Here is a 114,130-nt window from a genome sequence, read left to right on the forward strand (position 1 = left end):
CCCATTCAACAGCGATAACCGCCTGCTCCAGCAACGCTATCGTGCCCGAATGGTTCCGAAAGCGGCCGGGGCCGGCTGCTTTCGTCTTTTTAAAGAAATCGATCTGAACCGGGCATTAACCGCGATGAACCGCGCTCAATGCCTATCTTCCGACGTGTGCTTAGGCCACGGCGGAGATTTTCGCCTGATCACCCTGCAGGCGGTTGACCATAAAGTTCGAATACCATTCGAGGAACTGCATGACGCCGCCCTCGTGCAGGGAAGAATAAGGGCCGGGTTCATAGGCCGGCGAGTGGATGCCGAAGGCATTCTCCTCGACGATGCGGCGATCCTGGTCGTTGGTCTCGGTCCAGACGTGGGTCAGTTCCTCGAGATTGTAATCCACGCCTTCGACGGCGTCCTTGTGGACGAGCCACTTGGTCGTCACGGCCGTCTCGTTGGCGCTGAGCGGCAGCACGCGGAAGGAGATGGCATGGTCACCGAGCAGGTGGTTCCAGGTCGTCGGGTAGTGGAAGAGCAGCATGGTGCCGATATGGCTGATCGAGATATCGTCGGCTAGCGGACGCGTGACAGCGCGCTTGCCCGACATAGTGTAGCTCTCGGCATCTTCGATCAGCGGCATGCGGGCGGTGCGGAACTGTCCGTCCGGCGAAATCTGGAACTTGCTCGGCAGGCCGGCGGCCTCGCAGCGCGCCCAATGGCCGGCGATCTCCGGATCGTCAGCGCCGCCATCCGTGCCGGTGACACTCGGGGCTTCGGGATAGGTGCGGCAGAGTTCAGGGTGATTGGCGGCGCAGTGGTAGCACTCGCGGTTGTTTTCCCAGACGAGCTTCCAGTTGCCCTTCTCGATGATCGTGCTCTGGAAGGCGACTTTGCTCTCGCTGATCCGGTGCGGGGCGACATAGGGCTCGATCTTGTCGCGCACTGGCTGGAAATTGGGAGCGGTGTCGGCAAGGCAGATGAAGACATAACCTGCGACGACTTCGCAATGGACAGGCTTCAGGTTGAAGCCGGTCTTGTCGAAATCATCCCCCATGTGGCGGGCGAAGGCGAGCTTGCCTTCAAGATCATAAGTCCACTGGTGATAGGGGCAGACGAGGCGCACGGAGGAGCCGTGCTCCTTGGTGCAGACGCGCGAGCCGCGATGACGACAGCTGTTGTGGAAGGCGCGGATGACATTGTCTTTGCCGCGGACGACGACGACGGGATAGCTGCCGATCTGGACGGTAAAATAGGCGCCCGCCTTCGGCAGTTCGCAATCATGGCCGATGAACAGCCAGTCGCGATAATAGATCATCTCCATGTCGAGCTGGAAATAATCCTCGTCGATATAGAACGGCCGCTCGAGGCTGAAGCCCTCCCGGCGGTTCTTGAGCTGACGCAAAACGTTGCTGCGAATATCCATCTTCATGTCCTCGTGCACCCGGTTGCCGCCCTTACCCCGAAGGCCGGCGGAAGCGCGCCTGCTTCCTTCTCCTTCAGGAGAATTGTTCATGGCGGCCATTTAATCACCTGAGCCCATTTAATCATCTGGGTAGGCTGTCGTTCGGTTGTAATGCGACATCGGCTTCGAAATTGACGACAGGATGCGCCCGGCCCGTCCGGAGCGATCCCATCACTCGACTGTGCAGGTCATTATCGTCAATTGCGACATGGCGTAAAGACCCGATCCGCAGAGAGTGATGCGGCCCGATAGCCCCGATCGTCGCATTTGCGACATCGCCCGATATCGGCCCTCCACTGAGGCGGCAACCCGCGCCATTTTAACACCGCCTTAAGCATACGGTCCTATCGTGCTGAGCATCCGAGACCGACGAAGCACGCGAATCATGGCCAAACTCCGGTATTTCGACGCGAAAGAAACGAGCAGATCGCAGGAGCCGCAGCTCGTTGCCGCGCATTCCGAATTCCTGCGCACCGGCCGCATCCCCCGCGAGCGGCGGCACTGGCTGGCCGAGGAAAAGCGCTATTTCACCCATGACGAGGTCGCCGCCAAAACCGGCCGCAAGCTGCAGGTGGCCGGCGAGAAGACGCATCAGCACATCAACGGCTTTCACCATTCGATCCAGTTTCCGAAGATGATCTTCCACCGGACGCTAGAGGACAGCCCGCATCTCGGCTATTGCCACGTCACCGCCGCGCGGACGAAGTTCGCCCATTATGACGAGGTGAGCTGGGCCTTCTACATCGCCAATTTCTATTCCGACATCGGCGAGAACGACAATTTCTTCGAACGGATCGATGTCGGCTATTCCCGCATGTATTTCGCCGTCGCCATCAAACCGGGCGAAGACTCTCAGGAAAAGATGGCCATCGACCGGTCGGTGCGCGGCAATGGCCTGCTCTTCCGCACCCATGATCCGCAGGCGGCGATCCGCAACATCCTGCTGCTCGGCGCCCGCAACGAACAGCTGCGCGAAATCATCCGCCAGCTATAAACGCGATTGATCGCGGGCGGTGGAAAGCCTAATGACTGCCGGAAGGAAAAACCAGGCAGCACATGGCACGCATCATCGACATAGAGGCAGACAGGCAGGCAGCGCTTGAGGCCGCCTGTGCCGCGCTCGCCGGCGGCTTTGCCATCGCCATTCCGACCGAGACCGTCTACGGCCTTGCCGCCGACGCCACCAATCCGGCGGCGATCACCCGCATCTACGAGACCAAGGGCCGGCCGCGTTTCAACCCGCTGATTTGCCACATGGCCGATCTTGCGATGGCCGAGGAGCATGCCGAATTCGACCCCGTGTCGCGGGCGCTCGCTGCTGCCTTCTGGCCCGGCCCGCTGACGCTGGTGCTGCCGCTGAAACCGCAAAGCCCGATTCATTCGCTGGCGACCGCCGGGCTCGACAGCGTCGGCGTGCGCGTGCCGAAAGGTTTTGCGGGCGCGCTGATCGGCGCCTTCGGGCGGCCGCTCGCCGCCCCCAGCGCCAACACGTCAGGCGCGATCAGCGCAACGAGTGCGACCCATGTCGATGCCGATCTCGGCGCGAAGGTCCCGTTGATCCTCGATGCAGGCCCAAGCACCGTCGGCGTCGAATCGACGATCGTCAAGGTGGAGGGCGACCGGGTAAGGCTGCTGCGGCCCGGCGGCCTGGCAGCGCGCGAGATCGAGCGTGTCGCCGGCCGGCCGTTGCTCCGGGCGAAGACGGCATCGGCGGCGATCGAAGCACCCGGCATGCTCGCCTCGCACTACGCGCCGGGTGCCGCCGTGCGCCTCAATGCGACGACCGTCGAACCTGGCGAAGCGCTGATCGCCTTTGGCAGTGCAGTGGTCTCCGGCAAAAACGGGGCCCGGATCGTTCTCGATCTCAGCCCAGGCGGCGACTTGGCCGAGGCGGCGGCCAATCTCTTCGACTATATGAAACGGGCTGATGCCAGCGGGGCTTCGAGCATCGCCTTTTCGGCCATTCCCGAGGAGGGGCTCGGCGAAGCGATCAATGACCGCCTGCAGCGGGCAGCGGCTCCGCGCGACTGACAGACCTGACCTAATCGACCGAGGACCGACCGATGAGCACCGGCATTTCCACCGATCTTCTCGACCGCTTCGCCGCCATCGTTGGCGACAAGTATGCGCTTAGCAGCGAGGCCGATCTTGCGCCGCACCTGATCGAAAACCGCGGGCTCTATCACGGCTCCTCCCCTCTCCTTTTGAAACCCAGCTCGGTCGAGGAAGTCTCCGCTATTATGAAGCTTGCGACGGAGACCGGAACGGCGATCGTGCCGCAGACCGGCAATACCGGCCTCGTCGGCGGCCAGACGCCGCGTGCCGGCAGGTCGGATATCATCCTGTCGCTCGAGCGCATGAACAAGATCCGCGATGTCGATCCAGTGGCCAACGTGCTGGTGGCTGATGGCGGCGCCATTCTCGCCGACGTGCAGAAGGCGGCCGAAGCGCATGGGCGGCTGTTTCCGCTATCGCTGGGCTCCGAGGGCTCCTGCCGCATCGGCGGCAATCTCTCCACCAATGCCGGCGGCACGGCGGTGCTGGCCTACGGCAATATGCGCCAGCTCTGCCTCGGCCTCGAAGTGGTGCTGCCGACCGGCGAGATCTGGGACGGGTTGCGCCGCCTGAAGAAGGACAATACCGGCTACGACCTGCGCGACTTGTTTATCGGCGCCGAAGGCACGCTCGGCATCATCACCGGCGCGGTGCTGAAGCTGTTTCCGCAGCCCCTCGGCCATCAGGTGGCGTTCGCCGGCCTGAATTCGGTGGCGGATGCGCTTGGGCTCTTCAATCTTGCCTCCAGCCTCTGCGGCGCTTCACTCACCGGTTTCGAGCTGATGCCGCGTTTCGGCGTCGAGATCACCACCCGCCACATCGACGGCGTTCGCGATCCGCTGGAAGCGGCCTATCCCTGGTACGTGCTGATCGACATTTCAACGTCGGATTCGGCCGAGACGGCCGAGCGGATGATGAACGGCGTGCTCGAACAGGGTTTTGAGGCCGGGCTGGTGCTGGATGCTGCGATCGCCTCGTCGGTGGCGCAGCAGAAGGCGATCTGGCACATGCGTGAGAGCATGTCAGATGCCCAGAAGCCCGAAGGCGGGTCGATCAAGCACGATGTTTCCGTGCCGGTGTCGAGGATCCCGCATTTCATGGCCGAGGCCGAAGAAGCTGTCATGGCGGCAATGCCGGGCGCCCGCATCTGCGCCTTCGGCCATATGGGCGACGGCAATATCCATTACAATATTTCCCAGCCGGTCGGTGCCGACAAGGCCGCCTTCATCGGCCGCTGGCGCGAAATGAACCACATCGTCCATGGCTTGGTGCTGGCGCATGGCGGCTCGATTTCCGCCGAACACGGCATCGGCCAGCTGAAGCGCGACGAACTGGCGGCGATCCGCCCGCCGATCGAAATCGAACTGATGCGCCGCATCAAGCGCGCCTTCGATCCGGCTGATATCATGAACCCGGGAAAGGTCGTCAGCCTCGAGGTATGAGGGCAGCCGTCGGCGCCAGCCGCCGCGCTCCTGCCGGACCTTATGACTACCGCGGGCCGCCGCCGGTGAGGATCTGCAGCGCCGGCGATTGCTGGGCGCTGTTCTGGACGTCGTACATGGCGGTGAAGCGGCGCAGCAGCTTGTCGACCTTTTTCGGGTCCTGGAGATCCTCGAGCTTGACGAAGCGGTTGATCAGATCGGCCTGCTTGGCGACGTCCATGCCGGAAATCTGCGAAGGCAGGCTGTAGGCTGTGGTGATGACCTGATAGAGCGCCTTGTCGCCGAGGATCGAATAGATCGAGGTGATGCTCGGGGCCTTGCGGCTGAAATAAAGCGCCAGGCGCACACCGTCGTTGCTTTCGCCCTGCTGGGCTTCCAACGTCTGCTGGACATAAAGCTCCTGGGTGTTCTCCTCGGCGGCCTTGTTCTGGATGGCGCCCATCTTGGCGCGGGTCAGATTGCCGTCCTTGTCGAAGTTGAAGGCGGCGACGATATCCTTGAAACGGGCATCGGCCTTGGCGTTCAGATAGCTCTTCTTATCGTCGGGATCGGAGGTGAAGATTTTCTTCAGCGTCGCCTTGTCGTAATCCTTCGGGTCGAGATTGTTGGCTTTCAGCACCAGATCTGTCAGGCGGCTGTCGTCGAGGAAATCATCGAGCGACTTTACCTTGGCCATGCCCTTGGCGAAGTAATCCACTTCGGCCGTTGCATCCTTGGATGCCTTGTCCTTTACCGGGCCGGCCTTCAGCAGCATGGTCATATGCGCCTTGTAGTCGGTGGCATATTTGGCCATGGTCGCGTCGGGCAGCGCCTGGAAGGGTGATGCCGCCTTGCCGTCGGGGCCGAAATTGAAGGCGCGGGCGAGATTGGTGATGCGCTCGTCCTTTAGCGAGGCGATATAGCCATTCGGATCATAGGCATCGCTCGTCAGGATCTTGCGCATCATCGAGCGCGGCACGTCCTGGTCGGTCAGGCCGAAGGCCTGCAGCGCCACATGAAAGGGATCCGGCAGATTGTCGTTGCTCTTCCGGAAATCGGCCGAAGCATTGTTGCGCAGGAAATCGTTGACCGATTTGATCTCGGCAGTATCGAGCAGGCTGTTGCTGTCGGCCATCATGCTCGAGTAGTTGGAGGCGACCTCATCGATCGCCTCCTCGCGCTCGTCGTCATAGCGCGCCATATAGTTGTCATTGGTGGTCTGCGCCTGATCGGCCGTCTGGACCGAACTGACGACCGGCAGCGATCCATCGGCGGCGAAGTTGAAATCGGCGTTAAGATCGGCATGACCGGCAGCTGAGGCGGCCGTCGCATCGGTCAGGAAGCTCTTCAGGTCGGCGTCCGAGATATTCAGCGGCAGATTGTAGGTGCTCTTCAGGAAATTGGTGATGGCGGGATCCGCGATGAGATCGTCGACATTGGCGATCGTCGCCATCCGGGCGGAATAATCGTCGGTGCGCGCTCCGGCGGCAAATTTCGTGTTGCGGATCTGGGTGTCCGTCTGCGCCGACAGGCCGTCCTTGAGAGAGCCATCCGCCTTGAAGTTGAAGGCGGCGGCAACGTCGGCATAGGTGCCGGTGCCGCTCTGATCGGTGAGAATGCTGCGAAGAGCGACGTCGGTGACGGTAGACGGGATGCCGAAGGCGTTGCGCACGAAATTGTTCAGCTTCTGGTCCGCCAGCAACTGATCGACGTTCGAGATTCCCGCGATGGTCGACTGATAATAGACGGCCGCACTATCGGCCTTGCTGGCAGTGCTCGCGCTTTGCGAAGCAGTCTGCGAGGCGTAAAGGGTGGCGACCGAACCGTCCGTCTTGAAATTGAAGAGATCGTGGACGTCGCTATAGCCCTGAGCGCTGGCGGCCGCGGGATCGACGAGGAAAGTCCTCAGCGTCGCATCGGAGACGCTGTCGGCGATCTGCATGCTGGTCCTGAGATAGCTCACAGCAACCGGATCGGACATGATACCGTCGACATTGGTGACACCGCCGATCATGGTATTGAAATGCGCCGCGTTCGCTGCCGACTTGTCGGTGGTCGATTTGCGCTGCGTGTCCGTCTGGATCACCGCACCGTTGATCGAGCCATCAGACTGGAAGTTGAAATCGGCATTGAGATCGGCGTGGCCCTGCGCGGCGGCATAGGCGGAGTCGGTCAGGATGTTCTTCAGATTGGCATTGCTGAAACCGGTGCCGAGACCATAGGCATCCTTGATGTAGCGCGCCATGTTTCCGTCGGCGAGCAAGTCGTCGACATTCGTGATGCCGCTCGATTGCGAGGTCACCTTATAGTAGTTGGCGGTGAGCGACGCCGCCGACGACAGCTTGTTCGCCTGGTCTAGCGTCTGGACGCGCACCGTGTTCGAAGTCGAACCGTCGGCTTTGAAGTTGAAGGCGTTGTAGACATTGGTAAAGCCCATCAGCTGGGCATAACCGGGATCGGTCAGGACCGTGCGCAGCGCCGCCGCGGTGAAATCGGCGCCCATGCTGTAAGCCGTCTTGATATAGGAGGTCAGACGTTTATCGGCGACCAGATCGTCGACATTGGTGATCGTGCCGATCTTGGCTGTATAATAGGCCTTGTTGTAGTCGGCCGCCGTTTTGTTGACGTAGACAACGTCGGAACCAACCGAATTGTCGATGATGACGGACTGGGAATTCAGCGTGTAGGTCTCGATGACAGAAGCCTTCTGCGCCGCGGTCTGGGCCGTGCCGGTGACCGTGCCGTCGGCGTTGAAGCCGAACTGGGCGGCCAGCGCCTTATACTTGTCGCCGCCCTGCGTATTGACGACGCTCGTGGGGTCGCTGAGATCGCTGGTCAGCACCTGGCGCAGAAAGTCCTTCGACGCATAGGTGGGATCGATATTGAAGGTCTTTAGCACATAGGTGCGAAGCCTGGTGTTGTTGACCAGATCGTCGACGGTCTTCACGCTGTCGATATTGTTGCTGTAATAAGTGCTCTCGGCGGTCGCTGCCTTGTCGGCGTCGACGAAGGACTGCTTGTAGAGGCCGATCAGATCATCCTCCTGCGCATCCGTCTGCACGTCCTTCTCGGGCGCATTGAAATTGAAGGCGGCGGCGAATTCGCGGTAGCGCGTATCGGAGAGCTTGTTGGCGTAGCTGTTGGGGTCGGTGAGATCGCTTTCCAGCACCTTCTTCATGAAGGCCTTGGCATAGGTCATGTCTTCAAGACCATAGGCTTTCATCGCATAGCTGTAGAGCTTGTAATCGCCGAGGAAGTCGTCGACGTCTTTGACCTTATTGATATGGTCGGCGTAGTACTGGGCATCCTTCTTGACCGTCGCCTGCGACGCGACCTTGTTCAGGCTCGACGTCATATCCTTCGACAGGATCGTGTAAGCGAGGGAAGCCGTAATCATCAAATGCGCCCTTTTCGGCAAAATCTCTAAAAGAACGAACTGCTGGTAAGCATATTTTGCCACGAAAAGCTTACCTGAGACTTACCTCAGGATGCATCATTTCAGCACAGCGTCCTGTTCACCTTCCGGAAACCCTGCCGGATTCGGTTTTGATAACCATCAGAGGAGGCAAAGTTTTCTTAACCGCAATTTTTAAGCTGTACGGAAGGGCAGGCCCCTATTGTCGGCCATAGAGGACGAAAAGTCCCAAGGAGAAGACCGGAAATCGGCTCTCAGGTAAGACAAGGGTAGAATGACATGAACAATCCCGTAAAGAAGCCGGCCTGGGCTGGCACGACGTTACGCCTCGATCCGTCCCGCTTTCCCCAGCAGGTCAGCTACGCCATCCATGATTGTTCGGATGACGTCAATATTACCATCGACGAACGCGGCGCGGTCCTGCGCAAGGTCCTGCCTTCCAGCGGTCTCCCGCTGTCGATTGCGCTGCCGAAGAGAGTCTTCTTGGGTGTCGCCGCCCGCGCCATCGACCATGGCGACGGCGAGGTCACCGTCACGCTCGAGCTTCACCACGCCGATCCGGAGCTCTGCATTCCGCTGCTCGTCGCCCATGATCTCAGCGATATCGCCGCCGACTGGCGCAGCTGGTCGGAAGCCTTCCGCATTCCGATGCTGATGGTCGAGGCCGACGGCGTCGCCCGTCCGCTCGAAGATCATATCGGCGGCTTGCGCACCAGCGATCTCAAGCCGCGCCGCCGTCATTCCTATTTCGCCAATCGCCGCCCGCGCTTCCTCGTGCGCCGCACCACCGGCCAACTCGGCGTCGCCATGAAGATCGAAGGCAAGGAAATCATCGCCCGCAACTGAGCGATATCGCGACACTTCGTTTTCGCATCGTTTTGAAACCCGGCGCCCGCGCCGGGTTTGTCGTTTCATTCATCGTTTCATTCAGGGAATGGCAAACAGCAGCGAAACGAAAAGGCCGAAGAAGATGATCAGGCCGACGCGATTATTCGATTTGAACAGCGCCAGGCATTGAGCGGCATCGTCGATATCGAGTCGGACGATCTGCCAGGCGAACATGCCGGCGGCGCCGAGCAAGGCCAGGAATGCGATGAGATTGGCGCCGGCGAGAGCAAAGGCCATAAACATCAGTACCAGTGTCAGCCCATATAGGCCGATCAGCCATTGCCGAGTCCTGTCGCCGAACAGGCGCGCGGTCGAGCGGACGCCGATCAGCTCGTCATCCTCCTTGTCCTGATGCGCGTAGATCGTATCGTAACCGATCGTCCATGCGACGGAGGCGGCGTAAAGCAGGATGGAGGCGAGGGAAATTTCGCCCAAGATGCCGGCCCAGCCCATCAGCGCACCCCAGGAAAAGGCAAGCCCGAGATAGAATTGCGGCCAGTCGGTAAAGCGTTTGGCATAGGGATAAAGCGCGACGATGCCGAGCGAGAGCACGCCGAGGAAAACGGTGAACCAGTTGAACTGCAAGAGCACGAACAGCCCGACCAGCGCCTGCAGGCCGATGAAGATTTTCGCCCGGGCGCGCGTGACGCGGCCTGAGGGGAGCGGACGCGACCGCGTGCGCGCCACTTCCATGTCGATCTCATGGTCGACGAGATCATTATAGGTGCAGCCGGCGCCGCGCATGGCGACGGCGCCGACGAAATAAAGGAACAGGTGCGACACCAGCAGGCTGCCGGAATAAAGCCCCTCGCCGATCGCCGCATTGGCAGCAAGGGTTGCCGACCAGAAGCACGGCCACATCAGCAACTGCCAGCCGATCGGCCGATCCCAGCGCGCCAGCTGCGCGTAGGGCCAGAGCCATGGCGGCAGGATCCGGTAGACCCAGTTGTCGGAAGGTGCGTCGGAAACGCGATCGTTGAAGTCGCCGGTATCTTGCATGCCGCCATCTAGCGACCGGCCGGCGATCCGGTCAAGAAGCGATCTCTTTGTCTTATGCATGTCGTTATCCGGAACCGCTGCACACGTCCGGGCGACATGCATTGGATCACTGCAGGGAGAAATTGAACTTGTAGGTCGCCGAGACTCCGATCACGACCTGGTTCTTCGAGCCGCGGTCGCGCACCAGGCTGCTGTCGGCCGCGGGACCGGCCAGCCGCTTATATTCGAGGAAAGAGCTTGCCGAGAGGTTTTCCGTCGCCTTCCAGGTGATGGCCGTTCCGGCGCCATAAGACTGGATGCCCGACGACGGCTTGTAAGGATCAAGGCCGCTTGCCGCGGCGTGTTTGGCGCTGACGCCGTAATAGGCGTCGTAGTAGCCAGCGGTGGCAAATGTCGCGCGCGGGCCGCCTGACAGCTGCAGGTTGGGCGCGATATCGGTAAAGGCATCGACGGCCAGATCGGCGACGACGCCGTCGTGGGAACGGATGCCCTGGCGGACTTCGGCGCGGGCGCGCAAGAAGTCGGTTGGGTAGACCTCGACAAAGCCGCCGGCCTCCGCCCCCCATTTGACCTTTCTCAAGCCCTTCAGGTCGCTGTCGTCGCCCGCATCGCGCGACGGGACGAATTTGCCGACGATGCCGGCGCGGAAGGCGCCCTTGTCGATGAGGGCGAAGGACGGATTGTCGTTGCGCGAGGAAAAGCGCGGGCCTGCACCTTGGCGGCCCACCGAAATCAGCGGGCTGAACTTGAATTCATTATGCGACGAGCCCTCGAATTTCGGGGCGGAGAAGCCGGCGACGCCGACGCTCAAATACCAGTCGCCGGACCAGAAGGGCTGGCCGCTTTCTTGCGCGAGCGCCAAAGCTGGGGATGAAAGGGCAATAGCCAAAGAGATCGATACGACTGATCGATGAGACACGTCCGCACTCCAGAAAACGCAAAAACAAAGCCGCGGAGAGCGGCGGTGGCTAGACTTATCGTGATGTCGTTACCGCGATGTTAACCACGGAGAAACAAAGGGCGCGAATGAAAGGCGTGCCGTGTAGCCCCCTCATCCGACCTACGGGCCACACGGCTGATGCCAGCTATCGAATTCCGCTATCTCTGATTCCACCCACGGATAACCGGTTCGCTCAGGTCGTGCTCGTAGCCGAGCATGCTGATACTGGTCGTATCGAGCGAGAAACACACACCGCCTTCCGGTGGCAGGCCGAGCCAGCGGGCGGCGAGCACGCGCAGGAAATGCGAGCTGGAGAAGATCAGGACGGTGCCGGCCGTTTGGCGAAGCGCGTGGATGACGGCATCGGCGCGGGCGCCGACATCGGCGGCGAATTCTCCATTCGGGCAGCCGTCGCGAAAGAGCTGCCAGCCTGGGCGCACGGCCAGGATTTCCTTGGTGGTGATGCCTTCATAGGCGCCGTAATCCCATTCGGCGAGATCGTCCCTGATGATCGCCTCTGATCCGAAGCCGGCCAGCGCGCAGGTTTTGCGGGCCCGTGCCGACGGGCTCGACCAGACGGCGGAGAAAATGAGGCCCGAAAGCCGATCAGTGAGCTTGCCGGCGGCGGCCTCACCGTTTGCCGTCAGCGGGATATCGGTTCGTCCGGTATGGCGCCCGGAACGGCTCCATTCGGTTTCGCCGTGGCGGACGAGATAGATCTCGGGAAACGCGCTGCTCATCGGCATGCCCTTTCATTATGGCCGGCGCAAAGGCTGCCGCTCAGAAGGTCACCTTTTCCAGCGGCGGGCGCCTCGCCTCGAATTCCTTCAGCTTGGCTTCATTCTCAGCAATGTAAGTGCGATTGTCGGGAACCGTAAACTGGTTCTTGGCGATCTGGATCTGCAGGATGAAGAGCTCGTCCCAGCGAAAGCCCATTTCCGAGCCGGCCAGATAGAATTCCCACATGCGGAAGAACTGCTCGTCGTAAAGCGCCACCGCTTCGGCCTTGCGCGCCACGAAACGCTCGCGCCAGTGGCGCAGCGTATAGGCGTAATGCAACGGCAGGATTTCGACATCCCTGACCAGCAGCCCGGCCTTTTCGAGCGGCGGCAAGACTTCGCCGACGGAAGGAATATAACCGCCGGGGAAAATATACTTTTCGATGAAGGCATTGGTGCCAAAGCTCGGCTTCGGGCGGCCGATCGAATGCAGCACCATGACGCCGTTATCGTCGAGCAGATCGGCGACCTTGCGGAAGAAATTGGGGTAATTGCCGATCCCGACATGTTCGAACATGCCGACCGAGACGATGCGGTCGAACTTCATGCCGGTCATGCTGCGATAATCCTGCAGCTCGAAACGCACGCGCTCGGCCAGACCGCGCTTTTCGGCGCGGGTGCGGGAAACCTTCAGCTGCTCTTCGCTGAGCGTAATGCCGGTGAAATCGGCCCCCTCGGTCGCCTCCGTCAGATACATGCCCATGCCGCCCCAGCCGGAGCCGATTTCCAGGATGCGCTGGTTGGGCTGAAGCAGCAGCTTGGCGGCGATATGGCGTTTCTTGGCGAGTTGCGCCTCGTCGAGACCGATGCCCGGCGGTTCGAAATAGCCGCAGGAATATTGCCAGTCCTCGTCGAGGAAAAGATCGAAGAGCTTGGCCGACAGGTCGTAATGATGGGCGACATTGTGCTTGTTGCGATTGACCGGCACGCGGCTCTTCAACTGCTGCCAGGCAATGCGGCCGACGAGCAGCGCCGCCATCTTGAAATCGAAGATCTCATTGGTGGTGTTCTGTTTCACCAGCGACAGAAAATCGTAGATATTGCCCTGTTCGAGAATGAACCGGCCTTGCATGTACATTTCGCCGAGCTTCATCGTCGGGTCGCGGCGGATGGCGTCCTCGGCCTCCTGATCGGCCAGGCGGGCGGCAACGGTTTCACCGGTGCCGTCGCCGATCATGTAGGTATCGCCATTGGCGAGGGTAAGTTCCAACGAACCCTTGCGGATGATTTGCTGGACGATCGAAAGGAAAGCCGACGCCATGGACGCCTCGCAAATGTGACAGGATGGTCACATCAACTTAGGCGATCTCTTTCGCCTTACAAGCGCCCGTTTTAGCACTCCTGAAATAACGTTGCCAAACTGTGGCATTTCTGCCGATAAACCGCCTAAACCCTTATTTTCGCTTCATGGCTTCAGCGAGCGCGGCACCAAAAGCACCCTGGCTCTCCGGTTTGGGAGCCGCAGGCCGGCGCTCGGTCTGCGGCCGGGAACCCTGGTTGCCGCGAGAATCACCACGCGGCGCGGCTGCAGAAGAACCGTCATCGCGTTTCATCGACAGAGCAATGCGCTTACGCTTGGCATCGACCTCGACGACCCGAACCTTGACGACGTCGCCCGCCTTGACGACCTCATGCGGATCCTTGACGAAACGATCGGCAAGCTGCGACACATGCACCAGGCCATCCTGGTGCACGCCGATATCGACGAAGGCGCCGAAGGCGGCGACATTGGTCACCGTGCCTTCCAGCACCATGCCGGGCGTCAGGTCGGAAATCTCGTTGACGCCCTCGGCGAAGGTCGCGGTCTTGAAGCTCGGACGCGGGTCGCGGCCGGGCTTTTCCAGCTCGGCGAGGATGTCGCGAACCGTGGGCAGGCCGAATTTCTCGTCGATGAACTGGCGCGGATCGACCGATTTCAAGACGGCGCTGTCGCCCATCAATGCGCGCAGATCGCGGCCGCAGGCGGCGACGATCTTCTTGGCGACGCCATAAGCCTCCGGATGCACCGAGGAAGCATCGAGCGGCTCCTTGCCGTTGGGGATGCGCAGGAAGCCGGCGCATTGCTCGAAGGTGCGGCCGCCCAGTCTCGCGACCTTCAACAGATCGCGCCGGGTCTCGAAACGGCCCTCGCTGTCGCGATGGCGGACGATAGCGTCGGCGATCGATGGGCCGAGGCCGGAGACACGGGATAGCAGCGGCGCCGACGCGGTATTGAGATCGACGCCGACGGCGTTCACCGCATCTTCGACGACAGCATCGAGCGAACGCGACAGCTTCTGCTGGTCGACATCGTGCTGATACTGGCCGACGCCGATCGACTTCGGCTCGATCTTGACGAGTTCGGCGAGCGGATCCTGCAGGCGCCGCGCGATGGAGACGGCGCCGCGCAGCGAGACGTCGAGATCGGGAAACTCGGCCGCTGCGGTCGCCGAGGCGGAATAGACCGAGGCGCCGGCCTCCGAGACGATGACCTTGGTCGGCTTCGGCGCCGGCAAGTCGGCGAGCATATCGGCGACCAGCTTTTCGGTCTCGCGGCTGCCGGTGCCGTTGCCGATCGAGATCAGCTCGACATTGTGCTTGCGGACCAGCGAGGCGAGCTCGATCTGGGCGCCGCGCACGTCGTTGCGCGGCTGGAAGGGATAGACGGTCGAGGTCGCAATCACCTTGCCGGTGCCGTCGACGACGGCGACCTTGACGCCGGTGCGGATGCCGGGGTCGAGGCCCATGGTCGCGCGCGAGCCGGCCGGGGCGGCCAAGAGCAAATCCTTGAGGTTACGGGCAAAGACATGGATCGCTTCCTCTTCGGCCCTTTCGCGCAGTTCCCGCATCAGGTCGAGCGACAGCGACATGGACAGCTTGACCCGCCAGGTCCAGCTTGCCACCTCCATCAGCCAGCGGTCGGCGGGGCGGCTCGCGCCGATCTCGTAAGCCGCAGCGATCATGCGCTCGACCGGCTTGTTCGGCGAGGCGGTCTCGATGTCGGCCTCGATCGTCAGCGTCAGCACCTCCTCGTTCCAGCCGCGCAGCATGGCGAGCGCGCGGTGGCCCGGCGCAGTCGCCCAGCGTTCGGAATGGTCGAAATAATCGGAAAATTTTTCGCCCGCCGCCTGCTTGCCGTCGACGACCCTCGCCTTCAGCAGCGATGCCTGGCGCATATGGGCGCGCAGTCTGCCGAGCAGGTCGGCATTTTCGGCAATGCCTTCGGCGATGATGTCGCGCGCACCTTCAAGCGCCGTCTTCACATCGGGCACGTCTGCGGTGACGAAGCCTTCGGCGAGCGCCGCCGGTTCCCGGCCGCGGTCGGCGAGGATCACCTCGGCGAGCGGGCCGAGGCCGCGCTCGCGGGCGATTTCGGCGCGGGTACGGCGCTTCGGCTTGTAAGGCAGATAGAGATCCTCGAGCTCGGCCTTGGTTTCGGCCGCTGCGACCTTCCCCATCAGCTCGTCGGTCATCTTGCCCTGGCCGGTGATCGATTCGACGATCGCGTCGCGCCGGGCTTCGAGTTCGCGCAGATAAACCAGCCGCTCGGCAAGATTGCGCAGCTGCGTATCGTCAAGCCCACCCGTCACTTCCTTGCGGTAGCGGGCAATGAAGGGCACGGTGGCGCCCTCGTCGAGCAGCTCGATGGCGGCCTTGGCCTGTTCGGGCCGGGCGTTGATTTCGGCCGAGATACGGGCTGCGAGAAAACGGAGGTCAGCGGCCATGGGATTTCCTGTTCCGACGAAAGTTGCGGGACCATAGCGGCGAAAAGCGGCAAGGCAATGCCCGACTGTGGTTTCCACAGCGGAAGTTAAGGGATTGGGGGTCATCCGTGTGTCGCCCCACCCCATCGCTCTCCGCCGTTTTTGCGGTTGTGCAGATGCGGCATTCTTTGATAGCAGAAGCAACGTTTTTGGATCGCCCTGCCCGCGGGCGCAAGGAAAAGAGTGACATGCCAAACCTTCTTCTCGAACTCCGCTCCGAAGAGATTCCGGCCCGCATGCAGCGCAAGGCCGCCGGCGACCTGAAGAAGCTCGTCACCGATGCGCTTGTCGAAGCGGGTCTGTCCTATGAGGGCGCGCGCGAATATTGGACGCCGCGCCGGCTGGCGCTCGACATTCACGGCCTGACGGCGCGCTCCGCCGATGTGCGCGAGGAACGCAAGGGGCCGCGCACCGACGCCAACGAAAAGGCGATCGAAGGCTTCCTGCGCGGCGCCGGCCTTGCCTCGGTCTCCGAGGCGCAGGTGGTGAGCGATCCGAAGAAGGGCGATTTCTACGTCGCGGTCATTTCCAAGCCCGGCCGCGCGGCAGAAGAGATCGTCACTGAAGTGATGCCCGGCATCATCCGCGATTTTCCCTGGCCCAAATCGATGCGCTGGGGCAAGGCATCGTCCAAACCCGGCGCACTGCGTTGGGTGCGGCCGCTGCAGTCGATCGTCTGCACCTTCGGCCCGGAGCATGAGGAAACCACCGTCATCCCCTTCGAGATCGACGGCATCACCGCTTCCAACATCACCTACGGCCATCGTTTCCACGCGCCCGAGGCGATCACGGTGCGGCGCTTCGACGATTATACGGCGAACCTGGAAAAGGCCAAGGTCATCCTCGACGCCGAGCGGCGCAAGGACATCATCCTCCACGACGCCCGCGACACCGCTTTTGCCAACGGGCTGGAGTTGGTGGACGACGAAGGCCTGCTGGAAGAAGTCTCCGGCCTCGTCGAATGGCCGCAAGTGCTGATGGGCAGCTTCGAGGAGGATTATCTTTCGATTCCCTCCGAGATCATCCGCCTGACGATCAAGACCAACCAGAAGTGCTTCGTGACCCGCAAACAGGGTGAAGAGACGCTTTCGAACAAGTTCATCCTGATTTCCAATATCCAGGCGCACGACGGCGGCAAGGAAATCGTCCACGGCAACGGCAAGGTAGTGCGGGCCCGGCTTTCGGATGCACTGCATTTCTGGAAGCGCGACCAAGGCGACCTGCCGGATCTGGAGACGCTGACGGCTTCGGCAGCAAAGTTCGGCCTCGACCTGAAGCAGCCGCTGGACCAGCGCATGGCCAAGCTCGATGCGCTTGACGTCACCTTCCATGCCAAGCTCGGCACACAGGGCGCGCGCGTCGCCCGCATCCGGGCGCTGGCGGAGGAATTGGCCAGGGTCACCGGCGCCGATGCGGCTCTCACCGATCGTGCCGCCGTGCTGGCAAAGGCCGATCTGCGCACCGAAGCGGTCGGCGAATTTCCGGAACTGCAGGGCTTGATGGGCCGCAAATATGCGGTGCTGCAGGGCGAGAATGCTTCGGTTGCCGCAGCGATCGAGGACCACTACAAGCCGCAGGGCCCGTCGGACCGCGTTCCCGCCGACAAGGTCGCGATCACCGTCGCGCTCGCCGACAAACTGGACACGCTGATCGGCTTCTGGGCGATCGGCGAAAAGCCGACGGGTTCGAAGGATCCCTTCGCGCTGCGGCGGGCCGCACTCGGCGTCGTCAGGATCCTGCTGGAGCGCAATGTCAGGCTGCCGCTGCTGAAGATCATGAGCCAGACGGCGCTGCTCGCCAAGACGGGCGATGCGGTATTTGCATTCGCAGGCGACCCGGCCGAGACTTTCTTCGACCTGCTCGCCTTCTTCCACGACCGCCTCAAGGTCTATCTGCGCGACCAGGGCGCTCGCCACGATCTCATCGACGCGGTGCTGACGGCCGATGCCGACGATCTGTTGATGGTGGCGCGCCGCGTCGAGGCACTGACGGCCTTCATTACCTCCGAGGACGGCAAGAACCTGCTTGCCGGCACCAAGCGCGCGACGCAGTTGCTCGCCGCCGAGGAAAAGAAGGGCACCGTCATCGCCGACGCCGTTTCGCCCGCCCTTCTGAAGCTCGATGCCGAGAAGGAGCTGTTTGCGGCGATTTCAGCTGCATCGAAGGATGCGGCCGATGCCGTCGCCGGAGAAGATTTCCGCTCGGCCATGGCAGCGCTTTCCAAACTCCGAGGCCCGGTCGACCGCTTCTTCGAGGACGTGCTCGTCAACGACGAGGACGCCGCCATCCGCGCCAACCGCCTCGCCTTGCTGCGGCTGATCCGCGAAGCGACGGGAACGGTGGCAGATTTCTCGAAGATTTCGGGGTAACGTTCGGCGTAGGCTGGGTGCTTTAACGCCAACGCAGCGCTTGCGGCCATGGGTCCTCGGGTCAAGCCCGAGGACGACGGAGAGTGGGGAAGCCGGTGCGTTAAATAGCGAAGTCGTGATGGTTTCGTTGGAATTCGTTGTTTGCGTAGTTCCCAGTCGCAACTGCTAGGAATTGCTCCAGACGTCTCGCCTCTTGCCAACCGTATTCCCCACCCTCCGTCATACTCGGGCTTGACCCGAGTATCCATGCCGCAAGCTCTTCGCTTGAATATGTCAGGCATTCGCCGGCTTGTCGGTTCGAACACCAACACAGGACTGGCGTCCAAAGCACTACGGCCGCCGGAGAACCGACGGCCGCTAACTTGGTGATAAAACCCTGATTGTCCTACCGCCATTTAAGCGGCGCGGCGACCCTGATGTATGGCCGGCGCAGCCCCGGCACCGCCGACGCGGAAGCCGCGGATGAGGTCGAGCAGTTCGTCGGTGTCGCTGGCGAGCGTTTCGGCCGATGCCGTCGTCTCCTCGGCCATGGCGGCGTTCTGCTGGGTGGCGGCGTCGAGCTGGTTCATCGATGAGGAGATCGAGCGCAGCGTCGTGTCCTGTTCGGAGGCGCTGTGGGCGATCTTGGCGACGATCTCGTTGGCAGCCTTGATCTGGTCGGAGATGCGCTTCAGCGCCTCGCCTGCCTCGCCGACCAGGCGGACGCCGTGATCGACCTGGCTGGAGGAGCGGGCGATCTGGTCCTTGATCTCCTTGGCTGCTGCGGCGGAGCGCTGGGCGAGCTCGCGCACTTCCTGGGCGACGACGGCAAAACCTTTGCCGGATTCGCCGGCGCGGGCCGCCTCGACGCCGGCATTCAGCGCCAGCAGGTTGGTCTGGAAGGCGATCTCGTCGATGACGCCGATGATCTTCGTGATTTCCGAGGACGACTTCTCGATGCCGCTCATCGCCTCGATCGCCTGAGTGACGATCGCATCGCTGTGGGTGGCCTCGGTGCTGACCGAGTGGACGCGCTGGCTCGCCTCATGGGCGCCATCGGCCGTCTGACGGACGGCGACAGTGAGTTCGTCGAGAGCAGCCGACGTCTCTTCCAGGCTCGCGGCCTGGCGCTCGGTGCGCTGCGACAGTTCGTTTGAGGCGCGGCGGATCTCTTCCTTGCTGGTGCCAATATCGCTGCCCTTGGCGCTGACCTTGGCCATGGCGGCTTCGAGATGCGACAGTGCATCGTTGAAGTTGTCGCGCAGGGCGGCGTATTTCTGGCCAAGATCGGCGCAGCGCACGGTGAGATCGCCGCGGGCGATCATCTCCAGGGCCTGGCCGATCGTCGCCACCACACGGGCCTGGAGGGCCGTCTCGTCCTGCTGCTGGCGCTGATTGTTTTCACGCTCGTTTTCCAGCGCCAATTGCTGGGCCGCTTCGCGATCCGCCATCGCATGGCGTTCCCGGATCTTTTCCTGCAGCGCCTGCGTCGCCTTGGCCATCATGCCGACTTCATTGTTCATCGTCGTGTGCGGGATGGCGATGGAGACATCCTCTTCGGCGACGGCCTTCAGGGCGGCATGGACGCTGTTGAGAGGCCCAGATATGCCGCGGATGACGACGTAGGCGGCCGCCATGGCCAGGAAGAACAGAATGATGCTGCCGGACAGCGCGGTCAGGATCGTGCTGTTTATCTGCGCATCGAGATCGTCCATATAGACGCCGGTGACGACGACGACCTTCCATGGCTCGAAGGCCTGGCCGTAGGCCGTCTTGCGGTAATCGCCGGCCGGCTGTCCCGGTTTGCTGGTGGAATAAAATTCGACGAGACCGCCGCCCTGCTGCCCGAGCTTGACCAGCTCTTCCCGATAGAGCTTGCCCTTGCTGTCGGCCTGACCCTTGAGGTTCTGTCCGACTTTCGCGGCGTCATAGTGGAACATCATCTGGACGTCGTAGCTATAGCCGAAGAAATAGCCGTCCGGATCATATTTCATTCCGTTGACGGTGGCATAGGCCTGCTTCTCGGCATCCTCGAGCGTCATCTCGCCCGCCGTCACCTTGGCCTGGTAAAGCTTGAGCACGGAAACCGCCGACTGAACCTCGGCGCGGAGCATGTCATAACGCTCCTTGTAGATCGCATCGACCGAGGAGCGGATTTGCAGGGACGTGGCGACGGCAAAGGCCACCATCAGGCCAATGACCAGCAAGACGAGTTGCTTCGAAATTTTCAAATTTTTCATGTTGCCTCGCAACGGGAATGAATGGCTGCATTCCGGTGCGGTCTTCTACCGCCTGTGCGAGCGCGCCGGAGAAGAAGGCGACGCGTCTACCGCTGCTAATAACAACATGCTGCGACCGGTTCGTTACAATTGTCGCCAAGCTTATAATAAAACTTTAACTTTATTGGACGCGACGCCGATTTCCCTAAAAATCCAGGGGTAATTTACAAACCATAGCTGCCAGCTTTTCATCGGGCGGTCGAAGATCAGCCGCCTTCGCAGTGCGTCTCGCGCCTCAAAACAGGAATGCACCCTCGCTGCTCATCGAGGGTGCATTCGGTCCACCTGAGGTGGAACCCCAAACGATCGAAACCTTGATCAGGCGGGGCAGGGAACTTTATCCAGCCGTTGCCGGAATTGGCTTAGAAACGCAGCTTGAATTCGGAGGTGTCGAGGCTCGCCGGCCGCTCGGCCATGCCGGCCACAAGAGGTTTGGCATCGCCGCCGATGACGGCTGCGGTCGTCGCATTCATGTCGATGCCATCGGCAGGCGGGGTTGACGGCGCGGCCGCAACCAGGGCTTCCGGGGTCGCCTTGCTGACGAAGACGACGGGCGAACCGCCCATCCAGCCTTCGGTGCGATAGATCTTCTTTTCGCCGCCGACATCGCGGACTTCGCTCGCCTGCAGGACACCGGGCTTCAGCTCCGGCACCGTATAGTCCTTCTTGACGAGTTCGGCCTGGAGCGGCGGGCAAGCGGCGCAGGATTCGGTGACGATGCTGCCTTCAGCGGGCGCCGCGGTCTTGCCGACCACCTCGATCGAGGAGGCCATTGCCGAACCTGCCATCAGCAGGATTGCCGCACCGAGGAAAATCTGACGCATCAACGCACCTCCGTCTTACCGTTAGAGCGGTATAACGCGGCTTTGTTTCCATCCCGTCAGGGGAAAAGGTAAAAATTTAAAGAACGCGTCGGTTTATACTGTGTCCGAGCCGGCCTCGCGCTCGATTGCCCGCCAGCCGATGTCGCGCCGGCAGAAGCCGTTTTCCCACTTCACCCGGTCGAGCAGCGCATAGGCGCGATCCTTGGCCGCGGCGACCGTGCCGCCCGACGCGGTGACGTTCAGCACGCGGCCGCCGGTCGAAACCAGCGCGCCGTCCTTCAGGCCCGTGCCGGCATGAAACACCTTCTCGCCCTCGCCTGCCTCAGGCAGCGAGAGGATCGGCGTGTTCTTCTCATAGGCGCCGGGATAACCCTTTGAGGCCATGACAACGGTCAAGGCCGGATCGTCGCTCCATTCGGCGCTAACCTGATCGAGCGTGCCGTTGGCGGTGGCAAGCAGCAGCGGCAGCAGGTCACTCTTCAACCGCATCATCATCACCTGGCATTCGGGATCGCCGAAGCGGACATTGTATTCGATTAGCTCCGGCCCCTTCTTGGTGATCATCAGCCCGGCGAAAAACACGCCGGAGAAGGGATGACCACTCTCGGCCATGCCGCGCATCGTCGGCTCGATGATCTCCTTCATGGTCCGCTCGACCATGTCGGCGGTCATCACCGGCGCCGGCGAATAGGCGCCCATGCCGCCGGTGTTGACGCCGGTATCGCCCTCGCCCACCCGCTTGTGATCTTGAGCAGTGGCGAGCGGCAGCACATGTTTTCCATCGCAGAGGCAGAAGAAGCTCGCCTCCTCGCCATCGAGATAGGCTTCGACGACGACCTCGGCGCCGGCAGCGCCAAAGGCGCCCTCGAAGCAGTCGTCAACGGCATCAAGCGCTTCATCCAGCGTCATCGCCACCGTCACGCCCTTGCCGGCGGCAAGGCCGTCGGCCTTGACGACGATCGGTGCGCCCTCAGCGCGGATATAGGCCTTGGCCTTCGGCGCATTGTTGAAGCGCTGGTAGGCGCCTGTCGGAATGCCGTAGCGGGCGCAGATATCCTTGGTGAAGCCCTTGGAGCCTTCGAGCTGGGCAGCAGCAGCCGAGGGGCCGAAAACCACAAGGCCATCGGCGCGCAGCCGGTCGGCGAGGCCGGCCACCAGCGGCGCCTCCGGGCCGACGACGACGAAATCGATCGCCTTCTCCCGACAAAAAGCGGCGACCGCTTCATGATCCTCGATATCAACGGGCACAAGGGCGGCGTGTTCGCCAATGCCGGGATTGCCGGGCGCAGCGTAGAATTCGCTCAGCAACGGCGATTGCGCCAGCTTCCAGGCGAGCGCATGCTCGCGTCCGCCCGATCCGATCAACAGAACCTTCATGCGCCACCCTTTCCTTTTGCCTCTGGTGGTTAAGGGCCAAGGGCCGAAAGGTCAAGCGCGAAAGCTTACCAGCCGCCGCCTCCCCCGCCTCCGCCACCGCCACCGGACGAGCCGCCGCCGGAAAAACCGGAGGATGAGCTCGACGGCGGCGGCGCCGGTATGGTCGAGGCGATGGTCGAGGCCATCGATGAGGAAAAGCCGCCGATACGGTCGGAGAAACTGCCGCTGTTGAAATTGCCGGAATACCAGCCGGGCGCATAGGCCGCAGCCGCACCGGCGGCAGCCGCCGCAAGCCAGGTTTCGAAGGTGCGCGACCAGGGTTTTTCAACGCCGAGCGCCACCGCATAGGGCAGAAGCGTCTCGAAGTGCTGCGGCGACATTTGGGGGGCGCCAGCCGTGTTCATGCGGTCTTTCTCGGCCAGCGTCAGATATTGGCGCAAGCCGTCTATGCCGTCCATCATCTTGGCGCCGAGCGGCGTCGGTGCGCCCATGATGAAGACATAGAGGATATTGAGGAGCACGATACCACCGACGGCAAAGAGCATCGGCGTTTCGTGCAGTTCCACCAGCGACGAAGCAAGCGCCAAGACGACGACCGCAAGGATGCTGATGCCGACGAAAACGCCGATAGCCGTCGCGATAATGGCGATGATCTTGCCGAACAGCGAGCTGCCGCGATGCAGCGACCGGACGAAACCGGCGACGAAGACGGCAACAAAGACCGAGATCGCCGTCGGGACCAGCATCAGCGCGATCGTGTCCGGCTGCAGCGAGCCGAAGACGAAAAGCGCCACCAGGGCGGCGGCGCTGAGCGCGATGCCGCCCGCCGTATAACCCAGGTTGGAATTATAGTATTTGCCGCGATGCTCCTTCTCGATCGCCGAGCGGAAGGACTGGCCGACGGTTTTCACCCGCTCGCCATTGGCCTTGTCGATCGTCAGCGTTCTGCCTTCACCGCCGGCAACCTTCAACAGTTCGGACTCGCCGGCCTGGAATTTTTCCTTGCCGAGCGGCTTGCCGGTGCCGCGGATGACAATCGAATTCTTCAGGTCTTCGAGCTTAACGTAGCCGCGGACGGCAAGATTGAGCGCCGTGGCGGAGAGCGCCGTCCAGCCGCCGCCGGAAAAGCCCTTATTGTCGATATAGTTGACCAGCGCCGGCGAGATGCCGTCGGGCGCATCCCACCGCGGCACGACGACGCCGCGGGCGGGATCGCGGCCGACCTTTAGCCATGATCTGAGATAATAGGCAAAAACCAGGATCAAGCCGCCGAAGCCGATAAAATAATTGCGGTTGTCCTTCAGCCACCAAGTGCTCTCCATGTCCGCGCTCGGCGGATCGATCGCCCCCTTCGGCATGCGGATCGCAAAGGTCAGCCCTTCGTTGGCATTAAGCGGCGCGGTGGTGGAAAAGGTGAGGCCGGTGCCGGTCTCGCTGACGCTGGCGTTCTTTCCCGTCGCGCCCTGCGGGCCGGTAAAGAAGACCGTCTCCGTCGCGCTGACACCCGGCGGCAGCGTCACCGTCGCCGTCGCCGAACGGATCGGGAAGATCCAGCCATTGCCGGTGACGTTCCAGTAGAGTTCGTCATGATCGTCGAAATAGCGGATCTGGCGGTTGGTCTTGTAGGTGAAGACGTAGCGATGACGGCCGGGCGCCACCGTCACATCGGCGGAACCGGCATAGATGCGGATGCCGCCCGCAATCGATTCCGTGTGCCAGGGCTCGTCCGCGCCGTCGCGGGTAACCGAGACCATATCGAAATCGACGCTGCGGCGACGGCCTTCGGCATCGGTGAAATAGAGCGGGAAATCACGGAAGATGCCGTGATTGATCCGGTTGCCCTCGGCATTGACGGTGATCGTTTCCGCTACCGACATCGCGCCGCTCTTTTCGAGCGCGATGTCGGAGGCGAAACTGTCGATGACCTCGACGGCAAAGGCGGCCGGCGCGGCGAGCATCAAGAGCAGTGCAAAACAAAACCCGAAAACCCGACGCCCCATCCCAGTCTCCCCGCCGACAGCCTCGGCCGCGTTTCCGTCAATCATTGTCCTGATATGTCACGCCGAGGGCGGCGAGCGTCCGCCAATAGGCGGGGTAGGTTTTGCCGACGCAATCGGGATCGAGAATGGTGATGCCGTCGATCTTCAACCCGGCGAGCGCGAAGCTCATGGCGATGCGATGATCGGCAAAGGTATCGATCTCGGCCGGCAGCGTTTGACCGGCGAGAGCGGGATCGGAATATACGATCAGATCGTCGCCCTCCTCGACAGCCAGACCTTCGCGGATATTGTTGAGCCCCGTGGATAGCGCCCGGATGCGGTCGCATTCCTTGACGCGCAGATTGGCGATCCCGACGAAGCGGACCGGCGTCTCGTTGAAAGCGGCAAGCACGGCGATTGTCGGAACGGCGTCCTGCATCTGCGAGCCATCGATTTCCGCCGGGAGATGCGGGAACTTGGCGATCGTCTCGTAAGCCTTGGCATCCGGCTGAGTGAAGGCATCGTTCGGCACGCCGAGATCGATCTGGCCACCGCTCAGCACTTCGGCCGCCCAGAGATAAGTTGCGGCGGATGCATCCGGCTCGACGACGAAATCAGTTGCGGTGTAGCCGCGCGGCTCGACACGCCAGGTCGCGGCATCGAGCTGCTCCACCTTGGCGCCGAAGGCTTCCATGGCGGCAAGTGTGAGATCGACATAACCGCGCGCGCCGATATCGGTGCCGGTGAGCGCAACCGTGACGGGCGCGTTGGCGCCCTGCTTGGCAAGCGGTGCTGCCATCAGAAGCGCCGAAACATACTGGCTTGACAGCCCGGCATCGATCTCGACGCGGCCCGAAGGGAAATGTCCGGTGCCGCGCACGGTCACCGGTGGGCAGCCGGTCGGCGCCTCGGCATCCAGTCCGAGCGACTTGAGTGCTGCGACCAGCGGACCGATCGGCCGCTTGCGCATATGCTCGTCACCATCGACCACGACCGTGCCTTCGACAGAAGCAACCGCGGCCGTCAGGAAGCGCGTCGCCGTACCGGCATTGCCGAGGAAGAGCGGCGCTTTCGGCGGCAGAAGCTTGCCGCTGCCGGTGACGACGAAGGTGGTGTCGTCGGGCTCGTCGATCGCAACACCCATCGCACGCAGCGCATCGGCCATATAACGCGTATCGTCGCTCTTCAGTGCGCCGGTGAGCCGGCTCGTGCCCTTGGCAAGGCCGGCGAGCAACAGGGCGCGATTGGTGATCGACTTGGAGCCCGGCGGCATGGCGCGGCCCGAAAGTGGCTTGCCCGGCGGGATGATCGTGAGTTTGGGTGTGCGTGTCATGCTGTTTCTTCCGTCCCTAGAGCATGATGCCGAAAAGTGTGCGCGGTTTTCGGACGACATCATGCTCTAACTCTTTAATTTAGAACAGGATTCAGATTTTAGGCCGACCCGGCCTAAAATCATCCTGTTCTGGGGGAGCCTTAACGGCCGCAATCTGCCCTTGCTCTTAACCGCTTTCTCGCAAAGGCAAAATGCCGGATCGTCAGAATTTGACGCTGGGGACGGCGCGGTCGGCCTCGTTGGTGATTTCGAAATATTCCCGCTTGGCAAAACCGAACTGGCCGGCAACGAGATTGGAAGGGAAGCTTTCGACCTTGACGTTCAGGTCGCGGGCCGCACCATTATAATAGCGCCGCGCCATCTGCAGCTCGCCTTCCATGGTTTCCAGCGAGGCCTGCAGTTCGGCAAAGTTCTGGTTGGCCTTGAGATCGGGATAGTCCTCGGCGAGCGCGATGACCCGGCCGAGCGCCTGGCCGAGCAGACCTTCCGCCTGCGCCCTGCCGGCAACATCGCCTGATGGCACGGCCTGCGCCTTGTTGCGTAGCGCAACTACCTCTTCGAGCGTGGTCTTTTCATGGGCGGCATAACCCTTGACCGTCTCGATCAGGTTCGGGATCAGATCGGCGCGACGCTTCAGTTGCACGTCGATGCCCGACCAGGCTTCCTCCGCCATCTGGCGGGAGCGAACCAGGCCGTTGTAAATGAAGACGACGTAGAGTGCGATGACAACGATAATAGCCAGTATCACGTACATGCAGATGAGCTCCCCGATTTGATGATCGCACGTTAGTGATTCGGCATAACAAAGTCATCTTGGCGCGGTCATTCTTCGGCGGATTTCGATGAGACTTTGATACTGCCGCCCAATCTAGGAATTTATCCGCCAATCAGGGGCATAGGCATCCATCTTCTCGCTCTCCTGCCAGAAATTGAAACGTTCGGTCCAGTAGTGCTCGGCATCAAGTGCAACGGCGAAAGGGAGATAGTGCTCGTAACATTCTACCGACATCGCCGGGCCATCGGTCCCGCCGCGGAGATAACGATCCAAACTCAGCACGCTATCGCGGATCTGGCGCTGCTTGGGGGTCGGCACACGCAACATTGCCGCGACGACGAGGATGCCGGCAATATCTAGCAAGATTGCTACCAGATATGGCAGTTGCTCGCTGAGCACCTCTGTGGTGACAATGTAGCAAACCGAAATAATCATCAGGCCGGGAAGACCGAGACACATCCCCAATACTTGTCGGAAGTCCATGGGGCTTGATATTCTCTCCGGCTCCCTCAACACCCCCACAGCAGCCAAAGAAACCAGCAGCAATCCACATATAGCCGCTGAGAAGATCAAGAGGCCCGCAAAATAAGCGACGGCAACGCCGAGAACCAAAATGGACAAAACAGCACGCGAAATCCACCGATCCTTGCCCCTGATCTTCTGATATTCCGCAAGAACTGTCTTGTGCAATTCGCCTTCAACACCATACGAGGCATATAAAATCCTGCGCCGATCAACGACAGGCTGTTCCTTTTCGATCCGCTCAAAGACGAAGCGCGTTGCAGCGGGAAGGCTATACCATCTAGCTCCCGTAATCTTACGCTTCCCCCGCGCTTGTTTGGCAGACAAGTCCGAAGCCTCGGCATCTTCGCCAAGTCCGGAAATGCGAAACTTTCGTTTTACCGCGAGATGGGCGACCGACGCCATAAAGGCTGCCTTTGCCGCGTCCGCCTTCCAGTTTCGGAACAGATAGGCGGCGAGCGCCGGTGATATGCTCCCGAGCATCTCGGTGTCGATAGCTTTCGAAGCTGCAGGCAATCGCCGGCCGGACGCCAATCTCGACACAGCAAACCCACCTGCGATCAGCGGCCCCAAAATGCTTATGAATGCGAGAAAGTGGTCAGAGAGCCACCAACGCACCAGCTTGTCGCTCGTCCCGCCCAGAAAAGTTCCTTCAGGATATTCGATCTCGATGTCCGGCAACACCCGATCCCCTTTTCCAGCCGCAATAGAAACCAGAATCTCGTTTGGTGCGCTCTGCGTGATCTCGTAAGCCGGCGGGTCGCGATGCGAAAGACGCAGCATTCCGCCCGATGGGATCGTAAGGGTTACCGCTTTTTTCGCTCCCTGATCATGAACGTGCCCCATATAGGCCGGTAGGGAAAGGATCTGCCGATCCCCCTCATGACGAACCAGGCGGCCCAATCGGTAGGCGATCTCTACCTTGCCGGGGCCGGCGGGCAGGTCCGCAGGGCAGTTCCTGCAATGCCATTTGCCGATATAGATCGCGTAGCCCGGCACAATGTTTTCTTTGAAATAATGTTCGTCACGCCCGTTCCACCGGGCGGTAATCAAGTCGAAATCGCGCCAGTGAGAACCGGCCACATCCGTGAAACGTTGAGGGATATCAACGTAAACACCGCCATAGTTTTCCCCCTCCTTGACTAAGATATCGAAGCTTTCCGACACCAGGGCGGTGCCGTCGGCGGACACGTCGATCGTGGCTTTTGCCGACTGGACGGTGAACTCCCTGTCAAAGTCGCTGCACGAGGTCAGCATGACAAGGATCGCGCAGGATATCAGCCATGAAAACAGCCGCAGCATGGTGGCTGCGCAATTTTCCAATACGATTTCAAAGTAAAGAATGCCGCTTTTCAAAAGACAGACCGAAGCTATACCTGATCGAAACGCCGATAAGATAGTGTTCGATCGGCTCGCGCAGAAGAAGCATAGTTTCAGAAGCTGAAGAAAATTTTTAAGGCGGCTTTTACGCCGCCTCTTTCGACAGGTTAACGCCGCCGGCGTCGGTCAGCAGGAAGGCTTCGCCGCAGGCCTTGGCGAGGGTGCGCACCCGCAGGATATAGCTCTGGCGCTCGGTGACCGAGATGACGCCGCGGGCGTCGAGCAGGTTGAAGACGTGGCTGGCCTTGATGCACTGGTCATAGGCCGGGAAGACGCATTTATGCAGGCGCTGATTGTCGCTTTGGCCGGGGGCGCCGGCATCGAGCAGCGCCCGGCACTCCTTCTCGGCATCGACGAAATGGCGATGCAGCATCTCGGTATTGGCGAATTCGAAATTGTGCCGCGAATATTCCTGTTCGGCCTGCAGGAAGACGTCGCCATAGCTGATCTTCTCGTCGCCCTCGCGGCCGTTGAAGTTCAGGTCGTAGACATTGTCGACGCCCTGGACATACATGGCGAGGCGCTCGAGGCCATAGGTCAATTCGCCAGCGACCGGCGAGCATTCGATGCCGCAGACCTGCTGAAAATAGGTGAACTGCGAGACCTCCATGCCGTCGCACCAGCATTCCCAGCCGAGACCCCAGGCGCCGAGCGTCGGGCTTTCCCAATCGTCTTCGACGAAACGGATATCGTGCAGCAGCGGATCGAGACCGATCGCCGCCAGCGAGCCGAGATAAAGCTCCTGCAGATTGGGCGGGTTCGGCTTCAGGATGACCTGGTATTGGTAATAATGCTGCAGGCGGTTCGGGTTCTCGCCATAACGGCCATCCGACGGACGGCGGGAGGGCTGGACGTAAGCGGCCTTCCACGGCTTGGGGCCGAGGGCGCGCAGCGTGGTAGCCGGATGGAAGGTGCCGGCGCCGACTTCCATGTCGTAGGGCTGCAGCACCGCGCAACCCTTGTCCGCCCAGTAGCTATGCAGGGTCAGGATCAGCGCCTGGAAGGAGCGCTTCGGGTTCATATGGTCTGGGATGGCTGACATGGGTGGTACCGATTGCGTGGGGACTGTCGGCGCGACAGGTGCCATGGAGGGCGGCAGGGGTCAAGGGTTTTGCGGCGGGGTGTCGAACGTCAATATGGAAGCGGAATTTAGCTGCATCTCACCCAAGCCTTGTGATGGGGTGGACGAGGCACCCCCTACGGAGCAGCAGCTGGATGGGCTGATGCAGCCACCACGCCTCTTATTCCTCATCCTGCTTCAGCCGATATTCCCCCGTCACCGGGTCCTTGACCAGCGTGCCGATCGCGCCGGTCTGGCGCTCCTTTTCGGCGCGGCGCGACTTTTCGGCGAGCTTGCGGGCATCGGAGACAAAGCGGCGGTAGAGCCACCAGGCCGAGAAGACCAGGACCAGGATGGTGATAAGCTGCGCCATTTCCCTCTCTCACTCCCTCAAAGCCCGAAGCGGCTCCACAATGCTCTCTCTTCCGCCGCTTCGACAAGCCCTGTCGCGAGGCCGGATGCGGCACTTTCGAGCGAAACCGGCGACACGCCGGGAACACGGCGGCCGAACAGACCGCGGCCGGCGGTGACGAGCTCCAGTTTGGTTTTCTGGCCGTAGCGCCGCTTCAATTCCTGGCGCATGTCGCCGAGACCGTCGATGAGGCCGAGTTCGAGGCCGCGGGTGCCGCTCCAGAACAGGCCGGAGAAGACCGCCGCATCATCCCTCAGCTTGCCGGCGCGGCGCTCGCGCACCATCGAGATGAAGACCTGGTGGATTTCGAGCTGCAGGCTCTTCAGATATTCGATGTCCTTTTCCTTTTCCGGCTGGAAAGGATCGAGGATCACCTTGTTTTCACCCGCCGTATAGACGCGGCGCTCGACGCCGATCTTCTTCAACAGTTCGGGAAAGCCGAAACCGCCGGAGACGACGCCGATCGAGCCGACGATCGAGGTGGCGTCGGCGATGATTTCGTCGCCGGCGAGCGCAATCATATAGCCGCCGGAAGCGGCGACATCCTCTACGAAAACAAGCACCTTCTTCTGCTTCTCGCGGGCGAGCTCACGAATGCGGGTGAAGATCAGGCGGGACTGGACGGGCGAGCCGCCCGGCGAATTGATTGATATGGCGACCGCCGGCGCGTCCTTCATGGCGAAGGCCTTTTCCAGAACCGGAGCGACATTGGCGAGATTGAGAGCCGGGCGGAACGGGCCGCCGCCGCTGACGATCGCCCCCTGCAATCTGACGACCGGGATGGTGATGCCGTCCTTGCGGAACCGTTTCGGCAGCAGCTTTCTCCAGAATCCGGCCATCTCTCATCCTTCGCTTCGGGTGGCACGATCGCGTCAATGACGATCGGCATCCATGTATGCGCTGGAACGACAAACGCAATGGCCGCGTTCTCGAAAACATCGGGCCTGAAAACAGCGGATTGATTTTCCTGTTGCGAATGACTTGCATTATCATTCTAATTCGTCATAGTGCCCCTTACGAATAATAGGTGGAAATCGCATGGACGCCCTAAATCCGAATGCAAACCGCGGCTGGCGGCACGAACGCGGCGAGGCGTCGCTATCGGATGTCTACCGCACCGTCGGAACCGGGCGTCACAGCTCAAGGTGGCGGCGGGCGGCGGCCTTCGCCGGGCCGGGCTACATGGTCGCCGTCGGCTACATGGATCCCGGCAACTGGGCGACCTCACTCGCCGGGGGCTCGAAATTCGGCTATGCGCTGCTCACCGTCGCGCTGCTTTCCAACCTGATGGCGATCGTGCTGCAATCGCTCTGCGCGCGGCTGGCGATCGCGTCGGGCCGCGATCTGGCGCAGGCCTGCCGTGACGCCTTTCCGAAATGGGTTTCGGTGCCGCTCTGGGCCTTCGCCGAGATCGCCATCATCGCCACCGACATCGCCGAGGTGATCGGCACGGCAATCGGCCTTAACCTCTTGATGGGCATCCCGCTGGAACTCGGCGTACTGATCACCGCGCTCGACGTTTTCGTCATCCTCTTCCTGCAGAAGCTCGGTTTCCGCTGGGTGGAAGCCTTCATCATCGCCCTGCTCGGCGTCATCGCTGTCTGCTTCGGCGTGCAGATCCTGCTTGCCGACCCGCAATGGGGCGCCGTCGTCACCGGTTTCTTCCCGACCACCGAGATCGTCACCAATCCGGAGATGCTCTATCTGGCGCTCGGCATTCTCGGCGCGACCGTCATGCCCCACAATCTCTACCTTCATTCCGGCATCGTCCAGACGCGGGCTTATGGCCACACGATTCCCGAGAAGAAGGAGGCGCTGACCTTTGCGACGATCGACTCGACGGTGGCGCTGTGTTTCGCGCTGCTGATCAACGCCTCGATCCTGATCCTGGCGGCTGCCGCCTTCAATGCGCACGGCAAGACCGACGTCGTCGAACTCGGCGATGCCTATTCGCTGCTGTCGCCGCTTCTCGGCCTCGCCATCGCGCCGACGCTGTTCGGCATCGCGCTGCTGTGCTGCGGTCTGAACTCGACGGTCACGGCGACCCTTGCCGGCCAGATCGTCATGGAAGGCTTCCTGAAGATCCGGCTGAAGCCGTGGATGCGCCGGCTGATCACCCGCGCCATCGCCATCGTGCCGGCGGCGGTCGTCACCATCTGGTATGGCGACAAGGGCACGGCCGAGCTCTTGATCCTTACCCAGGTGGTGCTCAGCCTGCAGCTTTCCTTTGCCGTCTTCCCGCTCGTTATGTTCACCGCCAGCAAGGCCAAGATGGGCGAGCTCGTAGCGCCGCGCTGGCTGAGCGGCCTCGCCTATCTGATCGCGGTCGTCATTGCCGGGCTGAACGTCAAGCTGCTCTTCGACTTCGTCACCGGCTGAAGCAATTCCAGGAAAAGTGAAGCGGTTTTCCGTCCGGAATTGCGGGAGACCCTAAAGCCTCACATAGGCCGCCCGGCCATTGTTGAAATCATCGACGAGAGGGGAGAACTTGTGGCTCCCCTCTTCGTGCATGACCAAAGGCGCGCGCAGCGACAGCCGCGCCCGCGACCCCTTGATACCCGTCACCAGGATGCGGACGGCGTTTTCGCCGGGGCGCGGATGGATGGCGGTAATTTCGATGCCGCCGAAGCGCCGGCCGCAGGCGGTAATGATCTCGGCGATCGATTGCGGCCTGGCGATCAGCGATAATTGCCCACCCGGGATCATGATGGCGCCGGCCGTGCGCAGCCAGCTTTCGAACAGGCCGTCGGTCATCGCATGGGCTTCGGCCTTCAGCGCGTCGGGCGTGCGCCGGTCGCCGGCATCGTTGAAGGGCGGGTTCATGATGACGTGGTGGAAACTTTCGTCGATGAGGCCGGCATCGTTGCGCGCCTTGGCGGTCAGCGTCACATCGGCCTCGACGACACTGGCGCGGCCCGCAAGATGGGCGTTTTCGGGCAGGAGGATGCTGCGGCGGGCATAATCGGCCATTTCGGCAGAGCGCTCGAACAGCACCACTTGCGCCTTGGCAAGCCGCGCGGCGACGGCAAGGCCGGCCGCACCGGCGCCGGCGCCGAGATCGGCGACCCTGACCGGGCGATCGTCGGCGACGAGGGCGGCAAGCAGCATCGCATCCATGCCGGCGCGATGGCCCCTGCCCTTCGGCTGCAGCAGATGAAAGGCGCCGCGATGGAAGGCATCGATGGTTTCGGCAGGCTCCCCGGTCATCGCCTGCTCACGTCCTGTCGCGCAGTTCGCCGCCGAGACCGGCGTCGATCAGGATGCGGCGCGCCTGATCGGCCATCTCCTCATCCACCAGCAGGCGGCGCGGCAGCATACCGAGCGAACCTTCCAGCACGCTCATGCCCTGATCGGCGATGAAGCAGTGAATGCCCGCATCCTTCATCAAGCTTTCGGCAAAGGAGAGCAGAACGGGGTCGTTGGCGCGGATAAGTTCATGCATTTGCCGTCGTTTTCCTTCCAATTTCGTCTTGCGCGACAATTCACCTCTTGCCGCGTCCATCGCCCCTTTCTATTGTCAGATGCAAAGAATGAACAGGAGTCCGGGTCGTTGGGCGTGGTCATACCGCTTGAAGAAAGCAAAAACAAACTGGCATCCATCAAGCCATTGGTCGATCTCACCAGGGCGGATATGGAGCGGGTGAACCAGCTCATTCTGTCGAAGGCCGGCTCCGACGTGCAGATGATCCCGGAAGTGGCGAACCATCTGATCTCATCCGGCGGCAAGCGGCTGCGGCCGATGCTGACGCTGGCCTCAGCCTCGCTGTTCGACTACCGCGGCGAAAACCACGTCAAGCTCGCCACCTCGGTCGAGTTCATGCACACCGCCACGCTGCTGCATGACGACGTCGTCGACGAAAGCGACCTGCGGCGCGGCAAATCGACGGCGCGGATGATCTGGGGCAACCAGGCGAGCGTACTGGTCGGCGACTTTCTGCTTGGCCAGGCCTTCCGCATGATGGTCGATGTCGGCTCGCTCGATGCGCTCGACGTCTTGTCTTCCGCCGCCTGCATCATTGCCGAAGGTGAGGTGCTGCAGCTTTCCGTCGCCAAGAACATGGAGACGACGGAGGACGATTATCTTTCGGTCATCCGGGCCAAAACGGCGGCGCTCTTTGCCGCCGCCGCCGAAGTCGGGCCGATCGTCGCCGAGGCCGGCAAATCCGGCCGCAACGCGCTGAAATCCTACGGCATGAATCTGGGGCTGGCCTTCCAGCTGGTCGACGATGCGCTCGATTACGGCGGCAAGGCCGCCGATCTCGGCAAGAATGTCGGCGACGATTTCCGTGAAGGCAAGATCACTTTGCCGGTTATCCTCGCCTATCGCCGTGGGACCGAGGATGAGCGCGCCTTCTGGCGCGACGCAATCGAAGCCGGCAACAGCACCGACGCCAATCTCGAAAAAGCGCTGGGGCTGATTACCAAATATGGCACGCTCAGCGACACCATCGGCCGGGCGATCCATTATGGCACGATCGCCAGGGACGCCCTTGCGCCGCTTCCCGATACGGTATGGAAATCCTCCCTGATGGAAGTGATCGACTTCTGCATCGAGCGCGTCAATTGATCAAACGTCCTTGATCGCAGGCTGAATTTCTTGCGGCGCCGCTTCAAAAAAGCCATCCTGTTATGAATCAGTGAGCACCACTGGTTTTTGCGACCGGCGCCATTGTCGGACGCTGTCGAAGAAAGGTTTCCTAATGCGGCAGAGATTTGCCATCCGTCTTCTTACGAGTGCAGCGCTTGCCGCTGTCCTTTCGCTGGGCGGTGTCGGCGGCGTAAGTGCCGAGGATGCGGCCAAGCCGGGCGATGTGGAGAAGACCGATAGCTTCGATGCCGATAGCGTTACCACTTTCTCCGGCGCCTTCCTCGCGGCGCGCACGGCCGATGTCGATCACGACTATGCAACGGCGATCGAACTCTACAAGAAGGCGCTGCAGATCGAGCCCGGCAATCCGGAGATTCGCCAGCGGCTGATGATCTCGCTGCTGCTCAACGGCGACATTAAGGAAGGCGTCAAATATGCCAACGACCTGAAGGGCGATCCTTCCGTCGAGCGCATCACCACGATCGTGCGCGGCATGGATGCCGTGCGCCGTGACGACTACAAGACCGCCGAGGCCATCCTCAAATATAAGGGGCCGAACGACCTCGACCGGATGATGAACGACCTGCTGCTCGCCTGGGCTCGCGTCGGCGCGGGCCGCGGCAAGGAAGCGCTCGCCATGGTCGAGAAGATGAAGGGACCGGACTGGGTCGGCATTTTCCAGAATTACAATGCCGGGGCGATCGCCATCGCCACCGGCGACGTAAAATCGGCCCGGAAGCATCTGAACGACGCCGTGCTCGACAAGGAAGGGGGTGCGACGGCGCCCGACACCTTCATGCGCGCGGTGATGGCGCTCGCCCGCCTCGAAGCTTCACAAGGCAATAAGCAGAAGGCGCTCGACGCCGTATCCGTCGGCGACAACCTGCTGCCGAACTACGCGCCGCTGAACGCGCTGCGCGACAGTATCGAAAAGGACGAGAAGCAGGAACAGCAGGTCAAGACGGCCGAAGAAGGCGCTGCCGGCGTGCTGTTTTCGGTCGGCGGCGCGCTGAACCGCGACGGCGCTGAGGACATCGTTTCGCTTTACCTGCAGACCGCCAATGCGCTCGACCCGAACAGCGCCGATACGCTGGTACTTCTCGGCGGCATCGCCGAGAAGCAGAACCAGATGGACCGCGCCATCGCGCTCTACAAGAAGGTGCCGGAAAATTCGCCGATGCGGCGCATCTCCGAGCTCCAGCTCGGCCTTGCCCTTGCCCAGGGCGGCAAGGTGGACGAGGCGCGCAAGCATCTGCAGGCGCTGATCGCCTCCGACCCGAAGGATATCCGCAGCTACCTCGCTTATGGCAGCGTGCTCTCCGACGCCAAGGACTACGAGGCGATGGCCGCCAATTACGACAAGGCGGTCGAAGCGATCGGCCCCTTCCCCGGCCGCCCCAATTGGAGCGTCTTCTTCCAGCGCGGCATCGCCTATGAGCGGCTGAAGAAGTGGGACCAGGCGGAGCCGAACTTCCGCAAGGCGCTGGAGCTCAATCCCGACCAGCCGCAGGTGCTGAACTATCTCGGCTATTCCTGGATCGACATGAACCGCAACCTCGACGAAGGTCTCGGCATGATCAAGAAGGCCGTCGACCTTCGCCCCGACGACGGCTACATCATCGATTCGCTCGGCTGGGCCTACTTCCGGCTCAACCGCTTCGACGATGCCGTCGACGAGCTGGAGCGGGCAGCCCAGATCAAGGCCGGCGACGCGACGATCAACGACCATCTCGGCGACGCCTACTGGCGCGTCGGCCGCAAGCTCGAGGCCGTCTATCAGTGGAACCGGGCGCTCGCTTCCGAGCCCGAGGCCGCCGAAATCCCGAAGATCAAGGACAAGGTCGCCAACGGTCTGCCTCCGGCCAGCGACGATGCCAAGGCGGCAGACAAGAAGCAGCCGGACCCCGCACCTGTCACCCCGCCGCCGGCCGACAAGAAATCCTGACGGGCGGCAAGCATGCCTGAGAAGGGCTTTGCCGAGGCTTTCGGCGTCACCGAAGAGGCGCGCGCGAAGATCAACCTCGCTTTGCATGTGACAGGCCAGCGGGCAGATGGCTATCATCTGCTCGATATGCTGGTGACCTTCGCAGATTGCGGCGACCGGCTGGGCTTCCTGCCTGCGAAGGCCGACGCCTTCACCCTATCGGGCCGCTTCGGCGAAACGCTTGCCGGCGACAGCGGCACCAATCTGGTGCTGCGGGCACGCGATCTTTTGAGGGAGGCGGTCGGCGTCCTCGCCTTTCCCGTCCATATCCACCTCGAAAAGAACCTGCCTGTTGCCTCCGGCATCGGCGGCGGCTCGGCCGACGCGGCGGCGACGCTGCGCGGACTGATGCGGCTCTGGGGCATGAGCCTGCCGGCGGAGGCGCTTGCCGCCCTGGCGCTGAGGCTCGGCGCCGACGTGCCGATGTGCGTTGAAAGCCGGCCGCTGATTGCCCGCGGCATTGGTGAACAGATCGAGGCCGTGCCTGATCTGCCGGCCTTTGCCATGGTGCTCGCCAATCCGCTGAAGGGTGTCTCGACGCCCGAGGTGTTCCGCCGGCTGGCGACAAAGAACAACCCTTCTTTAAACCTGGCTTCGGGGCTTACTGGGAGTGCCGGCTGGCTGGCAATGATCGGTGCTGCCCGCAACGACCTGGAGCCGCCGGCGCGCCAGCTCGTGCCGGAGATTGCGGTGATCTCGGCGATGCTGCAGGGCCGCGGTGCGCTTTTGACCCGTATGTCCGGTTCCGGCGCCACCTGTTTCGGGATCTTTGCGAGCATGGTTGAGGCGCAAGAGGCGGCTACGGCCCTTCACGGCACGCGGCCGGACTGGTATTTCCAGGCGACGGAAACGATATCGGGAGGCATGTGATGGCAGGTCTGGACGACAAGCGGCCCTTCATAGCCGTCGGCATCGCGGTTCTCACCGTCTCGGATACGCGCACGCCGGAGACGGACAAGTCGGGCGACACGCTGGCGGCGCGAATCAGCGAGGCGGGCCACAGGCTGGTCGACCGGGCGATCGTGCCCGATGATCGCGAGAAAATCGCAGCAACGGTCAAAGCCTGGACCGAGCGGGACGAAATCGACGTCGTCATCACCTCAGGCGGCACCGGCTTTACCGGCCGCGATGTGACGCCCGAGGCGCTGGAGCCCTTGTTCGAAAAGCGCATGGACGGCTTTTCAGCCGTCTTCCACCGTATTTCCTACGACAAGATCGGCACGGCGACGATCCAGTCGCGTGCCACGGCAGGCGTTGCCAACGCCACCTTCATCTTTGCGCTGCCCGGCTCGCCCGGCGCCTGCCGGGATGCCTGGGACGGCATTCTGAAAGGGCAGCTCGACTATCGCAACATGCCGTGCAATTTCGTCGAGATCATGCCGCGTCTGGACGAGCACCTGAAACGCGGCGCGACCAAATAGAATTCGCTATGTGGCAAGGCCGGGCAGAGCGGGCATCGTTTCCCAGCTGTCACCAGACAGCAGAATGCAGCTTATGCCGTGAACATCCGTGACCACGAGCGTCCAGGTGCCGCTTTTGGCGGCATAGACCTCGAGAACGGCGTTCTCGTTGACCAGTCCGACCGCTGTCAGCTTTTCAGCGAAATTCCTGTCGAGGAAATTGACGACCTCGGATCGGCCTGCGCAACTGAGCATCGTCTGCGATGCTGCCGGATGCGGATGCGCGATCAGCGATATCGGCAATATGACGGCCAGCAGGCCGTAAATCATACCGCGTACCATGACGCACCTCCTTTCGCCGGGAACCCGGCAGAAGAGGAGATTGTCGCCGACCTGTTCTGCCGTCCACCGGCATTCCATGGCCATCCGTTACGAAGCGAGGCGCTTCGGCGGCGCCATGGGAGAATTATAGCGCGAAATCCTATTGGGCGCCATGTTTTGCGCGATGGTGGGGATTGCGACCACTAACGCTATACAGCGAGATCAGCCCCTCATCCCGGCTGCCGCCACCTTCTCCCGCTCGCCGGGCGAACGGGGGTAGCCGCGACCTCTCCGTCCCCCGCTATCCTTTCGCAGGGCACGTCCCCTCTACCCGTTTTCACGGGGAGAGGGTTAGGGTGAGGGGCAGCTTTCGGCGCCAACCAAGCCTTGGATCAAGCCTTGGAATAACGGAGAGTGAAAACCGCTCAGCGTGCAGCCCGGGCGACCCAGGCGGGAATCAGTTCGCTGGAAAGCTTGCGCGGCTTCTGGCCCTGGGCGAATTCGGCAAGTCGCATGCCGCTTTTGGCCACCGCAAGCGCCTGGCCCTTCGGCATCAGCAAACCAAGCTCCAGCGGCGGCGCGGCGCGGCCAATACGCTGAAAGAACGGCCGTCGATAGCCGCGCGAAGCGGTGAAGCGGGCCGGCAGTTTGTTCAGCGCGATATATTCGGCGATCTCATCGATCCAGCCGGCCTGAGGTCGTGCGCCCGGTTCGACGAAGAGCAGCCATTCGCCGCGGGCGGATCGGACGATGTCATTGATATCCCACTGCGAATAAAAGCGGCAGCCGGCGGCGTCGGCGACCCGCGAGGTACCGTCGCGCGAGCCGTGATCGAGCACGACCACATCGCTGACGATCCCCTCCACCGCGCCTGCCACCAATACCGATAAAGTCTGCGCCAGCTCAGCTTCCTGATCCTGACATTCGAGAACAACCGTCAACATTGCCCATTCATAATGCGCCGCACAAATTATTGCCAGCGGCGTTTTCCGCATTTTGTTCTTGCATTGTTCTTTTTTTACGGATAGGAATTTAATCATCAAAACGGGCGGAAGCGATGGCTTTTGCCGCGGGAGAATCCGATGAGAGAGCAGTCCCTGGCAGGGCAGGCCGCATTCGCGCCTGCCAATACGGCAGATATTGCCGATGCGATGATCGTGTCATCCGGTCTGAGGATCGAGGTCGACCGGCGGCGTGGGCGCGGGGCGGGACTGAACCCAACCGGCAGGTTTGAGGCGCTGCAGCGCGAGACCTTCGACGATGGCTGGCAGACGCTGGAAGAGCTGCCTCCGTTCAAGACGGACGTGCAGATCGAGAAGCCGCGAACTGCCATTACCCGCAATGAATCGCCCGACATTGCCTTCGACCGCTCGATCAACCCCTATCGCGGCTGCGAGCATGGCTGCATCTATTGTTTCGCCCGGCCGACGCACGCATATATGGGGCTTTCCGCCGGGCTCGATTTCGAGACGAAGCTCTTCGCCAAGCCGGATGCGGCAAAGCTGCTGGAGCGGGAACTTGCAAAGCCGGGCTACAAGGTGCGGGCGATCGCGATCGGCACCAATACGGACCCCTATCAGCCGATCGAAAAGGAATGGCGCGTCATGCGCGGTCTTCTCGAGGTCCTGAACAAGGCGAACCACCCGGTATCGATCGTCACCAAATCGGCGATGATCCTGCGCGATCTCGACATTCTGCAGGAGATGGCGGCGAAGAACCTGGTGCGCGTCGGCATCTCGGTAACCACCCTCGACCGCAAGCTTGCCCGGACGATGGAGCCGCGCGCCGCCACGCCGCCGCGCCGGCTGGAGACCATTCACACGCTGTCGGAAGCAGGCATCCAGACGGCTGTGATGGCCGCCCCGCTGATCCCGGCGTTGAACGATCACGAGCTGGAGCGCATTCTCGAATCGGCCAAGGCTGCCGGCGCCGCCGAGGCGAGCTATGTCATCTTGAGACTGCCGCTCGAGGTTAGCCCGCTCTTCCGCGACTGGCTGCTGCAGCATTATCCCGATCGCTACCGGCATGTAATGTCGCTTGTGCGCTCGATGCGCGGCGGCAAGGATTATGATGCCGAATTCGGCAAGCGCATGAAGGGCGCCGGTCCCTATGCCTGGCAGATCGCCCGGCGTTTTGAAATGGCCGCCAGACGCTTCGGCCTGACGCGACGCGGCATGCCGCTGCGCGACGATCTGTTCGTGCCGCCGGACGGCAGCGGCGTGCAGCTGTCACTGCTTTAGCTTTGTTCTTACGCAATTCCGGACGGAAAACCGCTTTGCACTTTTCCTGGAATTGCTTCTGCCTTTTACGCAATTCCGGACGGAAAACCGCTTTGCACTTTTCCTGGAATTGCTTGTAGCTTGCGCATCGGCTGTTCAGAAAAACCGCCCTGTTTTCGAGCCCCGAGCGCAATTCCCGCGGATGGCACTGACCGCCACCATCCGCCGGTCCCGGTCCCCGACCGCCGCCCTGATCGGGGACTTGCGGGCAATCGGGTTGGCGTGCGAGGTTCAGCCGCATGAAACCTCGCACGCCACCCGATTCTCCCGAGCTTTTCCAAGCGGTTCCCCTCGTGCCGGACTTCCGGCTGGAACTCAAAGCCCGCAAGGCCGGGCACTGGCCGGTCGCCGGCGCCGACGAGGCGGGCCGCGGGCCGCTGGCCGGGCCCGTCGTTGCTGCCGCCGTCATCCTCGATCCGAAGCGCATCCCGGACGGACTGAACGATTCCAAGCAGCTTTCGGCGCAACGGCGCGAGGAATTGTTCGTGCAGATCCTGGCGACCGCCACCGTCTCCATCGCCTCCTCCAGCTCGACGCGCATCGACGAGACTGACATTCGCAAGGCGAGCCTCGACGCCATGCGCCGCGCGATCTGCAGCCTCGCCATTCCAGCAAGCTACGTGCTGACAGACGGGCTCGACGTGCCGCCCGGCCTCGACTGCCCCGGACAGGCGGTGGTCAAGGGTGATGCCCGTTCGGTCTCGATCGCCGCCGCCTCGATCGTCGCCAAGGTGACGCGCGACCGGATGATGGCGCGGGCGCACAATGTGTTTCCGGATTACGGCTTTGCCGCCCATGTCGGCTACGGCACCGCGCAGCACCGCGCCGGCATCGAGAAGCTCGGCCCCTGCCCGCTGCACCGGATGAGTTTCCGGCCGCTGCGCAAGGGCGAGAACGGGCCTGAGATGGACGAGCTGATTTCGGAATAGTCGGCCCAAAGAAAAGCGCCTTGGGTCTTTTGACCGCCGATCTGCCGCCCATCGGGTTTGTTCCTTCTCTCCGCTTGCGGGGCGAAGGTGCCGGCAGGCGGATGAGGGGCAGATCGGCGGATGAAGGCGCCGCACGCGCAAAGCACAAGCCCTATCCACAAAGAAAAGGCCGGGACATGCCCGGCCTTTGCTTATTCCATTTGATACCGCTCAGTTGAGCCGTGTCTTGACCTGGCCAACAGCATTGCCGAAGAGTTCGGACTGAACCTTGGCGTCGGCCTGCTTGGCGAGAACCGTTTCTGCAGCGGCGATCGCCAGATCGACGGCGGCGGAACGGACCGCCTTCATCGCCTCGGCCTCGGCCTGCTTGATCTTCTGCTCGGAAAGCGCCGTGCGGTTGGTGACGAATTCTTCCGTCTTCTTCTTCGCCTCCGCGGTCAGCATTTCGGCTTCACGCTCGGCAGCGGCAACGATGTGGGCCGCTTCAGCTTCCGCTTCCTTGCGCTTGCGCTGGTATTCGGCGAGCAGATGCTGGGCCTCCTCGCGCAGGCGCTTGGCTTCAGCCAATTCGTTGCGGATCTGGTCGGCGCGGTCGTCGAGCGACCGTGCCATCATGCCCGGAACCTTCAGGTAGACGACCAGCGCCAGGAACAGGACGAGGCCGACAAAGGCGAAGAAAGTCGCATCAAAGTGAAATTCCATCGATCAAGCCTCCTTCTTGGCGGCCGCGACGGCGGCGGCGACATCGGCCTTGGCGGCTGTGCCGCCGATCAGCTGATCGACCACGGCAGCCGCTGTTTCCTCGGCAATGGTGCCGACGTCGGCGAAGGCCTTCGCCTTGATGTCGGCGATACGGACCTCAGCAGCCTTGATCTTTTCCGACAGGCTCGCCTCGACAGCGCGGCGATCCTCTTCGGCCTTGAGCTTGGCGGCATCGCGTGCAGCAGCGCCGATCGCATTCGACTTGGCGCGGGCAGCAGCCAGTTCACCTTCATAGGTCTGGACGGCGGCGTCAGCTTCCGCCTTTAGGCGGCCGGCTTCTTCCAGATCCTGGGAGAGGCGCGTGTGGCGCTGATCGAGGATAGCCCCGATGCGCGGCGCGATGACCTTTTGCATGAGCAAATAGAAGACGCCGAACGTGATCACCAGCCACAGCAGCTGGGATGCGTAAGTCGTCGAATCGAAAGGCGGGAACGGGCCGCGGGCGTGTTCGCCTTCGGCAACACCGGTCTCGGTATGGACCTCGCCTGCGGCCGGAGCGGCATGCGCATCCGTACCCGTCGCTGCCGCCGGTGCTTCTTCAGCGTAAGCCGGGGTCACAAAAAACATTCTCACCTCCAGGTGGACTGCAAATGCAAAGGATCACGGCTTGCGGTGGCAGGCCGTGATCCATCTATTCGCCGATATCAGACGGCGAAGAGGAGGAGGAGAGCGACGAGCAGCGAGAAGATGCCCAGAGCTTCCGTAACGGCGAAGCCGAATACCAGACGGCCGAACTGGCTGTCAGCGGCAGACGGATTGCGCAGTGCGCCGGAGAGGTAGCTGCCGAAAATATTGCCGAGGCCGAGAGCCGTACCGGCCATACCAAAGCAAGCCAGGCCTGCACCGATGTACTTTGCTGCTTCCGCTTCCATGTTGAACTCCTTTGAAATGGTTGTTGCGGCGAATGACTGACGCCCTGGAGACGTCGTTGTCGTTATCCTTAGTGCCCGCCCGGATGGATTGCGTCGTTGAGGTACATGCAAGTCAGCACCGCAAAGACGTAAGCCTGAAGGAAGGCGACGAGGAACTCGAGACCGGTCAGGGCGACGGTCATGATGAGGGGAAGAACTGCGCCGCCGACGCCGACTGCACCGAGGGCTCCAAGCGAGGCGACGAAGCCTGCGAACACCTTCAGCGTGATGTGACCAGCGAGCATGTTGGCGAAAAGACGAACGGAGAGCGAAATCGGGCGGGACAGGAAGGAAATGATTTCGATCGAGACGACCAGCGGCAGCAATATGCCGGGCACACCCGAGGGCACGAAAACATTCAGGAAGTGGAACCCGTGCTTATAGAAGCCGTAAACGAGAACCGTGCCGATAACGAGGATCGCCAGCGCGAAGGTGACGATGATCTGGCTGGTGATCGTGAAGAAATACGGGAACATGCCGAGCAAGTTCGCCGTCAGCACGAACATGAAGAGCGAGAAGACCAGCGGGAAGAACTTCATTCCCTGCTTGCCGGCGCCTTCCTTCAGCATGTTGGCGATGAATTCATAAGACATTTCCGCGATCGACTGCGAACGGCCCGGTACGATGGCGCGGTTCGAGGTCGCGAAATAGAGGAAGCCTACAGCCACGGCAGCGGAAGCTGCCATGAAGAGCGATGCGTTGGTGAACGAAAAATCAATTCCGCCGATTTCGATCGGCACAATCTTGAAGATCTGGAACTGATGAGTCGGATCGTTGGACACCGCTTGTTCTCTCTCTTTGGCCCGCAGGACGCGGGGTCATTGCACTGGACCGGGAACCGGTCCTTATTTCTTGTCGTCATCCAGAGGATGGGCCACCACCCCCGCAGAACGCAGCACGTTCAGAACGCCGGCACAGAATCCGAGAAGCAGAAGAACAATCATCCCCCAAGGCGCCGTGCCAACAAAACGGTCGAGAACATAGCCAAGAACGGCACCGACGATGATCGCGGCAATGAACTCGCTGGAAAGCTTCATCGCCTGGGCATAACCTTTGCGGCTTACCTCGGCTTGGGCCTCGCTTGCATGTTCCACTCCCGCCTCAGCGCGCTTGGACGCGAGTTTCGCTTCCAGTTGCGCACGGCGCTTCTCAAGACTTTCCTCGCGGTCATTCGCCATGGATCTCTCCTCGCCTGCCCGTCGCCCGCACTCCCGCTACCCCGGTCATTCGGACCCCGGACGCGAAGGTTGAGACCCTTCCGGCCCGTTCTGAAGTCGCGCGCAACATAGTTTTAGGGATTGGTATAGTCAAGGCGTAGACAGCTTCTGTCCAGCCAGAAAATAATTTCGTCAAATCAAAGAGATAAGGCGATTTTGGGTCGATCTCTTAAATTCGATGGAAAGAATCCGCTTTTAAGCCACGGAAATCGCCTTGCCCGAGCGATTTATCTCAGCTCCAGCCGCCGCCATAGGTGCGATAGAAGACGTGAAGACCGATGCGGCCGACCTTTTCCATGGTCTTTGCCCATTTCGGCCGGACATAGACGGCATGGTAGTGTGTCGCCGAGCCCACCTGCGGCAGCCAGATCTTGCCGGATGTCACCGCCATCGCCACATCGCGGGCCATCCGCCAGTGATATTGCGAGTTCACCCTGTCCTTGATGCTGTCGCAGGCGAAGGAAAACTGGCAGCGGTTGCGCCAATCCTCGTTCTGGTAGACGACGCCGCAAATGGTTTTCGGATAGGACGGGTTGCGGACGCGATTGAGGATGACTTGGGCGACGGCCGCCTGGCCCTTCACCGATTCTCCGCGCGCCTCGAAATAGATGCCTGAGGCCAAGCATTGCTGTTCGCGGGCGGAAAAGACGCTCGGCGACAATATGCTGGCGGCCCAGGCATGGTCGCGCGGACCGATCTCCGGAACGAAGCGGCCGCTGTCCTGATCGGTCAGGATCGAATCAAACGGCGACTGGCGGGAATAGTCGGGTGCCGCCGGCCCATAGGCGGTGGCCAGCACATCGGCCTTGTCGCTGGTGACGAGGCTTGCGAGCATTGCCGGCACGCCACTATCGATCACAACCGGCTGCTTCTTATAGAAAGACGTGGCGATCTCGATTTCCTTGCCCTGGATCTTCGGCTTGACGAAAGCCGACCGCTCCTTGAGATCGAAGTTCGGGGTGAAGAGCAGCTTCGTGCGTTCGAGGATCGAGCCGGCCGAAAAATCCTTCGGCGGCTGCATCTTCTCGACGGCGACGACGCGGCCTTTCTTGGTGCCGCGGTTGACGCGATCCTCGTCCGGCGTGTCCTCGTGGCCTTTTTCCTTGGCGTTAAAGGCAACCTTGCGACCATCGGGAAGCACCATGCCGGCGCCTGAGGAGATCGAACCCGTCACCGCCGGATCGGCGAAGGCAAGTTCAGCCTGATGGATGGAGCCGGCCGGCGAATTGGTCAGCACCATGCGCCAGTTCTCCCCCTCCCGGTCGAGACCGGCCAGCATGGCGGCGAGATCGGCATGAGATGCGACACTCGGGAAGATCAGCCAGCCGGCGAGCCCGAAGATTGCGGGCGACACCCAATTCTCGGGAAGAAGACGCAGCTTGCTACGGGAAGAGCTCTTTCGACGCAACACAAACTCCGGGCATGGGACGCGGGAACATTCCATAATAAATCCCGCATTAACCTTGACGCCCGGTTAACGAGGCGTGCCGGAATGTGACCATGCCAGTTTTGCAATGTTCTAATGTGGCTGATATTTTCGCCACACGGAGCGGCTATGCCCCCCCTGCCCCTATACCTATTGATGTGGCACCGGAGGGCGAGTTCAGCAGGAACGCATCCTCAATCTCCGTCGTCCTCGGCCTTGAGCCGAGGACCCATGCCACAGCTGCTGGTGGGTGGGGTGTGGATGCTCGGCTCAAGGCCGAGCATGACGGAGATTGAGATGGCGGAAGGGCCATCAAAGCGCGGCCACCCCCGTCAGCAATCGCGTCCGCACACATCAAATAATGACGTGCGAGCCCAGTTCCACCACGCGGTTGGCCGGCAGGCGGAAGTAGTCCGAGGGGTTGGCGGCGGCGTTGGCAAGCGCGATGTAGAGCCGGTCCTGCCAGTAGGGCATGCCCGACTTGGCATCCGGCACCAGCTTGCGGCGTCCGAGATAGAAGGAGGTCGACATGATGTCGAACTTCAGGCCGGTTTTGCGCAGCGTCGCCAGCGCCTGCGAGACATTTTGGGATTCCATGAAGCCGAACAGCAGCTCGACGCGGGAGAAGCGCTCGGAAATCTGCTCGACCTTGTAGCGGTCCTGGCTCGGGACACGCGGCTTGTTGACGGTGCGGATCGTCAGGATGACGTTGCGGTCGTGCAGCACATGATTGTGCTTGAGATTATGCAGCAAGGCGGCGGGGGCCGATTCCGGATCGCTGGTCAGGAAGATCGCAGTGCCGGGAACCTGGGCCGGCGAATGTTCGCTCTTGCGCTCGATCGAGCTGACGAAGGAGGGAAGCGGAATGTCGGTGTGGCGGGTCTTTTCCATCAGGATCGCGGTGCCGCGGCGCCAGGTCCACATGACGACGGTAAAGGCGGTGGCGATCAGGATCGGGATGTAGCCGCCGTCGTGGATCTTCAAAAGGTTGGCACCGAGGAAGATCAGTTCGAGCACGACCAGCGGCGCGAGCGCGATCACCGCAACCGGAAGCGACCAGTTCCACCGGGCGCGAACGAATTCGAAGGCCATGATCGAGGTGACGACCATGGCACCGGTGACCGAGATGCCATAGGCGGTCGCCAGCGCGTCCGAGGTCTTGAAACTCAGGACCAGGAAGATGACGCCGATGAACAGCACGGCATTGACCGAGGGAACGAAGATCTGCCCGGTATTGGTTTCCGAGGTGAAGAGGATTTCCATGCGCGGCAGGAAGCCGAGGTTGATGCCCTGGCGCACCATCGAGAAAGCGCCGGTGATGACCGCCTGGCTGGCGATGATCGTCGCGGCAGTCGCCAGGATGACGACCGGCAGCAGCGCCCATTTCGGATACATCAGATAGAAGGGATCGGACATCGTCGAGGGATTGCCGAGAACGAGAGCGCCCTGCCCGAGATAGTTCAGCGTCAGCGCCGGAAAGACCAGCAGGAACCAGGCCCACTGGATCGGACGCCGGCCGAAATGGCCGAGATCGGCATAGAGCGCCTCGGCGCCCGTCACTGTCAGGAAGACGGCGCCGAGCACGACGACGCCGTAAAAGCCCTCATGCAGCAGGAAGCTGACGGCATAATAGGGATTGAAGGCGGCAAGGATGCCGAAATCATCCGAAATATGGGAAATGCCGGCGGCAGCCATGACGAGGAACCAGACGGCGGTGATCGGGCCGAAGAATTTCGCGACCGCCCCGGTGCCGCGCGATTGCACGACGAAGAGCAGCGCCAGGATCACCACCGAGATCGGCACGATATATTCAGAGAGGGTCGGGGTGACGAGCTTCAGGCCCTCGACGGCCGAGAGCACCGACAGCGCCGGCGTGATCATCGCATCGCCGAGGAAGAGGGCAGCGCCCATCAGGCCGAGCAGCATCAGTATGGCGGTATGCCCGTTGGCGGTCTTCATCAGAAGAGCAAGCAGCGACAGCGTGCCGCCCTCGCCCTCATTGTCGGCGCGCAGCAAAAACAGCACATATTTGATGGTGACGATGATGGTTAGCGCCCAGATCATCAGCGAGATCAGGCTAATGACCTCGAAACGGGTGAGGCCGTCATGGGCAACAGGTTTCAGCGCCTCGCGAAAGGCGTAGAGCGGGCTGGTGCCAATATCGCCGTAGACGACGCCGACGGAACCGAGCGTGAGATAGAACAGCTTCTTCGGCGTCATCTGGGATTCGTTCGGATGGCTCTCTGCGGACATGAAGTTGCAACAGGCTCCTCAGAGCCAGCCTTTCCAGCGGAAAAAGAAAAACGGGACGACGGCGGATATCACCATCAGGGCCAGCGAATAGGGATAACCTGCGGCCCAGGCCAACTCCGGCATGACCTGAAAATTCATACCATAGATGGAGGCGACCAATGTCGGCGGCAGGAACACCACCGAGGCAATCGAAAATATCTTGATGATCGAATTCTGCTCGATGTTGATCAGACCGAGCGAAGCGTCAAGCAGGAAGGTGATGTTGCCAGCAACGAAGGCGGCATGCTCCGACAGCGATTGGATATCACGCGAGACCGTGCGGCAGAGGTCCTTCGTCTCGCGGTCCTGCTGGACCGCCGGGATCGTGTGCAAGAAGGTCAGCAGGCGGGACAGCGACCCGAGGCTGTCGCGCACCTTGCTGATCATCCGGTGATAGCCGGCGATATCGCGCAGCTTCTCCTCGAGATAGTTCGAAGGCTTGCGCGTCTTCTTCGCCCGGTCGCCGAAGACGTGCATCGACAAGATGTCGAGGCGCGAGATGGAGACCTCGAGGATCTCGGCGGTGCGGTCGACGATCGTTTCCAACAGCTTGGCGAGAAGGGCAGCGCCGCTGCGCCAGTTTTCCGGCAGACGGTGAAGGGCGGCGATGAACAGCGCAAAGGATTTGGGATGGGCGTATCGGATGGTGACCAGCCGGTTTCCGGCCAGGATGAAAGCGACATCGGTCAGCGTCGGCGCGTCGGTCTCCGCCTTCCAGAGCAGCGAGGCAGTCATGAAAACGGCGTCGTTTTCGACATAGAGACGGGCGGAGGGCTCGATATCCTTGAGGTCGTCCCGGGTCGGAACCTCGATGCCGAGAACCCTCTCAACATAGAGTTCCTCGTCGCGGCTCGGCTCGATCATGTCGATCCATACGACATCCTCGGGGAAGGATCCGGCATGCGACAGATCGCGGATCTCGACCGACCTGCAATTGGAACAGTAAGCGGTGATCACCGGCAGCCTTTCCATGCGGCGGCCAGCGCGGCAAAGCGAGGGTCGCTCGTCCCGGGTCCCAACGGAAGCGGATCAAAAAAGTTCATACAACTCCGGCTGCATCCAACCTCGAAGGCCGGCATGCACATTGTGCTCCACCGCATCGCAGCGACCAATCCTTCGATCGACAAGACAACTCCGAACTTGCAGGCGGGCCGAGATCTTCCAAACGAGGACGGCCGTCATTGAGCATCTGCAGCAAATGCCATCATGGCGCCGCGGCATATGCAGCAAAGCCGTGAAATAATCAAGACATCTTCCGTGAAGCGCGGCTTTTCACCACGCTTCCCCCACAATTTGGGGTACTGGCGGACATGATTCGGCCACCAAGAGTGTCGCTCGGAATGCCGAACCGTTGCCGATGACAGATCTTATTCGAAGACGATCGCCGGGGCAGGACGCTGCGGCTGGCCACCGACCTGCTCCCAGACCTTGGCAGCAATGCCGCGATAGATGCCGGCGACGATACCGTTCGGCTCGGAGGCGACGAGCGGCGTGCCGGCGTCGGAGGTTTCACGGATATTCATCGTCAGCGGCACTTCGCCGAGAAAGGGCACACCGATGCGCTCGGCCTCCTTGCGGGCGCCGCCATGGCCGAAGATGTCGTAGCGGGTGCCGGTATCCGGCGCGATGAAATAGCTCATATTCTCGACGATGCCGAGCACCGGCACCTCGACCTTGCGGAACATGTTGAGGCCCTTGCGGGCATCGATCAGAGCCAGATCCTGCGGCGTCGAGACAATGACGGCGCCAGCCAGCGGCACCTGCTGGGCCATGGTCAGCTGCGCGTCGCCGGTGCCGGGCGGCATGTCGACGACCAGCACATCGAGCTCACCCCAGGCGACTTCCCGCAGCATCTGCAACAGCGCCGACTGAACCATCGGCCCGCGCCAGATCATCGCCGTCTCCTCGTCGACGAGGAAGCCCATCGACATGACCTTAAGGCCGTAATTCTCCATCGGATTGATGATCCGGCCATCGATCTGGGTTGGGCGGCCGGATATCTTCAGCAGCCGCGGCATCGAGGGACCATAGACGTCGGCGTCGAGGATGCCGACGCGCAAACCGTTGGCGAGCAGGCCGAGCGCCAGGTTGACCGCGGTGGTCGACTTGCCGACCCCACCCTTGCCCGAGGCGACGGCGATGATGGCGCCGATGCCGGGGACGCCGATCTTGCCGGCGCGCGACGGCTGTTGCTGCGGCGCGTGCGCTGGGCCCCCGTGGTTGTGTCCCCTGTGATCATGACCGGCGTGATCATGACCGGCGTGATCGTGGCCGGCATGGCCACGGGGCGGGTTCGGCGCTGGACGGGAGGCGGGAGCGGCGGCGGCCGCCTTTTTGTCCGCCGTTAGTGTAACAAGAGCACCCTTGACGCCCGGCATTTCCTTGATGACGCGCTCGGCGGCGAGCCGCAGCGGCTCCAGCTCCCTGGCGCGTTCAGCCGGAACGGTGATGGAGAAATAGACCTTGCCGTCGGAGATGAAGACGTCGGACACCATGCCGAGCGCAACGATATCGTGCTCGAGATCCGGTCCACGCACGGTCTTCAATGTTTCGAGAACCTGTTCCTTGGTAACGTCGGTCATTCCACCCTCACTGCTTCTTCTCGCACGACAGCGCCGCACGTCTCTCAAGTCGCGCAAAGGACGCTGTAGCACCTAAAATCTTGCAGTAGAGATAGTGGAGCCGGACGCCTTCGCCAAACAAAATCATCGGCGGGAAAATCGATTTGCCGGCTTGCAAAAAGCGCCGCAGAGAACTGGCGATCCGTTGCGGCCATCAAGTCCGCTGGGCTTTCGCCCTGATGGCCGCAACGGTCTCCCCGAGAACCGGCGCAATCCGGGGCGAACTAGCGCAAGCCGACAAAAAGGCCAGCGAAAAATGACGGGAAAAGGGCGAATCGCAAACAGCTGCGAAACGAGCGGTGCCAAAACGCAACAACCGCCACCGACGCCGGCGCCTGGCAAAAGCGGCATCGGCGTCGGTCAGCGGTATGCCGGCCGCGCCATTTCCCTGGCGCTGGTCCAAGTCCCCTCTGGGCCTCTGGCAAAAGAGAAGCAGAAAGCGTGCCAGACGGAGAATCGCCGCAAATGGCACAAGCGCGGCATGAGGACAGCCACCAGCGGCCAGCATATGCCCACGCACTGGGCGCCCGGCGAAAGCCCGCCCAGCCTTTTGCATCTTATTTGATCAGGCCGATCCGCAGCGCCTTGGCGACCGCCTGGGTGCGGTTGACCGTATCGAGCTTCTTGGTGGCACGGTTGAGGTAATGATTGACCGTGTGCTCGGAGAGGGTGAGGATTTCGGCGATTTCCGCACTGGTCTTGCCGGCTGCCGTCCAGTTGAGGCAATCAATTTCCCGATCGGTCAGCGTCTCGGTGATGCGCGTATCGAGGTTGCGGATCTCGGCAAGCCTGTCATAGACGTGGATGGCGATGTAGCAGAGTTCACGCATCTCGGCCGGGCTGAAGGACTCCCGGTCGCCGGCGAAAGAGATGGCGCCGCGCAGGCCGGATGGCTCATGCGTCGGAAAATAGGCGCCGCGCATCATCCTGAAACGTTCGAACAGCGCGGCGACGAGGACCGACTTGCCGTCGTCACGCGACCAGTTCTCGCGCGTCATGTCGTAAAAGAAGGGCCGCGCCGATGTTCTCAAGCGCCTCAGAACCGGGCTGTTCACCAGCAAACTCTCCTGGTCGTAGAGCGCCAGAAGCTCGGCCGGCCAGCTGGTGATGACGGTGCTGCCCTGGATATCCAGCGATGTGACCGGCGGCAGATTGAGAACCATGAAGGCCCGGCTGCGATAGGCTTCCGTCACGCGTTTCAGGAACCGGAAAATGTCGAACTGGGTCTTCAGGCCGGCTATTTCATTGATGTAGTCGTCGTCTTCCGGGGATGTTTGCGACAAGGGTGCCATCACATTTCTTCATCTTCGGCACTGCGGCCGGCTCGATTGCAACGGGGAATGACGATCGCTGACTGGATCACATGGAAACGGCCTCGGCGTGCAGCGTCGGCCGGTGGGTGGTTATCGATTTCGCGGACTATCTGCAGTTGTCGTGATTCGCAGGCAAATCTCAATATCGCCCTCATCATAAGCATGCTCTCTGATCGCATTTAGCGGCGCGGGCCGAGCCGAATGCGCATGTCTTCCATGATCCTCCCAGCCGCCAGCTGAACTGGAACGGCCCATTGGCTGAGAAGTTCCATCGACAGACGGTAGGCCGGGCCGGTAATCGAGATGCCACCAATAAAAGTCCGATCCTGCGACCAGAGGGGGGCGGCGACACAGCGGATGCCGGCCTCATGCTCCTCGCGGTCGAAAGCATAGCCCTGGTTGGCGATCTCGCGGATTTCGGCAAGCAGCGATTCAGCCGAGAGATGGGTCGAGGCGGTGAATCGGATAAAGCTTAGGCCAGCGAGAAGATCGGCGAGGAGATCGGCCGGAAGCAGCGAAAGGGCGGCCTTGCCGACGCCGGTGCAGTAACAGGGCGAGGCATTGCCGATCTGCGAATACATGCGCACCGGCTGGCGGCCGTCGACCTTGTCGAGATAGATGATCGACTGCCCCCTCAAAACACCGAGATGCACGGTTTCGCCGGTTGCCTGCTGCAGATCGGCAAGGTGCGGCTCGGCAATCAGGCGGAATTCGTTGCGCGCCCAGCTGCGCGCGGCAAACTCGAGCAGGCGCAGGCCCGGCGCATAACGGCCGTCGCCTTCAAACTCAAGCAGCCCTTCCTCGACCAGATGGCTGAGCTGGCGATGCAAGGTGCCTCGCGGTTGGCCGGCAAGCGCCAGGATGTCGGTGAAACGCAGCGGCGCGTCGGCATGGGTGACGAGATCGAGCAGAACCATCAGTTTGCCGAGCGTGCCGGTCTCGCGGGTCTGCGCCATGCTATCGCTATTTAATGTCATCGTCTCATCCGCCCTTGACAGGAAGGCCAGCATAATTTGATAATTCCATATAGTCAAATATAGTTCCAAATAATGGAACATCGCGGGATTCAAAGGGCAACGTCATGCCAGCACAATTTCCGGAGTTCAAAGACCGAACCGTGCTGGTGACCGGCGGCGGATCGGGCATCGGTGCTGCGATCGTCGAAGGTTTCGCGCGCCAGGGGGCCAAGGTCTCCTTCATCGACATCGCCGAGGCCACGGGCCGCGCGCTCGCCGAAAACCTGTCGCGAGAGACGGTTCATCCCGTCTCCTTTCACCATGCCGACCTGCGTGACATCGAGGCGATCCGGCGCACCGTCGATACCGTCGTTGCGAGTTCAGGGCCGATCCGCGTGCTGGTCAACAATGCCGCCTGGGACGACCGTCATGATTTCGACGCGGTGACCGAGGCCTATTGGGACAATAATCAGGCGATCAACCTGAAGCATGTGTTCTTCACCTCCCAGGCAACAGCACCGTCGATGCGGGCGGCCGGCGGCGGTGCGATCATCAATATGTCGTCGATCGCCTTTAAACTGAACATGGGCGGTTTTCCCTCCTATGCAGCGGCGAAGGCTGCGGTCGTCGGACTGACGAAGAGCTTGGCCGGCAGGCTCGGGCCGGAGAATATCCGCGTCAACTGCATCCTGCCCGGCATGGTCCTCACGGAACGGCAGATGCAGCTCTGGCTGACCGAAGAGAGCATTGCGCGCTCGGTCGAGCAGCAGTGCCTGAAGGTCGCGCTCAAGCCCGAGGCGATTGTCGGTCCTTGCCTGTTTCTTGCATCCGACTGCGCGGCTGGAATGACCGCCCAGTCCCTGATTGTCGATGGAGGCATTCTGTAATGGCACATCCCGCTTATGTTGCGGTGGACTGGGGCACCAGCAGTTTCCGGCTCTGGCTGATCGCCAGGGACGGCAGCATTCTTGCCGAGCGCCGCAGCGGCGAAGGCATGACGAGTGCTGCAAAGACCGGCTTTTCTCAAGTGCTTTCAGGCCACCTCGCCGCCGTCGAGGCGCCGGAAAACCTGCCGGTGATCGTCTGCGGCATGGCCGGCGCACGGCAGGGCTGGGTCGAGGCGGGTTATATCGACGTTCCGGCGCCGCTCGCCGCGATTCTCACCGGAGCGGTCTCCGTGCCCGGCGAAAGCCGCGACATCCGCATCCTGCCGGGCCTTGCCCAGCGGGATATGGCGACGCCCGATGTGATGCGCGGCGAGGAAACCCAGCTTCTCGGCGCGCTCGGCAGCGCAAGCTCGGGCGCGCAGGCGGTCTGCATGCCCGGAACCCATTCGAAGTGGGTGCATGTCAGCGACGGCAAGGTCGCCGGTTTTTCGACCTTCATGACCGGCGAACTTTTCGACGTCATCAGCAAACACACGATCCTGTCGCATGCCGTCGCCGGCGCCGACGAGCAGCCGGCCGATGCGGCAGCCTTCGAGGCGGCGGTCTCGGCCGCTTTCGCGCGGCCCGCGCTTGCCTCCAACCTGCTCTTTACCGCCCGCTCGGGCCAACTCCTGCACGGGATCTCCGCCGCATCAGCGCAGGCCCGGCTCTCCGGCACGCTGATCGGCCTCGAAATCGCCGGCGCACTGCAGGATGCGGCCAACTCAGGCGTCACCCTGGTCGCTTCCGGGCGCCTGCAGGCGCTCTACGAACAGGCCTTCAAAAGCCTCTCCCTGACCTTCACCGCCATAGATGCCGACGCCGCTGTGCGCCGCGGGCTTTCGGCCGCCGCCGAAGCCATCTGGCCGAATTGAGAAAGCCGACACGATGAACCGCATCCCCTTCCCCGACATGAAGCGCCCGCTGATCGCCATCCTTCGCGGCATCCGGCTCGACGAAACCGAGAGCGTGGTCGGCGCCTTGATCGACAATGGCCTGACGGCGATCGAGATCCCGCTCAACTCGCCGGAGCCGTTCAAATCCATCGAGATCGCCGCCAAGATGGCGCCGGCCGAGGTGCTGATTGGCGCCGGCACGGTGTTGACCGTCGAGGCGGTCGACAACCTGAATGCCGCCGGCGGCACGCTGCTCGTCACGCCGAATGTCGAGCCCGAGGTGATCATCCGGGCGCGCCAATACGGCATGGTGACGATGCCGGGCGTCTTCACGCCGACAGAGGCGCTCGCCGCAGCGCGTGCCGGCGCCACCGGTCTCAAATTCTTTCCGGCAAGCGTGCTTGGTCCTTCCGGCATCACGGCGATCCGGGCGATCCTGCCGCCGGAACTGACGATTGCCGCCGTCGGCGGCGTGTCGGACAAGAATTTCGGCGATTATACCAAGGCCGGCATCTTCGCCTTCGGCCTCGGCACCAGCCTCTACAAGCCGGGAATGACCGCATCGGAGGTTGCCGACCGCGCCAAGGCGACCATTTACGCCTATGATGCAGCCATTGGGAGCGTGAGCCTATGACCGATATTTATGAGTTCGAGGGCAAGACCCTTTGCAACACCAATTCCGTTCTCGGCGAAGGCCCGACCTATGATCCGGACAGCAACACCGTCTGGTGGTTCAACATCCTCGGCAAGGAACTGCACGAGCTCAATCTCTCGACGGGCGCGAAAAAGGTGCATCCATTGCCTGCCATGGCGAGCGTGCTTGCCCGTATAGACGCCAAACGGCAGTTGATCGCGACGGAGGAAGGGCTCTTCGTCCGCGATATAGCGAGCGGCAACCTCACCTTCTACGCTGCGCTCGAAAACGACAGGCCGGAAAACCGTTCGAACGACGGTCGCACCCATCCTTCCGGTGCGCTCTGGATCGGCACGATGAGCAAGCGGGCGGAAAACCAAGCCGGCGCCATCTATCATGTCGCACACGGCAAAGTGACGAAGATCTTCAACGGCATCAGCATCCCCAATTCGATCTGCTTCTCGCCTGACGGCACGATCGGCTATTATACCGATTCCCGCCTCAACCGGTTGATGCGCGTCATGGTCGATCCGCATACCGGCCTGCCCTCGGGCGAGCCGATTGTGCTGGTCGACAGCGCCGATGAGCCCGGGGACATCGACGGCTCGGTCGTCGATGCCGACGGTTACATCTGGAATTCGCGCTGGGGTGCGGGGGTCGTCGACCGCTACAATCCCGATGGCTTGCGCATCTCGCGCTACAAGGTTCCCGCCGTCCAGCCCTCCTGCCCCGCCTTCATCGGCGTCAATGCCGACCGGCTGGCGGTGACGACCGCCTGGGAGGGCCTCGACGAGGACGCCCGTTCGGCGCAGCCCAGCGCCGGCGCGCTGCTCGAACTCGGCATCGACGTCAAAGGCGTGTTCGATCCGGTTTATGTGATCTGAAGAGAGCTTGCCGTGACAATCAGAGGCGCTTCCGACCGGAGGCGCCTTTTCTCGTTTTCGTGGCGGTTCCGCAATAAAAGTTCCGTGAGAATCGAGAAATTTTCCGTGTTTTCAACCGGAACCAATCGGCGCACCAGTCATTTTCCTTTCGAACCGGCGCGGCAATGACACAGACCTTGCCGGGTCAACGACCACTCTAGGGAAATGAAGGTAGGTTCGAAATGACACGCAAACTCTTGACGACCGTTGCCGCTGGCGCACTGTTTGCCACGGCTTTCGCACCGGCGGCATTCTCGCAGACAACCCCGCAGCCGGCCGATCCTGCTGCTCCGACAACGGCGGCTCCCGCCGATCCGGCAGCACCGAAGCCGCCGATCACCCCTGATGTCACCAAGCCAGCAGGCGATGCCGCACAGGCTCCCGCCGCAGCACCGACGGCAGACACGGCCCAGGCCGGTTACATCACGGAGCAGGCTCCGGACCAGGTCAGCGCCAATACCTATATTGGCCAGTCGGTCTATAATGGCAACAATGAAAGCATCGGCAGCGTCAACGACCTGATCCTCAAGAAGGATGGCGGTTTCGTTGCAGCGATCGTCGGTGTCGGCGGCTTCCTCGGTATCGGCGAAAAGAACGTCGCCGTCCCGATGGAAAAGATCACCGTCGCTCAGAATACCCAGGACGGCAGCGTCAAGCTGACCACCAGTGAAACGGCTGAATCGCTGAAGGCCGCACCTGAGTTCAAGACGCTGGCCATGCAGTCGGCCGAAAAGGCTCCCGCTGCGACCGGCACAGACACCACGGCAACCGGCTCGACCACTCCTAAGTAGGCTGGGCCGAGTAAACCACGCGTAACCACGCGCGGTAGTATAGCGTAGGCGATGGCGCTCCTAGGGGCGCCATCGTTTTTTTCCGTGCGGTCGTTTTATGCGCTGACGCGTTCCGCCATGGCCGGGTCGTAATAGTTCTCGTGCAGGAAGCGCAGCGTAGCGATGCCATCCGCCGGACGGCCGAAGTGATAGCCCTGGCCCATGCCGCAGCCAAGAGTGCGCAGCTTCACCGCCTCGGCATAATCCTCAATGCCCTCAGCTACCACTTCCAGTTCCAGGCCGTCGCACATGGTCAAGATCGCCTTGATGATATGCTCGGATGCGCGGTCGGAATTGATGCGGGAGACGAAGGCGCGATCAATCTTGATCTTATCGAAGATGAAATCGCGCAGGCGCCCGAGGCTCGACTGGCCGGTGCCGAAATCGTCGAGCGAAATACGCACGCCGGCGGCGCGCAGATCGGCGATGATGCGGTGGGCGGTATCGGCCGAACTCATCACCGCGGTCTCGGTGATTTCAAGCTCCAGGCGATGCGGATCGAAGCCGACGCGGCCGAGGATCGACAGGATGCTGCCGCTGGTGCCCGGATCCATCAGCTGGGCCGAGGAGAGATTGAACGACAGGAAGAGTTCGCGCGGCCAGGATAGGGCTGCTTCGGCAGCTTTGCGCAGCAGGGCCTCCGACAGCGCATCGATGAAACCGCGCTCTTCGGCGAGCGGCACGAAGACACCGGGCGAGACGAAGCCGAGATCGGCATCGTTCCAGCGGGCGAGCGCCTCGAAGCCGACGACCTGGTTGTTGGAGAGCGAGACGATCGGCTGGAAATGCACATCGATCGCGTCGGAGATGATGGCATTTCTGAGCGCCTGTTCCAGCTGCGTCGCGCGCTTCATTTCCTGGGCGATCTCGCGCGAATAGACGGTGACCTGGCCGCGGCCGCGCCGTTTGGAGCGGTAAAGCGCGGTTTCAGCGCTCTTCAGCAGTTCTTCGCAATCTTCTCCGGCAAAGGGATATATGGCAAAACCGAGGGAGGCGGAGAGACGAACGTTGCGGTCGCCGAGATCATAGGGTGCCGATAGCACCTCGCGGATCATCTGGCCAAATTTCTCGGCACTCGCCCGCTCGAAGATCAGCGGCAGCACGAAGGCGAATTCATCTCCGTCATGGCGGGTGACCAGCGCGCCATCGGGAATGCAGGCCCTGAGGCGATGGGCGACCTGGCACAGGATTTCATCGCCGGCGGCCGAGCCGAAAAGATCGTTGATCGGTTTGAAACTATCGAGATTGGCGATGCCGATGGTGAAGGGGGCCGGGTCGCTGGCGCGCTCGGAAGAGATCTGCAAGACTTTGTCCCGCATGCGATTGCGGTTTCCCAATCCGGTCAGCGGATCGGTATAGGCCATCGCCTGAAGCTCATTCTGACCGACGGTCAAGAAAGCTAAGTCCGCCGATTTCATCATCCACCCGAGCTTTCCCGCGCCAGGCAAAGAATGACCGCGATGTCTTAACAATTTGATAGTAAATCAGCAGGCATTGCCGCTAGATCCACCCCAGAATCCAGGAGTTGACGAGGGTCCCCGCTAAAGTCTCTGGCTTTTATGTCGTTAGGTCGGAACCGCTGCACTCGTCCGGATGACAAGCATCAGCCGCGCGCGCGCATGGCCTCATCCATCAGATGCCTCTGGAAGATGGCCTCGAGCATATCAGGACTGACGGGTTTCATGATGACATCGTCCATGCCTGCTTTGACGCATTCGGCGCGGTCTCGTTCGAAGGCCTGGGTGAGCACGCCGATGATCGGGGTGCGGCTTGTGCCGCCGGTCTCTTCTATCTGCCGGATGAGGCGGGCCGCCTCGAAGCCGTTGAAGCCCGGCAGCGAAATGTCCATCAGCACGATCTCAGGCCGGTGCTCGGCCCAGAGGCGCACGGCCTCGTCGCCGGTCGCCGCAATCATATGGCGATAACCAAGGCCTTCGAGGATCTGCGAGAATACGATCTGGTTGATATCATTGTCTTCGGCGACGAGAACCTGCAGGCCGACGATGTCGTCGGAGATACTGATTTCCCAATCCGTATCCTGACCGGCGCCGCCGTTGCGGCTGTTGCGGTTGAAATGGCGGGCGATCTGAAAGGTGAGCTCGTTGGCGATCTGGAAACCGTCCATGACAAGCGCCGGGATGCCGTATTGCTCGGCAAGCTCAAGACAGCGCATGCCCATCTGGTTGTCGATGATCACGAGATCGAGCGAAATGCCGGAGGACGTGGCAATTTCCAGGAACCGCTCCTCCTCGTCCTCGCCGCGGACCGCGCAGGATTCGAAGCCGTATTTCGACAGCGTTCGCAGCGCGGCGGTCTCGGCGGCAAGATCGGCGGTGACGACGAGGACCTTGCGGCCGGAGAAATTTTCCGGAACGATCGCTTCCATAGCCGCCGGCTCGCGGCGCTCGACGGCGCTCGGTACCGGCACATAGGCGCGGCGATAGCTTTGATTGCTTGAGGTGGTGATCGCCGATGCCCGGCCGAACTCGTCGAGATCGGCGCCCTCGCGCGGCAGATCCTGCATTGTTGACACCAGGAAATAGCGGCCCGGCTTGCCGATGCGGTGCTTGCGGCTGACAATGTCGCGCTCGATGCCGTCACGGGAGATCTGCCGCTGGCGGGAGACGGACATCTCGCCGGTCTCCAGCACATGACGATCGCTTTCCTCAAAGCGCTTGGCGATCTCTTCCGAGAAGAGATCGGCGCTCTTGCGCCCGAGCACCTCGTCGGCGGTGGTCTGATATTTCTCGCAAAAGGCGAGGTTGACCGCGACATAGGTGAGGTTGCGGTCCTTGACGAAGAGTGGGAACGGCAGATTGTCGAGAATGTCCTCGGTCAGTTGCACGCGCTCCAGATCCGAGCGCCATTGCTCTTCGCGCTTCTTGTCCTCGGAAATATCGGAAATGATGGTGACGCCGTAACCGCCGGGCAGCCTGCGTTTGACGAAACGCACCCAGCTGTCGGCAGCGTGGCGCTCGACGACGTCGAAGCGCTCGCGCCAATGCGAGGCGATTTTCTGCGACAGCCAGTCCTCACGGCTCAGCGAGCCACGCTGCTTCACATCATATTGCTGGCGAATGCCGGTGTCGTAGACCGCGCCGAGGAAATCGCGAAGCCGCGTGCCGGGTTTCAGCATCTCAGGCGGCAGCGGGAAGAATTCCAGCGTCTGGCGGCTGGCAAAGATCAGATGATCGTTCTTGTCATAGATGATGAAAGCTGCCGAAAGGCTGTCGCACACCACATCGAAAAGCGCCGTCTGCAGATCGGCCCCGGCGGAAATCCCGTCGGTTTCCGATGACGTGTCCGCCTTTTCGAAGCCGGCACTCATTCTGTTGCGTCCCACATCTGTTCGATTTCGAAAGCTTCCGGAGGTATATGATTAGAAATGCCATTTTTATGTTAAAACCGGCTTAACATTAGCGACCCCCAAGTTTGCGGGAGCCTCGGATCGCGCTTTGGGAAAGCCTATCGAAGCCCCTTCCCTCCGGCTCACGAATCCTTGAAAATAGCCCATGGCCATCAGACAGCTTTCCGAAACGCTCATCAACCAGATCGCCGCCGGCGAAGTCATCGAACGGCCGGCGAGTGCTGCCAAGGAACTGATCGAAAACGCGCTCGATGCGGGGGCGACGCGCATCGAGATCGCCACGTCGGGCGGCGGCAAGGCGCTTCTGCGGGTCAGCGACAACGGCTCGGGTATGGATGCGGCCGATCTGGAACTGGCGGTCAGGCGCCACTGCACCTCAAAATTATCCGACACGCTCGAGGATATCCGCACGCTCGGCTTCCGCGGCGAAGCGCTGCCCTCGATCGGCTCGGTGGCAAGGCTCAGCATCGCCAGCCGCAGGCGTGACAGCGCCGGCGGTCACGAGATCGCCGTCAACGCCGGCAAGATCGCGCATTTGCGCCCGGCCGCCGCCAATCCCGGCACGATCGTCGAAGTGCGCGACCTGTTCTTCGCCACACCCGCCCGGCTCAAATTCCTCAAGAGCGAGAAGGCCGAGGCCGGCGCCATTACCGAGATCGTCAAGCGCATGGCGATCGCCTTTCCCGCGGTGCGCTTCGTGCTGTCGGGCACCGACCGCACGACGCTGGAATTTCCGGCAACCGGCGACGACCACTTGGCGCGCATGGCGCAGGTGCTCGGCAAGGAATTCCGCGACAACGCCATCGCACTCGACGCCGTGCGCGAGGAGATCTCGCTCACCGGCTTTGCCGGCGTGCCGACCTTCAACCGCGGCAACTCCGCCCATCAATATGCCTTCGTCAACGGCCGGCCGGTGCAGGACAAGCTGATCCTGTCGGCGATCCGCGGCGCCTATGCCGAGACGATCCCATCGGGACGCCATCCTGTGGCGGTGCTGTCGATCACACTCGACCCCGCTCTTGTCGACGTCAACGTGCATCCGGCAAAATCCGACGTGCGCTTCCGCGACCCCGGCCTGGTGCGCGGCCTAATCGTCGGTGCGGTCCGCGAGGCGCTGGCGCGCGACGGCAGCCGGGCGGCAACGACCGGGGCGAGCGATATGCTGCGCTCCTTCCGCCCCGGCTTTCAGCCATACACGCCGCGGCCGCAGACGGCATGGTCGGCCGAGACCTCGCCGTCGCGGCCCTACCAGCCGGCAACAGGTTTCGGTGAACGGCCGCAGGCCTCTTTCGACGGGCTGTCGATGCCGACGGCGCGGGCCGAGCAGCAGTTTTCGCCGCAGCCGGCCGCACCCGATACAACCGCGCGCTATCCGCTCGGCGCCGCGCGGGCGCAGATCCACGCCAATTACATCGTCGCCCAAACCGAAGACGGGCTTGTCATCGTCGACCAGCATGCCGCCCACGAGCGGCTGGTGTTCGAAGCGATGCGCAAGGCGCTGCATTCGAAGCGGCTGGCCTCGCAGGTGCTGCTCATCCCCGAGATCATCGACATTCCGGAAGAGGATTGCGACCGGCTGATGCAGCATGCGGCCGAGCTTTCCGAACTTGGCCTGGCGATCGAACGGTTCGGCCCCGGGGCGATTGCCGTGCGCGAGACGCCGGCCATGCTCGGCGAGGTCGATGCGCATGGCCTGATCCGCCAGCTCGCCGACGAGATTGCCGAATGGGACACGGCGTCAGGCCTGTCGGCCAAGCTCGAATATGTGGCGGCGACGATGGCCTGCCACGGCTCGGTGCGCTCCGGGCGGCGGCTGCGGCCGGAGGAAATGAACGCGCTGCTGCGCGAAATGGAAGTGACGCCCGGATCCGGCCAGTGCAATCACGGCCGGCCGACCTATATCGAATTGAAGCTCAGCGATATCGAGCGGCTTTTCGGCAGAAGCTAAAAAAGCTGGAAAAGCAGCCTGTTCGGGAGTAAGGCAGACGAAAGCGGTGTCGCGATCTTTCAAATTCGGTTGGCCTACGCTTTAGGATTTTAGTTTTCCGCATGTCGTGATCGCAAAACCGCGACACATTTTTGCGCGACATGCTTGAAAGACTGCAGGGAACGGAGCGCATGAATTTGTTCGAAGGGCATGGAAACCGCGAAGCGAAGATCCGGTATCTCGATGGCGATTTCCAGATTCTCTCGCCCGGCTCCTATGTCGTCTGCGCGATGACGGGAAAACAGGTCCCGCTCGACGAGCTGCGCTACTGGAGCGTCGCCCGCCAGGAACCCTATGCCGACGTGATCTCAGCGATCGAAGCCGACAAACGCGCCGGCGTGCTGCCGAACCAGCGGCGCTAAAGCGCGGCCGTGCTCGAGGGGTCCGGCCCGCCCCATCAAGGACGGGCCGTTTGTCTAACAAAGGTCCATAGGCGCTCTATGCAAAATCGCACAGAACGGCAACGGCTTACTTGAATTTTGCCATGTTCTCAGGCGTCACGAGCGCAGCGCCGGAGTCGATCAAAGACTCAACCTTCTCTCCGCGGATCGATTTTACCAGCGCATCTACACCGAGTTCAGCCATTTTGGTGGGAAACTGCGCTACGGATGCATCCTCGATTCCATTCTTCAGCGCTTCCTCTTCGCCGCAGCAAAAATCGAAACCGACCAGGACAATCTTGTCATTGGCAGTGCCAGCGTTCTTGATCGCGCGTGCCGCGCCCGCAGCGGGCGGGCCGCAGGCGGCATAAATGGCCTTGAGATCCGGGTTTTTCGTCAACAGATCCTCGGCGACACTGATCCCGAGCTCCTCGGTACAGTTTGTTGCGCCTTTCCCGACGATCTTGACGTCAAGTCCGTTTAGTCCTTCAAGCATGCCCTTCACACGGTCATCAAGCGCCGGCACACCAGGCACACCTTCGAGAATACCGAGCGTGTCGCCAGCTTTAAGAACAGTTTTGAGATATTCCCCGGCGATTTTGCCTGCCGCGAAGTTATTGGTCGTGGCCAGCGCCGTTCTGCCGTTCCAATCCGGAATATTATTATCCATCAGCACGACCTTGATACCGGCCGCCACCGCCTTGTCCAGAGCGGTGGATACGGTCGGATCGACGGGCGTGAGGGCAATGCCCTGCACGCCGCGTGTTACCATGGACTCGATCTGTGCAATCTGGCCCTCAATGTCGGTTGCTGATGTACCTTGGCCATAGATGATCTCAACGCCGGGATTTCTCTTTGCATAATCTTTGGCGGCGTTCTCCATTGTTGCGAAGAACGGCACAGGGAATTTGGTTATAAAGCCGAGCTTCACCGGCTCCTGTGCCAGGCACGGGACTACAGCGACGACTAGGAGCGCAACAGCTCCCAGAAGAGATTGCGATTTCATGATTACACCTCCCATGTTTCGACCGCCCTCCTCTAGAACGATCTCGTTGTCCGCTGCCCGAACGAAGCAGCGATCTCCTCAAGCCTCGGCGCCGACAATCATCGCGACAATGTCCTGCTTGTTCGCTTCCGTTGGCTTCACTTCACCCACCTTGCGACCCTGCCGCAGGACAACCGCCCGATCAGCGATTTCGACCACGTGCTCCATATTGTGAGTGATGATGATCACGGCATTGCCGTCGGCTTTGAGCTGACTGATAATATCAAGAACCTGGCGAGACTCGCGAAGGCCGAGGGCTGCCGTTGGTTCGTCAAGAATTACCAGCTTGCGCGCAAAAACAATGGCGCGCGCGACCGCGATCGCTTGCCGCTGGCCCCCAGACATCAGCGCGACCGGTGCATCGAACCTCGGCAGCTTAACCTTTAAGCGATCGATGACGCTCGCTGCTTCCCGCTTCATTTCGCCCGAGCTCAGAAAGCGGAGCGGACGCGGCAACCAGGAGGGGAAAGAGATTTCTCGCCCGCAGTAGAAATTCTGCACGGGGGTCAGATTGTCGAAAAGCGCCAGGTCCTGATAGACGGTTTCAATGCCGGCGCGGCGGGCAGCGGCCGTTGAATGGAGCGATACCGGACAACCATCCACGAGGATCTCTCCTTCGTCGAGACTATGAAGCCCGCTAATGCATTTGACGAGCGTCGACTTGCCGGCGCCGTTGTCACCCAGGAGAGCAGTTACCTCACCTGAATAAGCATCAAAGCTCACATTTTTCAGGGCGTGGATTGCGCCAAAGCGCTTCTGGGCGTTCCGAACCGAAAGTGCCGGTGTGGTGGATGTCGGGTTCATTGTACTGCCGCCGCCTGAAGCACGCGTGCACGCGCCTCGAGATGGTTACGAAGCACGTCAGCCTCTACGGCGATGACGATGACAAGCCCAATCGCAATCATCTGAAAGAAAACGTCGACGCCGAGAAGGTTAAGGGCATTGCGGATGACGCCGATCAGCACGGCGCCGATCAGGGCGTGGCCGAGGTGGCCTCGTCCGCCAAGGAAGCTGGCGCCACCGATAATCACCGCAGCAATCGTGTCGAGTTCCAGGAGATTGCCGTAGATCGGCGAGGCGGCGCCGGTCCGGCCGGCAAGCAGCACCGCGCCGACACCGGCACAAAAACCGGAAACGACATAGGTCGAGAGCAGAACGCCCCTTACCGGTATGCCCATGCTTCTGGCGGCGTTGGGCGAGCCGCCGACCGCATAGATCCATCGGCCGCAGACCATCGACTTCGTCAGGATCAGAAAAAGAAGCGCGAACATCCCGACGACAAAAAAGGAATTGGGCACACCAAGCGTGGTACTGCCACCGATCGCGGTCACTGCATTGGGCATCCCGCGCATGGTCGTGTGACCGGGCGCCAATGCTAGTGCCACGCCGCGGCAGATGCTCAGGGTTGCCAGTGTAATGATAAAGGGGTGTGGCAGCCGACCATAGACGAAGACCAGTCCGTTAATTGCACCAATCGCAGCACCTGCCAGCAGCATGGCCATGATGACGATGAATGAGGAATCAACCTGCTGGTAGACAAGTCCGCCGATGACCGTCGCCAGGGCAAGATTCGAGCCTACGGACAGGTCGATGCCGCGCGTCAGGATAACGAGTTGCTGACCCATCGCCACGACAGCGATCACTGCTGTCTGCGCCAGGATGTTCCCCAGGTTAACGGGCTTCAGGAAAGCCGGCGTGATCAAACTGACGACGGCGATGAGCATAATGAGGATCAGCAGCGGGCCAAGGCTCAATAGCTTCAGTCCCAGTGTGACGCCTGATTGTCTCGGATGGAAGGTTGCATCCTGCGAACCGTCAGGCCGAGACGAATTCTGAGGCATAATTCCGGAGTTTTCCAAATTCCCCTAGCCTCCCCTGTTTTTTATACATAAGAAACATATGATACACGTACGTCAACTTGTTTTTTATGGATAGAAAACCATACAAGGAGTTGCGCCATGAGAACTGATACGACCTTTAAGCGGGCATTCAACGATATGATCGACATCATTCGGACGCTCGATCCTGGAATGGAATTGCCGTCCGAAAATGCCTTGCGGGCGCAGCTTGGCGTCAGCCGGACAACGGTGCGGAAGGTGCTCGCAGGGATGTCGGCACGTGGCATCATCGTGTCGGAAGCGCACAGGCGGATCGTACGCGAACAGCCGTTGCAGACAGAACGCTATCCACAGCAAGAGACCTTAGCAATTTCGGAACAGGTCGAGACAAGCTTCATGGAGTGGATGCTGCGCGGCGACGTCTGTCCGGGCACAGAAATCAATGAGGCAGAGTTAGCTCGGCAATTCAGCGCCGGGACAACGATCGTCCGTGAGTTTCTCAATCGATTTCAGAAATATGGGCTGATCGAGAAACGTCCGAATGCAGGCTGGGTTTTTAAAGGGTTCACAGCCAATTTCGCACTCGAATTGTTCGAGATCAGAGAGATGTTCGAAATGCGCTCGGCACGGCTGTTCGCTGCCCTGCCCGACAACTCGCCCGTCTGGAAGCAGATCCAATCCATGCAGGCCGCACATTTGGAACTGCTCGCGGATATCGACGCTCGATTTCAAGATTTCTCGGAACTGGATAGCCGATTCCACCGGCTGATTGCAGCCGTCGCGCCAAACCGCTTTATCGAGAGCTTCCAAGACGTGATAACCATGGTCTTCCACTATCACTATCAATGGAACAAACGTGATGAACGCGCGCGAAATGAGGTCGCTATCAAGGAACATCTCGCGCTGATCGACGCCCTCAAAAGCCGCAATATCGCGTCGATCGACCGCGCATGTCGGCTGCATCTGACTTCCGCCCGCGAAACTTTGCTTCACTCGATTACGTGATAGCGCTGCAGACCCGGTGTGCAGGAGACCTTTTGCCGCCTGTTAGAGCGGCTGAGCCTTTCCTGAAATTGCTTTAATGCCAGCCTTTATTTCCTTCAGACGCCGCTCGCGGCAGGCGACGATTGCCCGGTCGATGATCAGGCTGGCGGCGAGGTGATCCTCGAAGACCATGTCGACCTCGATCACTCGGCTTTTTTCGGCAAGCTGCGCCGCCTTGCCGGGATGGCCGGAGAGGCGGACGAAATCCTTGGAGGTGGTGACGATCAACAGGCCCTGGCGCTCGGCGGTCGTCAGGATATCGTCGATCTCGTCCTCGGTCAGGTGCTCGTGGTCGCCGAAGCTCTTGGCGACGGCAATTTCGGCGCCGCGCGATTCGACCGTGCGGAAGAATTTGGCGGGATCGGCGATGCCGGCGAAGGCGAGCACCTTGACGCCGGCGAGCGTGTTGTCGCCGCGCACTTTCAGCGATGCGGTAAAATAAGGTTTCGCGGCGCGAGCCGCCATGCGGACGATCCTGTCGGCGGCATTGCCGCCGCCGACCTTCAACAGGGCGGTGGCAAAACGCAATTGCTGGCGGATCGGCGCGCGGACCGGGCCGCCCGGCACGATATGGCCGTTGCCGAGGCCGCGGGTCGCGTCGATGACGAGCAGGGCATAATCGATCGCCAGGCGGGCGCTCTGGAAACCGTCGTCCATAATGATGAGATCGGCGCCCTCGGCGACCAGACGCTGAGCCCCGTCGACGCGCCTTCGGGAAATCACCGTCAGCGCCTCCTGCGCCAGCAGCAGCGGTTCATCGCCGACGGCAACCGCCCGGTGATGATCGGGATCGACCACTGTGGTCACATCGAGCGAACCGCCGTAACCCCGGCTGAGAAAACCCGGTTTCAACCCCTTTGCCTTCGCGGCACGGGCGATGGTCAGCGCCGTCGGCGTCTTGCCGGCGCCGCCGACGGTGAAATTGCCGACGCAGATGACCGGAATGGGAACGGAGGCGCGGCGCGCATGCGCCATTCGATGGCCGGCGATACGACCGTAGAGAAAGGAAACCGGCAGCAGCAGCCATGCCCGCCAATCGGCTTTCCTCCACCAGAACGGCGGCGCTTCGGATATCATCTTGCCGTCCTGCTCCCCTGCCCGCCTTTATTGCGGCCAGACCCCTGCTTTTCTCGACAGGCCGGATTGAGAAGCCAAAACCGATGAAAATGCAAGTCCTTACCAGTCAGGCCGGCTGCAAGTCCGGCAGCAGCGCCTCGAGCGCGGTGATATCGTCGAGCACATGATCGGCGGCGGCGGCAAGCGAATCGCGCGAACCGGTGCCGGTCAGCACCGCGATCCTGAGGCCCGTTCCAGCGTTCAGTCCCATGTGCAGATCGTGATTGTTGTCGCCGACCATCGCGACCTCTTCCGGCGAAAGACCGGTTGCGGCGCAGAAGCCGAGCACCATGCCCGGCTCCGGCTTGACGCCGAAACCGCTGTCATATCCGGCGATATAATCGACATAGCGGGCAAAACCGAAGCGTTCCGCTGTCTGGCGGATTGAACGCTCGTTGTCGCTGGAGGCGACGCCGAGCTTGAAGCCGCGCCGATGCAGCCTTGCGAAGAAGCCGGCGAGATCGGTCACCGGCACGGAAAATTCGGCGGCATTGGAAAACAGGTCGTCGAGGCGGAGCGTCAGTTCGCCGACATCGACCATCGAACCGGCGGCAACCAGACCCTCGGCAATCTGTCGGGTATTGCCGGCGGCTAGCAGGCTGTCGGGAACGATATGGCCGGTGACGGGATCCATGCCGCAGGCCGATAGCAATCGGTCGGCGAGAAGCGGGTCGCCTTCAGCGGCGATGCGGGCAAGCTCGCGGTTCACAGGCAGCCAGCTCTCGTCATAATCGAGCAGCGTGCCGTCCTTGTCGAAGAGGATGCCTTTGATAAGGGGCGCTGCCGACATGATTATCCTCAGAGCTGGGCCACGGCCTTGGGCAACAGGCGCGCCTTCACCGTTAGCGGATTGATATAGGGTTCCAGCCCCTTGACGGTCGCGGTCAGCGCACCGCGCATCTCGTGCACGGCGGCAATGCCGGCCTCGATCATATTGCGGCGGGCTTCGTCATTGATCAAAAGGTAATGCACGCCCTTGGCCAGCATTTCGGTGTCGCGCACCATGCGGGCGCTGCCGCTGCGGGCGAGCTTCTGATAGGCATCGCGGAAATTCTGCACATGGCCGCCGGAAAGAACGGCGCAGCCGAGCATGGCAGGCTCCAGCGGGTTCTGGCCGCCTTCGGCAAAGAGCGAACGGCCGACGAAAGCGATTTCCGTCAGGCGCAGATAAAGGCCCATTTCGCCGATCGTGTCGCCGAGAAAAATGTCGACATCGGCCGACAAGACATCGTCGCGGGTGCGGCGGGCGACCTTCAGCCCCAGCTTGACCAGAGCCGCCTCGATCTCGTCGCAACGCTCCGGGTGACGCGGCACGATGATCGTCAGTTGATGATCGCGCTCCCTGAGCGCCCGGTGAACGATGGCGGCGGCATTCTCTTCGCCGTCGAAGGTCGAGATCGCCGCCCAGGTCTTACGGTCGCCGATTTGCTTCTTGTAGCGGGCAAGGACTGCACTGTCGTAGGGCGGTGCGTCGGTATCGACCTTCAGATTGCCGGAGGTGATGACAGGGACGGCGCCGAGATCGCGGAAACGTTCGGCATCCATATCCGATTGGGCGATGACCAAAGCGAGATTCTCGAACAAGGCTTCAGCGATTGCCGGGCGGCGGCGCCAGCGGGCAAAGGAGCGGTCCGACATGCGGGCATTGATCAGGATCTGCGGAATGCGGCGGCGGCCGAGCTCCAGCACGGTTGCCGGCCAGATCTCGGATTCGGCGATGATCGCGCAGTCCGGCTGCCAATAGTCGAGGAAGCGGCTGACCGAGGGTTTGAGGTCGAGCGGCACGTATTGGTGGATCGCCTCATTGCCGAGGCGCTCGGCCGCGAGCCTGGCGGAAGTGATGGTGCCTGTGGTCAGGATGACATGGATGTCGCGGCGGCGGATTTCGCGGATCAGCGGGATGACGGCATTGGTTTCACCGACGCTTGCGGCATGGAACCAGACGAGCGGGCCCTGCGGCCGGTTGGCGCTCGGATAGCCGAAGCGTTCCAGGCGGCGCGCCCGGTCCTCCTTGCCCTTGGCCGTGCGGTAGGTGATGTAGAGGCCGACAACAGGAGAGGCCACGGTTCCCGCCAGACGGTATGCGCTCAGACCGAACCGAGCCATCCGGGAGCTCATTGCGCCAGCCTCCGATCCAAGATCGACATCAAACCCATTCCCTCATTATCGTTGCGGCCGCAATGACCGATCAATTTGTTCAGAATGCGTCAGACAATCCGGAACGACGGGCGCCCGATGCGCGAAAGCCCTGCTCGCCGAACGGTCGCCGGCAGCACTTGCGGATGGTCCTGGCCGAGATCGCTAGCCGAGGTCAGTTGCCTCCGGCCTTTTCCTGCGGATCGAGCAAACGGTGCATATGGACGATAAAGTAGCGCATATGCGCATTGTCGACCGTCTGCTGCGCCTTCGACTTCCAGGCCGTCAGCGCCGTGGCATAATCCGGGAAAATGCCGACGATATCGAGATCTTTCAGATCACGGAACTGGACGTCATCGAGGGTTTCCAGTTCGCCGCCAAACACCAGATGCAAAAGCTGCTTCTTGTCACCGGATTCAGTCATTTTTTGTTCTCTTTCTGCCTGTTCTCCTCCGCCATCCCATCTGCGGGATTTTGACGGAAACGTCAACTGTCTCTTCGTACCGCAAAGGCCGCGAGAAATTCATCGATGCGGGACGCAGGTGCTGCGCAGAGGACCTTGTGGGTAACGTCGGCGCTGTTGTAGACGACCGGCCGGCCTTCGAGGTCGACGAGGCCACCGCCGGCGCAAGCCAGAATGAGATCGGCGGCGGCCAGGTCCCAATCGTGCGAATTACCCTTGACGAAGGTGCCTTCGAGACGACCGTCCGCCACCATGGCTATACGATAGGCGAGCGAGGGAATGTATTTCTGACGCGTCACCCGGGCACGGAACTCCGGCGGCAAGGTCGCCAATAGATCCTCGCCGATCGCAAGGCGGCTCGTCTCCTCCGGTCGCGCGGCGGAGACGGCGAGCGGCACGCCATTCTTCGTCGCCACGCCGCCGTCGACGGCTTGATAGAGTTCTTCGAGCGCCGGCGCATAGAGCACGCCGGCCACCGGCCGGCCGCGATGAACGACGGCGACGCTGACGCACCAGACCTTTTGCCCGCCGAGGAAGGCGCGCGTGCCGTCGATCGGATCGATGATGAACGTCGTCTCGCGCGCGAGACGATCAGAATCGTCGTCGGTTTCTTCCGACAGCCAGCCATAATCCGGCCGGGCCTTGCGCAGAATGGTCTCGAGCGTCTTGTTGGCGGCAAAATCGGCGGCGCTGACGGGGGAGCGATCCCCGTTCTTCCACCAGACCTCCGGCGATTGGTTGAAGAAGCCGAAAGCGACCGCACCCGCCTCTTTGGCGGCATCGGCGATCAGCGTCAGATCGCTCTGCCAGCGGTCCTTGTTGCTATCGCTCATCCTATCAATCCGTTTCTCAATTCAATCGTGGGAGCATGCTGTCGCTCGAAACCGCTCACACACTTTTGCTGGAATTGCTCTAGCGCCCTGCGAGCGTCATGCCTTCGATGGCGAAGGTCGGAGCTGCGACGCCGAACTTGCGGTCGATGTCGTTTGCCGGCGTCAGGCGCATGAACATGTCCTTCAGATTCGAGGCGATCGTCACCTCGGAGACCGGGAAGGTCAGTTCGCCGTTCTCGATCCAGAAGCCGGTGGCGCCGCGGCTGTATTCGCCGGTGATCATATTGACGCCGTGGCCGATCAATTCGGTGACGTAAAAACCGTTGCCGACGCTGAGGATCAGCTCCTCCGGCGTGATGTCGCCAGGTTCAAGGGCAAGGTTGGTGGAGGACGGCGAGACGGCGGTGCCGCCGCGCACGCCGCGGCCGTTGGTCTGAAGGCCAAGTTCGCGAGCCGTCGAGGTCGACAGGAACCAGTGCTTCAAGACGCCGTCCTCGATCATCACAAGCCGTTCGCCCGATACGCCCTCGCCGTCGAAAGGCCGCGAGGAGGGGCCGCGCACAATCAACGGATCGTCAGTGATCGACAGGCCCGATTTCAGCACCTGCTGACCCATCCTGTCGCGCAGGAAGCTGGACTTGCGGGCGACGGCAGCGCCATTGATCGCGCCGGCGATATGGCCGACGAAGCCGCGGGCGACGCGCGGGTCGAAGATGACGGTGACATCCTTGCCGGTCGGCACCTGGCGTGGATTGATGCGCTTGACCACCCGTTCGCCAGCGCGGCGGCCGATCTCGGCGGGATCGTCGAGCTCCGCATAATAGAGCCGGCTGTCGAAATCATAATCGCGCTCCATTCCGGTGCCTTCGCCTGCGATGACGCTGACGGAATGACCGAAACGCGAGGCCATGTAACTGCCTTCGAAACCGTGCGAGGTGGCAAGAACCAGGCCGCCCATGCCGGCCGAGGCACCGGCGCCGGAGGAATTGGTGACACCCTTGACCGCAAGGGCCGCCGCCTCGGCGGCAAGGCCTGCCTCGCGCAGCATCTCGGAGGAGACCTCGGTGGTATCGAGCAATTGCAGGTCGGGATAGGATTTCGCAAGGCTCGCCTCATCCGCGAGGCAAGCGAAAGGGTCTTCCGGCGAGACCTTGGCCATGGCGACGGCGCGTTCGGCAAGCGCCCGCAGATCGAAGCCCGGATTGGCCGAAACGCTGGCGACGCGCTTGCCGATGAAGACGCGCAGCGAAAAATCGTCGCTTTCGGAGGATTCCGTGCCCTCGACCTTGCCGAGACGGACGCTGACCGATTGCGAGCGCGACCGGACGACGACGGCGTCGGCGGCGTCCGCCCCTGCCTTCCTGGCCAGATCGATCAATTGACTTGCGCGGGAAAGAAGTGTCGAGGAATCGATTTCAGAGGACATGATTTGGCCTTTCCTTCGGCTTCCATTTATTGTGCACTCTCCCAAGCATCAAGGCCGCCGCCGCCGATTCTTTGTCGGGGCGGCCTGCCTGTCCCCGCCGTCGAAAGAAAATGCCCTGATGTCCGCGCCCAATGCCCTTTTTTCCGAAACGATCCTGCTGCTCGGCGGAGCGGTTGTGGCCGCACCGATCTTCAAAAAGCTCGGGCTCGGCACGGTGCTCGGCTATCTCGCCGCCGGCATCGTCATCGGGCCGGTTTTTCACGGCATCACCGATGGCGAACAGATCCTCAATGTCGCCGAGCTCGGTGTGGTCTTCCTGCTCTTCATCATCGGGCTGGAATTGAAACCCAGCCGCCTCTGGCAGATGCGGCGTGACATTTTCGGCCTCGGCACGGCGCAGGTGGTGGTGACCGGGCTGGCGCTGACCGCGCTCGCCTGGTTTTCCCAGGTTCTCGACTGGCGCGGCAGCATCGTCGCCGGCTTCGGCCTGGCGCTGTCTTCGACGGCCTTCGCAATGCAGATCCTCGAGGGCGACGGCGACGTCAACACCAAATACGGGCAGCGTTCCTTCTCGATGCTCCTGTTCCAGGACCTGGCGATCGTGCCGCTTCTGGCGCTGATCACCATTCTCGATGGCGGCCGGGGTAGCAATGCGCCGCTGCTCGGGTTCGCGGTCGCCATCGGCGCCGTCGCGGCGATGATCGTCATGGGGCGCTACCTGCTGACACCGCTCTTCCAGATCATCGCCCGGACCGGCGCGCGCGAAGCGATGATTGCGGCCGCCCTCTTCGTCGTCATGGGGTCGGCGAGCCTGATGCAGCTTGCCGGACTTTCGATGGCGATGGGCGCCTTCCTGTCCGGCGTGATGCTGGCCGAATCCTCTTATCGGCACGAGCTGGAAGCTGACATCGAGCCCTTCCGCGGCGTGCTGCTCGCCATTTTCTTCATCGCCGTCGGCCTGTCGCTGGAGCTCGATGTTCTCGCCGACAACGTGCTCTTCGTCATCCTCGCCGTGCCAATCGTCATGGCCGTCAAGGCGATCATCATCTATGGGCTCTGCCGGATATCGGGTTCTCCACATGACGACGCGATCCGCATCGCCTTCCTGCTGCCGCAGGGCGGCGAATTCGGCTTCGTGCTGTTTACCACGGCAGGTGCGGCCGGGCTGATGTCGACGAGCACGGCCTCACTGCTGGTGGCGATCGTCACGCTGACCATGGCCCTGACGCCGATCGGGTCGGCCCTGTCGAAGCGGCTCCTGCACGGCGATGAGCATGAGGAACTGGACGAGGATTTCGAGGGCGCCGGCGCCGACGTGCTGATGGTCGGCTTTTCCCGTTTTGGCCAGATCGCCGCCCAGATCCTGCTGGCCGGCGGGCGTAGCGTCACCGTCATCGATTTTTCGGCGGACCGCATTCGCCAGGCCTCATCCTTCGGCTTCCGCATCTATTTCGGCGACGGCGCGCGCAAGGACGTGCTGCGCTCGGCCGGCATCGAGCGGGCGAAGATCGTGCTCGTCTGCACGCAGAAAAAGGAACTCACCGACAAGGTTGTGGAGCTGGTGCAGGCGGACTATCCGCACACAAGGCTCTACGTGCGATCCTACGACCGTCTCCATTCGATCGAACTGCGCAACAAGGGCGTCGACTACGAGCTGCGCGAAACGCTGGAATCGGGCCTGCTCTTCGGACGGCGGACGCTGGAGGCGCTCGGCGTTCCCGAGGTCGACGCCTATGAAATCGGCGAAGATATCCGCAAGCGCGACGAGGCGCGTCTGGTGCTGCAGGTGTCTGAAGGATTGCAGGCCGGGCGCGACATGCTGTTTTCCCACCCCGTCCGGCCCGAACCGCTGGTCAAGCCCAAACGCGCCGCCGATGCCTTCGAGGACGATCCGCTGGCGGGAACCGCGGATGCGACGGCGGACGCGTAAACCGAAGGGGGCATCAGCGCTTCAGCCGCGCCTCGATTTCCCGGTCGAGGGCGAATTTCAGCTCGTCCTTGACGCCGACGGACATGGCCAAGACTTCGCGGGCCTTGAGGAAATCCATGACGCCGGTGCGGCCGACGGCCGGGCGCAGGAAGATATGCGGCTGGCGCAGCTTCAGCTTCAACGTGATCGCCGTCTGCATCATCAGCTGGCCGGAGCCGAAGATGCTCTCCATGCGGTTCGGAATATGGGTGCCGTCGCCTTCCGGTGCGCCGACGACATCGATGCCGACGACGATGTCGGCAAGGTCCATCAGCGGTTCATAGGGCACCGGATTGCTGATGCCGCCGTCGATCATCACCCGGCCGCGCAGGCGCACCGGCATGAAGACGGCAGGGATGGCGGAAGAAGCGGCGAGTGCCGGAAACAGCTCGCCCTCTTCGATGATGACTTCGCACTGCCCGTAATAATCCGTGGTGATGACCTTCATCGGCACCAGCAGATCCTCGAAACGGGCCGGCAGCTCGGCCGGCAGAAAGGCTTTCAGGATCCGCTCCAGATTGAACTGGCCGATACGGATGCCCTTGGCGACGGCATCGCGCACCGTCGTCGGTCTCAAGCCCCAGATGCGGCTGACAACGGCCGTCTTGTTGCCGACGGTGGCCAACGCATGTTCACGGATTTCGGCCCCCGACATGCCGGCGGCCATGCCGGCCCCCATGATCGCCCCCATCGACGAGCCTGATACCGCCACCGGGCGAATGCCCAGTTCGTCGAGCGTCTCGATGACATGGATATGGGCAAGCCCGCGCGCGCCGCCGCCGCCGAAAGCGACAGCGACCGTTGGAAGATCGCTGATCTGAGGCAGTTTCGGGCTAATGATCTCTGCCTGCTGCACGCCCCGCCCCGCTTATTGCGGCTGATACCGGAAGAAATGCACCCTCGTATCGCCAAAGATGCGGTTTTCGAGGAAGACATAGGAAGGATGCACGGAAACGACAATATCGCCGCGCTCTTCGAGCACCGCGATCGCGCCCGGCCGCAGCCAGCCGCCGACGGCGGCCGCAGCCATCGCCTTCTCGCCGAGGCCCTTGCCATAGGGCGGGTCGGCAAACAGCACATCGAAGGGCTCGAGATTGCCGACGCTGCCGAGATCGGTCGCATCCCGGCGCAGGATGCGCGTGCGGCCATGCAGGCCGAGCGCATCGATGTTCTCCCAGAGCAGCGCCCTGCCCTCGACGCTGTTTTCGACGAAGAGCGTGTGGCGACAGCCGCGCGAAACGGCTTCGAGGCCGACGGCGCCGGTTCCGGCAAAAAGATCGAGGATCCGGGTGCCGTCGACGCATTCCGGATAGGCATGGCTCAATATATTGAACAAGCTCTCGCGCGTCCGGTCGGCAGTCGGCCGGATCTCGTTGGATTTTGGCACGGCGAGAGGCCGTCCGCGAAACTCACCGCCGACGATCCGCACCGCGCGTCATTCCCTTTCCTTTGCCACCACCTCTGGACGGCCCGCCCGCAGGCCTGTCGCCGCCCGGCCTTTCACCGCCCGGCTTGTTACCACCCGACTTGGCGCCCTTCGGCTTACCGGAAAAATTCTTGGGCCCACCCGGCTTGGCACCGAAGCTCTTGCCGCGCGGCTTATCACCCGAAGGCTTGTCGCCGAATGTTCTTTCGCCGCGCGGGCGCTCGGAGCGGCCTTCGCCGGTATAACTTCTGGCTGCCCGCGGGCGCTCATCACCGTCCTCGCGCGGCCTGCGATCACCCCGCGGCTTGTCGCCGAATGGACGATCTCCACGCGAAGGGCGATCGCCGCGCGGACGCTCCGAACGGGCCTCGCCGGTGGAGGTTCTGGCAGCCCGTGGACGCTCGTCACCATCGTCACGCGGCTTGCGGTCACCCCGCGGCTTGTCGCCGAAGGGCCGGTCGCCACGCGAGGGGCGATCACCGTAAGGCCGGTCGCCGCGCGGGCGCTCAGAACGGCCCTCGCCGGCAGAGGCTCTGGCGGCACGAGGACGTTCGTCACCTTCGCCACGCGGTTTGCGATCACCCCGCGGCTTGTCGCCGAACGGACGATCCCCGAAAGAGCGCTTGCGGCCGAAGCCTTCGCCCTCATCCTTGCGACGGGGCTCCTCGCTCGAGCGGATCCATTCGCCGTCCTCCTCGCGCACGCGGTTGATCGGCGTGCGCGGGCGATCCTCGATATGGTGGGAACCGGCGCCCTTTGCCCCCGCCTGCTCGCCGCGCCGGCGCGCGGTCTGCTCATTCTTGGCGGCTTTCGCCGCAGCCTTTTCGCCGAGCGGCCTGGCGCCCGGCGCCATCCAGACATTGGCGCTGCGGCGCTGGCCGAGCGGCTGGGGACGTTTGGGCTTTTCGTCGTCGAAGCGGCCGCCATCGCGGCGGTCGTCATCTCTACGCCCGCCACCGCGGCGATCGTCGCGCTTGGTGTCGAGACGGCTTAGCGCCCGTTCGCGCTTATCCTCGTCGCGGCGCGGACGCTGTTCGCGCTTTTCCGGCACTGCGCTTTCAGCCTCTTCCTCGGCGGCAACGGCTGGCGCATTGTAGATCGGCGCGTCGAAATTCGCCTTGGCTTCCTCGATCAGGCGCGGGCCGAGCTGGTCACGCAAGGTGCGGCCGCGCACCTCGATGACATGGCCTTCCGGCAGGTCGCCGAGCTGGAACGGGCCATAGGAAATGCGGATCAGGCGGTTGACGTCGAGACCGAGCGCGCCCATCACGTTCTTGATTTCGCGGTTCTTGCCTTCGCGAAGACCCATGGTGATCCAGACGTTCGAGCCTTGCGTGCGGTCGAGCGTCGCCTCGATCGAACCGTAGAGCACACCGTCGACGGCGATGCCGTCCTTTAGTCTATCGAGTGCATCCTGATCGATCTCGCCATGGGCGCGGACACGGTAGCGTCGCAGCCAGCCGGTCGCCGGCAGCTCGAGCGCGCGGGCAAGGCCGCCGTCATTGGTGAGCAGCAGCAAGCCTTCGGTATTGATGTCGAGGCGGCCGATCGACATGACGCGCGGCAGTTCTTCCGGCAAGTTGTCGAAGACAGTCGCGCGGCCTTCGGGATCGGCATTGGTGGTCACCAAGCCGGCCGGCTTATGATAGAGCCACAGTCTGGTGCGCTCGATGCCGCGGATCGGCACGCCGTCGACCTCGATGCGGTCGGCAAGCGTGACATTGACTACGGGCGTGTCGAGAACCGCGCCGTTCAGCGTCACCCGGCCTTCCATGATCATGCGTTCGATGTCGCGGCGGGAGGCAACGCCGGCGCGCGCCATCACCTTGGAAATACGTTCGGCCTTCGCGTCGCCATCGCTCTCGGCGGCGATTGCAGCCTTTGCCGGCTTGTCACCGCGCGGCTTGCCGCCGGTCTTCGGCTCGGTGTCCCGTGAAAACGGCTTTGCGCCCGGGCGTTTTGGCTTGTCTTTAGGTGTCATTTGTTGTTTGCCTGCCTTTTGGGCCTGTCTATCAGGTCACGCATCTGCGGTTAAGTGGAAATTCTTGCGATCGTGAAGACAAATCGTTTCATGGAGATGGCGCTTGTAGAGGCGCGTGCCGCCGGAGACCGCGGCGAGGTGCCGATCGGCGCCGTCCTCGTCATCGACGATATCGCCGTTTCACGCGCGGGAAACCGCACACGCGAGCTCAAGGACGTCACCGCGCACGCCGAAATCGCCGCGATCCGGCTTGCCTGCGACGCGCTCGGACAGGAGCGCCTTGTCGGCGCCGATCTCTACGTGACGCTCGAACCCTGCACCATGTGCGCGGCAGCCATCTCCTTTGCGCGTATCCGCAGGCTCTATTACGGCGCCGAGGACCCGAAGGGCGGCGGCGTCGACAATGGCGTGCGATTCTATGCGCAGCCGACCTGCCACCACGCTCCGGAGGTCTACTCCGGCTTCAACGAGGTCCAGTCGGCCGAGATCTTGCGGACATTCTTTTCGCAAAAGCGAGAGGCGCCGTAATGCGCGGCGTCCTCCCATACCGTTACGCGTGCCAATCTTAAGATATCTCGGTGCGAGGAGATTGTCGGCACCAGCCCCTCATCCGGCTGCCGCCACCTTCTCTCCCTAAACGGGGCGAAGGGGATATGGCGCAGCCTTCTCCGTCCCTCGCTCGAAACTCTCGCGTGGCACGTCCCCTCGCCCCGTTTACGGGGAGAGGGTTAGGGTGAGGGGCAGCCTTCAATGCGCAGGGGCAAGCTGCTATTGCAGGAAGTTCCACCACTGCTTGCCGGTGTTGGCGACTGCGGCATCTTTCTTGCGCTTCTTCGCCTTCTTGAGCTCGGGTTCGCCGAGATCGTCGAGCTTGGCCGGATCGTCGACGGTGCGGTAGCCGGGCGGCGGATCGGATATATAGCGGCGCTGATCGATATAGGAGCCCTTCTGCAAGGCGCGGGCTTCACGATAGGCCTTGGTCTGGGCTTCCGTCGTGCGGCGGCCGCCTTCGATGGCGGAGCTGGCGAGTGGGGAGCGGTAATTCGGATTGTCCGAGTTCGCATCGGCTTCCCCGACGAGGCGGGCGCGAGTTTCCTCCGGCGATTCAATCCATTGCGGATTGTCCTTGTTGGCGACCGTCGGCTGCGGCGCAACGAGGGTCTCCTTCTGCGCCTGGGCCGGCAGCACCAGCGTCGGGCGCGGCGTGTATTTGACGCCCTTGTTCTTCGGATCCGGCCCGGTCAACGACACGGACTGGCCGAGATCGTCGGTCAATTGCTCCATGGCGGTCTTGTCGGTGCCGTAGGTCGGGCTGCTGGCGCAGCTGGAGACCAGGGAGCATCCCGCCATGACAACAGACAGGCAGGCGCCCATACGGAACCAATGCGTTGCGAACATGAAAACCCTTCCAGCCACCGGTGCAATCGTTGCCCAACCGGACAACCGTCCCCCTGACGCAAAAATCCGGCCATTTTCAGGCAGCTTTTACCGGATGAACCGCGAAAACGCAATTCACCCGGTAAATATCTTCAGGCGCCGATGCCGAGTTCGCGCAATGCGGCAGCATCACGCTTGGAAACATCGGGATAGTCCGGATCGGCGCCGACGTCGGTGGTGATGCGCCAGGATCGGGCGCATTTCACGCCTTCGGCCAGCTTCGGAACGACGGCGACATCAGCCACTTCTGCCAGGCGGAACGCTTCAGCCGGGCCGGCGTCCGCCTTAATCGTGATATCAGAGGTGATGCAGACTTCGGTGAAGTCCTGGCCTTCCAGCGCCTTCACGAGTTCCGGGTCGGCGATGTGGACGACGGGAGCGGCCTCCAGCGAGGAGCCGATACGCTTATCCCTGCGCTCGATTTCAAGAGCGCCCGTGACAACCGAGCGGACGGCGCGGATCTTCTTCCATTTTTCGGCCAGGGCATCGTTGCGCCATTCCTTGGCAACAGGGGCAAACTGCTCCAGATGCACCGAAACGGCGGCCGGGTTGCGCGACAGCCAGGCCTCCTCAGTGGTGAAGGGCAGCATCGGCGCAAGCCAGGTCACCATGCAATCGAAGATCTGGCGGATGACGTGCAGGCTGGCGCGCCGGCGCAGGCTCGAGGGCGCGTCGCAATAGAGCGCATCCTTGCGGACATCGAAATAGAAGGCCGAAAGCTCGACATTGGCAAAATCGATCAATGCGCGGGCGATCTTCTTGAAGTCGAAGCTGTCGTAATTCTCGCGCACCAGGTCGTCGAGCTCGGCCAGCCGGTGCAGCATCAGCTGCTCCAGCTCCGGCAGATCGGCAAGAGCGATCTCCTCGCCCTTGTCGTGGGCGAGCGTGCCGAGCATCCAGCGGATGGTGTTGCGCAGCTTGCGATAGGCGTCGACATTGGTCTGGATGATCGTCTTGCCGACGCGCAGGTCGTCGGCATAATCCGAGGTCATCACCCAGAGGCGCAGGATATCGGCGCCGGCATCCTTCATCACTTCCTGTGGTGCGGTGACGTTGCCCTTCGACTTCGACATCTTCTCGCCCTTCTCGTCCATGGTGAAACCATGGGTGAGGACGGCGTTGTAAGGCGCACGGCCGCGGGTGGCAGCCGATTCCAGCAGCGAGGAATGGAACCAGCCGCGGTGCTGGTCGGACCCTTCGAGATAAAGATCGGCCGGCCACTTCAGGTCGGGGCGGTCTTCGAGCGTGAAGGTGTGCGTCGAGCCCGAGTCGAACCAGACGTCGAGGATATCCATGACCTGCGTCCAGCGGGAGTGGTCGTGGTCATTGCCGAGGAAACGCTCCTTGGCGCCTTCGGCAAACCAGGCGTCGGCGCCCTCATGTTCGAAGGCTTCGAGAATGCGGGCATTGACGGCGTCATCGACCAGGACCTCGCCCTCATCGTCGGCAAAGACGGCGATCGGCACGCCCCATGCCCTTTGACGGGAAAGAACCCAGTCCGGGCGGCCCTCGATCATGGCGCGCAACCGGTTCTGGCCGGCGGCGGGCACGAAGCGGGTGTCGTCGATCGCTCCCAGCGCGCGCGAACGCAGCGTCGTGCCGTCGGCAAGGGTCTTGTCCATATAGACGAACCATTGCGGCGTGTTGCGGAAGATGACCGGCTTCTTCGAGCGCCAGGAGTGCGGATACTGATGCTTCAACCGGCCGCGGGCAAAGAGCGCGCCGCGGGCGATCAGCTCCTTGATGACGCGGTCGTTGGCATCGCCCTTCTTGCCGTTGTCGTCGATGACGCGGGCGCCTTCGAAGCCGGGGGCGTCGGATGTATAGAAGCCACCGTCATCGACCGGGAACGGGATCTTGGTCTCGATGCCGCGCGCCTCCAGCGTGCGGACGGCCGACATCCAGGCATCGAAGTCTTCGCGACCGTGGCTCGGAGCGGTATGCACGAAGCCGGTGCCGGCGTCATCGGTGACGTGGTCGCCATCGAGCAGCGGTACAGTGAATTCATAGCCGCCGTCGAGACCCTTGAACGGATGGGCGCAGGTCATCGCCGCGAAGTCCGCCGCAGAAACATCGCTCAAACGCTTGTATTGCAGCTTGGCCTTGGCGAAGGATTCCTCGGCGAGCTTATCGGCAAAGATCAGCCTTTCGCCGGGACGCGGACCAAAATCATTCTCGGCCGCCGTCACCTCGTAAAGGCCGTAGGAGACACGTGCAGAGAAGGAGACCGCGCGGTTGCCGGGGATCGTCCAGGGCGTGGTCGTCCAGATCACCACGAAGGCGTCCTTGAGCGCGGATGGACCTTCGACGACTGGGAATTTCACCCAGATCGTATCGCTCTCATAGTCCTGGTACTCGACCTCGGCTTCGGCCAGCGCCGTACGTTCGACGACCGACCACATGATCGGCTTGGAGCCGCGATAAAGCTGGCCGCTGGCGGCGATCTTCAGGAGTTCGCCGGCAATGCGCGATTCCGCATGGAAATTCATCGTCGTATAGGGATTGTCGAAGTCGCCCTCGATGCCGAGACGCTTGAACTCTTCGGCCTGAACCTTGATCCAGCCGGCGGCGAATTCACGGCATTCTCTGCGGAACTCGTTGACCGGAACCTCGTCCTTGTTCCTGCCCTTCTCGCGATACTTCTCCTCGATCTTCCATTCGATCGGAAGTCCGTGGCAATCCCAGCCGGGCACGTAATTGGCGTCGTAACCGCGCATCTGGAACGAGCGGTTGATGACGTCCTTGAGGATCTTGTTCAGCGCGTGGCCGATATGGATGTTGCCGTTGGCATAGGGCGGGCCGTCGTGAAGCACGAACTTTTCGCGGCCGGCGGCCGAAGCGCGCAATTTTTTGTAGAGACCCATTTCCTGCCAGCGCTTGACGAGCTCCGGCTCCTTCTGCGGCAGGCCGGCGCGCATCGGGAAATCGGTTTCGGGCAAATAGAGGGTCTTCGAATAATCGATCTTTTCGGCTGTGTCGGTCATATCGGGACAATCGTTTCTGGCGGCCCGGAAAGGGGCGCTGCGGGCGTGAAAAAGCTGGTGACGGAAGCGCTCATGTGAGAGCGCCAAAAACCCGGACCTCCCGGCCGCTTAGCGCGCGCGGAAGGCCGGGCCGATAATTCGCGTCGTGATCGCCAGCCGAAATTTCGTCATAGCGCCGGTTCATAGGCGTTTTTGCCGGGAAAAGGAAGAGAAGAATTCGCCGCAGCGATCCCTCGGCGCGAGCGAAATTTTCGATTGCGTCCGAAAAATCCGGGACCGACGCGACCTCAGGAAAAACAAAGCTTCCGATCGAGTTCGCCGAGCGGCTTGACACCAGCCAGCAGCGCCCTCGCCTCTTCCTCGTCGCGCTTGATCTGGGCGACCAGCGGATCGAGGCCATCGAATTTCAGTTCGGGTCTAAGATAGCCGAAGAAGGAGACGGCGCAGCGCTGGCCGTAGAGATCGCCGCTGAAATCGAAAAGATAGGTTTCGAGCAGCGGCGCCCCGTTTTCCGTGACCGTCGGGCGGCGGCCGTAGCTGGCGACGGCATCATGGAGCGTGCCGTCCTGGCGGCGGAAGCGGACGGCATAAATGCCGGCGGCAAGTTCGACCTCCGACGGCAGGCGCATGTTGGCGGTGGGAAAACCCAGCTGGCGGCCGAGCTTTTCGCCGTCGATCACCTCGGCCTCGACCGTATAGCGGTAGCCCAGCATGCCGGCGACTTCGCTGACGCTGCCTTCCTTCAAAAGCGCGCGGATATGGCTCGAAGAGACGACATCGGCGTTTTCGTCGCGGAAGGCATCGATCAGGGTGACGCCGAAGCCATAGGTCTGGCCGGCATTCATCAGGAAGGCCGGACCGCCCTCTCGGCCGCGGCCGAAATGGAAATCGAAGCCGGTGACGACTTCGGAGGCGCCGAGCCAATCCTTGAGGATCGAATGGATGAAATCGTCGGCCGAGCGCTGCGAGAACTCGTAGTCGAAGGGATATTCGATGACGGCGCTAAAACCGAGCGTCTCCAGGATGCGGGCTTTCAGCGGCGCCGGCGTCAGGCGGAAGACCGGCGTCTCAGGCCGGAAGACCGTGCGCGGATGCGGCTCGAAGGTCAGCACCAAGGCGGGGATGCCCCGCGCCCTGGAGATTTCGAGCGCGCGGTTGAGCACAGACTGGTGGCCACGGTGCACGCCGTCGAAATTGCCGATGGCAATGACGCCGCCCTTCAGATGGGCAGGCAAGGGTTCCCGGGTTTCATTGCGGTGGAAGACGGTCATCGGCAGGCTTCTCTTTATGCAAGGCGTGGCATCCACCACTTCGGCGCGGCTTTTTCCCGATCGAGATAGGCGTGGAGAATCGCCTCGTCGGTCTCGCCGTTCAAGGTGTATTCCTTGGCGTGGATACCGCCGCTGATGTAGAGAAGGTCGAGGCCGTAATTCAAGGCGCCGCGAACATCGGTCGGCATGCCGTCGCCGATCGCCAGCACACGGTCGATGGGGAAATCGCCGCGAAGCTCGCGGGCAGCGGCCAACGTCGCCTCATAGATCGGCCGGTGCGGTTTTCCGGCGATGCGGGTGCTGCCACCAAGCTGCTCGTAATAGGCGGCCATGGCGCCGGCGCAGGGGATGATGCGATGGCCGCGCTCGACGACGAGGTCGGGATTGGCGCAGATCATCGGCACCTCGCGCGCCTGAAAATCCAGAAGCATGTCGGTGTAATCCTCCGGCTTCTCAGTCTCGTCATCGAAGAAGCCGGTGCAGACGAGCGATTGTGCTTCGCCCGCGGGGGTGCGCTCGACGCCAATGCCTTCGAGCAGCGCCTTGTCGCGCTCAGGACCGAGCAGAAAGACCGTCTTCGGCCCTTCGGCGATCAGCCGGCGGGTGACGTCGCCTGAGGTGACGATCCGGTCATAGGCGCTGTCGGGCACCCCGATCTGGCGCAGCTGCTCGACCACCTGCCAGGAAAGGCGCGGCGAATTGGTGATGAGGACGACAGCGACGCCGCTCTCGCGTGCCGCTTCAAGGGCAGCCGCCGCCTTTGGAAACGGATCGACACCGTTGTGAACAACGCCCCAGACATCGCAGAGCACCACGTCATAATGACCTGTTATCTCCGAGAAGTTTTCTATGCGCCTCGCCATTCCGAATTCCCGATTTGCCTCAGTCACCGGTGACATTGCAAAGGCGCAAGGCGATGGCAAGGCAATTTTCTTCGCTGCCGGCCCAGCACACCGGGTTTCGGCAACAATCTCCGCATTTCTCCGGCCTCTTCACAATTCCGGCACAAAAATTCGTGATTGCTCTCATTGACTCCTCTTGGAGCCATCCCTAAATGCTCGTCGCTAGCACTCACCGCGAGGGAGTGCTAACATCTATCCATGTGGGCCGCTCCGGCCCGCGAATGTCATTCGATCGAGGGATTAGACAATGGCAAGCACCAACTTCCGCCCCCTTCACGACCGCGTCGTTGTTCGCCGCGTTGAGTCCGAAGCCAAGACCAAGGGTGGCATCATCATTCCCGATACCGCCAAGGAAAAGCCGCAGGAAGGCGAAATCGTCGCCGTCGGTTCCGGCGCTCGTGACGAGTCCGGCAAGGTCGTCGCACTCGACGTCAAGGCTGGCGACCGCATCCTGTTCGGCAAGTGGTCCGGCACCGAAGTCAAGATCGACGGCGAAGACCTTCTGATCATGAAGGAAGCCGACATTATGGGCATCATCGGCTGATCAGCCGCTGGCCTTTCCGACGTAGCCGACGGGTCCCAGAACCCGGACACTCGAATTGAGGAGTTTCAATCATGGCATCTAAAGAAATCAAGTTTGGTCGTACCGCGCGCGAAAAGATGCTGCGTGGCGTCGACATTCTCGCCGATGCAGTCAAGGTAACGCTCGGCCCGAAGGGCCGTAACGTCATCATCGACAAGTCCTTCGGCGCTCCCCGCATCACCAAGGACGGCGTTTCCGTCGCCAAGGAAATCGAACTCGAAGACAAGTTCGAAAACATGGGCGCCCAGATGGTCCGCGAAGTTGCTTCGAAGACCAACGACATCGCCGGCGACGGCACCACGACTGCAACCGTTCTTGCCCAGGCGATCGTTCGCGAAGGCAACAAGGCCGTTGCAGCCGGCATGAACCCGATGGACCTGAAGCGCGGTATCGACCTCGCTGTTGCCGACGTCGTGAAGGATCTCCAGGCCAAGGCCAAGAAGATCTCCACCTCTGAGGAAGTTGCACAGGTCGGCACGATTTCAGCAAACGGCGACAAGCAGGTCGGTCTCGACATTGCTGAAGCCATGCAGAAGGTCGGCAATGAAGGCGTCATCACGGTTGAAGAAGCCAAGACCGCCGAAACCGAACTCGAAGTCGTCGAAGGCATGCAGTTCGACCGCGGCTACCTCAGCCCCTACTTCGTGACCAACCCGGAAAAGATGATCGCCGACCTCGAAGACGTCTTCATTCTCCTTCACGAGAAGAAGCTCTCGAACCTGCAGTCGATGCTTCCGGTTCTCGAAGCTGTCGTTCAGACCGGCAAGCCGCTCCTGATCATCGCTGAAGACGTCGAAGGCGAAGCTCTTGCAACGCTCGTCGTCAACAAGCTGCGCGGCGGCCTCAAGATCGCTGCTGTCAAGGCGCCGGGCTTCGGCGATCGCCGCAAGGCCATGCTCGAAGACATCGCCATCCTGACCGGCGGCACCGTGATCTCCGAAGACCTCGGCATCAAGCTCGAGAGCGTTACGCTCGACATGCTCGGCCGTGCGAAGAAGGTTTCGATCTCCAAGGAAAACACCACGATCGTCGACGGTTCGGGCGCCAAGTCCGACATCGAAGGCCGTGTTGCCCAGATCAAGGCCCAGATCGAAGAAACCACCTCCGACTACGACCGCGAAAAGCTGCAGGAACGTCTTGCCAAGCTCGCCGGCGGCGTTGCCGTCATCCGCGTCGGCGGCTCGACGGAAGTCGAAGTGAAGGAAAAGAAGGACCGCATCGACGACGCTCTCAACGCGACGCGCGCTGCCGTTCAGGAAGGTATCGTCCCCGGCGGCGGTATCGCTCTCCTCCGCTCCTCCACGAAGATCAACGTCAAGGGTGCAAACGACGACCAGGAAGCCGGCATCAACATCGTTCGCCGCGCCCTGCAGTCGCTCGTTCGTCAGATCGCTGAAAACGCAGGCGACGAAGCCTCGATCGTTGTCGGCAAGGTGCTCGACAAGAATGAAGACAACTACGGCTACAACGCCCAGACGTCCGAATTCGGCGACATGATCTCGATGGGTATCGTCGACCCGCTCAAGGTCGTTCGTACCGCGCTGCAGAACGCTGCTTCTGTCGCATCGCTGCTGATCACCACCGAAGCCATGATTGCCGAACTGCCGAAGAAGGATGCCCCTGCCGGCATGCCTGGCGGCATGGGCGGCATGGGCGGAATGGACATGATGTGATAGGCGAAAGCCTGCACTGATACCATTCCGGCATCCGGAACAGGAAGGGCGGCCCTCGGGTCGCCCTTTTCTTTTTTGCCCCAAGCGATTCGATCCGTTGCGCCCTATTTTATGCCGCGCACCCGTTTAACAGCACGGCGTTGCCGTTCCCCAGTCGCAAGCTTTCGCGAGGCTTGCGTCGTCGCGTATTTTCCGTCGGCAAAAATATGCGGGAAATCGCCGGTGAAGGCATGATTTGCGGCTCGACCGGCAGGGAAACCGCTCCCAAAGCCCGCAAAATTGGTGTTTCGGCGCTGCTTCCTCGAGAAGTACCATGAAGAGGCCGGCATCCGAGCACAAATGCCGATGCGAACACCCCTTAAAAAGCCGTTGCCGTTTGTTTAAAAGCTCCTATAAATCCGCGCTGCCATCGACGCGCCCGGCGATAACTCGCCATCAGACGGGCGCGGAAAGACGATCCGTGACGTTCCGCAGGCCTGATGGCCGCGGCAACGATCGCCGGTAAAAGCACGGGCATCATGCCTGCTGCTGCGTGATCCTGTTTTTGTGTTTACCGAACGTGCGGCGGCGGAGCTGCATGCGAACGGGGGAACGCCTTGTTTAAGATCGCCAAAGCCAATGCAGCCGTACCTTTGACACCCGGCTCGCTTGAGCATCACAATCAAAATGACGAGATGGTGGCTCAGTTTTCGATTTCCGAAGCCTGGACCGGAGATTTGTCGAGCGGCATGCTCCGTCTCGGCGAGTGGAGCGCGATGCTGCACGGCCTCTCCGCACGGGAATGCGGGCTCTTGAGCCTGATCCGCTGCTATGACCGCAAAGACCGCAGCCACGTCTTGGAACTGTTCGAGCAGGCAGCGACGCTCTGCTCCTCCTTCTGTTTTTCGACGACGATCATCATGCCGAACGGCTTACGCCAACCGCTCTTCTGCATGGGCGAGTCGAACGGGCTCGAGGAAAAATACAGCGGCAGCCTGGTCGGCGTCTTTCTCTTTCCGCGCTTCAAGCTCGAAGACGCAAGGCAGATCATAAGTTCGCGATAGGAGAGGGTTAGGGAGTGAGGGGCAGGCATCCGCGCGAATGCGACGTCCTCGCCGAGAAGGTCGCGGGCTCAGTCAGCAATCTTAAGCCCTTCCCGGGCCCGCTCTGTGTATTTTCCGGTGATCCGTCCGCTACTCCGGCTTGACGGGTATATTCAGGCCCCTTTCGCTTGCCGGACGGGCGATGCAGCGCCGCAGCCAGTCCATGACGGCGGGGAATTTCGCATAGTCGAGAACCTCGCGGCCGCCATAAAAGATGTCGGCGCCGCGAACCCAGGTGAAAGTGGTGATGTCGGCGATCGTATATTGATCGCCCATGATCCACTGACGCCCCTTCAGCCGGCCTTCCAGCACGCCGAGCAGCCGTTTGGATGCATCGCGATAGCGCTCCACCGGATAGGAATTGTTGGCGACCTTGTCGGCGGCGAATTTGTAGAAATGGCCGAACTGGCCGAACATCGGGCCGATGCCGGCCATCTGGAAGAACACCCACTGGATGCATTCGTAGCGGCCGGCGGCGCCTGCAGGGATGAGCTTGCCGGTTTTTTCGGCGAGATAAAGCAGGATGGCGCCGGATTCGAACAGGCCGATCGGCTTGCCGTCCGGGCCGTTCGGATCGATGATCGCCGGAATGCGGCCGTTCGGGTTGAGGGATTCGAATTCTGGGGATTTCTGCTCGCTGGCGGCGAAGGAAATATAATGCGGCTCATAGGCGAGCCCGAGCTCTTCGAGGGCGACCGAGACCTTCACCCCATTCGGGGTCTGCAGGGAATAGAGCTGGATGATGTCGGGATTTTTCGCTGGCCAGCGCGTCGTGATCGGAAATGCGGACAGATCTGCCATTGGATTCTCCATGTTATCAGCCGACCATAAGAGACCGGCTTCGTGAAAGGCAAGCGACGGCGGGCAGGACATCGTTTCATATTATTGAACGAACTGTCCCCTTTCGTTTATCTTTCCATAAAAGAAGAAAAAGGCGACATAGGTGGCATACGAGGTCCACCGGTGCCGGGGCACCCAGATCTCCAGAGTCCTTCAAACGGAGACCATCCATGTCGAACGCCATCATCCTGATTGCCCGCATTCTTCTTTCCTTCATGTTCATCCTTTCCGGCTTCATGAAGCTCACCGATCCTGCCGGTACTGCCGGCATGATCGCCGGCGCCGGGCTGCCGGCAGCAAGCCTGTTGGCCTATGCCGCCGGCCTTTTCGAACTGCTGGCCGGCCTTGCGGTTCTCACAGGCTTCCAGGTCCGCATTGCCGGCTGGCTGCTCGCCGCCTTCTGTGTCTTCACGGGCGTTGCCTTCCACCTGCCCTACGCAAGCGGCACGGAACTCGTGAATATTCTCAACCAGATCATGGTGATGAAGAACATCACGCTGGCCGGTGCGTACATCCTGCTCGCCACCGTCGGTGCCGGTGCCTATTCGATCGACGCACGCCGCGGCGCCTACGTGGCCGCCTGATACCAGCAGACATCCTCCCGCAAATACGAAACCCGCCGTCATCCGACGGCGGGTTTTCTTGTGCCTGGATGGCCGGGATCAGAGGGCCGCGCGCACTGCTTCGATGATCGCCTGCACGGCGGGCTCGTCCGAATGGTTTTCCCGGCGCGCGCGCACGAGGCAGGCCTGCGAATGCAGGATGACGCCGTCCTGGAGCACTTTCAGGTGGTTGGCACGCAGCGTCGAGCCGGTGGAGGTGATATCGACGATGATATCGGCCGAGCCAGAGGCGGGAGCACCTTCGGTCGCGCCGAGGCTTTCGACGATGCGGTAAAGCTGGATGCCGTGCTGGCTCGAAAAGAACTGCTGGGTCAGGCGCCAGTATTTAGTGGCGATGGCCAGGCGCCGGCCATGACGGGCGCGAAAATCGGCGGCGACATCGCCGAGATCGGCCATGGTCTCGACATCAAGCCAGATCTCCGGCACCGCGACGACGACATCGGCATGGCCGAAGCCGAGGCGGGCGCAGAACTCGACGCGTTTGTCGACTTCGGCAAAACCTTCCCGCATCAGATCCTCGCCGGTGACGCCGAAATCGACGGTGCCGTTACCGAGTTCACGGGAAATTTCGGAGGCCGAGAGGAAGGCGATCTCGACATCGTCCCAGCCTTCGACGCGGCCGCGATAGGAACGGTCGTTGCCGACAGCCGTGATCGGCATGCCGGCCCGCTCGAAGATCGCCGAAGCATCGTCCTTCATCCGGCCTTTGGAGGGGAGCGCGATGGTGATGGTCATGCGACTGCCCTTTCGGTTTCGACGCGGTCGAGCCAGAAGGAGAAGCCGACGGCCGGAATGCGGTCGGTTGCGCCGAGGAAAGTCAGGAGCTTGTCGAAGCGGCCGCCGCCGGCCAAAACCGCCGTCGAACCCTCAGCCGTGACCTCGAAGACGAGGCCGGTGTAATAGTCGAGCGGCCGTCCGAAGGCGGCGCGATAGTCGAGGCATGAAAGATCGACCCCGGCATCGGCAAGGGCAGCGACACGGCCGTTGAAGCGGGAAAACGCATTGCCGAGTTTCAGGCCGGCTGCATCGGCAAAACCGGCCAGCGCTGCGGACGCATTGACGAGCGGCACGTCGAGCGACAGGAACTCTTCCAGCACATGGAAGGCCGCATCGTCGAGGCGCGTTTCGGAGAGGATGAGCTTTTCCTTGAGCCGCCGGGCGATCTCCAGGGCCGAGCGGCCGGCATTTGTCGAATAACCCGTCGTCTGCATTTCGTGCTCGAGATGGGCGACCAGTGCCTGCTCGTCGCCCGAGGCGACAAGCCCGGCAATATCAGCGTCCAGCCCGGTAACGAATTGCGGGCTGACGAGACCAGCGAGCAGCGCTTCCAGTTGTGTCATGTTGCCGAAGGCATGGATCAGACGCTTCTGCCAGCCGAGCGGCAGGCCGAGCGCCTGAACAACCGACTCGAACACCGCTTGGTCACCCAGAGTCACCGACAGACGCCGGCCCGGCAGCAGCCGGGCGAGAATGCCGGTGGCATCGCCGATGGCGCGGGCGTCGGCGCTCGGTATGTTAATATCGCCGAGATCCTCGATGCCGGCCTGATAGAATTCATTGGCGCCATCGCGGCGCTGGCGGAAGACCTCGCCGAGATAGGCGTAACGCTGCGGCGTACCGGTCGCCGTCTCGATGTGGCGCAGGCAGACGGGGATGGTGAATTCCGGACGCAGGCAGAGGCTGGCCCCGGTTTCGCTCTCGGTCATGAAGATCCGGCGGCGCAGATCCTCGCCGGCGATGTCGAGGAACGGTTCGGCCGGCTGAATGACAGGTATATCGATGCGCTCGGCGTTGCGGGCGGCAAATTCGGCCAGCAGGTCGGCGGCGAATTCGGGGAGATTGATCAGGGGCATGCCGGGCTCCGAAGGATAGGCGAGAAGCTTGCCGGAAGGCACGGGTATGTCTCAGACATCACCGCCCGCCCTCTTCCGATCCTCAGCCTGCGCGGCAAGGATCTCCTTGACCTTGGCGACGAGGTCGGCTTCCGGCACCGTCTCCTGCGCCACGCGGGCCTCGCGCCAGCTGGCATTGTCCTCGATCTCGCCGGAGAGCCGCTTGCCCTCGATCAGATCCTTGATCTGCACCACGCCGGTTGCGCGCTCGTCGCCGCCCTGGATGATGGCGACGGGGCAGCCGCGGCGATCGGCATATTTCAGCTGGTTGCCGAACTTCTTCCAGTTGCCCTGGAACATCTCGGCGCGGATGCCGGCGGCGCGCAGCTGCTGCGTCATCTTCTGATAACGGCCCATCGCCTCGACATCGCCATCCATGACGGTCACCAGCACCGGCTCGATCACATCGCTGGCGCCAAGCTTGCCGAGGTTCTTCAGCGCCGTCATCAGCCTGGAGACGCCGATCGAAAATCCGGTCGCTGGCACCGGCTGGCCCATGAAACGGGAGACGAGGCCATCATAACGGCCGCCGCCGCCAATCGAGCCGAAGACGACCTTTTCGCCCTTTTCGTTGGTGACGTCGAAGCTGAGTTCGGCCTCGTAAACGGGGCCGGTATAATATTCGAGGCCGCGGACGACCGAGGGATCGATCTTGATGCGGTCGGACTGGTAGCCGGCGCTGGCAACGAGCGCACCGATGAAGTTCAGTTCGTCGACGCCCTCGACACCCTTCGACGTTCCGGCAACGAGTTCGGCCAGGCGTGGAGCGCTTTCGGCATAATCCTTGATGCCAACGAAGAACAGCACCTTGTCGATCTGTTCCCCGCTGAGCCCGGCGCCCTTGGTGAAGTCGCCGGATTCATCCTTGCGTCCGGGACCGAGCAGCAGGGCCACACCCTCCGGGCCGAACTTGTCGAGCTTGTCGATGGCGCGCAGCACGTTGAGCCGCTGGCCGGCCTTGTCGTCGCCGCCGAGGCCGATCGCCTCCAGCACGCCGTCCAGGACCTTGCGGTTGTTGACACGGATGACATAGTCGCCGCGCTTGATGCCCAGGGCTTCGAGCGTATCGGCCATCATCATGCACATTTCGGCATCGGCCTGAACACCCGGCGCGCCGACGGTATCGGCATCGAACTGCATGAACTGGCGAAAGCGGCCGGGGCCTGGCTTCTCGTTGCGGAAAACATAGCCGGCGCGATAGGTGCGGTAGGGAAGCTGGATCTCGTTGAAATTCTCGGCGACATGGCGAGCGAGCGGCGCCGTCAGGTCGTAACGCAGCGACATCCATTGCTCGTCGTCGTCCTGCAGCGAGAAGACGCCCTCGTTCGGGCGGTCGCTGTCGGGCAGGAACTTGCCGAGCGCATCGGTATATTCGAACAGCGGCGTTTCGAGCGGATCGAAACCATAATGCTCATAGACTTCCCGGATCTTTGCCGTCATCTCGTTGACGGCGCGGATATCGGCGGCCGTCCGGTCGACGAAGCCGCGCGGCAGGCGGGCCTTGAGCTTTTGCGGTTTCTTCTGCTTGTCGTTCATTTCCGGCAATTCCGCTGACTGTGACAGTGGCGGTTTCCTAACCGATCGGGCGGGGAGCGGCAAGGGCGAAGGGTCTTGATGTCGAGAGCAGAATCGATTGAACGAAGAGGCATCGATCGAAATGCGGATAGGCCCATGATCACTGAAGCGCTTCTCTATACCGCGACATTGCCGCTGACCGGCAAGCCCTATCGAAAATTCATCCGCTATTCCGTCAATCTCTGGTCGCGGGCCGGGCGGTGTGCAGCGGCCTGGGCCGAACATGAAGAGATGAGCCGGAATGCGATCAGCACAGCTGCGGCCGGTCTCAGGCAGAAGCGGACCGCCGTCGTCCTCGGCTCCGGCCTGCTGCGCGATGTGCCGATCGAGGAACTGGCGCGCGAATTCGATACCGTGGTGCTGGTCGATCTCATTCACCTCGCCTCGGTGCGCTTGTGGCTCTCGGCCAAGCCCTATAGAAATGTCAGGCTGATCGAGCGCGATCTCTCCGGTTATGACGATCTCGCTGCCGGCCGCAAGCCCGAACCGCTCGGCTTTCTGCGCTCGGTGCCCTATCTCGATTTCGTGGTTTCGGCCAATCTCCTGTCGCAGATCGGCCGCGGCGTAAAGCGGCGATATGAGGCGGAGGCTGGCCACATGCCGGCCGACACGGTGGAGAGACTGATCGCAGCGCATCTCACCGGGCTCTCCGATCTGCCCTGCCGCAGTTGCCTGGTGACCGATATCGCCTATGCCGTCATCGACCGCAACGGCAGGACGCATGAAGAGGCCGACCTGCTGCATGGCGTTTCGCCGCCGCCGGCGAACGCGGTCTGGACATGGCCGGTCGCACCGTTCGGCGAGGAGAGCAAAGACTATAAGATCGAGCACAAGGTGATTGCCGTCTGGTGAGAGGCGATGACGATGTCGTCACCGAATGTTCACCCTCGGCAGGATTGGCTTACGGCCGGCCGTCCCCTATATGAAATACCATGCGCACGCTTGCTCTCATCACGATGGTTCTCGGCTGGCTGGTCTATAGCGCCATGTCCGCCTGGGCGGGCTGTCCGACTTGTGCGTCGATGAATGCACCGGTCGCTGCTGAGGGCGGCGTCATGTACCACGAGATATCAGGCATGGATATGCCGGAAGGAGCAGTCAAGACTGCGCCCCTGAAAGACCCCTGCACCACCGGCAATTCCGCGCATATGCCGCTTTGCGCCGCCTGTCTTCTACTGCCGCCGACGGTGACGGTCACGGATGGCGGAAAGTCCGTTTACGGCTATCCCGACCCGGCGCTTGCCCGCGCCTTGGATGACAATCGCCCTGCTCCGCAGGCTCCCCCTCCCCGACTGTCCTGACATCACATCCGTGCCGATCAGGTGGTCCCGCCGCCTGGAATACCTATTGTCAGACAGAGGAAGGACTCTCATGTCTCTGAAAATCATCACGCTTTCCGCAATGCTCGCTGTTGCTGTTCCCGCTTTCGCTGAAGACATGTCGATGGACATGAGCAAGCCGATGGGCAGTCACGATGCGGCAAGCCACGCCTTCAGCGAGGCGAACGCCAAGATGCATAAGGATATGGCGATCGAGTATAGCGGCAATCCTGACGTGGATTTCGTCCGCGGCATGATCCCGCACCATCAGGGCGCGATCGATATGGCGAAGATCGAACTCCAATACGGCAAGGATGCGGAAATCCGCAAACTCGCCGAAGGGGTGATCAAGGCGCAGGAAGCCGAGATCGCCGAGATGAACGCCTGGCTCAAGGCCCACGGCAAGTAATCAATCGCTGAAGGGGACGCTTGATATTGCAGGCGTTCCCTACTCGACCAGCCCCAAGGGTTAGGGTGAGGGGCAAATCCGCGGTCCGAACCGTCAGCCGTGGCCCATCCCCGATAACCTCAGTCCTTCGGCTCGAAATCAGCCGGGCGGCGGCCGGCGCCTTGGCGTGACAGCATCCAGCCCGGATATTCGGGAGCAAGGGCGCTCACCTCGTCGAGCCTCTGCATATCGCCTTCATCGAGCTTCAGCTTGACGGCGGCGAGGTTCTGGTCGAGCTGGTCGACCCGCTTGGCGCCGATGATAACAGTCGTGACGAAAGGCTTGGCGAGGATATAGGCGAGTGCGACGGTCGCGACGCTGACGCCGTGTTTTTCGGCGACCTCGCGCATCACGGCGACGCAGGCCCAGGCTCTGTCCTTGTCGACCGGCGGGAAGTCGAAACTGGCGCGGCGGCCTTCGCCGTTGCCGGGGGCGCCGGGACCATATTTCCCGGAGAGCAGACCGCCGGCGAGCGGCGACCAGACCATCAGGCCGAGCTTTTCCTCCTGCATCATCGGCACGATGTCGCGTTCGAGATCGCGGCCGGCGATGGAATAATAGGCCTGCACCGTCTCGAAACGGGCAAACCCGCGGCGTTCGGAGAGGCCGAGTGCCTTGGAAATGCGCCAAGCCTGCCAATTGGAGACGCCGATATAACGCACGAGGCCGCGGGAAACGAGATCGTCCAAGGCGCGCAGCGTCTCCTCGATCGGCGTCACGGTGTCTGTCGCGTGGATCTGATAGAGGTCGATATGATCCGTCTGCAGGCGCTTCAGGCTCGCCTCGACGGAATCCATGATATGGCCGCGCGAGGCGCCGCGGTCGTTCGGCTTGTCGCCCATCACGCCGTAGACCTTGGTGGCGATGACCACGTCCTTGCGGGGCACGTCGAGGTTCTTCAGCGCCTGGCCGAGCAGCCTTTCGGACTCGCCGGACGAATAGACGTCGGCCGTGTCGATGAAATTGACGCCTGAGCCGAGCGAGCGCTCGACGATCCGGTCGGCGGCATTCTGGTCGACATCGGCGATGGCACCCCACATACTGCCCTGTTTGGCTTCGCCGAAGGTCATGGCGCCTAGGCAGATTTCCGAGACGAAAAGTCCCGTATTTCCGAGTTGATTGTAACGCATGATCAAAAAAATCCTTTGTGTCTGCCGCAAGAGGGGCTTGCGAACTGAAGAACTTCATTTTTTGATTATTGGCCTGCGCGTGACAGGCACAGCCGGGGCTGGCTGCATGGTGAGGCAGGTTCGATGTAGTGCGGCGGCGGCGTTTTTCAACGCCGCGCCGTGCAGAAGCCGACGCCCTTGTCTCGACACAGGCGGCCGATAGATTGCGGCTATATTTCAAGAGGTACGCATATGACAACGCGACCACTGACCACGATCGGCTTCGATGCCGACGACACACTCTGGCAGAACGAACAATATTACCGGCTGACTGAAGCGCATTTCACCGGGCTTCTTGCCGATTTCGCCGCAGGGCCGAAGGTATCCGAGCGGCTGCTTGAGGCGGAAAGGCGCAACCTCCGCCATTACGGCTTCGGCATCAAAGGCTTCACGCTGTCGATGATCGAAACGGCGATTGAGATCACCGAAGGCAAGATTCCTTCGAGCGTCATTGCCAAGATCCTCGATATCGGCCGCGACCTGCTTTCCCATCCCGTCGAGACCATGCCGCATGTGCGCGACACGCTGGAGGCGCTGGCCGGCAAATATCTGCTTGTGATGATCACCAAGGGCGACCTGTTCGACCAGGAGCGCAAGCTCGCCCAATCCGGGCTCGGCGATTTCTTCGATGCCGTCGAGATCGTCTCCGACAAGACGGCCGTCACCTATCGGCGCATCTTCGCCAAGGTCGGCGACGGACCGGAGCGGGCGATGATGGTCGGCAACTCGCTGAAATCGGACATCGTGCCGGCAATCGCCGCCGGCAGCTACGGCGTCTTCGTGCCGCATGAACTCACCTGGGTGCTGGAACATGTGGACGAACCGACGGAGGCGCCGCGTTTCCGCAAGATCGGCCATCTTGGCGAATTGCGCGATCTGATCGAGCGGCTGGCCTAGAGCGGTTCAGGTTTTCACGGAAGCGCTGAACCGCTCTAACTTTTGTTTTTACGCAATTCCGGACGGAAAACCGCTTCGCACTTTTCCTGGAATTGCGCAAGGCGGGCCGCTCGCCCGCCCTATTGCTGTTTGGCAGGCGCCTTCGGAAACAGCGACGGGCGCTCCGGCTCGGCCGGCGGCTGCGGCTGTTTCGGGGCAGCGGCGAGAGGCTCGATCAGGACGCTGAAGGGCGCGCCGAGGCCGCGGCGCGGCGAGACCTTGGAATAATAGGGACGCAACAGCCAGGTGGTATTTTCCTTGACCGTCGTCTCGAAGCTCGTGCCGTCCTCGTCGGTGCCGAAGAATGCCTCGTCATCCGGTTTCGACAGGTCGAAAATCGCCAGGAAGGCGAACTTGCTCTTGGTGGCAAAGCCGATCTTCACGTGCTGGCCGGCGCGCACCGGCAGCGTGTAGACATGGCCGTTGCCGAACTTCGTCCAGCCCTTCAGCTGCATGGTGACGGCCGGAAATTGCAGTTTCTCCAGCTTCTCGCCGGGATCGAGCTGCGGCGTCTGCGCCAGAGCGGGGACCGTCAGGAAGAACAGGGCAGCGGCGGCGATCAATGTTCTCACGGATGCATCTTCTTTCATGGTCGGACCAAAACGGCGCGCATCGCCTCGACCTCAGGCCGGCAGAAACAGCCCTCCAGATGATCGTTGACGAGACCCATCGCCTGCATGAAAGCATAAACTGTGGTCGGGCCGACAAAGGTCCAGCCGCGTTTCTTCAGATCCTTGGAAATGATGACCGAGGTCGGCGTCGTCGGATTGGCGGCGATATGCTCACGGTCGACCACAACAGGCCGCTCGTTATGGCCCGGCTCATAGCGCCAGAAATAATGGGCGAGCGAGCCGAATTCGTCCCTCAGCGCAATGGCGCGCTTGGCATTGTTGACCGTCGAGACGATCTTGCCGCGGTGGCGGATGATGCCGGCATCGCCAAGGCAGCGAGTGACATCCTCATCGCCGAAAAGGGCGACCTTTTCGAAATCGAAGCCGGCAAAGGCTGAGCGGAAGTTCTCGCGCTTGCGCAGGATGGTCAGCCAGGAAAGACCGGACTGGAAACCTTCGAGGCAGATCTTCTCGAAGAGGCGAATGTCGTTGGTGACCGGGCGGCCCCATTCCTCGTCATGATAGCGGAGATAATCCGGCAGATTGGCGTGCCAGTGGCAGCGGCTCCTGCCGTCCTCGCCGATGATGATGCCTGTCTCGCTCATGTCCGCTTCATTCCCGGTCCGTCTGTTCGCCGGTCCGCTTTCGTTTCCCGGTCATGATTCCGGCTTTACCATTTGCAAACCCTCTTTCCAAACCGAACGGTAACCCTGACGAAAAGTTTAGCCGGTCAGTCGGGTTTTCATGAATCGATCTTTACCATTCGCTGGCGGATTGGGTGGCAGCGTCTTTGCCGGGCGGCACATCTCCGCCCAGGCGGACATCTCCCGCCAGTGCATTTTCGGCCATTTGTAGAGAGTTCGTCCGATGATGAAACCGTTTGTTCTTGCCGCAGCCCTCTTCGGCATTTTCTCCCCGGCCGCCCTTGCCGACGACCGCTACGCCACGCGCCCGCCCGTCGTGCTCAGCCCCGATCTGACGGCGCCCTGGATCAACCAGCTTGGCGGCGGCGCGGTGCGTCCCGTCGTCTATCAGCGGCCGGTCGTCCGGCAGCAGCAGCGCGGGATTTTCCAGCGCCGCGTGCTGCGCCAGGCGCCGCAAGTCGCCCCGCAGACGGTTTCGGCGATCAATCCCGGCATACCGTCGATCCGCCATCCGATCGAGCCGCAATTCCTGCCGCAGATGGTCGATTACGACACTCAGGAAAAACCCGGCACGATCGTCATCGATACCAACAACCGCTTCCTCTATCTGGTGATGGACGGCGGCAAGGCGCGGCGTTACGGCGTCGGCGTGGGCAAGCCCGGCTTCGAATGGGCCGGCGCCCACAAGATCACCCGCAAGCAGGAATGGCCGGATTGGACGCCGCCTTCCGAGATGATCAGCCGCGAGGCCGCCAAGGGCCACTACCTGCCGGCGCGGATGGACGGCGGCGCGGAAAACCCGCTCGGCGCCCGCGCCATGTATCTCGGCTCGACGCTTTACCGCATCCACGGCACCAACGCGCCCTGGTCGATCGGCAGCGCCGTCTCCTCCGGCTGCATACGCCTCCGCAATGAAGATGTCGTCGATCTCTATGACCGCGTCAGCGTCGGAACCCGCGTCATCGTCATGTAAAGGCGCAGGCAATTATCTTGGAAGCTGCAAGAACAGGCGGCTTCCCTACCGGAAATTGCTTTATCCGGCCGGGCCGATCTTGAATCGGGCAGAAGTTCATGTAGCTTCAGGCAGATTTGCTTGAGGGGATTCGATCATGATCAAATTGATGCCAAGTCTGGCCGCGGCCGGACTTGTCCTGTCCTTGGTGACTACACCAGCCTTTGCCGCGCCTGCCGGCTCTACTCCTGACAACGCGCAGCGCCCGGCACAGGTCGTGCGTGTGGCGCAGATGCCGAAATATGTGAAGCCGGAATTCAAGCGCAAGAAAGTGCGGCTGGTGACGACGGAAGCGGCCGGCACCGTCATTATCGATACCAATAACAAATATCTCTACCTCATCGAGGGCAACAACCGCGCCACCCGCTATGGCATCGGCGTCGGCCGCGACGGCTTCGGCTGGTCGGGCGTCGTCAAGATCGGGCGCAAGGCGGAATGGCCGGCATGGACGCCGCCGGCCGAGATGCGCCGCCGCGAAGCCGCCAAGGGACACATCATTCCCGCTTATCAGGAAGGCGGCGAGGACAATCCGCTCGGCGCCCGCGCCATGTATCTCTACCAAGGCGGCCGCGACACGATCTTTCGCATCCACGGCACCAACCAGCCCTGGACGATCGGCCTCAACATGTCCTCCGGCTGCATCCGGATGATGAACCAGGACGTGACCCATCTTTACGATCGCGCGCCTGTCGGCACCAAAGTGATCGTCATCGGCCCCGGCAACAAGCAGGGCAAGGTCGCGTTCGAAGACCGAGGCATCGACGTGCTGCGCACTCTTTTCGGCGGCTGAGCAACACTTTAGAAAAAAATGATAGGCGCTTTTCGTCGCGCCTTTTATTTTTCTTAGACTTTGCGGCGGAAAGCTGGCACACCAGCTTTAGAGTCGACATATTTGCAATATCGGGGCTATTCAATGACATATGGGCTGCGCTCGTCCGTTTCCGTGCTTGCGGGCATCGCTTTTTTCACGATCTGTTCGGCAGCCTCCGCCTCGGCGGAAGACCTGCAGTTCTCCATTTACGGCGGCTACCAGACCGCACCGCACAGCGGCGTCGATCTCTCCGACGGCACGCATTTCACCGCCGGCTGGGAAGGCAAGTCCTTCGGCAGCCCGCCCTATTACGGCGGCCGCGTCACCTGGTGGCTGGAGAATTTCAACAAGCCGAACTGGGGTATTTCGCTCGATTATACCCATGACAAGGTCTATGCCGACGACGATACGCTCGCCAAAACCGGCTGGTCGCATTTCGAATTCACCGACGGCCTGAACCTGCTGACGGTGAACGGTCTCTATCGCTTCCAAGATCCGACCCGCCGCTGGACGCCCTATCTCGGCGCCGGCATCGGCGTGAACATTCCGCATGTCGAAGTGATTCGCCCCGAGGGAAAGACCTGGGCCTATGAATTCGGCGGCGTGACGCTGCAGGCGCAGGCCGGCGTCGACTTCAAGGTAACCGACCGCTGGTCGACCTTCGTCGAATATAAGGGCACCTATTCGCGCGTCGACGTTCCGATCGACAGCGGCGTGGATCTGAAGACCAATATCTTCACCAATGCCGTCAATGTCGGCGTCTCGTTCCACTGGTAATCGAGAATTTCGGCTGCGGCGCTATTTCGTGCCGCAGCTGACCTTTCCCTCGACGGCATAGGGTTTGTCCCCGCCTTCGATCTTGAGGGAATAGCTGCCGGTGAAATTTGAAGCCGGCTTGCCGCGTTCGCCGGCTACCACCACCAGATCCAGCGTTGCTCCGCCGGTGTCGTCCTCGCCGCCGTCGACGATTTCCAGCAGGAGCTCGCCATCGCGCGACCAATGGTTGGTCAGGTGCTGCGATTCGAACACGCGCTTTCCGAACACGCTCGATTGAGCTTGATCCTTGACGACAAGTGCGCCGCGGAAATGAATGAGCTTGTGGCCGGCATCGCTGGCGAAACCGCTTTCGACCGTGAAGCGCGCCTGCGTGTCATCGGCGGAACAGAAGAAACGGCTATCGGCATGGGCAGTGCCCGCCGCACCGAGCAATCCCGCTAGTACAATCATTCCCCGCAACATCGTCTAAAACTCCCGAGACCGACCCGACGGGCCTTCGCAAGCTTCAGCCTAGTGGCAAACCTGTTAATTTTTCCGGCACAGCGCCGCCATAAGCCCAATCGAGCAGCTCGACCGTATGCAGGATCGGCATGCCAGTGCCGGTGGCGATCTGAGTGATGCAGCCGATATTACCGGTGGCGATGATATCGGCCTTGGTGGCTTCGATGTTTTTGACCTTGCGTGCCTTTAGTGCCGCCGAGATTTCCGGCTGCATGATGTTGTAGGTGCCGGCCGAGCCGCAGCAGAGATGGCCTTCGGCCGGATCGCGCACGGTAAAACCTGCCGCTTTCAGCAAGTGCTTCGGCGCCAGCGTGATGCGCTGGCCATGCTGCATGGAACAGGCCGAGTGATAGGCGACCGTGATGCCCCTCGGCATATGGGCCGGCAGCTCGAGGGTTGCGAGATATTCGGTGACGTCCTTGGCGAGCGCCGAGACTCTCGCTGCCTTTGCCGCGTAGGCGGGATCGAGGCGCAGCATATGGCCATAATCCTTGATCGTCGTGCCGCAGCCGGAAGCGGTGATGATGATCGCATCGAGCCCCTCCCCCTCGATCTCACGCGTCCAGATATCGACATTGGCCCGCGCACTGGCGAGCGCCTGTTCGGCGCGCCCCATGTGATGAACCAGCGAACCGCAGCAGACCTCGCCTTCCGGCAGCACGACCTCAACGCCGAGCCGCGTCAGCAGCCGGATCGCCGCCGCATTGATGCCGGGATCGAGCACCGGCTGGGCGCAGCCGGAAAGGATGGCGACGCGGCCGCGCCGCTCCGTCTCGGGCGGATAGCTGCCGGGTTTTGCGAAGTCCGAAGCCGCGGGGATGCGGCGCGGCGCAAGCGCCAGCATGGCGGCGAAGGGTTTCAGCGCGGCCCCGCGCATCAGGCCGGCAAAGGGTCGGCCGAGGCGGGCAAGATTGAGCGCCAGGCGGAACCGGCCGGGATAGGGCAGCACCGCGGCAAGAATGGCACGCGTCAGCCGGTTCATAAAGGGCCGCTTGTAGGTCTTTTCAATATGGGCGCGGGCGTGATCGACCAGATGCATATAGTCGACGCCTGAGGGACAGGTGGTGACGCAGGCGAGGCAGGAGAGACAGCGGTCGATATGGGTGACGACTTCGGCATCGGCGGGCCGCCCGTTTTCCAGCATATCCTTGATCAGGTAGATGCGGCCGCGCGGGCTGTCGAGCTCATTGCCGAGCGTCACATAGGTGGGACAGGTGGCGGTGCAGAAACCGCAATGGACACATTTGCGCAGAATCTGCTCGGATTCGGCAACAGCGGGGTCGAGAAGCTGGGTGGGGGTGAAGTTGGTTTGCATCTAGCGGGGCCTCCGCCTCGGGAGGATGTCGGGAGTTGCGTGTGTGGCACCCCCCTCTGTCCTGCCGGACATCTCCCCCACAAGGGGGGAGATCAGATAGGCGCAACGGTTTCCCCAAACAACGACCGTGGAATTACTTCGAGACGGTAAAGAGGGACCGGTGATCCAACGTCTTGCCAATCTCCTCCCTTGTGGGGGAGATGTCCGGCAGGACAGAGGGGGGTGAACCGCATACAAACTCATCCTTCACCCCATCTTCCCCGGATTAAAAATCCCCGCCGGATCGAACTTCTCCTTCACCCGCCGCGACAGCATCGCCACCGCCTCGGGCACGGGCTGAAACGCCGCAGTCACCGCCCTCGCCGCATCGGATGCGCGGATCAGCGTCGCATGGCCGCCACCGAGCGCCTTGATGAACCGGCGGACCAGCTCGGCTTCGGGGCCGGCCTCCATGCGCATCCAGACGAGACCGCCCTGCCAATCATAAAAGGCGTCGACGCCAGCTTCGAGGCGCAGGGCTGCAACCAGCTGATGGCCGATGCCGGGGGCGACCGAGATGCGCCAGACTGGCCGCATCGTGCCATCGGCGTAAGGCAGCACATCGCGGATTTCCTGCCAGAGCCTGCGGCTCTCCGGCTGCTCCAGCCGGGTTACCGTCGCAAAGGCCGACATGGAGGCCACCAGCTTTTCGACGCGCACATCGACCGAGCCCGGCAGGCCCTCGATGCGCAGAACCGTCGCCTCGCCCTCCGGCAATTTGCCGGCGAGGAATTTCCACGTCACCGTCAGCGGCAGGTGGGCGGCACCGGAGACTTCGACTGGCAGCGCCATCGCCGCCGCCATGGCGTTGGCGGCCTCGGCGTCGTTGAGGCCTGAGAGAACCACTGTCTGTTCCGTCTTCGGGCGCGGCGGCACCCGGAAGGTGACTTCGGTGAGAAAACCCAGCGTGCCGTGCGAGCCGGCGATCAGCTTGACCAGATCGAGGCCGGTGACATTCTTCATCACCCGGCCGCCGGCCTTGATGATCTCGCCTCTGCCGTTGACGAAACGCACACCCAGCAGGCTGTCGCGGGCAGCCCCCGCAATGAGCCGGCGCGGACCGGAAACATTGGCGGCAAAGACGCCGCCGATCGTCGGCTCGCCCGACCTGCGCATAACAGGGCGGTGATCCATCGGTTCGAAGGCGAGCATCTGGCCGTTTTCGGTCAGCGCCGCCTCGACCTCGGCAAGCGGCGTACCCGAGCGGACCGTCATGACCATCTCGCCGGGATTGTAGGCGACAATACCGGAAAGCCTGGTCGATCGCAGCCGGTCTTCTGATGCAACGGCATTGCCGAAACCCGAGCGCGTATCACCGCCACAGACCGCGAGCGGCCGGTTGGTCTCCGCATGTGCGAGGACGATCGCCGCCGCCTGTTCCTCGCTGGTCGGCATCAGATCGATCATGCGGCGGGGCGCCCTTCGAGCGGGAAGACTTTCGACGGGTTGAGGATCCAGCCGGGATCGAAGGCGGCGCGCGCCGCCATCTGCTGGGCGAGATCGGCCTCCGAATATTGATGGCGCATCAGCTCGCGCTTTTCGATACCGACGCCATGTTCGCCGGTGAGGCAGCCGCCGGCATCGACGCAGAGTTTCAGGATATCGTTGCCGGCGGCCTCGGCGCGGGCGGCATCCTCGGGATCATTGGCGTTGAAGAGGATCAACGGATGCATATTGCCGTCGCCGGCATGGAAGACGTTGGCGACCCTGAGGCCGTAGTGGTCGACGATCTCGGCAGTCCTCTTCAGCACGTGCGACAGCTGGCTGAGCGGCACGGTGCCATCCATGCAGATATAGTCAGCGATGCGGCCGGTGGCGCCGAAGGCGGATTTACGGCCCTTCCAGATCAGCGCCGCTTCGGTCGCCGACTGGCACTCGCGCACGGTCTTGACGCCGTGCCGGCGGGCGATCTCGACAATGTCCTTCAGCATGGCGTCCATCTCCGCTTCCGAACCCTCGACTTCGACGATCAACAGCGCGCCGACATCGAGGGGATAGCCGGCATGGGCAAAGGCCTCGCAGATCTCGATCGCCGGCTTGTCCATGAATTCGATCGCAACGGGGATGATGCCGGCGGCGATGACATCGGCAACACAGGCGCCGGCCTCTTCCGAGGCTTCGAAACCGAAGAGCACGGGGCGCGCGCCTTCCGGCTTGGCGATCAGCCGTACCGTCGCCTCGGTGACGATGCCGAGCTGGCCTTCGTGGCCGCAGACGAGACCGAGCAGGTCATAACCTGCCGCATCAAGGGCCTTGCCGCCCAGTTCGATCACCGTACCGTCGACCAGCACCATCCGGACGCCGAGCAGATTATTGGTGGTGACGCCGTATTTCAGGCAATGGGCGCCGCCGGAATTCATGCCGATATTGCCGCCGATGGTGCAGGCGAGCTGCGAGCTAGGGTCCGGCGCATAGAAAAAGCCGTCCGCCGAGACGGACTCGGAGATATTGAGGTTGGTGACGCCGGCCTGAACCACGGCAACGCGATTGGGCAGGTCGATTTCGAGGATGCTGTTCATCTTCGACAGCCCGAGCACGACCGCATCCTCTTGCGGAATGGCGCCGCCGGACAGCGAGGTGCCGGCGCCGCGAGGGACGACCGGAATGCCGTAGCGGTGGCAATAACGCATGACGGCCGAAACCTCGGCGGTGCTGCGTGGCAGGGCGACGGCGAGCGGCAGGCGGCGATAGGACACGAAGGCGTCGGTCTCGAACGGCACCAGCTCGCGCGGCTCATGAACCAGGCATTCCGGCGGGAGAAGATCGGTCAGATCGGCGACGATCTGATCGCGGCGTGCCAGCACATCGGCGCGCGGGGCGAGAAACGAAATGGCGTCGGACATGGCGTTCTCCCTGGCCTCGGACATTCGGAAATGACGACAGGAAATGACAGCGGAAACCGGCCACGAACCTCCCGCCGCCGATGAACCGGCTTAGCACTTTCCCAAAACTGGCGCAAATGCTAAGCACTTATGCCAAAAGAGGAAAAAGTCGCAAAACCTTATGACCAATCTGGGTGATCTCGAAATCTTTGCCAAGGTCGTTTCGACGGGAAGCATGTCGCTTGCCGGGCGGGCGCTCGGCTTTTCTCCCGCCGTCGTCTCCAAACGGATCAAGCGGCTGGAGGACCGGCTCGGCACCCGGCTTTTGCAGCGTACGACGCGGCAGATCTCGCTGACGGAAGCCGGACAGGGTTTCTACGACCGCGTTCTCGGCATCCTCGCCGGGCTTGAAGAGGCGGAATTCTATATATCAGGCCGCTCGGCGCAGATGCATGGCACGCTGAAAATCTCGGCGCCGACCTCGTTCGGGCGCATGCACATCGCGCCGCATCTGAAGGCGTTCATGGAAGCGAATCCGGAACTGGCGATCAACCTGGTGCTGACCGACGAATTCTCCGACATCGTTGGCGGCGGCTTCGATCTGGCGATCCGCATCGCCGAACTGACCGATTCGAGCCTCGTCGCCCGGCGGCTGGCGCCAGTGCGCCGGCTGCTCTGCGCCTCGCCGGATTATCTGGCGGCGCATGGCGAGCCTGGAGATATCGGCGATCTGAAACATCACCGCTGCCTGCCGGCACACAATGGCGACACTTGGCGGCTGAACGGGCCGGACGGAATGATCAGCCTGCGGCCGGAAGGCATGCTGATCACCAATTCCAGCGAAGTGATCCGCGAGACGGTCATCGCCGGCCTCGGCATCGCGCTACGCTCTACCTGGGATATCGGCGAAGAACTCAAGGCCGGCCGGCTGGTGCAGGTGCTGCCCGCCTATGAGGGCTCGCACAATGTAACACTGTCGGCCGTCTATCCCAGCCGGCAATTCCTGCCGGCCAAGGTGCGGCTGTTCATCGACTATCTGGCTGAGCTGTACGGACCCGTTCCCTACTGGGAACGCTGATGTTCAACGCGCCAGCCTCTCGATGACGAGGTCGAGCAAGGCGCGCAGCCGCGCCAGGCGTTTCATGTCGCGGTGATAACCGACCCAGGTGTCGCGGCCGGGCGGCGGCTCGCCGAGATCGACCAGTTCGATTGCGGCATGCGAATCGCCGAGCGGCCGCGGCAGAACGGCGAGCCCGGCTCCATTGGCACAGAGCGCCGCCTGCACATCACGGCTGTTGCTGCGCATGACGATCTCGGCATTTGGCAACAGGCGCTGCAGCCAGCCGACATCCGGCATGTCGCCGAAAGCCTCGTTGATGGTGACGAGGCGGGCGCCCGCGCCGTCGCCGGTTTCGGGGTGAGGCGCACCGCGGCCGATATAAAGGCCATATTCGATATGGATGAGCTTGCGCGATATGATCTCCGCTTCCGTGAAGGGCTGGATGCGGAAGACCAGGTCGGCTTCTCGTCGCGACAGGTTGAGAAGCCGGCTGTCGGTCAATAATTCGACCACCACCTTCGGATGGACTTGCGAGAATTCCGCCAGCACCGGCGAAAGCACATGGGCGCCGAACCAGTCGGATGAGGACAGCCTGAGAAAACCATCGAGCTGACTGCTGCCGCCGGCAAGGACACGCTCGACGGCGAGCGCCTCCTCCTCGATCCGTTCGGCGCCGGCGAATACGGCCGCGCCTTCATCCGTCAGCACGAAGCCATCGGTGGTGCGCTGAAAGAGTGTCTGGCCGAGAGAGGTTTCAAGGGCACGCAGCCGCCTGCCCATCGTCGGCTGCGTCAGTCCGAGGCTGCGGGCTGCTGCCCCCAGCGTACCGAACCGCGCGATCGCCAGAAACAGCTTGAGGTCGCTCCATTCCATCGCTCGCATCCACCAATCGAAAATGCATGGACTTCAGTCGTTATCTTTCATTTTCATTCGAGTTTCAATGAAGCATCTTTCTTCCATGCCAATTGCGGTGTCGCTGCAGGCGCCGCACCGCGAACGAAGGAGAGTTCCATGCCCGTTCAATCAACGATGAAAGCACTGCTGGCGGAATCGCCGAATTCGCCATTGCGCATCGCAGATCTTCAAAGGCCGGTGCCCGGCGAAGCCCAGGTTCTGGTGCGCATAAAGGCAAGCGGCGTCAATCCGCTCGACCTCAAGATCCGGGCCGGCAACGCGGCTCATGCCCGCCATCCGCTTCCCGCCATTGTCGGTATCGATATGGCAGGTGTTGTCGAAGAGGTCGGAATTGGCGTCAGCGGTTTTCGCCGCGGCGACGCGGTCTACGGCATGACCGGCGGGGTCGGCGGCGTTCAGGGATCGCTTGCCGACTTTGCAGCGGTCGATGCCGCGCTGTTGGCGCCGAAGCCTCAGAATCTGTCGATGCGCGAGGCGGCCGCCCTGCCGCTGATCTCGATCACCGCCTGGGAAGGGTTGGTCGACCGCGCCGGGGTCAGGGCTGGCCAGAAGCTTCTCGTGATTGGCGGCGGCGGGGTCGGCCATATCGTCGCGCAGATCGCCAAGGCTGCCGGAGCCAAGGCCTATGTGGTCGACGGCGCTTCGAAAGCGGACTATCTCGCCGGCCTTGGCGCAACACCGATCGATCGTGACGCGGAAGCGGTGGAAAATTATGTCGCAAAACATACCGGCGGCAAGGGTTTCGATCTCGTCTACGACACGGTCGGCGGCCAGGGGCTTGATACGGCATTCCGAGCCGTCAGCCAGTTCGGCCATGTCGTGAGCTGCCTTGGCTGGGGAAGCCATGCGCTGGCACCGCTCTCCTTCAAGGCCGCCACCTATTCCGGCGTCTTCACGCTGCTGCCGCTTCTGACCGGCGAAGGGCGCGCCCATCACGGTGAGATCATGCGGGAGATGACGAAGCTCGCCGAAGCCGGCAAGGTGATGCCGAAGCTCGACCCGCGCCGCTTCACCCTTGCAGATGCAAATGAGGCGCACCAGCTGATCGACGACCGGCAGGCGGACGGGAAGCTCGTCGTCGAGATCGAGGGATCGTAATTCGTCGGCGCGATTAGCGCGCCAGTTCGAGATAGGCGTTCGCCACCATCGCGTCGAGATCCCCGGGCACGGGCACGACGCAGGAATTGGGGCCGGCCTCGCCACTGGCGACGCGCTCGAGACAGCGGGCCTGCAGGGTGAAGCCGAGATCCATCGATTCGACCGTGTTGCCGAGCGACCGCGGGCCGGCGAGATTGGCCATGTGGCCGCCGCCGAGCACATGGAAAGAGCGGCCGTCGCTCAGATGGAAGGTCTCGATATGATCGGCCTCGTAGCGGTCGATGCCGGTGATATCGGGATGGCAGCGGAAGGCTCCGACATCGATCTCCTGCGGGAAATGGCCGCCATTCATCAGGATTACGCCGTCCTTTAAAAGCGGCAGGTCGGCTGCCGTCACGATACCGGCAAACCCCGTGACGGTGACGAGAATATCGGCCGAGCCGATCGCCACCTCGCGCAGCGGTGTGGCGAAACCGTCTAGATGGGCTTCGAGCGTCGTCACCGGATCGATATCAACGACGCTGACGGTCGAGAAGGCATTGCGGAAACAGGCGGCCGTGCCCTTGCCGCAGGCGCCGTAGCCGAACACCGTCACGCGTTTGCCGTTGGTCGAGCGGTTGGTGAAACGCAGATAGCTTTCGAACAGGCTCTGGCCAACGGCATGCCTGTTTTCGGCGAACTGCTTGATCGGACTGTCGTTGATGACGAGGATCGGCATGGCGAGGCGCTCGCGCAGCGGCAGCAGGCGGGTGCGGCCAGAGGTGGTTTCCTCGGTGCCGCCGCGGAGATTGGCGTAGGGTTTGTCCGCCGCGATCGCGAACAGATCGCCGCCATTGTCGAGCAGCAGATCCGGCTTTTCGGCCATAACCGCTTCGAGGCTCTGATGATGGGCGGCGGGATCGGTCGTCTGCGTGGCGAAGACCGTAATGCCCTCAGAGCGCAGGAACTCGACCGTCGACGGCTGGGTGCTGTTGAGATTGCCGGTGCAAACGAGACGGGCGCCGCCGGCGCGCAGCGTCATCAGGAGCGCCACCGTCTTCGGCTCGAGATGGATGCCGGTGCCGATCGCCAAGCCCTCGAAAGGACGCGTCCGCTCGAATTCAGCCGCCGTCGCCTTAAGCAGCCGGCAGCTGTCGCCGATCCAGTCGATGCGGGTTGCGGTCTTTTCCATCATCTCTTCTCTGTTGCCATGGTCGCACCGTTCTTAGCGGAGCAATAGGGATGCGAATATGGAAGTAATTCTGGCGAAGGGGCAGAAAATCTGTCCTTTCAAGTCCCTGTCCCGCACTGAAGTAGCCAGCCGGACAGAGCTGCAAAGGCCGGCCGTCTGGCATCCGGCGTCCGACAGCAGAGGCAATAGCCCGACGGCCGGGTGATGAAGCCGTAGGGCGCCAGCAGATGCCCGCGTTGAAGATCGTCTTCGATCGAGGCGCGTGGCGCCAGAGCGACACCAAGCCCCGAGCGGGCAGCACCGAGCGCCAACAGCAGATCCTCGAATTCTTGGACGCGGGAAAAGGTGACCGGCGGCGTGCCGCTTTCGGCAAACCATTCGTCCCAGAGCTTCGGAACGCTGCGGCTGACGAGCATCGTCAGCGCGCCCATCGCCGCCGGGTCACCAGATAGGGCCGCGACAAGTGCAGGCGTGGCGACCGGGCCGAACTCGTCCTCCATGAAACGCAGGGCGGTAATCCCGGCCGCCGGCCGATATTCGCCTCCCATGATCACAGCGTCCAATTCCGGGTGTATTTGCAGCGGCTCCACCACGGTCATCGGCACGATGTCGATCGCCATATTTCCGAGACTTGCCTGCATGCCTGCCACGCGCGGCATCAGCCACCAGACCGCGAAGGCAGAGGGCACGCCAAGCCGGATGCGGCCCGGCACCGTGCCTTCGAGCTCCGAAGCGGCACGTTGCAGGATATCGAAAGCCGCGCCCGCAGCGGCGGCAAAGGCGCTCGCCTGCACGGTCGGCACCAGCCTTCGGCCGTCACGCGTGAAAAGCTTGCGACCGACGTAATTTTCAAGCGTGGCGATCTGCTGCCGCACGGCGCCGCGCACCACGTTGAGCTCTTCGGCGGCCTTCACGATGCTGCCGTGGCGGCAGACGGCCTCGAAGACGCGGATGGCATTGAGCGGTGGAAGACGCATGATTACCACAATTCTAAATGATAGTGGATCACTTGATCTTGCCATTGAACGATATGCAAGAGCACGCGATATTGTACACCTGTGCAACGTGACGCATTCGAGACAGGGCGTGACGGGTTTTCCGAACCTGTCCGACTTCGACTCCCCTATGAACGGCAATCGAACCGCGTTTCGGATCGTCCCGTGGCTCTTTTGGATTGTGTCAACATTTCGTGATACACGTATATGAGTGATTCCTAACAACCATTGTGAAGGTGACCCGACAATTGACTCTTCTCGCCAGATTGGCATCCGATGTCCAACTGATGTTCCGGCGTCCGCCGCGACAGCAATATGGTGCGATCTGCTATCGGGTGAAGAAGAAGAGCGGCGATGTCGAAGTGTTGTTGATGACGAGCCGCGACACCGGCCGCTGGGTCATTCCCAAGGGTTGGCCGATGACGGGCAAATGCGCCCATGAGGTCGCCGCCCAGGAGGCCTTCGAGGAAGCCGGCGTCCGCGGCGCGGTCGAGACGGAAACGCTCGGCGCTTACAGCTACTCGAAAATCCTGCGCGACGGTGTGCAGGTGGCCTGCAAGGTGCAGGTCTATGCGATCGAAGTCACCGAGATGGCGAAGAACTTCAAGGAAAAGGGCGAACGCCGCATCGAATGGGTCTCGTTTGACGAGGCCGCGGGGCGTGTGCGCGAGCCGGAGTTGCGCGGCCTTTTCCTAGCTTTCAAACGAAAGCTGACCGAGAGGCTTTCGGCCCAGGCGGTAAAGCAGGGATCTGCGGGAAAGCAAATTCCGGCGGAATGAATCCTGCCATCTTGCGCTGCTAGGAAAGTGGCGTAGAAGCAGATTTCATCCCTCGGAAAAAGAATGCCGCCACGCCCCACAGTCCTCACGAAACGCACGCTCGACAAAGACCTCGACAAGATAACCCGTGCCGAGGACGCGGCGAAACATGTTTTGCGGCGGCTGGTGGCGCCCGGTGTCGGGCTGATCTTCGTCGGCCTGGCCATGCTGTTTGCCGGTGTTTATGTGTTCGACCGGCCGGGAGCGGTGCTCGTTGTGGCGGCGGCAGCCCTTGCCGGCTACATGGCGATGAACATCGGCGCCAATGATGTGACCAATAATGTCGGTGCCGCCGTCGGGGCGCGCGCCATGACGATGAGCCAGGCGCTGGTCATCGCTGCGATTTTCGAGGTTCTCGGCGCCACGATCGCCGGTGGCGAAGTCGTCAGGACGATTTCCTCGAATATCGTCGACACCGTCCAGGTGCCGCAGGCATTGCTCGGCTGGATCATGATGGCGGCGCTGATGGCCGCGGCCCTGTGGATCAACCTCGCCACCTGGATGAACGCGCCGGTTTCCACCACCCATGCGATCGTCGGGGCGGTGATCGGCGCGGGCATCGCAGCCGTCGGGCCGGACCCGGTGAATTGGCGGGTGATGGTGGAAATCACCTCGAGTTGGATCACCTCGCCGCTGATCGGCGGGCTGATCGCGGCCGGGCTGCTTTATCTCGTCAAGACGCTGATCATCTATCGCGACGACAAGATCGCCGCCGCGCGGCTCTGGGTGCCGGTGCTGGTCGCGGTGATGGCCGGCGGCTTTATGGCCTATATGGTGCTGCAGCTGTCGCCCCCTGGCAAATATCCGTCTTTGACCATTATCCTCATCGGCATCGGCATCGGGCTGGTCAGCTGGCTTGCCGCCCGGCCGCTCGTTCTCGCCCAGGCGCGCAATCTCGAAAACCGCAACAGCTCGCTGCGGGTCCTGTTCCGGATGCCGCTCATCGGCTCTGCGGCGCTGCTGTCCTTCGCGCATGGGGCAAACGATGTTTCGAACGCGGTCGGGCCTCTTTCGGCGATCGTCCACTCAGTCGGCGTCGGCGGCGGTGACAGCATCGGCCACCCGCCGCTCTGGGTGATGCTGATCGGCGCCTTCGGCATCTCCGTCGGCCTGCTGCTGTTCGGGCCGCGCCTCATCCGCCTCGTCGGCGAGGAGATCACCAAGCTCAATCCGATGCGGGCCTGTTGCGTCGCGTTGTCGACCGCCTTCACCGTCATCGTCGCCTCCTGGCTCGGCCTGCCAGTCAGCACCACCCATATCGCCGTCGGTTCCGTCTTCGGTGTCGGCTTCTTCCGCGAATGGTATACGCGTCATTCGAAGCGCCGCATCACCTATATCAGGAGCAAGGCCGAGAGCTTCGATATCGACGAACCGGAAGAGCCGAACGTCCACGAGACGCGACGGCGCTATCTTGTGCGCCGCTCGCATTTCATGACGATCATCGCCGCCTGGATCATCACCGTGCCGGTTTCGGCAACGCTTGCGGCAGTGATTTATTGGGTTATGTTCGCGCTCTTCGTCTAGAACAGGATGATTTTAGGCCTGCTCGGCCTAAAATCTGAATCCTGTTCTAAATTAAAGCGTTAGAGCATGACGTCGTCCGAAAACCGCTCACACTTTTCGGCATCATTCTCTGGAACCCGCGAGTTTTTAATGCGCGCCAATTTCCGCATGCAACGACTTTTCGTCGACGCGCCGCTTTCCCGCGGTGTCGCCCTCGAGGTGAATGTCGACCAATTCAACTATCTCGCCAATGTGCTGAGGATGCAGGAAGGCGGCGAGGTCCTGCTATTCAACGGCCGTGACGGCGAGTGGAAGGCAACCCTCACCTTCCCCACGCGCAAACGCATTCAGCTAACAGCAATCGAAGAGACGCGGCCGCAGCCGGCACCTTGCGACCTTCATTATCTTTTTGCGCCGCTCAAGGTCGGCCGCTTGGATTATCTCGTTCAGAAGGCCGTGGAAATGGGCGCCGGTCTGCTGCAGCCGGTCATGACCCAGCACGTCCAGGGCAAGATCACCAATCTCGACAAACTGCGCGCCAATGTCGTGGAGGCGGCGGAGCAATGCGGCGTTCTCGGCATTCCCGAAGTTGCCGAGCCGATGCGGCTTCTCGACCTGCTCGACCGCTGGCCGAAAGAGCGCCGCATCATCTATTGCGACGAAGGCGATGCCGGGCAGAACCCGCTGCCGGTGCTGTCGGCGATCCGGGAGAGGCATCTCGCCTTGCTCGTCGGGCCGGAAGGTGGCTTTTCCGAAGAGGAGCGGGCGCGGCTTCGAAGCCTCGATTTCGTCACCGCCATTCCGCTCGGACCACGCATCCTCAGGGCCGATACCGCGGCCGTTGCGGCGCTGGCGGTGGTGCAGGCGGCGATCGGCGACTGGCGCTGACGGCGAAAACGGGTGGACATGGAAATTGCTGCTATTTTTTTGATGCGTCATTGAAAGAATTTCACTTGCAACATACGTGGCTTGGGTCCTAATCAGCCTTCCAGCTGCCCGGCCCCCTGGGCGCCTTTTTGAATACAGGTACCCCGCATGGCCCGCGACACCACCGACCAGACACCGCTCTCTTCGGTTCAGGATCTGACCGATTATATCGCCGCCGGCAACAA

The 114,130-nt window shown here is 62.0% G+C and carries 104 protein-coding genes (1 of these 104 cut by a window edge); 40 read left to right on the plus strand and 64 right to left on the minus strand.

The window, feature by feature from the left end:
* Positions 1–160: 160 nt before the first annotated feature.
* Positions 161–1,405: an aromatic ring-hydroxylating oxygenase subunit alpha gene (locus tag ATY29_RS01605; RefSeq protein WP_097534941.1), complete on the minus strand. Its 1,245-nt coding sequence runs from the start codon at positions 1,403–1,405 to the stop codon at positions 161–163.
* Positions 1,406–1,829: 424 nt separating this feature from the next.
* Between ATY29_RS01605 and ATY29_RS01615 the strand changes: the two genes are divergently transcribed.
* From ATY29_RS01615 to ATY29_RS01625, 3 genes are all read left to right on the plus strand, one after another.
* Positions 1,830–2,438, plus strand: coding sequence for a DUF6656 family protein (locus ATY29_RS01615; protein ID WP_025415473.1), 609 nt, complete (start codon positions 1,830–1,832; stop codon positions 2,436–2,438).
* A gap of 62 nt (positions 2,439–2,500) precedes the next feature.
* Positions 2,501–3,475 (plus strand): L-threonylcarbamoyladenylate synthase, encoded by a 975-nt coding sequence (locus tag ATY29_RS01620; RefSeq protein ID WP_097534786.1) that lies wholly within the window; start codon positions 2,501–2,503, stop codon positions 3,473–3,475.
* A gap of 32 nt (positions 3,476–3,507) precedes the next feature.
* Complete coding sequence (locus ATY29_RS01625; RefSeq protein WP_003569943.1) at positions 3,508–4,941, plus strand: FAD-binding oxidoreductase; 1,434 nt, start codon at positions 3,508–3,510, stop codon at positions 4,939–4,941.
* A 46-nt stretch (positions 4,942–4,987) separates the two neighbouring features.
* Here ATY29_RS01625 and ATY29_RS01630 read toward each other — a convergent pair whose 3' ends face one another.
* Positions 4,988–8,317, minus strand: a complete 3,330-nt coding sequence (locus tag ATY29_RS01630) for a DUF1217 domain-containing protein (protein ID WP_097534789.1) — start codon at positions 8,315–8,317, stop codon at positions 4,988–4,990.
* 297 nt (positions 8,318–8,614) lie between these two features.
* Here ATY29_RS01630 and ATY29_RS01635 point away from each other — a divergent pair, with 297 nt between their 5' ends.
* Positions 8,615–9,181 (plus strand): DUF6101 family protein, encoded by a 567-nt coding sequence (locus tag ATY29_RS01635; protein WP_003569946.1) that lies wholly within the window; start codon positions 8,615–8,617, stop codon positions 9,179–9,181.
* Positions 9,182–9,262: 81 nt separating this feature from the next.
* Here the strand turns inward: ATY29_RS01635 and ubiA are convergent, their stop codons facing one another.
* From ubiA to ATY29_RS01660, 5 genes are all read right to left on the minus strand, one after another.
* Entirely contained in the window at positions 9,263–10,222 is a 960-nt protein-coding gene (gene ubiA / locus ATY29_RS01640) for a 4-hydroxybenzoate octaprenyltransferase (protein WP_025415469.1), read from the minus strand.
* Between the two features lie 106 nt (positions 10,223–10,328).
* The gene (locus ATY29_RS01645) at positions 10,329–11,141 is read right to left on the minus strand and encodes a MipA/OmpV family protein (RefSeq protein ID WP_003569950.1); all 813 of its coding nucleotides are present in this window, start codon (positions 11,139–11,141) and stop codon (positions 10,329–10,331) included.
* 179 nt (positions 11,142–11,320) lie between these two features.
* A complete protein-coding gene (locus tag ATY29_RS01650) occupies positions 11,321–11,902 on the minus strand; it encodes a histidine phosphatase family protein (protein WP_097534943.1) in 582 nt (193 codons plus the stop codon).
* Between the two features lie 40 nt (positions 11,903–11,942).
* Positions 11,943–13,202 (minus strand): cyclopropane fatty acid synthase, encoded by a 1,260-nt coding sequence (locus tag ATY29_RS01655; protein ID WP_003569953.1) that lies wholly within the window; start codon positions 13,200–13,202, stop codon positions 11,943–11,945.
* A 133-nt stretch (positions 13,203–13,335) separates the two neighbouring features.
* Positions 13,336–15,645 (minus strand): Tex family protein, encoded by a 2,310-nt coding sequence (locus tag ATY29_RS01660; protein ID WP_025415465.1) that lies wholly within the window; start codon positions 15,643–15,645, stop codon positions 13,336–13,338.
* 227 nt (positions 15,646–15,872) lie between these two features.
* On the opposite strand from ATY29_RS01660, the gene glyS reads away from it, so the two are divergent.
* Complete coding sequence (glyS, locus tag ATY29_RS01665) at positions 15,873–18,053, plus strand: glycine--tRNA ligase subunit beta (protein ID WP_097534791.1); 2,181 nt, start codon at positions 15,873–15,875, stop codon at positions 18,051–18,053.
* A 395-nt stretch (positions 18,054–18,448) separates the two neighbouring features.
* On the opposite strand, the gene ATY29_RS01670 is transcribed toward glyS, so the two are convergent.
* The 10 genes from ATY29_RS01670 to ATY29_RS01715 form a co-directional block, all read right to left on the minus strand.
* Positions 18,449–20,272, minus strand: a complete 1,824-nt coding sequence (locus tag ATY29_RS01670) for a methyl-accepting chemotaxis protein (protein ID WP_097534793.1) — start codon at positions 20,270–20,272, stop codon at positions 18,449–18,451.
* Positions 20,273–20,673: 401 nt separating this feature from the next.
* Positions 20,674–21,135 carry a plant virulence effector HPE1-like domain-containing protein gene (locus ATY29_RS01675; protein ID WP_025415462.1) on the minus strand — a complete coding sequence of 154 codons (462 nt, stop codon included), beginning with the start codon at positions 21,133–21,135 and terminating at the stop codon, positions 20,674–20,676.
* Between the two features lie 93 nt (positions 21,136–21,228).
* The gene (gene purD, locus ATY29_RS01680; RefSeq protein WP_003569962.1) at positions 21,229–22,512 is read right to left on the minus strand and encodes a phosphoribosylamine--glycine ligase; all 1,284 of its coding nucleotides are present in this window, start codon (positions 22,510–22,512) and stop codon (positions 21,229–21,231) included.
* A 65-nt stretch (positions 22,513–22,577) separates the two neighbouring features.
* Positions 22,578–24,512, minus strand: coding sequence for a DUF2207 domain-containing protein (locus ATY29_RS01685; protein ID WP_025415461.1), 1,935 nt, complete (start codon positions 24,510–24,512; stop codon positions 22,578–22,580).
* A gap of 37 nt (positions 24,513–24,549) precedes the next feature.
* Entirely contained in the window at positions 24,550–25,824 is a 1,275-nt protein-coding gene (locus ATY29_RS01690) for a 3-phosphoshikimate 1-carboxyvinyltransferase (RefSeq protein ID WP_025415460.1), read from the minus strand.
* A gap of 202 nt (positions 25,825–26,026) precedes the next feature.
* Positions 26,027–26,578 carry a LemA family protein gene (locus ATY29_RS01695; RefSeq protein ID WP_097534795.1) on the minus strand — a complete coding sequence of 184 codons (552 nt, stop codon included), beginning with the start codon at positions 26,576–26,578 and terminating at the stop codon, positions 26,027–26,029.
* 114 nt (positions 26,579–26,692) lie between these two features.
* Entirely contained in the window at positions 26,693–28,423 is a 1,731-nt protein-coding gene (locus tag ATY29_RS01700) for a DUF2207 family protein (protein WP_097534796.1), read from the minus strand.
* Positions 28,424–28,586: 163 nt separating this feature from the next.
* Positions 28,587–29,543 (minus strand): glycine--tRNA ligase subunit alpha, encoded by a 957-nt coding sequence (locus ATY29_RS01705; RefSeq protein WP_025415457.1) that lies wholly within the window; start codon positions 29,541–29,543, stop codon positions 28,587–28,589.
* 199 nt (positions 29,544–29,742) lie between these two features.
* The gene (locus ATY29_RS01710; protein ID WP_003569970.1) at positions 29,743–29,934 is read right to left on the minus strand and encodes a hypothetical protein; all 192 of its coding nucleotides are present in this window, start codon (positions 29,932–29,934) and stop codon (positions 29,743–29,745) included.
* 17 nt (positions 29,935–29,951) lie between these two features.
* Positions 29,952–30,812 carry a S49 family peptidase gene (locus ATY29_RS01715; protein ID WP_003569972.1) on the minus strand — a complete coding sequence of 287 codons (861 nt, stop codon included), beginning with the start codon at positions 30,810–30,812 and terminating at the stop codon, positions 29,952–29,954.
* A gap of 199 nt (positions 30,813–31,011) precedes the next feature.
* Here ATY29_RS01715 and ATY29_RS01720 point away from each other — a divergent pair, with 199 nt between their 5' ends.
* The gene (locus ATY29_RS01720; protein WP_003569975.1) at positions 31,012–32,352 is read left to right on the plus strand and encodes an Nramp family divalent metal transporter; all 1,341 of its coding nucleotides are present in this window, start codon (positions 31,012–31,014) and stop codon (positions 32,350–32,352) included.
* A gap of 51 nt (positions 32,353–32,403) precedes the next feature.
* On the opposite strand, the gene ATY29_RS01725 is transcribed toward ATY29_RS01720, so the two are convergent.
* Both ATY29_RS01725 and ATY29_RS01730 read right to left on the minus strand, forming a co-directional pair.
* Positions 32,404–33,180: a tRNA1(Val) (adenine(37)-N6)-methyltransferase gene (locus ATY29_RS01725; protein ID WP_003569977.1), complete on the minus strand. Its 777-nt coding sequence runs from the start codon at positions 33,178–33,180 to the stop codon at positions 32,404–32,406.
* 7 nt (positions 33,181–33,187) lie between these two features.
* A complete protein-coding gene (locus tag ATY29_RS01730) occupies positions 33,188–33,415 on the minus strand; it encodes a putative signal transducing protein (protein ID WP_003569978.1) in 228 nt (75 codons plus the stop codon).
* 108 nt (positions 33,416–33,523) lie between these two features.
* Here ATY29_RS01730 and ATY29_RS01735 point away from each other — a divergent pair, with 108 nt between their 5' ends.
* From ATY29_RS01735 to moaB, 4 genes are all read left to right on the plus strand, one after another.
* On the plus strand, positions 33,524–34,540 hold the full coding sequence (locus tag ATY29_RS01735; protein ID WP_003569980.1) for a polyprenyl synthetase family protein: 1,017 nt from the start codon (positions 33,524–33,526) through the stop codon (positions 34,538–34,540).
* 133 nt (positions 34,541–34,673) lie between these two features.
* Positions 34,674–36,506 (plus strand): tetratricopeptide repeat protein, encoded by a 1,833-nt coding sequence (locus ATY29_RS01740; protein ID WP_003569982.1) that lies wholly within the window; start codon positions 34,674–34,676, stop codon positions 36,504–36,506.
* Positions 36,507–36,518: 12 nt separating this feature from the next.
* On the plus strand, positions 36,519–37,415 hold the full coding sequence (locus ATY29_RS01745) for a 4-(cytidine 5'-diphospho)-2-C-methyl-D-erythritol kinase (protein ID WP_003569983.1): 897 nt from the start codon (positions 36,519–36,521) through the stop codon (positions 37,413–37,415).
* Positions 37,415–37,966 (plus strand): molybdenum cofactor biosynthesis protein B, encoded by a 552-nt coding sequence (gene moaB, locus ATY29_RS01750; protein ID WP_003569985.1) that lies wholly within the window; start codon positions 37,415–37,417, stop codon positions 37,964–37,966. Before ATY29_RS01745 ends, moaB begins: the two co-directional genes overlap by 1 nt.
* Positions 37,967–37,972: 6 nt before the next feature.
* Here the strand turns inward: moaB and ATY29_RS01755 are convergent, their stop codons facing one another.
* On the minus strand, positions 37,973–38,287 hold the full coding sequence (locus ATY29_RS01755) for a hypothetical protein (protein ID WP_003569987.1): 315 nt from the start codon (positions 38,285–38,287) through the stop codon (positions 37,973–37,975).
* A 404-nt stretch (positions 38,288–38,691) separates the two neighbouring features.
* A complete protein-coding gene (locus tag ATY29_RS01760) occupies positions 38,692–39,210 on the minus strand; it encodes a glycosyltransferase family 2 protein (protein WP_025415453.1) in 519 nt (172 codons plus the stop codon).
* A gap of 138 nt (positions 39,211–39,348) precedes the next feature.
* On the opposite strand from ATY29_RS01760, the gene ATY29_RS01765 reads away from it, so the two are divergent.
* Positions 39,349–40,506, plus strand: coding sequence for a PA0069 family radical SAM protein (locus ATY29_RS01765; protein WP_003569991.1), 1,158 nt, complete (start codon positions 39,349–39,351; stop codon positions 40,504–40,506).
* Positions 40,507–40,784: 278 nt separating this feature from the next.
* Positions 40,785–41,474: a ribonuclease HII gene (gene rnhB, locus ATY29_RS01770; RefSeq protein WP_003569993.1), complete on the plus strand. Its 690-nt coding sequence runs from the start codon at positions 40,785–40,787 to the stop codon at positions 41,472–41,474.
* Positions 41,475–41,684: 210 nt separating this feature from the next.
* Here rnhB and ATY29_RS01775 read toward each other — a convergent pair whose 3' ends face one another.
* The 9 genes from ATY29_RS01775 to ATY29_RS01820 all read right to left on the minus strand — a co-directional run bounded on the left by ATY29_RS01775 (position 41,685) and on the right by ATY29_RS01820 (position 50,664).
* A complete protein-coding gene (locus ATY29_RS01775) occupies positions 41,685–42,176 on the minus strand; it encodes a F0F1 ATP synthase subunit B (protein ID WP_003569995.1) in 492 nt (163 codons plus the stop codon).
* Between the two features lie 3 nt (positions 42,177–42,179).
* Complete coding sequence (locus ATY29_RS01780; protein ID WP_003569997.1) at positions 42,180–42,803, minus strand: F0F1 ATP synthase subunit B; 624 nt, start codon at positions 42,801–42,803, stop codon at positions 42,180–42,182.
* Positions 42,804–42,880: 77 nt separating this feature from the next.
* Entirely contained in the window at positions 42,881–43,108 is a 228-nt protein-coding gene (locus ATY29_RS01785; protein ID WP_003545854.1) for a F0F1 ATP synthase subunit C, read from the minus strand.
* Positions 43,109–43,176: 68 nt separating this feature from the next.
* On the minus strand, positions 43,177–43,929 hold the full coding sequence (locus ATY29_RS01790) for a F0F1 ATP synthase subunit A (RefSeq protein ID WP_003569999.1): 753 nt from the start codon (positions 43,927–43,929) through the stop codon (positions 43,177–43,179).
* Positions 43,930–43,992: 63 nt separating this feature from the next.
* A complete protein-coding gene (locus ATY29_RS01795; RefSeq protein ID WP_003570001.1) occupies positions 43,993–44,325 on the minus strand; it encodes an AtpZ/AtpI family protein in 333 nt (110 codons plus the stop codon).
* A 271-nt stretch (positions 44,326–44,596) separates the two neighbouring features.
* Entirely contained in the window at positions 44,597–45,808 is a 1,212-nt protein-coding gene (locus ATY29_RS01800) for a cell wall hydrolase (RefSeq protein WP_046154778.1), read from the minus strand.
* A gap of 336 nt (positions 45,809–46,144) precedes the next feature.
* Positions 46,145–48,043 carry a potassium transporter Kup gene (locus tag ATY29_RS01805; protein ID WP_003570004.1) on the minus strand — a complete coding sequence of 633 codons (1,899 nt, stop codon included), beginning with the start codon at positions 48,041–48,043 and terminating at the stop codon, positions 46,145–46,147.
* A gap of 18 nt (positions 48,044–48,061) precedes the next feature.
* Complete coding sequence (locus ATY29_RS01810; protein ID WP_025415451.1) at positions 48,062–49,039, minus strand: magnesium transporter CorA family protein; 978 nt, start codon at positions 49,037–49,039, stop codon at positions 48,062–48,064.
* Between the two features lie 410 nt (positions 49,040–49,449).
* Positions 49,450–50,664 carry an Mrp/NBP35 family ATP-binding protein gene (locus ATY29_RS01820; protein WP_097534797.1) on the minus strand — a complete coding sequence of 405 codons (1,215 nt, stop codon included), beginning with the start codon at positions 50,662–50,664 and terminating at the stop codon, positions 49,450–49,452.
* 94 nt (positions 50,665–50,758) lie between these two features.
* On the opposite strand from ATY29_RS01820, the gene ATY29_RS36660 reads away from it, so the two are divergent.
* A complete protein-coding gene (locus ATY29_RS36660) occupies positions 50,759–51,268 on the plus strand; it encodes a hypothetical protein (RefSeq protein WP_165779380.1) in 510 nt (169 codons plus the stop codon).
* Here ATY29_RS36660 and ATY29_RS01830 read toward each other — a convergent pair.
* Together ATY29_RS01830 and ATY29_RS01840 are read right to left on the minus strand one after the other, a co-directional pair.
* Entirely contained in the window at positions 51,261–51,995 is a 735-nt protein-coding gene (locus ATY29_RS01830; RefSeq protein ID WP_038573640.1) for a LuxR family transcriptional regulator, read from the minus strand. The two genes, ATY29_RS36660 and ATY29_RS01830, sit on opposite strands and share 8 nt — an antisense overlap.
* A 200-nt stretch (positions 51,996–52,195) precedes the next feature.
* The gene (locus ATY29_RS01840; protein ID WP_025415448.1) at positions 52,196–52,993 is read right to left on the minus strand and encodes an IclR family transcriptional regulator; all 798 of its coding nucleotides are present in this window, start codon (positions 52,991–52,993) and stop codon (positions 52,196–52,198) included.
* Positions 52,994–53,097: 104 nt separating this feature from the next.
* On the opposite strand from ATY29_RS01840, the gene ATY29_RS01845 reads away from it, so the two are divergent.
* The 5 genes from ATY29_RS01845 (at position 53,098) to ATY29_RS01865 (ending at position 57,142) form a co-directional block, all read left to right on the plus strand.
* Positions 53,098–53,859 (plus strand): SDR family NAD(P)-dependent oxidoreductase, encoded by a 762-nt coding sequence (locus ATY29_RS01845; RefSeq protein ID WP_025415447.1) that lies wholly within the window; start codon positions 53,098–53,100, stop codon positions 53,857–53,859.
* Positions 53,859–54,773, plus strand: a complete 915-nt coding sequence (locus ATY29_RS01850; protein WP_097534799.1) for a 2-dehydro-3-deoxygalactonokinase — start codon at positions 53,859–53,861, stop codon at positions 54,771–54,773. Before ATY29_RS01845 ends, ATY29_RS01850 begins: the two co-directional genes overlap by 1 nt.
* Before the next feature lie 13 nt (positions 54,774–54,786).
* Entirely contained in the window at positions 54,787–55,428 is a 642-nt protein-coding gene (locus ATY29_RS01855) for a 2-dehydro-3-deoxy-6-phosphogalactonate aldolase (RefSeq protein ID WP_097534801.1), read from the plus strand.
* Positions 55,425–56,312 carry an SMP-30/gluconolactonase/LRE family protein gene (locus ATY29_RS01860; protein ID WP_003570022.1) on the plus strand — a complete coding sequence of 296 codons (888 nt, stop codon included), beginning with the start codon at positions 55,425–55,427 and terminating at the stop codon, positions 56,310–56,312. The genes ATY29_RS01855 and ATY29_RS01860 overlap by 4 nt, the downstream gene beginning before the upstream one ends.
* Positions 56,313–56,533: 221 nt before the next feature.
* Positions 56,534–57,142 carry a PRC-barrel domain-containing protein gene (locus tag ATY29_RS01865; RefSeq protein ID WP_003570023.1) on the plus strand — a complete coding sequence of 203 codons (609 nt, stop codon included), beginning with the start codon at positions 56,534–56,536 and terminating at the stop codon, positions 57,140–57,142.
* 95 nt (positions 57,143–57,237) lie between these two features.
* Here ATY29_RS01865 and ATY29_RS01870 read toward each other — a convergent pair whose 3' ends face one another.
* Entirely contained in the window at positions 57,238–58,602 is a 1,365-nt protein-coding gene (locus ATY29_RS01870) for a putative bifunctional diguanylate cyclase/phosphodiesterase (RefSeq protein ID WP_003570025.1), read from the minus strand.
* A 182-nt stretch (positions 58,603–58,784) separates the two neighbouring features.
* Positions 58,785–60,509 carry a response regulator gene (locus tag ATY29_RS01875; protein WP_097534803.1) on the minus strand — a complete coding sequence of 575 codons (1,725 nt, stop codon included), beginning with the start codon at positions 60,507–60,509 and terminating at the stop codon, positions 58,785–58,787.
* A gap of 184 nt (positions 60,510–60,693) precedes the next feature.
* Here ATY29_RS01875 and mutL point away from each other — a divergent pair, with 184 nt between their 5' ends.
* Together mutL and ATY29_RS01885 are read left to right on the plus strand one after the other, a co-directional pair.
* Entirely contained in the window at positions 60,694–62,496 is a 1,803-nt protein-coding gene (gene mutL / locus ATY29_RS01880; protein ID WP_097534805.1) for a DNA mismatch repair endonuclease MutL, read from the plus strand.
* 170 nt (positions 62,497–62,666) lie between these two features.
* Positions 62,667–62,897, plus strand: a complete 231-nt coding sequence (locus tag ATY29_RS01885; protein ID WP_003570032.1) for a DUF2093 domain-containing protein — start codon at positions 62,667–62,669, stop codon at positions 62,895–62,897.
* A 106-nt stretch (positions 62,898–63,003) separates the two neighbouring features.
* Here the strand turns inward: ATY29_RS01885 and ATY29_RS01890 are convergent, their stop codons facing one another.
* The 3 genes from ATY29_RS01890 to ATY29_RS01900 all read right to left on the minus strand — a co-directional run bounded on the left by ATY29_RS01890 (position 63,004) and on the right by ATY29_RS01900 (position 65,819).
* Positions 63,004–63,921: a sugar ABC transporter substrate-binding protein gene (locus tag ATY29_RS01890; RefSeq protein ID WP_025415441.1), complete on the minus strand. Its 918-nt coding sequence runs from the start codon at positions 63,919–63,921 to the stop codon at positions 63,004–63,006.
* Positions 63,922–63,999: 78 nt separating this feature from the next.
* Positions 64,000–64,764, minus strand: coding sequence for an ATP-binding cassette domain-containing protein (locus tag ATY29_RS01895; RefSeq protein WP_003570036.1), 765 nt, complete (start codon positions 64,762–64,764; stop codon positions 64,000–64,002).
* Positions 64,761–65,819 (minus strand): ABC transporter permease, encoded by a 1,059-nt coding sequence (locus tag ATY29_RS01900; protein ID WP_003570037.1) that lies wholly within the window; start codon positions 65,817–65,819, stop codon positions 64,761–64,763. Before ATY29_RS01900 ends, ATY29_RS01895 begins: the two co-directional genes overlap by 4 nt.
* 99 nt (positions 65,820–65,918) lie before the next feature.
* On the opposite strand from ATY29_RS01900, the gene ATY29_RS01905 reads away from it, so the two are divergent.
* Positions 65,919–66,803, plus strand: a complete 885-nt coding sequence (locus tag ATY29_RS01905; protein WP_097534806.1) for a GntR family transcriptional regulator — start codon at positions 65,919–65,921, stop codon at positions 66,801–66,803.
* A gap of 42 nt (positions 66,804–66,845) precedes the next feature.
* Here ATY29_RS01905 and lpxK read toward each other — a convergent pair whose 3' ends face one another.
* The 6 genes from lpxK to ATY29_RS01935 form a co-directional block, all read right to left on the minus strand.
* Positions 66,846–67,919 (minus strand): tetraacyldisaccharide 4'-kinase, encoded by a 1,074-nt coding sequence (gene lpxK, locus ATY29_RS01910; protein ID WP_097534807.1) that lies wholly within the window; start codon positions 67,917–67,919, stop codon positions 66,846–66,848.
* 106 nt (positions 67,920–68,025) lie between these two features.
* Positions 68,026–68,748: an HAD family hydrolase gene (locus ATY29_RS01915; protein WP_003570044.1), complete on the minus strand. Its 723-nt coding sequence runs from the start codon at positions 68,746–68,748 to the stop codon at positions 68,026–68,028.
* An 8-nt stretch (positions 68,749–68,756) separates the two neighbouring features.
* Positions 68,757–70,076: a lipid IV(A) 3-deoxy-D-manno-octulosonic acid transferase gene (gene waaA / locus ATY29_RS01920; protein WP_003570046.1), complete on the minus strand. Its 1,320-nt coding sequence runs from the start codon at positions 70,074–70,076 to the stop codon at positions 68,757–68,759.
* 193 nt (positions 70,077–70,269) lie between these two features.
* Positions 70,270–70,518 carry a DUF4170 domain-containing protein gene (locus ATY29_RS01925; protein ID WP_097534808.1) on the minus strand — a complete coding sequence of 83 codons (249 nt, stop codon included), beginning with the start codon at positions 70,516–70,518 and terminating at the stop codon, positions 70,270–70,272.
* Between the two features lie 62 nt (positions 70,519–70,580).
* Positions 70,581–71,390 carry a 3'(2'),5'-bisphosphate nucleotidase CysQ gene (locus tag ATY29_RS01930; protein WP_003570050.1) on the minus strand — a complete coding sequence of 270 codons (810 nt, stop codon included), beginning with the start codon at positions 71,388–71,390 and terminating at the stop codon, positions 70,581–70,583.
* 79 nt (positions 71,391–71,469) lie between these two features.
* Positions 71,470–72,816 carry a TldD/PmbA family protein gene (locus tag ATY29_RS01935; protein WP_003570052.1) on the minus strand — a complete coding sequence of 449 codons (1,347 nt, stop codon included), beginning with the start codon at positions 72,814–72,816 and terminating at the stop codon, positions 71,470–71,472.
* Positions 72,817–72,934: 118 nt separating this feature from the next.
* Here ATY29_RS01935 and ATY29_RS01940 point away from each other — a divergent pair, with 118 nt between their 5' ends.
* A complete protein-coding gene (locus ATY29_RS01940; RefSeq protein ID WP_097534946.1) occupies positions 72,935–74,746 on the plus strand; it encodes a monovalent cation:proton antiporter-2 (CPA2) family protein in 1,812 nt (603 codons plus the stop codon).
* Between the two features lie 13 nt (positions 74,747–74,759).
* Here the strand turns inward: ATY29_RS01940 and ATY29_RS01945 are convergent, their stop codons facing one another.
* The 3 genes from ATY29_RS01945 to ATY29_RS01955 are packed head-to-tail and all read right to left on the minus strand — an operon-like array spanning position 74,760 to position 78,192.
* Entirely contained in the window at positions 74,760–75,641 is an 882-nt protein-coding gene (locus ATY29_RS01945; RefSeq protein ID WP_097534809.1) for a patatin-like phospholipase family protein, read from the minus strand.
* 12 nt (positions 75,642–75,653) lie between these two features.
* Positions 75,654–76,214 (minus strand): 16S rRNA (guanine(966)-N(2))-methyltransferase RsmD, encoded by a 561-nt coding sequence (gene rsmD / locus ATY29_RS01950; protein WP_097534810.1) that lies wholly within the window; start codon positions 76,212–76,214, stop codon positions 75,654–75,656.
* Positions 76,195–78,192: a pseudouridine synthase gene (locus tag ATY29_RS01955; protein ID WP_003570059.1), complete on the minus strand. Its 1,998-nt coding sequence runs from the start codon at positions 78,190–78,192 to the stop codon at positions 76,195–76,197. Before ATY29_RS01955 ends, rsmD begins: the two co-directional genes overlap by 20 nt.
* Before the next feature lie 90 nt (positions 78,193–78,282).
* On the opposite strand from ATY29_RS01955, the gene ATY29_RS01960 reads away from it, so the two are divergent.
* Complete coding sequence (locus ATY29_RS01960; protein WP_097534948.1) at positions 78,283–78,720, plus strand: nucleoside deaminase; 438 nt, start codon at positions 78,283–78,285, stop codon at positions 78,718–78,720.
* Between the two features lie 240 nt (positions 78,721–78,960).
* Here the strand turns inward: ATY29_RS01960 and ATY29_RS01965 are convergent, their stop codons facing one another.
* The 4 genes from ATY29_RS01965 to ATY29_RS01985 all read right to left on the minus strand — a co-directional run bounded on the left by ATY29_RS01965 (position 78,961) and on the right by ATY29_RS01985 (position 84,747).
* Positions 78,961–79,590 carry a hypothetical protein gene (locus tag ATY29_RS01965; protein ID WP_003570063.1) on the minus strand — a complete coding sequence of 210 codons (630 nt, stop codon included), beginning with the start codon at positions 79,588–79,590 and terminating at the stop codon, positions 78,961–78,963.
* Between the two features lie 131 nt (positions 79,591–79,721).
* Positions 79,722–82,613, minus strand: coding sequence for an isoleucine--tRNA ligase (gene ileS / locus ATY29_RS01970; RefSeq protein WP_097534838.1), 2,892 nt, complete (start codon positions 82,611–82,613; stop codon positions 79,722–79,724).
* Between the two features lie 287 nt (positions 82,614–82,900).
* Positions 82,901–83,884, minus strand: a complete 984-nt coding sequence (locus ATY29_RS01980; RefSeq protein WP_097534950.1) for a bifunctional riboflavin kinase/FAD synthetase — start codon at positions 83,882–83,884, stop codon at positions 82,901–82,903.
* A gap of 14 nt (positions 83,885–83,898) precedes the next feature.
* Entirely contained in the window at positions 83,899–84,747 is an 849-nt protein-coding gene (locus ATY29_RS01985) for a TIGR01459 family HAD-type hydrolase (RefSeq protein WP_025415432.1), read from the minus strand.
* Positions 84,748–85,033: 286 nt separating this feature from the next.
* Between ATY29_RS01985 and groES the strand changes: the two genes are divergently transcribed.
* From groES to ATY29_RS02000, 3 genes are all read left to right on the plus strand, one after another.
* Positions 85,034–85,330, plus strand: a complete 297-nt coding sequence (gene groES, locus ATY29_RS01990; protein WP_003545797.1) for a co-chaperone GroES — start codon at positions 85,034–85,036, stop codon at positions 85,328–85,330.
* 71 nt (positions 85,331–85,401) lie between these two features.
* Positions 85,402–87,042: a chaperonin GroEL gene (groL, locus tag ATY29_RS01995; RefSeq protein WP_003570068.1), complete on the plus strand. Its 1,641-nt coding sequence runs from the start codon at positions 85,402–85,404 to the stop codon at positions 87,040–87,042.
* A 596-nt stretch (positions 87,043–87,638) separates the two neighbouring features.
* Entirely contained in the window at positions 87,639–88,085 is a 447-nt protein-coding gene (locus ATY29_RS02000) for a hypothetical protein (RefSeq protein WP_003570069.1), read from the plus strand.
* Between the two features lie 129 nt (positions 88,086–88,214).
* Here the strand turns inward: ATY29_RS02000 and ATY29_RS02005 are convergent, their stop codons facing one another.
* On the minus strand, positions 88,215–88,925 hold the full coding sequence (locus ATY29_RS02005) for a glutathione binding-like protein (protein WP_097534840.1): 711 nt from the start codon (positions 88,923–88,925) through the stop codon (positions 88,215–88,217).
* A gap of 209 nt (positions 88,926–89,134) precedes the next feature.
* Between ATY29_RS02005 and ATY29_RS02010 the strand changes: the two genes are divergently transcribed.
* Positions 89,135–89,548 carry a DoxX family protein gene (locus tag ATY29_RS02010; RefSeq protein WP_003570071.1) on the plus strand — a complete coding sequence of 138 codons (414 nt, stop codon included), beginning with the start codon at positions 89,135–89,137 and terminating at the stop codon, positions 89,546–89,548.
* 78 nt (positions 89,549–89,626) lie between these two features.
* On the opposite strand, the gene hisG is transcribed toward ATY29_RS02010, so the two are convergent.
* The 3 genes from hisG to hisS are packed head-to-tail and all read right to left on the minus strand — an operon-like array spanning position 89,627 to position 93,015.
* Positions 89,627–90,322, minus strand: coding sequence for an ATP phosphoribosyltransferase (hisG, locus tag ATY29_RS02015; RefSeq protein WP_097534842.1), 696 nt, complete (start codon positions 90,320–90,322; stop codon positions 89,627–89,629).
* A complete protein-coding gene (locus ATY29_RS02020) occupies positions 90,319–91,440 on the minus strand; it encodes an ATP phosphoribosyltransferase regulatory subunit (protein ID WP_097534952.1) in 1,122 nt (373 codons plus the stop codon). Before ATY29_RS02020 ends, hisG begins: the two co-directional genes overlap by 4 nt.
* A 51-nt stretch (positions 91,441–91,491) precedes the next feature.
* Entirely contained in the window at positions 91,492–93,015 is a 1,524-nt protein-coding gene (gene hisS, locus ATY29_RS02025; RefSeq protein WP_003570075.1) for a histidine--tRNA ligase, read from the minus strand.
* Positions 93,016–93,150: 135 nt separating this feature from the next.
* Here hisS and ATY29_RS02030 point away from each other — a divergent pair, with 135 nt between their 5' ends.
* From ATY29_RS02030 to copM, 3 genes are all read left to right on the plus strand, one after another.
* Positions 93,151–93,906 (plus strand): hypothetical protein, encoded by a 756-nt coding sequence (locus ATY29_RS02030; RefSeq protein WP_097534844.1) that lies wholly within the window; start codon positions 93,151–93,153, stop codon positions 93,904–93,906.
* Positions 93,907–93,986: 80 nt separating this feature from the next.
* Entirely contained in the window at positions 93,987–94,355 is a 369-nt protein-coding gene (locus ATY29_RS02035) for a hypothetical protein (protein ID WP_025415427.1), read from the plus strand.
* Between the two features lie 70 nt (positions 94,356–94,425).
* Positions 94,426–94,782: a CopM family metallochaperone gene (copM, locus tag ATY29_RS02040; protein WP_003570079.1), complete on the plus strand. Its 357-nt coding sequence runs from the start codon at positions 94,426–94,428 to the stop codon at positions 94,780–94,782.
* 119 nt (positions 94,783–94,901) lie between these two features.
* On the opposite strand, the gene ATY29_RS02045 is transcribed toward copM, so the two are convergent.
* Positions 94,902–95,951, minus strand: coding sequence for an aldo/keto reductase (locus ATY29_RS02045; protein ID WP_097534954.1), 1,050 nt, complete (start codon positions 95,949–95,951; stop codon positions 94,902–94,904).
* 231 nt (positions 95,952–96,182) lie between these two features.
* Between ATY29_RS02045 and ATY29_RS02050 the strand changes: the two genes are divergently transcribed.
* Positions 96,183–96,887: an HAD family hydrolase gene (locus ATY29_RS02050; protein ID WP_003570081.1), complete on the plus strand. Its 705-nt coding sequence runs from the start codon at positions 96,183–96,185 to the stop codon at positions 96,885–96,887.
* Between the two features lie 119 nt (positions 96,888–97,006).
* On the opposite strand, the gene ATY29_RS02055 is transcribed toward ATY29_RS02050, so the two are convergent.
* Both ATY29_RS02055 and ATY29_RS02060 read right to left on the minus strand, forming a co-directional pair.
* On the minus strand, positions 97,007–97,516 hold the full coding sequence (locus ATY29_RS02055) for a hypothetical protein (protein ID WP_003570082.1): 510 nt from the start codon (positions 97,514–97,516) through the stop codon (positions 97,007–97,009).
* Positions 97,513–98,142 carry a DNA-3-methyladenine glycosylase I gene (locus ATY29_RS02060; protein ID WP_097534846.1) on the minus strand — a complete coding sequence of 210 codons (630 nt, stop codon included), beginning with the start codon at positions 98,140–98,142 and terminating at the stop codon, positions 97,513–97,515. Before ATY29_RS02060 ends, ATY29_RS02055 begins: the two co-directional genes overlap by 4 nt.
* 262 nt (positions 98,143–98,404) lie before the next feature.
* Here ATY29_RS02060 and ATY29_RS02065 point away from each other — a divergent pair, with 262 nt between their 5' ends.
* From ATY29_RS02065 to ATY29_RS02075, 3 genes are all read left to right on the plus strand, one after another.
* On the plus strand, positions 98,405–99,154 hold the full coding sequence (locus ATY29_RS02065; protein WP_003570085.1) for a L,D-transpeptidase: 750 nt from the start codon (positions 98,405–98,407) through the stop codon (positions 99,152–99,154).
* Between the two features lie 136 nt (positions 99,155–99,290).
* Positions 99,291–99,983: a L,D-transpeptidase gene (locus tag ATY29_RS02070; protein ID WP_003570088.1), complete on the plus strand. Its 693-nt coding sequence runs from the start codon at positions 99,291–99,293 to the stop codon at positions 99,981–99,983.
* A gap of 123 nt (positions 99,984–100,106) precedes the next feature.
* Positions 100,107–100,781: an outer membrane protein gene (locus ATY29_RS02075; protein WP_025415424.1), complete on the plus strand. Its 675-nt coding sequence runs from the start codon at positions 100,107–100,109 to the stop codon at positions 100,779–100,781.
* Between the two features lie 21 nt (positions 100,782–100,802).
* On the opposite strand, the gene ATY29_RS02080 is transcribed toward ATY29_RS02075, so the two are convergent.
* From ATY29_RS02080 to ATY29_RS02100, 4 genes are all read right to left on the minus strand, one after another.
* Complete coding sequence (locus tag ATY29_RS02080; protein ID WP_097534848.1) at positions 100,803–101,243, minus strand: hypothetical protein; 441 nt, start codon at positions 101,241–101,243, stop codon at positions 100,803–100,805.
* Positions 101,244–101,286: 43 nt separating this feature from the next.
* The gene (gene glcF / locus ATY29_RS02085) at positions 101,287–102,597 is read right to left on the minus strand and encodes a glycolate oxidase subunit GlcF (RefSeq protein ID WP_025415423.1); all 1,311 of its coding nucleotides are present in this window, start codon (positions 102,595–102,597) and stop codon (positions 101,287–101,289) included.
* A 246-nt stretch (positions 102,598–102,843) separates the two neighbouring features.
* Positions 102,844–104,043 carry a glycolate oxidase subunit GlcE gene (gene glcE, locus ATY29_RS02095; RefSeq protein WP_025415422.1) on the minus strand — a complete coding sequence of 400 codons (1,200 nt, stop codon included), beginning with the start codon at positions 104,041–104,043 and terminating at the stop codon, positions 102,844–102,846.
* Positions 104,040–105,479, minus strand: coding sequence for an FAD-linked oxidase C-terminal domain-containing protein (locus ATY29_RS02100; protein WP_025415421.1), 1,440 nt, complete (start codon positions 105,477–105,479; stop codon positions 104,040–104,042). Before ATY29_RS02100 ends, glcE begins: the two co-directional genes overlap by 4 nt.
* 160 nt (positions 105,480–105,639) lie before the next feature.
* Here ATY29_RS02100 and ATY29_RS02105 point away from each other — a divergent pair, with 160 nt between their 5' ends.
* On the plus strand, positions 105,640–106,536 hold the full coding sequence (locus ATY29_RS02105; protein WP_025415420.1) for a LysR family transcriptional regulator: 897 nt from the start codon (positions 105,640–105,642) through the stop codon (positions 106,534–106,536).
* A 3-nt stretch (positions 106,537–106,539) separates the two neighbouring features.
* Here ATY29_RS02105 and ATY29_RS02110 read toward each other — a convergent pair whose 3' ends face one another.
* Entirely contained in the window at positions 106,540–107,391 is an 852-nt protein-coding gene (locus ATY29_RS02110) for a LysR family transcriptional regulator (protein ID WP_003570103.1), read from the minus strand.
* A 138-nt stretch (positions 107,392–107,529) separates the two neighbouring features.
* Between ATY29_RS02110 and ATY29_RS02115 the strand changes: the two genes are divergently transcribed.
* The gene (locus ATY29_RS02115; RefSeq protein WP_097534850.1) at positions 107,530–108,531 is read left to right on the plus strand and encodes a zinc-dependent alcohol dehydrogenase family protein; all 1,002 of its coding nucleotides are present in this window, start codon (positions 107,530–107,532) and stop codon (positions 108,529–108,531) included.
* Positions 108,532–108,544: 13 nt separating this feature from the next.
* Here the strand turns inward: ATY29_RS02115 and ATY29_RS02120 are convergent, their stop codons facing one another.
* Both ATY29_RS02120 and ATY29_RS02125 read right to left on the minus strand, forming a co-directional pair.
* Positions 108,545–109,702: an adenosylhomocysteinase gene (locus ATY29_RS02120; RefSeq protein WP_097534852.1), complete on the minus strand. Its 1,158-nt coding sequence runs from the start codon at positions 109,700–109,702 to the stop codon at positions 108,545–108,547.
* Between the two features lie 98 nt (positions 109,703–109,800).
* Entirely contained in the window at positions 109,801–110,679 is an 879-nt protein-coding gene (locus tag ATY29_RS02125) for a LysR substrate-binding domain-containing protein (RefSeq protein ID WP_038573629.1), read from the minus strand.
* A 266-nt stretch (positions 110,680–110,945) separates the two neighbouring features.
* Between ATY29_RS02125 and ATY29_RS02130 the strand changes: the two genes are divergently transcribed.
* The 4 genes from ATY29_RS02130 to ATY29_RS02145 all read left to right on the plus strand — a co-directional run.
* Positions 110,946–111,476: an NUDIX hydrolase gene (locus ATY29_RS02130; protein ID WP_025415417.1), complete on the plus strand. Its 531-nt coding sequence runs from the start codon at positions 110,946–110,948 to the stop codon at positions 111,474–111,476.
* Positions 111,477–111,539: 63 nt separating this feature from the next.
* Positions 111,540–113,039, plus strand: a complete 1,500-nt coding sequence (locus tag ATY29_RS02135; RefSeq protein ID WP_025415416.1) for an inorganic phosphate transporter — start codon at positions 111,540–111,542, stop codon at positions 113,037–113,039.
* Between the two features lie 129 nt (positions 113,040–113,168).
* Entirely contained in the window at positions 113,169–113,906 is a 738-nt protein-coding gene (locus ATY29_RS02140; RefSeq protein ID WP_025415415.1) for a 16S rRNA (uracil(1498)-N(3))-methyltransferase, read from the plus strand.
* Between the two features lie 147 nt (positions 113,907–114,053).
* On the plus strand, positions 114,054–114,130 hold the 5' portion of the coding sequence (locus tag ATY29_RS02145) for a glutamate--cysteine ligase (protein WP_097534854.1). Its footprint extends 1,297 nt past the window's final position; 77 of the gene's 1,374 nt are visible here — the first part of the coding sequence; it begins with the start codon at positions 114,054–114,056; its stop codon lies beyond the right edge, outside the window.

Origin of the sequence: Rhizobium hidalgonense, from assembly GCF_002914525.1 — a bacterium.
GTDB classification, from domain to species: Bacteria; Pseudomonadota; Alphaproteobacteria; order Rhizobiales; family Rhizobiaceae; genus Rhizobium; species Rhizobium hidalgonense.

Excerpts from the sequence above, each read along its gene's own strand:
- ATY29_RS02110 (WP_003570103.1), bottom strand. The coding sequence starts at position 107,391 with ATGGAATGGAGCGACCTCAAGCTGTTTCTGGCGATCGCGCGGTTCGGT.
- ATY29_RS01855 (WP_097534801.1), top strand. The coding sequence starts at position 54,787 with ATGAACCGCATCCCCTTCCCCGACATGAAGCGCCCGCTGATCGCCATC.
- moaB (WP_003569985.1), top strand. The coding sequence starts at position 37,415 with ATGGCAGGTCTGGACGACAAGCGGCCCTTCATAGCCGTCGGCATCGCG.
- ATY29_RS01705 (WP_025415457.1), bottom strand. The coding sequence starts at position 29,543 with ATGTCAGCCATCCCAGACCATATGAACCCGAAGCGCTCCTTCCAGGCG.
- ATY29_RS01720 (WP_003569975.1), top strand. The coding sequence starts at position 31,012 with ATGGACGCCCTAAATCCGAATGCAAACCGCGGCTGGCGGCACGAACGC.
- ATY29_RS01755 (WP_003569987.1), bottom strand. The coding sequence starts at position 38,287 with ATGGTACGCGGTATGATTTACGGCCTGCTGGCCGTCATATTGCCGATA.
- ATY29_RS01875 (WP_097534803.1), bottom strand. The coding sequence starts at position 60,509 with ATGAGTGCCGGCTTCGAAAAGGCGGACACGTCATCGGAAACCGACGGG.
- ATY29_RS02045 (WP_097534954.1), bottom strand. The coding sequence starts at position 95,951 with ATGCGTTACAATCAACTCGGAAATACGGGACTTTTCGTCTCGGAAATC.
- ATY29_RS01965 (WP_003570063.1), bottom strand. The coding sequence starts at position 79,590 with ATGTTCGCAACGCATTGGTTCCGTATGGGCGCCTGCCTGTCTGTTGTC.
- ATY29_RS01925 (WP_097534808.1), bottom strand. The coding sequence starts at position 70,518 with ATGACTGAATCCGGTGACAAGAAGCAGCTTTTGCATCTGGTGTTTGGC.
- ATY29_RS01695 (WP_097534795.1), bottom strand. The coding sequence starts at position 26,578 with ATGTACGTGATACTGGCTATTATCGTTGTCATCGCACTCTACGTCGTC.
- waaA (WP_003570046.1), bottom strand. The coding sequence starts at position 70,076 with ATGAGCTCCCGGATGGCTCGGTTCGGTCTGAGCGCATACCGTCTGGCG.
- rnhB (WP_003569993.1), top strand. The coding sequence starts at position 40,785 with ATGAAACCTCGCACGCCACCCGATTCTCCCGAGCTTTTCCAAGCGGTT.
- ATY29_RS01980 (WP_097534950.1), bottom strand. The coding sequence starts at position 83,884 with ATGACCGTCTTCCACCGCAATGAAACCCGGGAACCCTTGCCTGCCCAT.
- ATY29_RS01935 (WP_003570052.1), bottom strand. The coding sequence starts at position 72,816 with ATGTCCTCTGAAATCGATTCCTCGACACTTCTTTCCCGCGCAAGTCAA.
- ATY29_RS02065 (WP_003570085.1), top strand. The coding sequence starts at position 98,405 with ATGATGAAACCGTTTGTTCTTGCCGCAGCCCTCTTCGGCATTTTCTCC.
- ATY29_RS01860 (WP_003570022.1), top strand. The coding sequence starts at position 55,425 with ATGACCGATATTTATGAGTTCGAGGGCAAGACCCTTTGCAACACCAAT.
- ATY29_RS01930 (WP_003570050.1), bottom strand. The coding sequence starts at position 71,390 with ATGAGCGATAGCAACAAGGACCGCTGGCAGAGCGATCTGACGCTGATC.
- ATY29_RS01845 (WP_025415447.1), top strand. The coding sequence starts at position 53,098 with ATGCCAGCACAATTTCCGGAGTTCAAAGACCGAACCGTGCTGGTGACC.
- ATY29_RS01820 (WP_097534797.1), bottom strand. The coding sequence starts at position 50,664 with ATGACCGACGTTACCAAGGAACAGGTTCTCGAAACATTGAAGACCGTG.
- ATY29_RS01780 (WP_003569997.1), bottom strand. The coding sequence starts at position 42,803 with ATGTTTTTTGTGACCCCGGCTTACGCTGAAGAAGCACCGGCGGCAGCG.
- ATY29_RS02050 (WP_003570081.1), top strand. The coding sequence starts at position 96,183 with ATGACAACGCGACCACTGACCACGATCGGCTTCGATGCCGACGACACA.
- ATY29_RS01730 (WP_003569978.1), bottom strand. The coding sequence starts at position 33,415 with ATGCATGAACTTATCCGCGCCAACGACCCCGTTCTGCTCTCCTTTGCC.
- ATY29_RS02035 (WP_025415427.1), top strand. The coding sequence starts at position 93,987 with ATGCGCACGCTTGCTCTCATCACGATGGTTCTCGGCTGGCTGGTCTAT.
- ATY29_RS01635 (WP_003569946.1), top strand. The coding sequence starts at position 8,615 with ATGAACAATCCCGTAAAGAAGCCGGCCTGGGCTGGCACGACGTTACGC.
- ATY29_RS01710 (WP_003569970.1), bottom strand. The coding sequence starts at position 29,934 with ATGGCGCAGCTTATCACCATCCTGGTCCTGGTCTTCTCGGCCTGGTGG.
- ATY29_RS01660 (WP_025415465.1), bottom strand. The coding sequence starts at position 15,645 with ATGGCCGCTGACCTCCGTTTTCTCGCAGCCCGTATCTCGGCCGAAATC.
- glyS (WP_097534791.1), top strand. The coding sequence starts at position 15,873 with ATGCCAAACCTTCTTCTCGAACTCCGCTCCGAAGAGATTCCGGCCCGC.
- groES (WP_003545797.1), top strand. The coding sequence starts at position 85,034 with ATGGCAAGCACCAACTTCCGCCCCCTTCACGACCGCGTCGTTGTTCGC.
- purD (WP_003569962.1), bottom strand. The coding sequence starts at position 22,512 with ATGAAGGTTCTGTTGATCGGATCGGGCGGACGCGAGCATGCGCTCGCC.
- groL (WP_003570068.1), top strand. The coding sequence starts at position 85,402 with ATGGCATCTAAAGAAATCAAGTTTGGTCGTACCGCGCGCGAAAAGATG.
- ATY29_RS01960 (WP_097534948.1), top strand. The coding sequence starts at position 78,283 with ATGGAGATGGCGCTTGTAGAGGCGCGTGCCGCCGGAGACCGCGGCGAG.
- ubiA (WP_025415469.1), bottom strand. The coding sequence starts at position 10,222 with ATGCAAGATACCGGCGACTTCAACGATCGCGTTTCCGACGCACCTTCC.
- ATY29_RS01765 (WP_003569991.1), top strand. The coding sequence starts at position 39,349 with ATGAGAGAGCAGTCCCTGGCAGGGCAGGCCGCATTCGCGCCTGCCAAT.
- ATY29_RS01955 (WP_003570059.1), bottom strand. The coding sequence starts at position 78,192 with ATGACACCTAAAGACAAGCCAAAACGCCCGGGCGCAAAGCCGTTTTCA.
- ATY29_RS01685 (WP_025415461.1), bottom strand. The coding sequence starts at position 24,512 with ATGGGGCGTCGGGTTTTCGGGTTTTGTTTTGCACTGCTCTTGATGCTC.
- ATY29_RS01725 (WP_003569977.1), bottom strand. The coding sequence starts at position 33,180 with ATGACCGGGGAGCCTGCCGAAACCATCGATGCCTTCCATCGCGGCGCC.
- copM (WP_003570079.1), top strand. The coding sequence starts at position 94,426 with ATGTCTCTGAAAATCATCACGCTTTCCGCAATGCTCGCTGTTGCTGTT.
- ATY29_RS01740 (WP_003569982.1), top strand. The coding sequence starts at position 34,674 with ATGCGGCAGAGATTTGCCATCCGTCTTCTTACGAGTGCAGCGCTTGCC.
- ATY29_RS01890 (WP_025415441.1), bottom strand. The coding sequence starts at position 63,921 with ATGAAATCGCAATCTCTTCTGGGAGCTGTTGCGCTCCTAGTCGTCGCT.
- ATY29_RS01745 (WP_003569983.1), top strand. The coding sequence starts at position 36,519 with ATGCCTGAGAAGGGCTTTGCCGAGGCTTTCGGCGTCACCGAAGAGGCG.
- ATY29_RS02140 (WP_025415415.1), top strand. The coding sequence starts at position 113,169 with ATGCGCGCCAATTTCCGCATGCAACGACTTTTCGTCGACGCGCCGCTT.
- ATY29_RS02125 (WP_038573629.1), bottom strand. The coding sequence starts at position 110,679 with ATGCGTCTTCCACCGCTCAATGCCATCCGCGTCTTCGAGGCCGTCTGC.
- ATY29_RS02020 (WP_097534952.1), bottom strand. The coding sequence starts at position 91,440 with ATGCCCCTGATCAATCTCCCCGAATTCGCCGCCGACCTGCTGGCCGAA.
- ATY29_RS02120 (WP_097534852.1), bottom strand. The coding sequence starts at position 109,702 with ATGGAAAAGACCGCAACCCGCATCGACTGGATCGGCGACAGCTGCCGG.
- ATY29_RS01905 (WP_097534806.1), top strand. The coding sequence starts at position 65,919 with ATGAGAACTGATACGACCTTTAAGCGGGCATTCAACGATATGATCGAC.
- ATY29_RS02135 (WP_025415416.1), top strand. The coding sequence starts at position 111,540 with ATGCCGCCACGCCCCACAGTCCTCACGAAACGCACGCTCGACAAAGAC.
- ATY29_RS01850 (WP_097534799.1), top strand. The coding sequence starts at position 53,859 with ATGGCACATCCCGCTTATGTTGCGGTGGACTGGGGCACCAGCAGTTTC.
- ATY29_RS02080 (WP_097534848.1), bottom strand. The coding sequence starts at position 101,243 with ATGTTGCGGGGAATGATTGTACTAGCGGGATTGCTCGGTGCGGCGGGC.
- ATY29_RS01805 (WP_003570004.1), bottom strand. The coding sequence starts at position 48,043 with ATGTCCGCAGAGAGCCATCCGAACGAATCCCAGATGACGCCGAAGAAG.
- hisG (WP_097534842.1), bottom strand. The coding sequence starts at position 90,322 with ATGACCATCACCATCGCGCTCCCCTCCAAAGGCCGGATGAAGGACGAT.
- ATY29_RS01670 (WP_097534793.1), bottom strand. The coding sequence starts at position 20,272 with ATGAAAAATTTGAAAATTTCGAAGCAACTCGTCTTGCTGGTCATTGGC.
- ATY29_RS01830 (WP_038573640.1), bottom strand. The coding sequence starts at position 51,995 with ATGGCACCCTTGTCGCAAACATCCCCGGAAGACGACGACTACATCAAT.
- lpxK (WP_097534807.1), bottom strand. The coding sequence starts at position 67,919 with ATGATATCCGAAGCGCCGCCGTTCTGGTGGAGGAAAGCCGATTGGCGG.
- ATY29_RS01630 (WP_097534789.1), bottom strand. The coding sequence starts at position 8,317 with ATGATTACGGCTTCCCTCGCTTACACGATCCTGTCGAAGGATATGACG.
- ATY29_RS01885 (WP_003570032.1), top strand. The coding sequence starts at position 62,667 with ATGAATTTGTTCGAAGGGCATGGAAACCGCGAAGCGAAGATCCGGTAT.
- ATY29_RS01615 (WP_025415473.1), top strand. The coding sequence starts at position 1,830 with ATGGCCAAACTCCGGTATTTCGACGCGAAAGAAACGAGCAGATCGCAG.
- ATY29_RS01800 (WP_046154778.1), bottom strand. The coding sequence starts at position 45,808 with ATGGAATGTTCCCGCGTCCCATGCCCGGAGTTTGTGTTGCGTCGAAAG.
- ATY29_RS01760 (WP_025415453.1), bottom strand. The coding sequence starts at position 39,210 with ATGTTGACGGTTGTTCTCGAATGTCAGGATCAGGAAGCTGAGCTGGCG.
- ATY29_RS01625 (WP_003569943.1), top strand. The coding sequence starts at position 3,508 with ATGAGCACCGGCATTTCCACCGATCTTCTCGACCGCTTCGCCGCCATC.
- ATY29_RS02030 (WP_097534844.1), top strand. The coding sequence starts at position 93,151 with ATGATCACTGAAGCGCTTCTCTATACCGCGACATTGCCGCTGACCGGC.
- ATY29_RS02055 (WP_003570082.1), bottom strand. The coding sequence starts at position 97,516 with ATGAAAGAAGATGCATCCGTGAGAACATTGATCGCCGCCGCTGCCCTG.
- glcE (WP_025415422.1), bottom strand. The coding sequence starts at position 104,043 with ATGATCGATCTGATGCCGACCAGCGAGGAACAGGCGGCGGCGATCGTC.
- ATY29_RS01620 (WP_097534786.1), top strand. The coding sequence starts at position 2,501 with ATGGCACGCATCATCGACATAGAGGCAGACAGGCAGGCAGCGCTTGAG.
- ATY29_RS01915 (WP_003570044.1), bottom strand. The coding sequence starts at position 68,748 with ATGTCGGCAGCGCCCCTTATCAAAGGCATCCTCTTCGACAAGGACGGC.
- ATY29_RS01795 (WP_003570001.1), bottom strand. The coding sequence starts at position 44,325 with ATGGCGAATGACCGCGAGGAAAGTCTTGAGAAGCGCCGTGCGCAACTG.
- ATY29_RS01940 (WP_097534946.1), top strand. The coding sequence starts at position 72,935 with ATGTCCGCGCCCAATGCCCTTTTTTCCGAAACGATCCTGCTGCTCGGC.
- ileS (WP_097534838.1), bottom strand. The coding sequence starts at position 82,613 with ATGACCGACACAGCCGAAAAGATCGATTATTCGAAGACCCTCTATTTG.
- ATY29_RS02010 (WP_003570071.1), top strand. The coding sequence starts at position 89,135 with ATGTCGAACGCCATCATCCTGATTGCCCGCATTCTTCTTTCCTTCATG.
- mutL (WP_097534805.1), top strand. The coding sequence starts at position 60,694 with ATGGCCATCAGACAGCTTTCCGAAACGCTCATCAACCAGATCGCCGCC.
- ATY29_RS01840 (WP_025415448.1), bottom strand. The coding sequence starts at position 52,993 with ATGACATTAAATAGCGATAGCATGGCGCAGACCCGCGAGACCGGCACG.
- ATY29_RS01675 (WP_025415462.1), bottom strand. The coding sequence starts at position 21,135 with ATGCGTCAGATTTTCCTCGGTGCGGCAATCCTGCTGATGGCAGGTTCG.
- ATY29_RS01775 (WP_003569995.1), bottom strand. The coding sequence starts at position 42,176 with ATGGAATTTCACTTTGATGCGACTTTCTTCGCCTTTGTCGGCCTCGTC.
- ATY29_RS01865 (WP_003570023.1), top strand. The coding sequence starts at position 56,534 with ATGACACGCAAACTCTTGACGACCGTTGCCGCTGGCGCACTGTTTGCC.
- ATY29_RS01985 (WP_025415432.1), bottom strand. The coding sequence starts at position 84,747 with ATGGCGAGGCGCATAGAAAACTTCTCGGAGATAACAGGTCATTATGAC.
- ATY29_RS01895 (WP_003570036.1), bottom strand. The coding sequence starts at position 64,764 with ATGAACCCGACATCCACCACACCGGCACTTTCGGTTCGGAACGCCCAG.
- ATY29_RS01785 (WP_003545854.1), bottom strand. The coding sequence starts at position 43,108 with ATGGAAGCGGAAGCAGCAAAGTACATCGGTGCAGGCCTGGCTTGCTTT.
- ATY29_RS01700 (WP_097534796.1), bottom strand. The coding sequence starts at position 28,423 with ATGCTGCGGCTGTTTTCATGGCTGATATCCTGCGCGATCCTTGTCATG.
- glcF (WP_025415423.1), bottom strand. The coding sequence starts at position 102,597 with ATGCAAACCAACTTCACCCCCACCCAGCTTCTCGACCCCGCTGTTGCC.
- ATY29_RS02100 (WP_025415421.1), bottom strand. The coding sequence starts at position 105,479 with ATGTCCGACGCCATTTCGTTTCTCGCCCCGCGCGCCGATGTGCTGGCA.
- ATY29_RS02075 (WP_025415424.1), top strand. The coding sequence starts at position 100,107 with ATGACATATGGGCTGCGCTCGTCCGTTTCCGTGCTTGCGGGCATCGCT.
- ATY29_RS02105 (WP_025415420.1), top strand. The coding sequence starts at position 105,640 with ATGACCAATCTGGGTGATCTCGAAATCTTTGCCAAGGTCGTTTCGACG.
- ATY29_RS02005 (WP_097534840.1), bottom strand. The coding sequence starts at position 88,925 with ATGGCAGATCTGTCCGCATTTCCGATCACGACGCGCTGGCCAGCGAAA.
- hisS (WP_003570075.1), bottom strand. The coding sequence starts at position 93,015 with ATGAACGACAAGCAGAAGAAACCGCAAAAGCTCAAGGCCCGCCTGCCG.
- ATY29_RS01650 (WP_097534943.1), bottom strand. The coding sequence starts at position 11,902 with ATGAGCAGCGCGTTTCCCGAGATCTATCTCGTCCGCCACGGCGAAACC.
- ATY29_RS02115 (WP_097534850.1), top strand. The coding sequence starts at position 107,530 with ATGCCCGTTCAATCAACGATGAAAGCACTGCTGGCGGAATCGCCGAAT.
- ATY29_RS01690 (WP_025415460.1), bottom strand. The coding sequence starts at position 25,824 with ATGACACGCACACCCAAACTCACGATCATCCCGCCGGGCAAGCCACTT.
- ATY29_RS02070 (WP_003570088.1), top strand. The coding sequence starts at position 99,291 with ATGATCAAATTGATGCCAAGTCTGGCCGCGGCCGGACTTGTCCTGTCC.
- ATY29_RS02060 (WP_097534846.1), bottom strand. The coding sequence starts at position 98,142 with ATGAGCGAGACAGGCATCATCATCGGCGAGGACGGCAGGAGCCGCTGC.
- ATY29_RS01870 (WP_003570025.1), bottom strand. The coding sequence starts at position 58,602 with ATGATGAAATCGGCGGACTTAGCTTTCTTGACCGTCGGTCAGAATGAG.
- ATY29_RS01715 (WP_003569972.1), bottom strand. The coding sequence starts at position 30,812 with ATGGCCGGATTCTGGAGAAAGCTGCTGCCGAAACGGTTCCGCAAGGAC.
- ATY29_RS01655 (WP_003569953.1), bottom strand. The coding sequence starts at position 13,202 with ATGGCGTCGGCTTTCCTTTCGATCGTCCAGCAAATCATCCGCAAGGGT.
- ATY29_RS01605 (WP_097534941.1), bottom strand. The coding sequence starts at position 1,405 with ATGGATATTCGCAGCAACGTTTTGCGTCAGCTCAAGAACCGCCGGGAG.